We start from the raw sequence: 114,966 nt of genomic DNA on the forward strand, positions 1-114,966 counted from the left end.
GCGATCCGCCCGTCGTCGATCCACACCACCGGCCGGTTCCACTCCGAGACCTCGGGATACACCGCACGGCTGGGCCCGTCCTCGGACTCGTACGGGTTCTCGCGCAGCCAGGCGGTCAGGCTCCACACCGCCGGCATCCCCCACGGCTGCCACAGCGGTGAGGTCGGCACGGATCCGGTCCATGTCGGGCTCATTCTCGCGCAGGTCCGCCTCGGTATCGTCCAGCGAGAAGCCCCCTCCGGTCGTCGGCACCGGACCAACCTCACCGAGCACGCCCCCGACAGACCCAGAAGATCCAAACCGCTGGGACCCGCTGAGCCGGCAGGCTGTTGACCTGTGCGTTTGTGTTGCGGTCGTTGTCCGTGACGTAGCTGGTGAGGGCATTGGGGGGCCTTTCGGCACGGGCCGATCGTTACCGACGCGGGATTGCTCGTCGACGGTCTCTCGGAGGGTCTCCCGGGCGTCGGCCACGTCGGCAGTCGGAGGCTGCGGAAGAGGTATCCAGTGGCACGCGCGGCGGCCTCTTCAGTAGGTTCTGCGGATGCGGCATTTCGCGGACATCGAAGATCTGTCGGGGCTCGTGCGTGACGCACTGGGAGCGGGACGCCACGTTGTCGCGGTGGACCGGTTGCGCGGGGGAAGCAAGAAAGGGGTGTACCGGGTCCGCCTGGATGGAAGCCACCCGGCGAGTGTGATCATCTACAGCTGGGCCAAAGCTGAGAACTTCTGGCCAGGCGCGCACGAAGCCGACCCGGCCGACCCGTTCGCACCCGCCTCCGGGCTGGTACCGTTCCTGACCGCGCAGCGAAGCTTGAACAGCCTCGGGGTGCGGGTTCCGCAGGTGCTTCTGGCGGATGACAGCCGTCGCCGGTATCCGGCGGACGTCGCCGTGGTCGAGGATGGCTCCGGTGGCACGCTCGAAGCACTCTTCAAAACCGATCCCACGCGCGCCGCGGGAGCCCTGGGCGACCTCGCTGAGATGCTTGAGGTGATGCACCGGCACCAGGCCCAGCACTACGGCAGGGTGGACCTGTTGGAGCGGGACGGCTCCGCATCCGAGATCTCGTGCGAGCGACGGGTCCTCGACCGCGCCATGCGGGACCTTGAGGAGGCGGCGAGGCGTGACGGCAGGATCGCGGCAGCCGGCACGGCATTGTGCGACCGCCTGCAGGAACTGGCTGATCGGGTGAGCCCTCGCGCGCGATACGGACTGATCCACGGTGAACTCGGACCCGACCACGTCCTGGTCGACGCCGAAGGTCACCCTGTCCTGATCGACATCGAGGGCCTGATGTACTTCGACGTCGAGTGGGAGCACGTCTTCCTCCAGCTCCGCTTCGGCGAGTGGTACCCCGCACTGGCCCGGCCCGGCCTCGATCCGCAGCGCCTCGACCTCTATATGCTCGCGATGCGTCTGTCGCTGGTGGCCGGTCCATTGCGTCTCCTCGACGGCGACTTCCCCGACCGGGCGTTCATGCAGGGGATCGCTGAGCACAACCTGAAAAAGGCGCTGGCGCTCCTGCCGTTGACGTAACCGGATACACAGGGCCGCGCCGAGCACCCGCCTACTCGACACGATCAGCTCGAACGGGTGGGCGGGGAAGCTGACGCCGGCGGTGGGGCACCGGGTGACCGTCGACAGGGTTGCTTGCGCCTGCCCGTGGTGAGTTGGTACGGGTCGTCGCGGCGCGTTGTTCGCCGAGGGGCACGGGCGAGTTGCTCGCGGAGTTGTTGGTTCTCTTCGGTGAGCCGCCGGATGCGCGCGTAGGCGGCTTCGAGCCGTCGCAGCAGCGAAGCATCCGAAGTGCGCTGACGTGCGGGAACCGGCGATATGGGTTCCCGACGGTGTGCTGCCCGTAGTCGCTCGATCTCTGCTCGCAGATCCGGCTGGGCATGGACCTGGACCGGGATACTCCGGCCTGCTTCGCGACGGTCTCGAATGTGACCGGGCGACGCCGCTCAATGCGGCACTGGGCGAGGAAGGCGGCACCCGCTCCTGGGACGACGCCCGCACGTTCGGGTTCGTCTCCGCCGGCGGCGGCAAGTGGTTCTCCCAGGGCCTGCGTCGACCGCAACCGGGTCATCGGATCAACGTCTACATCCCCAAGGTCGGGTACGTCGGGATCGGCGAAGTGTGCGGAGAACGAGCACCCTTCGCGGACGCGATGGTGGGCGACGGCTCGGTCCGCCTGGCCGAACAGCAGCTCGTCGGAAGCTACCGCCACCAGGGAGACGAGAACGATCCCGACGTGGCCGAGTACGTATTCCCCGTCCGCCGGCTCAAGACGGTCGACCGAGCCGACGCCGTGACGGCCAAGGGCATATTCGCCCTCCAACTCCCGATCTGCCGCCTCACCAACGCCGCCACACTCGCGGTCCTCAACACCGAGTTCTTCCCGGAGCAGGCCGGCCGCTGATCGCGGCCAAGTGACGTTGGCGCCGACCCCGATGACACTGTCCCGAAGTCGCGGCTGTCCTCGATCCGTTCGATCGTGGCGGTTACCGCCGGCACGGACGCGCTCGAGAAGGATGACGCCGGATACATCCTCTCCTTCATGTTCGCCGCCCTCGCCGTCTGGTTGGCCGGCACGCGGGAAAACGGCTGGGCACCGAAGGAGCACGGGCCGCCCTCGAGTGGGTCCGCACCGAACTGGGCCCGGACACGGCCGAGTCCGCGATGGTGGTGGCCGGCAGGATCGGCCATCCCGACGCACCCGACCCAACCGTTTGCCTGTGGTGCTCCATGCCTGGCACGGAGGGCCGGCGATCAGCCCGCTCACAGCGGTCACGAAGGGGCGGACGGGGTGGACGGCGATGTCCGTGCGCAACGTCGCGTGTCCGGCGACGAGTCGTGTCGCGCAGGCCGACTCGTCCCATTCGAGCCCGAGATCGATCGCTCCGAGTTCGCGCAGTCCCTGGCTCCAGCCACCCGGTCCGGCGAACAGGTCCAGGATCATGCGGCCTTCCCGTAGTCGGCCTGAACGGGGGTGCCGGATCGGCAGGCCCAGGGTGAGCAGCCGTCCGGGTCACCGGACTCGAGTTCCGCGTCGGCAACAGCGCCGAACACGTCGCCCTGCCGAGAGCGCCACTCGTGTCCGGTGACCCGGTCGATCGGTGCGATCGACAGCGGTGGCAGGGACCGGTGCAGATACGCCTGCCCGAGGAGCGGACTGCCCTCGGCGGTGGGGCGCGCGTTGCCCGAGCGTATGGCGGCGTCGAATGCAACGACGTCGTCCCACTCCTGTCGGGGATTCGTCGCGCAACGCTCGCCATTGCTGGTTTCCGTGGAACGGGCATGTTATTGAGACGGTCAGCTGCCTGAGGCCGTTGGGGCCAGACGACCTTTGATCGAGCCAACTGCCGCCACGGGCCACGACCCCGAAGGCCACGCTTGATGCTTTGAGCCCACGCACACACGTCGGATGAATTCGGTTGCGGTGGTGCCGGTGGGCCCGATGAGGTAACTCCATGGGAGATACCACGGAGCAGGAGCAGCGGGCGAGGGCAGAAGAAGAGCGTGTGGTCGCGGGGCAACCGGCTCCATGGCGGGGGCCGGCTGTGCTCGTGGCCCTGATGCTGGCCGCCTTCACCTTCAACACTGCGGAGAATCTGCCGGTCGGCCTCCTGGAACTCATCTCCGAAAGCCTGTCGGTATCGGTGTCGGCAGTCGGTCTGTTGGTGACCGGATACGGTGTGACGGTGGCCGTGGCGTCCGTGCCACTCGCCCACCTCGTGCGGGCCGTGCCTCGACGTCATGTGCTCACGGGAGTGCTTGCCGCGCTCGTTGTGTCCAGCCTCATTGCGGCCCTGGCGACCTCCTATTGGCTGCTCCTTGTGGCGCGACTGCTGACCGCGCTCGGCCAGGCGTTGTTCTGGGCCGTGATGGGGCCGGTCGCGGTGGGCCTGTTCGCGCCCGAGGTCCGTGGACGTGTGGTCGGGGCGCTGTCCGTCGCCGGTTCGCTCGCCCTCGTGCTCGGTGTTCCCGCCGGGACCTGGCTGGGCCGGCAGGGCGGCTGGGAGGTACCCGTCGCCGTGTTGGCGGCTCTGGGGCTCGTTTCTTTGGTGACGATCGCCGTTCTGCTGCCGACGTCGCGTCCGGAAGAAGAGCGCGCCGCCTACGGAACCAGTCCCGACGCCCGCCGGTTCAAGACCGTGTTGGTGGCCGGGGCCCTGTCCGCCACGGGGGCGTTCGCGGGATTCACCTACATCGGGAAGTTCCTGGGCGACGTGAGCGGGTTCTCCCCAGGGACGGTTGGCATTCTGTTCGTGGTCTTCGGTGTTGCGTGTCTGACCGGGGTGGGCATCACCGGGGCACTGCTGGACCGCTTTCCGCGGTCTGCGTTGGCCACAGCCGTGGCCACGCAGGCGGTGGGCATGCTCGGCCTGTACGCGGCCGGCACCGATCCGGTGGCCGCGGTGGTCTTCTTGGCGCTGATGGGCGGTGCGCTCGGGCCGGTGTTCATGACGACCCAGAACGAGATGTTGCATTGCGCGCCGGGCCGCACGGATATCGCACTCGCGGCGAACTCCGGTGCCTACAACGCCGGCATCGCGGCGGGCGCCGCGCTCGGGGCACTGATCCTGCCGCTCGCCGACGTGCGGGGCGCCTTCCTCGCCGGCGGGCTGCTGACCGTCGGGGCCTGCGCGGTGCTACTCGGGGGCGGGCTTCCGCCCGGCCGTGACGACGGACGGAACAACGGGGACGGCGACCCGACGTCTCCTGGCGGACTACGGATGGTTGCCTGATTGATGCCCGCGTGGCGTGATCGTCTCCACGAGTTGCTACCGGGCGGCGTTCGACTTCGAGTTCACCGTGGACAGCGCGCTGGCGGACGGCGACGAAGTCGCGGTCCGGTGGAGTTGGGTGGGCAGGCACATCGGCGACTTCGGCGGCATACCGCCGACGAACGAGAACGTCTCGTTCACCGGCATCACGAACTTCCATTTCCGTGACGGCAAGATCGTGGAAGGCTGGTGGAACTGGGACAACCTCGCGATGCTCCGCCAGGTCGGCGCGATCACGCCGTAGCGCCGGCTCCGGCCACGGTCGCTTCGGAGCCACGCGACCACACGGCCATATCCCGGCGGCCAGGGCCCGCTTCCCGTCGTCCGTGGCGCGGTTCCGACGACCTCGCGACGTCCTCCCCACCGTCGGACGCCCAGGAGCGAAGGGCTCTCGAAGACCGCCCCGCCGAACGCGTGGCGGAACGTCCGGCCCGGGCTGGTGTCCGCGTCCGGCCGGAGCCACGGGCTGATGTCGACCGCGAGGACGAGTCGTCCGTCGGCCGCGCGATGACCGGGCGGGCCGGGCCCCGGAAGGGCACCGGGAATGCGCAGCGCGTCCGCGATCCGTTCGATGGTCTCCAACACGGTCATCGTCGCCTCCCCGCGCGCGATCTTGGAGTTCGGGATGCTCGGCGCCGGCGCCGTCCAACACCGTCTACGCCTCGAGGGAGGTCTCCGGTGACGACGAGGTCGTCGTGGGCCAGGCCCCCGACGGCGAGCCTTTCCCGGCCGGGGTGGGGTGGCCAGGGGGCGGATCAGGGCAAGGTGGGTGACCGCTTGGCGGCGGGCGTCCGGTCGGCGCCCCACCTCGGCGAGTTTCGTCTCCAACTCCTTGTGGCGCGCGGAGAGTTCCTCGGGCTCGTGTTCAGCCTCACGCACGGTTCCCGTACCGACGACGCCATCCGGCGACTGCCTCGCTCACCCTCGCCGCAGGCGCGGCGATCCGCGCCCGGGATGCGCAATGATGACCCGCCCGGACAACCCGTACGCGCGAAACGCCCGCCTTCGGGACGATCCCTGTCCGAACCCGGCCGAGCGGACTGCCCCAGGCGGGTCGAGAGGGTGGTGGCGACGGTGCTCGGCCCGGGTGGGGGCGCAGGGCGCGGCCGGTGCCCGAGGGGCGGGGCGGCCGGCCGCGACGTGTCGACGGGGACGTTCGGGCCCACACGCGAACACTCCGCGACCCGGCCCACGATCGCGCCCGCCCGACCACCCGGCCGGGGTGCCGCGCCGGACCGGGGTCGTGTGTTCACCCGATCCGCCGTGCCAACCGCCCTCGGCGGCGGTGTCCGACGGCCTGCCGGGCCTGCTTGAGGACGCCGCCACGTGTCCGGTCGAGGTCGGGCCAACGCTCGGTTCCGGGGGATCTTCAAGACCGTCCAACATCGGTCGATGTTCGCCCAGTTGCCAGCCGACCGCCGGCACCACCCGGCTGCCTGCGGCCATCCGGGGATGATTTGTTCGAGTTCGCCGACACTCGCGGCTTAACGACTGGAACTTCCGGCCGCGTGTACTAGGATCCGCCGCTAGCATCACTCGATCAACCGTTTCACCCAATCGATGAGGAGGCCCGATGATCGGCGTGCTCGTGACTTTCACACAGACCGACAAGTTCGATCGTTCAACCCTCGCAAGGATTGCCGACGAACTCCGAGGGCCGTTCGAAGGCATGGCCGGCCTTCGCTTCAAGAGCTTCACGCTCGACGAAGACGGCGTTCAGGCAAGGAACTTCTACGTGTGGGATGACGAGGAGAAAGCCCGGGCCTTCTTTACGGAGGAGATCGTCGAAAAGGTGACGGAAATCTACGGCGTCCCGCCTAAAATCGAATACCTCGATATCCTGGGGTTCGTCGACAACTCCGGCACCTGATTCTCAAGGTGGAGAAGCGCCACCCGGAGATCCGCATCGTGTGGTCGGACGCGGCGAACATGACGCTCAACGTGCAGGACGATGCGTGTGGTCACGACGCCTCCTTCTTGCGCCGGCGCTCGGCAGCGCTGGTCAGGAGCCTGGTGTGCATCGCGCAGTGAACGTCACGGCGCCCAACAGCAGGACATGGCCTTCGCGTTGGGCCCGCAGGTGCACAATCGCGGTCCGGCCGCGGCCGGTGGCGAGCGGTCGGCGTGACGTTGACCCTGCCGGCGGAGTCTGTCGGCGACGCCGGATGCATCGAGCAGACCTGCCACCGCACGTTCCCCGGCACCCAGTCGGCGCCGGCGGCGGGGCCGAGCATGATCTCGGGTATGAATCGCTTGCCGTAATCATGACGCAGCCGCGGTCCGGGACACGGCGAAACATGCCAGGTCGCCCCCGTGCGGATGACCGCCTCACCGGGGTTGATGCCGGCCGCTTTCACCCATACGAGGACCTGCCCGTCCCCGGGAACCGGGCGTTCCACCTTGTCGACCCGCAACACGTCAATGCCGCCGAACTCGTCGTACCTGACCGCCATGGGCACGATCTCTCTCAGCCGACTCGCTGAAGCTGACAGGGGTGTGGGCTACGCCCGCCGGAGTTCGAGCACGGGAATGATGCGGATTCCGGCAGTCTGACGTGCGTACTCGGCAAAGCCGGGGTAACGCCGCGCCTGCTCGGCGTAGATGCGGTCGCGTTCGGCGCCGCTCAGGTCGCGGACGGTCACCTGGTAGGTCGCACTGCCGCGTTCGATGGTGCCCTCACCGGCGGCGGTCAGGTTGCGGTACCAATCCGGGTTGGTGGGTGCTCCGCCCTTGGTTGCGAAGACGTAGACGATGTCCGGCGCGGTGTCGTGCGGCAGGTACATCGTCGGGCTGACGTGCTCCTGCCCGCTCTTGCGGCCGCGGTGATGGACAAGGACCAGCGGAGCGCCCTCGAAGACCCCGCCGACCCTGCCCTTGTTCGCTCGGAACTCTGCGATGATCCTCGCGTTCCGGTCGAGTGCTTCACTCATGTCGAACTCCTGTCGTTCACGATCCGGATTGTGCATTGGGAGGATGAACTGTAGGGACGGAGCGGTTCCGCCTTGCGCTCGGCATTGACGCAAGCGCCGCTGCCCATCGACGTCGCCGGCGGCGGGAAGGCTTGACTGCCGCAGGATCGCTTCGAGACTCTCTCGCTGTTCGGTGCTCATGGAGGACCTTCTGCCGGGAGGCGGGCCACTGTGATCCCTTCCACCAGGTGGATGAGGAGATATCACCGGATCAGGGTGATTCGCACGGCCGGCCCACCCGCAGGACCAATCCTCTGCGGTGTGCCTTCTCGGTGCCATGGGACGTCTCGGCTCAGGAGGACATGGACTTGTCCACTGCCCCCTGCGACGTCACCCCCGCCCCGTGCGACATCGCCGACCCGGTCCTCTCCTGCCTGACAAACTCCGGGCACCGCCGTCCCGGCGGTGATACCGCGTCAGCCCAGCGCGCGGTCGAGGTTGAAGGCGGCGCTGATCAGCGAGAGGTGGGTGAAGGCCTGGGGGAAGTTGCCCAGCTGTTCTCCGGTCGGGCCGATCTCCTCTGCGAACAGACCGAGGTGGTTGGCGTAGGTGAGCATCTTCTCGAAGGCGAGCCGAGCCTCCTCCAGCCGGCCTGCGCGGGCCAGCGCCTCCACGTACCAGAAGGAGCAGATCGAGAAGGTGCCCTCGGGGCCGTGCAGGCCGTCCGGGCTGGCGGCGGGGTCGTAGCGGTATACCAGCGAGTCGGAGACCAGGTCCGTGGTGAGCGCGTCCAGGGTGGAGAGCCACTTGGGGTCGGTGGGCGAGACGAACTTGGCCATCGGCATCATCAGCAGCGAGGCGTCCAGCACGTGGTCGTCCAGCCCCTGGACGAACGCCCCTCGCTCGGCCGACCAGCCGCGCCGCATGATTTGCCGGTAGATCGCGTCCCGGGACTCCCGCCAACGGGGCAGGTCCGCCGGCAGACCGCGGCGGTTCGCCATCCGCATCGCGCGCTCAAGCGCCACCCAGCACATCAGCCGCGAGTACACGAAGTTCCGCCGGCCCGCCCTGGTCTCCCACACCCCTTCGTCGGGCTGGTCCCAGTGCTCGCACAGCCAGTCCACCACGGCACCGACCTCGTCCCAGCGGTCACTGCTGATCGGCTGCCCCCACTTGTCGTAGAGGTAGATCGAGTCGATCAGCGCCCCGTAGATGTCCAACTGGAGCTGGCCGGTGGCGGCGTTGCCCACCCGGACCGGTGCGGAGCCGAGGTATCCCTCCAGGTGCGGGAGCTCGTATTCGGGCAACTCGACGCGGCCGTCGATGCCGTACATGATCTGCAATGGACCGCTCTCCCCCGTGCCCCGCAGGATGCCCCGCTCGGAGATGAACCCCATGAACGCCTCGGCCTCCGAGGTGAACCCCAGGCGCAGCATCGCGTAGACACAGAAGGCGGCGTCACGGACCCAGACGTACCGGTAGTCCCAGTTGCGCTCGCCGCCGATCTGCTCGGGCAGGCTCGTGGTCGGTGCGGCGACGATCGCACCGGTCGGCGCGTAGGTGAGCAGCTTCAGCACCAGCGCGGAGCGGTTCACCATCTCCCGCCACCGCCCGTGGTAGCGCGAACCGGCGAGCCAGTGGCGCCAGAACCGGACGGTGGCCTCGGCCTGCTCCTGCGCCTCGGCGCGTGGGCACGACCGGGCCGGGACGCCGTCGCCGATCTGGTCGAGGGCGAACACGTTGGACTCGCCCTCAAGGAGCTTGAAGTGCGACCACACGTCCAGGCCGTCGCTCTCCAGGGGTGCGGTGGCGGTCAGCGCGAGCGTCAGTGACGGGGAGCGGAACACCGCCGTGTGGCCTTCGAGGTGCGTGGTATGCGCTTCGGCGCCGTAGCCGAAACGAGGGGCGATCCGCGCCCTGAACGGGAGGGTTCCGCGGACGCAGATCACCCGCCGGATCAGCCGGTGCCGGGCCGCCTCGCGCGACTCGTCGACCACGGGCATGAAGTCCTGGATCTCCGCCACCCCGTCCGTGGCGAAGAACCGCGTGATCAGCACGTTCGTGTCGGGGAAGTAGAACTGCCTGGTGCGGGTCGGGACCTCGGCGGCCAACTCGAACGACCCGCCCCGGTCGGCGTCGAGGATGGACCCGAAGACGCTGGGCGCATCGAAGCGCGGGCAGCAGTACCAGTCGATGGTGCCGTTCGTACCGACCAGGGCGGTCGTACGAAGATCACCGATCAGGCCGTGCTCGGAAATCGGGAGGTAACGGGAGCCGTCCGCCTGCTCGAAACCAGTCGTGTCGAACGCCATACCGGCCTCCCTGCCACTGTGGCCTGGGCCTGGGCCTGGAGATGAATCCTTGCTTTTCATGCTAGCCCGCCACGTGAGGCGGGGGCCTGACGGAGCCCGTGCCGCAGGACTCGGCAGCCGCCTCGCTCACCGCATTCGTGAGCAGAGATGATCGGTAGCAGGGTCGCAGTGGCCGGGACGCCGATCTCACGGGGTATGGCGCCGGCCGGGGTGGGAACGTCGACGAGCCGTTCCGGCAGTTGGTCGAGCGCGGCTCGGCCGTCGTCGACTGCGGCCTGCTCGTCGTCGCCGAGGGCCCCGGCAACGACGGGTGCGGGCATTTTCAGTACGTGTTGTCGGATCGCGGCTGTGCGGCCGGCGGTGGTGGGAACGCCAATGTCGTTGATGAGTCCCGCAAGGACGTCGGGGTGCATCGGCTGTCCGGCTCGGCGACCGGGGAACTTTCTGACACCGTTTTATGGGCATGGTCCGGCGCAGATCCGGCCGCGAAGCTCCGCCAAGCGATCTTGCTTATTAATCGATCGGTTGCTGGGCATCTCCGTCCCAGTCGCGGAGCCCGGCATGCTGATTACCGGGGTCGGCAGTGTTCGCCTGTTCGCCAGTTCGCGGTGGCGGCGGCCATGACGGTGCTGAGCCTGTCCCGGGCGCTCACCAGATCGCCGATCCGGCTGTCGATGCGATCCCGTTCCGCCGAAAGCCGGTCGAGCAGCTCCGGCGTGGCCTCGCCGTTCACGACACACGGCAGCAGGTCCGCGATCGACTTGCTCGGCAACCCGGCGGCGTACAACTGCTGGATCAGCCGGACACGGTCGACCGCGCTGTCCGGGTACTGCCGCTGACCACCGGGGCTGCGTTCCGAGGCGAGCAGGTTCCGTTCCTCGTAGTAGCGCAGCGCCCGAACGCTGACTCCTGCCCTGGTGGCGAGGCCACCGATACGCATCATGTCTCTCCGATGTGAGCCGGACCACACTTCTTGCCTCTGACGTCAGCGTCAGGTCTTAGCGTATCCCGCGACGGCTCGCCCCCTCCGCCCAGACGGAGGACGAGACCGTGACCAGCCTGTTCGACAGCTTCCCCATCGGAAATGCGAAGGAAGATCCGCCCATGACCGCATCACACGCGCCGGCCACCGACGTGGCCGTCACCGCCCCCGCCCCCATCGTCTCGGTGAAGCCGGTGGTACTGGAAGCTCCGGGCCGTGGCGAGGGCCTGCAGGTGAGAATCTCCGCGCCGACAACGGGGAGCGAACTGCCGATCATCGTCTTCTCGCACGGCTTCGGGTCGTCCTTGAACGGCTACGGTCCCCTGGTCGACTTCTGGGCCGCTCACGGTTTCGTGGTGATTCAGCCCACCCATCTCGACTCCAGGACCGTGGGTCTTCCCCAGGACGATCCCCGCACACCGCGACTCTGGCGCTTCCGCGTCCAGGACATGAAGCGCATCCTCGACCGGCTCGACCTGCTGGAGGCCGCCGTTCCCGGTCTCGGCGGGCGCCTGGATCGAAGCCGCATCGCCGCGGCCGGACACTCCTTCGGGGGCCAGACGGCGGGCAATCTGCTGGGCCTGCGCGTCCTCGATCCGGTGAGCCAAAAGGCGGAAGACCTGTCCGACCCGCGGATCAAGGCGGGCGTGTTGCTTGCCACGGCCGGCAGGGGCGGAGCCGACCTGACCCCCTTCGCGGCCGAGAACCTCCCGTGGTTGAAGCGACCGGACTTCGCACACATGACCACGCCGACCCTCGTGGTCGCGGGAGACAAGGACGAGTCACCGCTGTCCGTCAGAGGGCCGGAGTGGCTCGCCGACCCCTACCACCTGAGCCCGGGGCGCAAGAGCCTGCTCACCCTGTTCGGGGCAGAACACTCCCTCGGCGGAATCGCCGGCTACGAAGTCCGGGAGACAACGGACGAGAACCCCGCGCGCGTGTCCCTGATCCAACGGGTCACCCGGGCCTACCTTCGCCACGCGCTGGGCATCGAGGACGCCGGCTGGACGACGGCGCAGAACGCTTTGTCGCAGAGCGTCGCCCCCATGGGGCGGATCGAATCCAAGTGAAACTCCGCAAAACGAACCACCTCCGGGGCGCTGCGGGCGGCGAAGGTGGCGTTCGCGATGTTCACGGCGATGGCGCGGGCCGCCTCCGCCGACGGGTACCGCCGCCGTACGTGGCGCAGTCTCGCCTGACCCGGGCTTTCGCCGAGCGGATCACATCCTCCACCATGGCCGCACTGCGAGATCGAGGCGCGCGGCATGTTCAGGTCGACCTCGCCGTATGGACGCATGCCACGGCGGACATTCCGCCGGCAGATCCCGCCAGACCAGGTTGTTGCGTTACCGGCCATCGGTCGGCCCCCACGAACATCCACATCACATCGAACGACCATCCCATCCTTCGGACACGGCCTGGCTCGCCTCGCGTACCCCACTCGCGATGTATGGGACGCGCGTTGGTGGCGACGCGAACCGCCGGCGAGCGACGTCCCCGTGGCGCGTCGAAGACCGGGACAAGGGCCGCTACTTCCGCGCCTCACCGTTTGAAATCGTCCGGCTTGTCGGCGTCGGGGGCCTGAGTGCTCCGAGATGGGCCGGATCGGCGGTCGCGGCACTACCAGACGACCGGGCCGTTCGTGTCGAAGAAGCCGCCGGTGGGGCCGTCGGCGCCGATCATGGCCATGCGGACGACGATCTCCGCTCCTTCCTCGACGCTTTGGGTGCCTCGGTGGCCGTTGAGGTCGGTGGCGGTGTAGCCGGGGTCGACGGCGTTGAACCGGATGGCGGGGAGAGCCTTGGCGTACTGCGCGGTGACCATGACCAGCGCGGTCTTGGAGGAGTTGTAGTCCAGGACCGTCACCTGGGACTCCACCCGGTCGGGGTCGGCGCAGGCCGCCAGGGAGCCCAGGCCGCTGCTGACGTTGACCACGACTGGGGCGTCGCTCGCTTCCAGCAGCGGCAGGAAGGCGTGCCTGACGCGCACGACGCCGAAGACGTTCGTGTCGTACGTGGTCATCATGTCGGCCGCAGTGACCTCGCCGACCCGGCCCAGCTTGCCCGCGCCGACGATCCCGGCGTTGTTGACCAGGACGTCGAGGCCATCGGCATCGGCCCGGACGAACGCGGCGGCAGCCTTGACGGAGTCCTCGTCGGTGACGTCGAGTCGGACGAAGCGGGCACCGAGCGTCGCGGCCGCGGTGCGACCCCGGTGGGCGTCGCGGCACCCGACGTAGATGGTGTGCCCGGCCTCGACCAGACGGCGTGCGGTCTCGAAACCGAGGCCCTTGTTCGCTCCGGTGATCAGTGTGGTGGTCATGTGCTCACTCCTTGCTCGGCGGCGTGGGTACGCCTCCACCTTCGGCGCATCGCAGAGCGACAGGCAGTGCCCGCTTCAGCCGGTGGACTGGCAGTACCAGGCCGGCCGGCCACGGCGTCGCGATACTGGGACGATGAGCGAATCCAGAGAGCTGGGCAGAGCCTTGCACGGTTGGCGGGACCGGATCACCCCCGCGACGGTCGGACTTCCCGCCGGCGGGGTACGTCGGGCCGCCGGACTGCGCAGGGAGGAACTGGCCCAACTCGCCGGCCTGTCGGTGGACTACATCACCCGCCTGGAACAGAGCCGGGCTACCTCCCCGTCGGTCCAGGTGCTGAGCGCGCCGGCCCGCGCCCTGCGGCTGTCGGCAGCCGAGCGTGAATACCTGTTTCTCCTGGCCGGCCAGCCGGTGGCGGGCCCCGGACAGGTGTCGGCGCACATCCCACCCGGGGTCCGCAGGTTGCTCGACCAACTGGAGGGCTCACCGCTGAGCGTGTATGACGCCGCCTGGAATCTGATCCTGTGGAACCCGCTGTGTGCCGCCCTGTTCGGGGACGGATCAGCGCTTCGCGGACGCGAACGCAACATCGTCTGGCGGCACTTCGCCGGTCTGTCGAGCCGGGTCAGCCACACCCCCGAGCAGGAAGCGCGCTTCGAGGCAGCCGTGGTCGCCGACCTCAGGGCAGCGACCGCCCGCTACTCCGCGGATTCGGGACTGCGCTCCCTGATCAAGGACTTGCGAGATGTCAGCACCGAGTTCGCGCGCCTATGGGACACGGGCATCGTGGGCGTCCACGAGTCGGACACCAAGACCGTGCATCACCCCGATGTCGGCACATTCACCTTCGACTGCGACGTACTGAACGCTCCCGGGAGCGATCTGCGCATCGTCGTCTACACCGCCGCTCCCGGCAGCGACACCGCCGACCGGCTCAGGCTCCTCAACGTCATCGGTACCCAGGTCATGACCGAAGACAGCACCACCGGATGACAGTCGGCGAGCGCACGCCGTCCCGTCGGCCGCCAACGCGCCGGCGCCCGCGAACGATGCGTCACAAAGGACGCCGACGCGAAAGGCGACCGGAAGTTCGCCGGTCTTGAACCGTGCCGCCGTACCCCTCACGCCGCGCCCCTGCCGCTCCGGAATTCGCGACTTCGGAGAGTGACAGCGGTCGGGCGCAGCAAGCCCTCCTGGTATCAGGTGGCCACCGCGTCGACGCGTTCATCGCCCACGTCAACACCACCGCCCACCACACCGGCCTCGAACCCATCCCGGTGTCCCCGGTGAGGCCGCACATGTTCCGCCGCACCATGAGCATGCTCGCCGCGCGCGAACCCGACGCCGAAATCGCCCTGGGCCTGCAACTCGAACACGCCGCCCACCGCGCCCTGGCCAACCGCCTCCACGGCTACGCCCAGCCGGATCCGGCGTGGGCCCGCGAGTTCGACAACGACCTCACCGACGCCGCGGCCGGCCGCCTGACCGAGTTCCTCACCGCCCGTGTCACGGGCGGTGCCGTCGCGGCCGGTCCCGGAGCCGACCGCCGCCACGAGGGCCTGGATCGGGTGAACGCCCTCCTCGACACCCCACCCGCCCCATCCGGCGGGGCCCTGCGAGGCCACGTCGCCGACGCGCACACCGTCGTCCGCCTGTTGCGTGACGCGTTCCCGAACCGGCACTGGGGCACCCTCAACCACTGCCTGTTCGACCCCGAACAGGCCGAATGCCACCGGCCCCTACCCAAGAGCGACCGCGGCGCCGGTCCGGTCATCGGCGCCTGCCATCCCGCCCGCAGAGCGTGGACGGGGCTTCGCCGTCGTGCATCACGTGATCGACGGATCACCGGATTCCCGCGACGACACCAGACCCCTGCGGTCGGAGGAATCCTGACGTCTGATCGACCGAGGGGAGCAGGCCACGTGACGACCACATGGTTTGCCTTCGGTGCCGCAGGCGGGGAGCCGCCGAGGATTGCCTGCAGAACCCCGGATTCCTCCCGACGGCCGGCCCGCAGGCGTGCGGACCGGCCGACAGGTCAGGGGGATCGGGGGCAATGACTCAGCCGCGCATGCCCGTTGCCGCGTTCAGCAGGGTGGTCAGGGGTCGTCGGCGTCGTGGCACCGACCATGACCAGCACGAAACCCGCCGCGGCGAGCGGAGTGAGCACCGGCGCGGCGTTCGTCAGCCACGGCACGACGACGCCGACCGCGCCGAGCAACTCGCAGGCCGCGACGAACCGGAGCAACGGCAGCGGGAACACGGCCGCCCCCGTCTGCCCCATCTCGAGGAGCTTCTCCCTCGACCGGGACACCTTCAGCGCCCCCGAATACGCGAAGACCACCGCCGCGCCGGCGACGGAGCGAAATCACCCGAACGCACCAACGGTTCCCGCGAAATCCCCCCGACGCACCAATCCCCGACGGGGCATCAGTTCCGTGTATCGGGCTCCGACGCGGGCACCCGCGCCCACGCCAACGGCGTGCGCCCCCAGGCTCCATCGTCACCGATCGTTGGAACTCCCCGGAATGCGGCGCGGAGCCGATCAGGATGGCCGTCGACGACGAGTGACACCCACACCGTGCCTCGCCGGGGCCGGCGCCGGTTCTCCGTGTGCCCGGAATCGCAGCCCGGGCATCGGGAGGACTGCGATCGGAATCGGAGCGGCTCGTCCGATCGGGTGATCCGAGGTCGAAAGGGGCGAGCGTTCGTCGAGAATGATGCCCGGGCATCGGCGGCGAAGCCTGGGGAAGGGGTCGGTGGTGGCTGAACGGCGTGTGGGTGTCCTGTTCTCCTCGGCGGCGTTCGCCGTCCGTCTTGCCTGGCTGGCCGATCGGCGGGCGCTGATCCATGTGGTCCTGGTGCAGGTTCTCCTGGCGGGCGCGATGGCCGGGGGGCTGGTTGTGGTGCAGGCGGTGCTCGGGTCGGTGCTGGCGCACGGTCCCGCGGCGGCCGGGCGGTCGCCCGTGCTGGTGCCCGCCGTCGTCGTGCTGCTGGTGGCGGGTGCCGCGGTGGGTGCCCTGCGGTTGTCCGGGGCGGCGCGGATGGCGGTGCTGACGGTGAAAGTGGACCGCCTGGTGGCGGGGATGGTGCTGGAGGCCGCGGCGGCGGCCGAGCTGCCGCGATTCGAGGAGCCGGACTTCCACGACCGGCTACAGCGGGCGGTGTTCGCCTCGCGCCGCCAACCCGCGATGGCCGTCGTCCTCCTCGTCACCGCCTTCCAGGCGGCCTTGACCGTGGTGGCGGTGGGCGGAGCCTTCGTGGTCATGGCGTGGTGGCTGCTCCCGCTCGTGCTGCTCGGCGCCCTTCCCGCGATCAGGGCGGCCGGCAACGAGCACAGCGCCCACCACGACCTGCACCACGGACTGTCGGAGAATCGGCGGCTGCGGGAGTACCTCGAACGTCTGCTCACCGGCCGGAACGAAGCCAGGGAGATCCGGGCCCTGGACCTCGCGGGAGTCCTGACCGGGCGCTGGCAGGACCAGTACGAGCGCGAGATCCGGGACACCGAGGCCCTGCTGAAGGCTCACGCCCGGCGCCGGATGGCCGCCCAGGCCACCGGAGCGACGTTGACCTGCCTGGCGGTCGGCGGTTTGTGGTGGATGGCCGTGCGTCACCTGCTGCCCGTGCCCGTGGCCGGTGCGGCCGTGGCGGGAGTGTGGCTGCTCTCGGTACGGCTCAACGCGTTCGCGGGCATGCTCACCGGTATCGGCGAGAACCTGCTCCGCCTCACCGATCTGAGCAGCTTCACCATCCCCACCTCCGACTTCTCGACCGCGGCGACGGCGCCGACATCACGGCGGAAACCTTCCACGAGGACGGAACTGGGGCTGTTGCGCGCCGAGCGCCTGAGCTACACCTACCCCGGCGCGGGTGTCCCCGCGGTGCGGGAGGTGAGTCTGGAGCTGCGGCCGGGGCAGGTCGTGGCCCTGGTGGGGGTGAACGGTTCGGGCAAGACGACGCTCGCCAATCTCCTGGCCGGGCTCCACCCGCCGGACGGCGGCCGGCTGCTGCACGACGGGGAACCGGTCACGGACCTCGCGGCCCATCGCGAGCGGACCGCGGTGGTCTTCCAGGACTTCACCCGCTACAGGCTCCCGGCCCTGGACAACATCGCCTTCGGCCGCCCCCACGCCGCCGCCGACCCCCGGCGAGCACGGGAAGCGGCCCGGCAGGCCGGGGCACTGGACTTCCTCGAAGGACTCCCGGACAGCCTGCACACCCCGCTGGGCAAGGAGTTCACCGGAGGCGCGGACCTGTCCGGCGGGCAGTGGCAACGCCTGGCCCTGGCCCGAGCCTTCTATCGCGACGCCCCCCTCGTCATCCTCGACGAACCCACCGCCGCCCTCGACGTCCAGGCCGAGGAGCAGCTCTTCACCCGCCTGCGCCGGCTGTTCGCCGGCCGCACGGTGGTCCTGATCTCGCATCGGCTGCGCAGCGTCCGCCATGCCGACCGCATCTACGTCCTGCAGGCCGGCCGCGTGATCGAGGAGGGCAGTCACGAGACGTTGCTGCGGGCGGGCGACCACTACGCGACCCTCTTCCGCACCCAGGCCGACGCCTACCGGGACACCGTCACCCCGTGACCCGCCGGCCACGGCCGCCATCACCCGATCGGAGATTCCCAGGTCGCGTCACCGGATTCGACACGAATGGGTGATGGACTCCTGCGCCGCCGACCCCGCATGGTGTTCGCATGATTACTTATCCGCAGGAGACGCGCCCGCTCACCCCCGACCCGGAGACGGTCGCGGAGATCGAGGAGATCTTCACCGACGCCTTCATCGCCCCCACCGCCTGCCGAATCCAAGGAGAAGGCTGCACCGGGTCCACCGGCTGTTGCCCCGGACTCGTGTGCGTGTCCACCAACGGCTTCAGCGGCTTCTGCCAGCAGCCGTAGCGATGCTGTCGCCCGGGGTGGTCGTGGCCGAGTTGGACGGCGGCGGGGTCCTGCTGGACACCGGCAGGCCCGCCGCGGCCTACCTCGGCCCGACCGCCCTCGGCTGGCTCCGCGGCCGCCCTCCCGCCGCCGAGCACCACGTCCAGCACGCACGCTGTCTCACCCAATGGCGCGCCGCCGGCCTCATCGCACCGGGCGGCGAGCCCGCCGCACCCGCGGTGCACGGCGACCTGGAGGCGGAGGCCGCCGACTGCGCCGCGTGGGTGCCGCATCCCGTGCTCGTGGTGGCGATGGCCGTCGACTGCGGCTTCTGCACCCAACTGACCGCCGATCTGGCGGCGAACGCCCACAGCCTCACGCGTTCGCACGCTTCCGTGCTTGTGGTCGAGGCCGACGGCACCCGGTCGCTCGGCCGGCGCCCGGTCGAACCCGTACCCCGGCGCCTGACCCGCCTCGGTCGACTCGCAGCGCACCGGGGCACGCCCACCGCCGTGCTCCTGGCCGCGGATCAACCGGCCCGGGTCTCGACCGGATTCGACGAGGTCAGCCACGCCCTGGTCGCGCTCAGCGGCGCGGATCCGCAGGTCACGGTCGTCGAGGCACCCACCAGCTGTTCGGTGGACCTCGCCGCCCGGCCCGTCGACGCGGTCCTCACCGCCCGCGTCGACGGCACACGTGTGGGCATCGCGGTACGCGGCCACGAGCCCCGCCGGATCACCGAAACCGCCACCGGCGGCATCGTCGACGACGGCTACACGCCCGTCACCCTCACCGTCGAACGCCCCGACACCTTTTACCTCCTCTTCCGCGGCGGCGAACTCCTCACCCGAGCCCGCACCCCCGTCGCCCTACGGCAGACCCTCGCCGCCGTCCTCGCCGGCTACGCCGACCACGCCCGTGCGCTGCCGGGCAGGATCCCGCTGCTGTGCGGGGCCGCCGTGCACGCCGACGGGCACGCGATCCTCTTCCCCCGTACCTGGATGTCCGACCTCGTCAAACGCACCCGACGACTGGAACAGGCCGGCTGGCAGGTGCGACCCGAGCCCTACACCACGCTGCGGACCGCCCCCGGCACCGGCATCCCCCACCTGACCACGCCGACCCGACCCGACCAAGGAGGCCCGGCGGTCACCGCGGTCCTGACCGGGGCACCCCAGGCCGGCGGCCCGCCGACACGGGCCTGGCTGCTGGCATCCATCGTCAACTGGATCGCCCGCCCCGCCACCACCGACGCCGTCCACGCCCTGGCGGCATCCCTGCGGCCCCTGCCCGTACTCACCGGCACCTGGCAAGAAGCCCTCACCCACCTGACACACCGAGACCACGCCCGCGAAGACCACCCGCGCGCCGGGCACGTCCCCCCGGGCGGCTCGGGCAGGCGGGAACGGTAGCCGCAAACGGGCATGCCCGGCGTGCGAAATCGCGGCAGCGTCGCGTCCGAGCCGTGCCGCGCGAACACGTCGAACGGTCGGGGCCGACGGCGTGGCGCACGATTCGGGCTCGGTGTCGTGCCCGCCGACTCCCGGCAGAGGCAGGGTACTCGGCCGGCGAGGCGGGTCCGGGCGCGGGCCGTGTCGGGGATGCGGTGGGCGTGGTCGGTCTCGTTCGGTGAACCGCCCGCAGCCTCGGGCCGGGCGCCGGCAAGGTGCGCGGGTTGTGAGTGCCGGAAACCCCATCCGCGCCGGTCGGGCGGCATGTCGGTATTCATGGATGGTGCCGCCGAGCCGGTCCCGTCTGCGGATGCGCAACCGCTCGAGTTCGTCGGGGTCGTGATCGGCTTCGCACCGCGCGGGCACACTCCCCCGTCTCGCGTCCCACCTCCATCAGCGCGCCGTCGGACGGATCGGCAGCCTCACCCGTCTGATCCGCCAAGCCGCGATCATCGCCATCCTCGACGGCACCGAACGCATCACCAAAACCAGCCTCGACCGGATCCGCCTCACCCAACAGCCGCACCGAGGGCGTCCCGTCGGGGCGGACGGCGCGGGCCGGGCGGACCAGTTCCGCACACAGCCCTCGCGGGTCGGCCACCTCGTCCAGGGCGTCCACGACGAGTTGTGGGAGCCGTTCGAGCGAGTGGTACCCCAGGCGCCTTCACAGCGCAACACGGCCACCGATCCACGAGGAATGGCCCAACTCATGAGCTGGAGTGTCAAGCGGCGAGTGCGTGGGCTCGGTGGGACCAGGCTGTCGCCTCGTCGTACGGTGTGCCGGTTTTCAGGCAGCCGCGCAGGATGCCGACGAGCGGGTTGGCGAGTTGGCACAGGGCCGCATCGAATTCGATGCCACGAGCTCGTTGCGGGCCGTTCACGAGTGAGGTTGACGAGCGGGAACGGGTCGAACCGATGCTCGGTTTCCCGTGTGTTCAATGATCGCCTTCCACCGGCCGTGAGCCTGCTCAGAGTCCGCGAAGTGCATTCCAGAGGTCGTCGTATGCGCTCCAGCACTCGACGGTGCCGTCGCTGTTGAGAGTGCCCATGTACCAGTCGTCATCGTCGACGGCCTTCACGACGCAGAGGCCGTGGAAGCCCAGGACGATCTCCGGCTGTAGGACCTCGTCCGGACCATGTGGCCGGGGCTCGGCGTAGGCATCGCCGTGCACCCGGCCGACGTCGCCGAAGTCCTGTTCCAGGCCCGCCCCGTCGATCTGCCGAAGATCCTCGACGGCACACCGCCGGGACTGGCCGTCGGCACCGCCCCGCTGCTGCTCCTCGACGCCGTCGTCCGGTTGTTGCGGTTGCTCGACCGGCCCAGGACATCGGTGTACTCGCACCGATGACCAAACGAGAGATCCTGTGGCGGCTCATCACCGGCGAACAGGGCGCCATCGTCCGCCAGTTCGGCCTGCCCGACAGCAGCCTCAACCACATCGCACGGGCAGTGCAGTGGATTCGCGCCAACTACGCGGAGCCCTTCCGCGTCGAGGACGTGGCGCACCTGGCGGGTATGAGCGTGTCCGCGTTCCACCGCAGCTTTCAGACGGCCACGGCAATGAGTCCCATCCAGTTCCGGAAGCAGATCCGGCTCCAGCAGGCCCGGCTGCTCCTGGTCTCCGACGCGCACGACATCGCCGGAGTCAGCCGCCGGGTCGGCTACGACAGCGCCTCGCAGTTCTGCCGGGAATGCCGGCGGCAGTTCGGCGCACCGCCCGGTCGGGACGCCACACGTCTGCGCGCCTTCGCGTCGACGTCCGCGCCTTGACTCCCGGCCGGGATCCGTTCCGGCCGCTCGGCGAGCACACGCCGGGGAAGGTGGCCCGCCTGAGCCTCCATGGCCCCAATGAGGCAGTGCGTCCTGGGGACCGATTGGGGACCACACGCCATGCACGAAACGGCACAATACGATGGAGTTCGAACGTCGTATCGTGCAGCAAGGTGCCCCTGACCTGCAGAAGCACCTCATCTCCTTGACTTGGAGTCGAGGCGCTCGGCTCGCTAGGGTCGGGGGATGGTCGAGGGCAAGCAGGCGCCGAAGCGCAAGAGCCGGGCGAAGCCCGAGGCGATCGAGGAGCAGCCGATCGGAACACCGCGCGAAGCGCCGCTCGCCGCATCGGCCGACGCATCGACCGAAGCGACGGCCGGGGCCGGGCGCGGCCGGGTCGCGAAGGCGCGTCCCTCGAACCGGCGCGGCACCGGCACCGGACCGGGCACCGCGGCCCGGGGCGAACGCCGACGGCAGTTGCTCACGGCGGCGATCAAGCTCTTCTCCGAGCGCCCGTACGAGGACATCTTCATCGCCGACATCGCCGACGCGGCGGGCGTCGCACACGGCCTGCTCTTCTACTACTTCAAGGACAAGCGCGGCATCTACCTCGAAGCCCTCAAGCAGGTGATGAGCGACCTCCAGGAGTTCCAACGCCCGCGTCCGGACGAACTCACCACCCAAGAACGCCTGCGCGGCACCATCCGACGCCACTTCGACTACCTGGGCCGGCACCACCACACCTTCATCGGCCTACGCGGCCTGGACGATCCCGACGTCCGCCGAATCTCCGAGTCGGCGCACACCGCCGGCGTGGGCCTGATCCTGCAACTCTTCGACCTCGACCCCACCCCGCCCCCGATCGTGCGCGCCGCGCTGCGCGGCTGGGTCGGCTTCCTGGACGAGATCACCCTCGACTGGCTGGCCCACGACGACGTGTCCCTGGACGACATCGTCCGCATCACCATCGAGGTACTCACCGCCGCCCTGAGCAGCGTCGAGGACCACCACCCCGGCATCGCCGCGGTCCTCGCCGAGATGCGCTCCTCGCCGAACTGAAACCGGCAACACCTCCCGGCAACGCGGCCGATGTGCACGGCAGTCGGCCACGCCTCAGGGCAACTCGACCTCCACGAGACCGACTTCGGCGCCTGCGTCGACGCCCTTCGCATCACGACCGTCGCGAGCAGCCGGACAAGCGACAACGGGTGAGCCCTTCGCCCGGCCGTACAGCAATGGGCACGATCGAACGATGACCACACACCCCGGACCCCGCCGTTCACCGGACCCCTCCACCGAGGCCGGCGCCACCCGCGGTCCCAGTGGTACTCGCCGAAAAAGCAACGAAGTAGCCCCTGACCTGCCGGCATTCCCCGCTCCTGTTCAGATGCCGCTGCCGAGGGCGTTGCCGCGGTCCGTCGCCGGAGCACGACCGAGGGCGTCCACTGTCGGATCGGGCGCGGTGGTGTGAAGGGGCGGCTCGTTCACAGGGGTAGCCGCGCGCCGACGCCGTACTCGAGCGCATGATGCATGATCGCGTGACCCACCGCGATATCGCAGACGGCCATGCCGATGTTGCTGTTGACGATGATCTCGTCGGCGTTCTCCCGACCGGGCTTCACACCGGCCAGCACCTCGCCGGTCTCGGCGACGACCTCGGGCAGGCCGTCGGGGAAGTACCCCATCGACGCGAACAGTTCGTGTTCCTCGATGCTGTCGACGATGTACTTGTCGGCGCGGTGGGCGGTGCGCGGATCCCAGAAGGTGTTCAGGTCGCACGGCAGGATCGTCTGACCGGCGGTCACCCACTCGTCCTTCACCACCGCGAGCGGCTGATGCAGGATGACCGTCGCCGAGCTCAGCACCTGCGCGCTCTTGACGATCGCTTCGGGCGATTCACCCTTGACGATCCGCAGGCCCAGTTCGGGCCGCAGCTTCGCGATCAGCGCGTCGGCGGCCGCCTCGTTGGTGTCGTAGACGTGGATGGTCTCCAGTTCGGGCATCGCCAGGGCCGCGTAGCGGACATGCTCGATGCCCTGCACGCCGCAGCCGAACATCGCGAACGTGGTGGCGTCGGGGTGCAACGCAGCGGCGGCCAGAACCGTCACCGCCGGGGTGCGCATCGCGGTCAGCCACGCCGAGTCCATGACGGCCAGCGGCACACCGCTGTCCACGTCGTTGAGGACGAGCAACCCGGTGGTCTGCGGGAGGTCGAACGTGCGCGGGTTGTCCGGGTAGCACTCGATCCACTTCATGCCCACGATCCCCGGCCCCGGCAGGTAGGCGGGCATGGCGTGGTAGAAGACGTTGTCGTACGGGTGGACGCCGATCTTGGCCGGCATCTCGTAGCGACGACTGCCGTGCTCGACCAGGGCTTGGCGGGTCAGCTCCAGGATGGTGTCCCGCGTCAGGTGCAGGCGTTCGACGTCCTGCCGGGACAGGTAGAGCAGCTCCGAGCCGATCTGCAACCGGCTTGCGACACGCTCTCGGTCGGTGGGGAGGGTCATCTGTGGGTTTCCTTCGGGCTCGATCCTCACCCGGCGGCCACCGGCCGGGGTCCGTACAGCCTCCAGCCACTGGGCCCCCACCGGCATCGGCACCGATCAGGAACCTCCCCGGCGTTGTTCCTCTCCCCGTAGCAAAGCCGGGATGCCGCTGTCGAGGAGGCGCTGCATCTTCAGTCCCAGGTGCAAGGTCAACCGATCACGGCCGTTCTTCAGGTTCCACCCGGTCTTGTTCTCGATCCGGGCCAGCCGGTAGTACAGCGTCGTCCGGTGGATCATCAGCCGCGCCGATGCCGTCGCGGTGTCCCCCGCGGCATCCAGGAACACCTCGGCGGTGTGGGCCAGCGAGTCGGCGCGTCCACCGGTACCGAGATCGGCGATCCGGGGCGGCACGACCGGCTCGGGAGATGCCACGGCGGCGAGCATGAGCGGACCGTATACACCGGTGTCCCGCCAGGAGGAAACCGGTGCCAACTCCGGGAACTCGGCGGCGGCGAAAGCCGCCAGGACGGCTTGGCGCAGGAGATCCGGAGCCTGACCGAGCGAGCCGGTGTTGCTCACACCGACGAAGACGCCATCGCCTCGCGCGTCGCGCCGCCGCACACCTTTCCGGATCGCCTCGGCCAGCCGTGCCGCCGTACGTTCCACCTGGGTCCGGCCGGTGACCAGGACCGCACCGCGATCGCCCGGCGCGGCCGTGAGCGGGCTGATGGCCGGCCCGTCGTGGCCGGCCCGACCGGTGGACTCCGTGATCACGGCCGCGACCGTCTCGGGGTCGGTGGTGGCGTCGGTGGCGATGACCACGATCTCGTCCCGGGCGTCGACGAGCCCTTGGTCGACCAGGTCCTTCGCGGCGCGAGCGGAGTCCTCGCCCCCGCGCAGGAGGTCGGCCACCAGGGTCCGGCGTCGCCTTTCCTCCTCGGCCACCTGGAGCATGCGCTCGCGCATCCGTGCGGAAAGCCGAACCACGCACGCGCCGACCACCTCGTCGAAGCGCTCCGCGCCTTCATCGATCAGCCACAGATAGCCGAGCAGCCGTCCGTGATCACGGATCGGATAGCACCGTCGGGACTCGAGGCCGAGGGTCGGACTGCCGGGTATCGACAGGGGCTTGTCGGAGGTGGAGATGCCGAAGCTGTCGAGGTATTCGGCGACGCGGGCCGGCAGGTGCCGGGACAGCACCACGTCGATACGGAGCCTGTCCTCGTCGCCGTAGTGACGGCTGGACACGATGAGGCTGCCGCGCTGGTCGTCGACGGCGACCGAATGCCGGATCCGCGCGGCGAGCGAGTCGACCAGTTGCTGGATCGCGTCCGTGTAGGGAGGGATCACCGCGGCACCGCCGGCACAACGCTGCGGAGCGATCGCGCCGACCGATCTCGGACCATCACGAAGTCAGCCTCCATTCGGATGAGTTCGACGGTTTCGGACGCCGCGGAATCCAGTGACGCCGAGGAATCGTGGGGCAGCCACCACCACCGGTGGTTGCTGCCGGCGGATGCCATGCGCGGTGCTTCGTGAAGCGGGCACCGGCGTGGGCCGGTTCGGACACGACGAGCCGCTGGTGTGTCGTGTCCGTCCGCAGCGTCGATGACGGCAACTCGACGTCGCGCACTTCCCGTGGTGAGATCCGACCGGCCCTCGCCCCCGACGTGTTCGGCCTCGGCCCGCGCTCCGCTGTGCTCCGTCATCGACCGCGGGTGACGGCACGGTTCGGCGCGGCCCGGCGAACCGTGTCCGACACCCGTGAGAACGCGCCGCGGGCGAGCCGGCGTTCGGCGACGCCCGCGGCGACGGCGAGTCGTCGACCGTCCTGCACCTTGACCGGACCGGCGCCCGGCCCGGGTTGCCCGGCCCGGCTCGCAGGGCTGCCGTGGACAGGGCTGCCGTGGACGGGACTCGGTGGGCAATACAGCTAGGTCCCCGGAGGTGTCGGGGGGGTCGTGTGTGCGAGGGCCCATGCCCGGACGGGGGCGAGGTCGATCGGTGTGACCTCCGGGAACTCGGCCATCTGCGGTTGCGGGAAGCGGTTGTCGATGCCGAGCAGTACCGCGTCGAAGTAGGCGCGGATGAAGGCGTTCACGAGGTCGATCGTGCGTTGCGGTTCGGCCTTTCCGCCGCCGGGCAGGACCGCCGCGCGGTCGTGGGCCGGGATCAGCACGAGATCCGTCAGTTCGAGGTGGGTCACATCGGTCATGAGCAATCGGTGCACGTCCTGTCTCGTGCCGGCGGTGCGAAGGGGCTCGAAGAAGAACTCGTTGGCGTCGATCGCGGTGACGGGCGGGAAGCCCATGGTCTCCAGTTGCACGCGCATGTCGGTCGCGAGGTGGAGCAACGGGACGCGGATGTCGGTGTCGAGCAGGTCGGACAGGAATTGCCCGCCGTCGAGGTTGACCACCGCCTTCACCCGGGGATCCTGTTGCGCCGTCGAGGTGGCCGCCGCGGCGCCGAAGGACATGCCGAACACACCCACTCGGGCGGTATCGCCGGCGTCGGCGAGGTCGGCGGCGGCGCCGGCGACCGTACCCGTCTCGAGCGCGTCGATCACCGCGCGCATGTCGTCGACCCAACGCTGCGACCACGGGCCCACGGTGTGGTCGTCCAGGAACGCCGGCGTCACCTCGAAGCGCGTCGCGACGTCACCTGTGATCTTGTCCCGGTAGTGCGGGTCCGCGACCGTACCGAGGAACGTTTCGTTGAACACATCGTCGTATCTGACCGTGTCGCCGTTGGGATAGCGCACGCCGCACGCCTCTCCCGGGTGCGCGACACTCCACACGACGTATCCGTGGCTCGCGAGGTGTTCCATCAACGGCGTGTTCTGGGACACCCAGCCGACGGCGCCGTGCGAGTACACGAGTGTCGGGAAGCCGCGGCCGGCCGGCTTCGCGTCGGCGAAGCCGTGGGTCCTCACGTCGGTGAGCCGGTCCACCCATTCCTCGGGCGCGCCCGTCGCCTCGGTGAGCCACCGCAGTGACTGCGCCTCGTCGTCCACGAGGTAGGGGCGGCGGGTCCGGCCGTCGGTCTGTGCCGGGTACCAGACGCGAACCATGAGGCGGCGGCCGTTCGCGTCCTGGGGCCGCAGAGTGGGATGTGTCGTGTCCAGGACCTCGCCGTCCCGGACTCCGACGGGGTAGGGCCCCGTGGGCGCGGCGTAGGTGAGCGCGGCCATCAGCAGGCGTCCTTGACGACGCGGCCGCCCTGGATCACCAGTGCCGCCTTGTCGGGTTCGCCGAATACCTCGGGGTGGTCCAGGGGGTCGCTCGCCCATGCGGTGAGGTCGGCGAGCTTGCCGACCTCGATGGTCCCCACCTGGTCGGCGATGCCCAGGATCTCGGCGTTGACGCGGGTGGCTGCCTCCAGCGCGAGCATCGGGTTCTCGATGTCCGAGCGCAGGGTCAACTCGCGGCCGCGGCCGCGCTGGTCGGCGCCGATGAGGTCGGAGCCCAGGCCGATCCTGACGCCGGCGGCCCGGGCGGCCCGCAGTCCGTCGATCTGGCCCTGCAGGACGGGGCCGACCCGGTCGGCGATCCCCGCCGGCAGGCCGGCCCGTGTGGGGTCCTGGAGAAGTGCGTGCATCGTCGCCAGCGTGGGCACCAGAGCCACTCCCTTCGCCGCCATCAGGCCGGCGGTCTCCTCGTCGATCTCGGAACCGTGTTCCACGCAGGCGACACCGGCGTGGATCGCGTTGCGGATGCCGGCGTTGTTGTGCGCGTGCACGGTGACGTACGTGCCGCGAGCCTTCGCCTCGGTCACGGCGACCGCGATCTCCTCGGTGGTGAACTGGGTGTCGCCGAGCTTGTCGTGGGTCGACATGACACCGCCGGTCACGCACAGTTTGAGGAAGTCGGCGCCGCGGCGAAACGTCTCGCGGACGTTCCTGCGCATCTGCTCGGGCCCGTCGGACAGGAGCGATATCGATCGCAACCCGGGGATGTCGTGGTCGTACCAGTCCGCCGTCGGTTCCCACTCGGCGGCGAAGTGCCCGTGGCCGCCGGTCTGGCACTGGACCGGCCCGCACTGCAGAATCCGCGGCCCGCGTACCTTTCCGCCCGACACCACCCGGGCCAGCCCGGCGTCGATGCCTCCGGTGTCTCGTACGGTGGTGAAACCGGCGTCCAGGGTTCGGCCGCAGTTGTCGAACATGTCCGCCGCCAGTTCGGCGACCGACAACTCCCGGCGCAGGCTCGGGTCGATGTCACTGGACAGCCCGAGGTGGACGTGCGCGTCGATCAGCCCCGGCGTGATCGTCAGTCCCCGGGCGTCGAGCGTCCGCGCACCGGCGATCGGCCTGCCCAGCGCCGTGATGCGGTCGCCCTCGACGTGGATCGCCGGCCCGTGGACGGGATCCCTGCCGGTGCCGTCGACGATCCGCGCTCCCACGATCCAGTAGTCAGGCACTCGTTCGCTCCGTCTCCCGGTGCGTCGCGCGGGCGCCCTCGCCGGGCATGTAGCGCTCGAACCAGTCCAACATGCGGGTCATGAAGTCGATCTGCGCGGGGTAGGCCCGCACTCCGTGCCCCTCCTGCGGGTAGATCACCAGCACCGAGGGCACCCCGTGTGCCCGAAGCGCGTGGTGGAACTCCTGTGCCTGGGTCGGCGGGGTGCAGTTGTCCAGGGCGCCGGCGATGTTCAGACACGGCGTGCGCGCCTTCGCGGCGTGCAGCACCGGGCTGCGTGTGTGCACGCGGGATCCGGGCTGCGTGGGGTCGGCGTCGAGGAACCGGTTGCCCCACGCGGCGATGTTGCTGGTGAAGCCCTGGCTGTACCAGTCGGTCACCGGGGAGATGGGCACGGCCGCCGCGAACCGCGGATCCTGGGTGACGAGCCACGACGACATGTAGCCTCCGTAACTCGCCCCGATCAGACCGACCCTGGACCCGTCGACGACGCCGCGTTCGACGAGCGCGTCGATCCCCGACAGGTAGTCCAGGGTGTCGGCGCCGCCCATGTCGCCCACGACCAGGCCCGCGAAGGCCTGTCCGCGACCGCTGCTGCCGCGGGGGTTGGGGTTGAGCACCGCGTATCCCCGCGACACCAGCAGCGGCACCCACGGGTATTTCATCGACCACATGTCGCGGAACTGCCAGATCGGGCCGCCGTGGATGTTCACGACCAAGGGGAAGGGCCCATCGCCTGCCGGCCTGCACAGGATGCCGTCGATCTCCAGGCCGTCGGGGGCGCTCCAGGTCACCGCTTCCGCGGTGCCGGCCACCGACCGCAGGTAGTCGGTGCCCTCGTGGGCGGTGGACGCGAGTACTCGGTCGCCGTCCCTTCCGGACAACACCAGTTGTTGTGGAAGCCGGTAGGACTCCTGGATCGTGCACACGCGGCCGTCGTCGGTGAACGCGCCGTCGGTGTGGAAGGTACTGCCACCGCAGGCGTTCGCGGTGACGAGGACCTCGGACACGCTGCCGTCGCCGACCCGGACGATGCCGGCGACGGAGTCCAACCGGCGCTGCCCGAGGTAGCCGAGTCGCTCGTCGTCGATCCACTCCAGCCGGGTCACGTCGGTGCCGAGAGTGTCGATCCGCCGAACCGCACCGGAGGCCCCGTCGATCAGAAGGAGGTCACCGGCGACCAGCCAGCGGTCGCTGCACACCGCCTCCGCCACCGCCACCCAGCGGCCGGTCGGCGAGCCGGTCGGCAGCCCGAGTTGAACCTTGCTGTCCAACACCCGGTGGACCGCGCCGTCCAGGTCGATCAGGCTCAGGACCGCGCCGTACCAGGAGTCCTCCCAGGGAGCCTCGGAGGTGACGGCCGCGACCCGACCGGGCCCGCACCACCCGGCTTCCCAGCAGTTCAGGCCCTCGGGGGACAGACGTTCGAGAACGCCGGTGGCGGGCGTGTACAGCCACAGGCTGCGCCAGGCCTCGTCGGCGACGTCGGCGTCCACGCGCGGGAACCACGGCGGCGCGTCGTCGATCCCCCTGCGGTTGGTGCCCGATCCCTGTCCGCCGGAGAGTTCGGCGCCGAGACCGGCGACGCCCAGCAGGATGCGCCGACCGTCCGGCGACCAGTGGAGGTATTCCACCGTTCCGGGAACCGCAGGTGCCGCCTCCGCCTCGCCCAGTCGATCGTCCGCCCGCAGGTGCAACTGGTAGACGCCCTTGTCCGCGCGGTCCGACAGGAACGCCAGCGTGCGCCCGTCCGGGGAGAAGCGCCCCGACCGCGCCGAGCCGCCCGGCGCCGACACCTGCCGGAATCGGCCGTCCTCGGCGGTGAACAGGGCGGTTCGCGGTACTCCCGCGAGTTTGTGCAGGACGTCCGCGGTCACCACCGTGCGGGAGCCGTCGCGCGTCACGTGCGGCTCCCGAAGGCTCGACGGCCGGCCGAAACCGGGCCTGTGCAGCGCATGCAGGTGGTCCAGCACCCTCTCGTACCGCATGGAGGCGCTCCGCTCTTCCAACAATGACTTTTCCCTTCACGTGATGTCCACGCAGCCCGTCTCCCCGCCACTTCGTCGAACAGGGGGCGGGTGGCCGCGACGACACGCGGCACGGGGCGTTCGTTGTCGCCTGCGGCCCGAACAGAGGTCGGACGATCGCCGTCTCGGCCTGTCGGCGTTTCGCGTTGACATTTGCTACCGTACATGTACGGTACTCGTACGGCTAGCGGCCTCAAGGGGTCGGCGGGGCAAACCTCAGGAGCGACACCATGGACGACAGCCCTTCGAAACCCACCGCTCCGCGCAAACGCGCCCCTCGCGGAAGCCTCGACCGGGCGCGGGTGGTCGCCGCCGCCACCTCGATCATGGACTCGGACGGCATCGAGGCGATCACGATGCGGCGCATCGCCGACGAACTCGACGTGCGCCCGATGTCGCTGTACACCCACTTCCGGAGCAAGGACGAAGTCCTCGCCGCGGTCTACGACAACGCGATCGCCGCGGTACAGGTGCCGGCGGTGGAGGAAGGCATCGAGGGCATCCGCACGCTGCTGCGGTCGTACTTCCGACTGATGGTCGAGCACGCCGAAGTCGCCCGCATCCATCTCGCCGTCAACGCCTCCGGCCCCAGCGACCTACGGATCAGCGAGACGCTCTACGCCGTCCTGCTGACCCACGGCATGGGCGTCCGCGACGCGGTGGGAATGGTCGCGACCCTGATCCGCTTCACGATCGGCGCCGCCACCTTGTATCCGACACGCAAGCCGGCGGACGAGGACCCGGAGGCGTGGTCGAAGACACAGCGCAGCATGCAAGCCCTCCCCGCCCGGGAGTATCCGACGCTGCACGCCTTGGGGCTGGGACTTCCCGCCTTCACCCAGGAGGAGCTCTTCGAGCACGGGCTCGATCTCATCCTTCGACAGATCCCGTCCCCGTAGGCGGATCCGGCGAAGTCTCCCTGGGCTTTCAGCACATCACTGCTTGAAAGGGATACATCGTGGACACGTTCACGACCGCCGACTACCGCCGCGCCGAGCAACTGCTGCCGCACAACGCGGCGCGCCTCGTTCCGGGCGCGAAGATCCGCCCGAACTGGGAGGACGGCACCGACAGGTTCTGGTACCGCGTCGACACCGCACAGGGCCGCCGATTCGTACTGGTCGACCCCGCCGTCGGCCGTCGCGAAGCCGCATTCGACCACGACCGCCTGGCCGCCGCCCTGTCGTCGGCCTCCGGCACGGCGGTGGATGGAACACACCTTCCGTTCACCTCGATCAGCCGCAGCGGCGACACCGTCGAATTCACCGCGTTCGACGCCCGATGGCGGTACGCACCCGACGACGACCGATGCACCCGGATCGACCCGCCCGAGCAGACCGCCCCGCACGAGCGGCCCTCACCCGACGGCACATGGGTCGCGTTCGTACGCGACCACAACGTCTGGGTGCGCTCGACCGACCGCTCCCACGAGTTCGCCCTCACCGGCGACGGCGAGAAGGACTTCGACTACGGATCGAACATCGACGTGGCGGTGTCGCGGATCATGCTCCGCAACGCGGGCGTCACCCCGCCCCCGATGCTGGCCTGGTCACCCGACTCACGCCGACTCGTCACCCACCGGATCGACCAACGGCACCTGCGCGAACAGGTGTTGGTCGAGTCGACCCCCCGCGACGGCGGGCCGCCGGTGGCGCACTCCCTCCGCTACGCCATGCCGCAGGACGAACAGCACGCCCGCATGCAATTCGTCGTCCTGGACGTGACGCGCCGTACGGCGGTGTGGGAGGCGACCGGCCCGTCGCACATCGGCCACCTGTCCCCGTTCGCGCGCGGCTGGGTCCGGTGGTCCCACGACGGAGCGTCCCTGCATTTCCTGCGACAGCCCCGCTACGCCCGCTCGCTCGGGCTGTACCGCCTCGATCCCGACACGGGCGCCGTCGACCTCCTCGTGGACGAGCACGGCACCACCCGAGTGGAACCGGCACAACCGATCTTCGACCGACCGATGGTCCGAGTGCTGAGCACCGGTGAGGTCCTGTGGTACTCCCAACGTGACGGCTGGGGACACCTGTACCTCTACCCCGCACCCCCGCGGCCGCCGGGCCCCGCCTCGACCGACGAGCGAGAGTCGACCCGGGTCACGACGGGGGCTTGGGCGGTCCGCAGCATCCTCCACGTCGACGAGGAGGACCGCACCGTCCTGTTCCTCGCCTCCGGGCTGGTGCCCGGTGAGCCCTACGCCCGGCAACTGTGCGCCGTCGGACTCGACGGCACCGGATTCACCAATCACAGCGACGACGCGTTCGATCACGAGGTCGTCGTCGCCCCGTCCGGCACCCACCTCCTCGACACGGCCTCCGCCGTGGACACACCACCGCGGACCGTCGTGCGCGATGCCGCCGGCGCGACCGTGGTCGAACTCGAGCGACCCGACACCGCGTTGCTGGTCGCCGCGGGCTGGACGCCACCGGAGCGGTTCAGCGTCAAGGGCGCCGACGGGGTCACCGACATCCACGGCACGCTCTGGCGCCCACACGGTTTCGATCCGTCGCGGCGGTATCCGCTGGTCGATTCGGCCTACCCGGGTCCTCAGATCATGCGTGCCACTGCGGGCTTCGCCAACCCCCACTTCGTGTCGCCGGAAACGCTCGCCGCCCTGGGATTCGCCGTCGTCACGGTGGACGGACGCGGCACCCCCGGTCGCAGCAAGGCCTTCCACGACGCCTCCTACGGCAACCTCGGCAACGCCGGCTTCCTCGAAGACCACGTCGCCGCGATCCACCAACTGGCCGACCGCCACCGCTGGATCGACCTCGACCGGGTGGGCATCGCCGGCGCGTCCGGCGGCGGCTTCGCCACCGTGCGGGCCATGCTCACCCACCCCGACCTGTACAAGGTCGGTGTCGCCCTGTGCGGCAACCACGACATCCGCCACTACCTGGCCCTGTGGGCGGACACCTACCTCGGCGAAGGCACCGAGGAGCAATGGGCCGACGTCGCCAATCCGCGCCTGGCCGCCAACCTGGCCGGGAAGCTGCTGCTCGTCCACGGCGAACTCGACGACAACGTCCTGCCGTACCAGACCCTCAACCTCGTCGACGCCCTGATCGACGCCGACAAGGACTTCGACCTGCTCGTCGTCCCCGGCGTCGAACACAACTTCATGGGCCGCGATCACTACGTCACGCGCCGGATGTGGGACCACCTCGTCCGACACCTGCTCGGGACGCAACCACCCTCGGGATACGCGCTGCGGCCCTTCCCCGCCGGCGCCGAACACCTCGCCGAACTACTCGGATAGGCCCACTCGCGAATCCCCCGACCGGGATCGGGAGTCGCCTCCTCCCGTACGGGCGCCGGGCCGCACCGCGGCCTCGACCACCTTCACCGGCTCGATCATCGAGCCGGTCTCCGGGCACCCCATCCGCGACCGGACGCGCTCGTGCGACGACAGCGGCCGAACGCTTCCAGCGCGATCTGCGGCTGCGCCGAGCCCGCGCCACGCACCCCACCACCACCGACCAACCGCCGTGATCCCCGATCAGGAGAATCGTCATGAACGCTGAAGTCGGATCCATACACAAGGCAAGACCGGGCGCCACGCCCTTCATCCTCACCGTGGTGCTGTCCGTCTACACCGCGCTGGAAGCGATGCTGATCCCGGCCCTGCCGCAAATCCGGGCCGATCTCGACGCCTCGCCCCAGGCGGTCACCTGGGCCTTCACCGGCCTGCTGCTCGTCGGCGCCGTCGCGACCCCGGTGATCGGCCGCCTGTGCGACATCGCCGACAAACGCCGGGTCCTCATCGCCGTCGTCGCCGTCGTGCTCGTCGGCATCGTCGTGTCCGCGACGGCGAACTCGGTGGGACAACTGATCGCGGGGCAGATGATCCAGGGCGTCGGAGCCGGACTGCAACCCCTCGCCATCGGCCTGCTCAACGACACCCAACCCGCGCACCGACTCAAGCCCGCCATCGGCCTGATCGTCGGCGCGACGGCACTGGCCGCCGCGTTCGGCCTCCTGGCCTCCGGCTGGATCATCAGCGCGCTGTCGTTCACCTGGCTGTTCTGGATCCCGCTGACCGTCATGTTCGTCGCACTCGTCGCCGTCTGTCAGATCGTGCCCGAGTGCCCGGCCGCGGGCAGCGGATCGATCGACTGGCTCGGCGCCGTCCTCCTGGGCTCCGGACTGGTCGCCCTGCTGCTGGGCCTGACGGTCGCACCCGAACACGGCTGGACCTCCGCGCCGTTCCTCGTCCGCGTCGCGATCGCGGCCGTGCTGCTCGGCCTGTTCGTACCCACCGAACTCCGCACGACACACCCGTTGATCGACCTGCGCGGACTCCGGAACCGACCGGTCGTCCTGACCTGCGTGGTGGCGTTCGTCGTCGGGTTCGGCACATTCGCCCTGTACGTCGTGGTGCCCAGCCTGGCCAGTCTCCCCACGAGCACCGGATACGGACTCGGAGCCGACACCGCCACCGTCGGGCTACTGCTCCTGCCCCTCGGGATATTCGCTCTGGCGAGTTCTCCGCTCACCCCCCACGCGGAGCGTATCCTCGGCACCCGCGGCGTGATGGCCCTGAGCACCGCACTCATCGTCGGCTCCAGCCTGCTGCTGCTCCTCGCCCACGGCAACGCCGCGGCCCTCTACCTCGCCAGTGCCGTGTGCGGTATCGGGATCGGCCTCAGCACGACCCAGTCGATGAACATCGTGGTCAGCGTCGTCCCCGCCGACCGCACTGCGAGCGTGGCCGGCACCGCGTTCGTCCTGCGCAGCATCGGCGCCACCCTCGGTGGCCAGATCGGCGCCAGTGTGCTCGCGTCCGATCCCGTACCCGGCACACCGATACCGAGCTGGGACGCCTACACGACCACCTTCGTGATCAGCGCGGCGGTCGGCATGATCGCGCTCGCCCTCAGCGTCGCGCTGCCCCGACGTCTGCCTGCCCCGGCCCTTGCGTGACCCCCGAACTCGTCACCCCACTCCCGACAGCACCGGCTCCCAGTCGCACGGCACCCGAAGGCCGGGGAACCCGCAGCCGTCGGCCGCGTAGGTGACCAGGCCGGCTCGAGGCTGCCACTCGTGGCCCGGACCAACCGTGACGGATGCCTGCCGAGGCGGGGATTCCCTCCAGGCCCCGGAGTCGGGGGGAATCCCCAACGTGATGCCGTCGAGTCGGCTCCTCACGCCGCAGTCGGACCGGCTTCCGGATCGCGTGTCCATTCCTTGTGCGCTTCGCGTCGATACGTGCTAACGTACTTGTACGGTAGCAATACCGTACAAGTACGGGACGGTGGCCTCGCATGGTCGCCGGGGCGAATCCCAGGAGCGACACCATGGACTTCGAACCCACCGCTCCGCGGAAACGATCACCACGCGGAACCCTCGACCGGGCGCAGGCGGTCGCCACCGCAGCGACGGTCCCGAATTCGGACACCGACACCGCCCGCGGTATCGGAACCTGCCTCGGCCCGGCCTGGTCAACGCACACCGTGCTCGACCCGGGACCCGGCAAGCGCACCGCGAACGTGCCCGGCACCTCCCGCACCGCATGGCCGGTGAGCACGCTCGCCCCCGGCGCCGCGCCCCCCATACGCCTCCCCGTCCCGACGCCGGCACGACCCGGGGATCGGTCACCGACACGTTCGGACCGCACTTCAAGGAATCGTCATGAACACCCCGGTCGATGACATGCACCCCGTCTACCAGGTCGACGTTCCCATCCGTGATCCCAGGACGGACGCACGCGGCATCCACGTGCTCACCGGAAACGCCGCCACGGCCGAGGACGCCCTGACCACGGCCCACCACGTCTACGCCCAGGCCGTCCACCACCACACCACTGGCACCCTCCCCTCCCGGCGCCCCGACGGCTGGGGCGTCCGCGGCCTGCGCCCGGATTGGGAACCCGACTGGTCCGGGGCGACCTGCCACCCCTGGACCGGGACCCTGGAGACGATGGCATTGTTCAACCCCATCCACTGACTGCCCCGGCGCAGCGGAGGGAAGCTCGTCGGACTCCTCCCGGGGTCCCGGTAGTACTCGTCGAAAAAACATCGAAGTAGCCCCTGACCTGGGCGGCGAGGCCAGGGCCACACCCTTCGCGCCACCGCCCCGTCGAGGCGCAATGGTCGACGCCGCCCGTGGCCCTCGCCCCGGGTCACGCCCCGGTCGGGGTCGGCCCGGCGATTGCCGGCCGCGCGCCCGGGTTTCGCGCCCGAGGGCGTCTGCGCCGCGCTCGGGGGCTGACCTGATCGGCGCCATGGGCGGTGGTCGGGGAGCGCGTGCTCCCACGCAGGACGGCGCCTGCGCGGGCCGCCGATGCGGCGTGATCGGGTGCTCGACGCACTCGGCGACCGGACGGGTCAGCGTTTGCGTGCCACCAGGCCGTAGCAGCCGATGTCTGCCGGGTCGAGGAGTTCGGCGCCGGGTTCCGGGTGCCAGTGGGAGACGATTTCGACGCCGGGGTCGAGGAGTTCCCAACCTTCGGGGACGAGCGCTTCGACCTCGGCGCGGCTGCGCAACTGCATCGAAATGCCCGACTTTCGGTATACGGTGGCGCCGCCGCCGGTGCCGACCGGGTCGAAGTCGCCGGTCAGATGCGAGAGCACCAGGTGGCTGCCGGAAGGCAGTCGGTGGGTCAGCCGGTGCAGCATCTCCGTGGGTTTCTCGTCGTCCGGGACGAAGTGCAAAATCGCGAGCAGCATGACGGCCAGGGGCCGTTCCAGGTCCAGGGACCCGGTGAGCGCGGGGTGGTCCAGGATCGCGTCCGGTTCGCGCACATCGGCGTCGATGTACGCGGTCTTCCCGTCGGCATGGCTGCTCAGCAGCGCACGGGCGTGCGCCAGCACGATGGGGTCGTTGTCGACGTACACCACCCGGGATTCCGGCGCGATCTTCTGGGCCGCGTCGTGTGTGTTGCGACCCTCGACGGGGATGCCGGTGCCGAGATCGAGGAACTGCCGTATCCCGAGCCGGGCCAGGTGGTCGACCGCCCGCAGCAGGAACGCCCGGTTCGCCCGCGCCGCGGTGCGCGCGTAGGGGACGGCGAGCAGTGTCTGTTCGCCGGCTTCCCGGTCGGGCGCGAAGTTCGTCTTGCCGCCCAGGAAGTAGTCGTAGATGCGCGCCGAGTGCGGCCTGGTGGTGTCGATCTCCGGCGGAGTCCAGCCCGCGATCAGGGCCTCCTGCTCGGGCGAACGCTCAAAGCCGGAGTCCATCGGATCGTTGCCCCCATCTCGAACTGCACCAGTGGGCGGGCCTGTTGCACCGGTCCCTTGATCGAATCATGCAACGCCATGCTACTCGGCCGTCGCCGCGCCTCGGAACGCCCCCCACCTGGCCTTCACCTCTCCGGCCGACCTCCGACGCAAGGCCGAAAGCCGGCCCGGGAGGTGCGCCACGGCGGACGCGGCACCACCGACTCGCGCCCCTCGCCCCGGCGTTGAGCACAATGGCATCGCCAATAACACGCAACCCACAGGTTGCACTTGACATGCCGACGTGCAATCATCGGGTTGCGCCTGAAACGACAACGAGGAGTCCCGATGAGTGCAGACCGGATCGAACGCGAGACGTTGATCGCGGCTTCCCTGGAGCGGGTATGGTCGCTGGTGGCCGTCCCCGGGTTCTGGGTGGCCGACGAGGGGAGCGTGGCAGGCACCGTGGCCGAGGAGGGCATGTCGCTGCTCGCGAAGAATTCCGAAGTGGGTGAGGTCTCGGTGCGTGTGGAGAAGGTCGAGCCGCCGACGTACGTGGCCTATCGCTGGGCCAGTGCGTTCCCCGGGGAGGAACTGCGTGCGGACAACAGCACCCTGGTGGAATTCACGCTGAGCCGGGAAGGCGACAAGACACTTCTGCGCGTGGTCGAGAGCGGGTTCGCCGCACTGGGCCTGTCCGAGGACCGGCGCGACCACACGCTGCGGTCCAACTCCCACGGCTGGCCCCGGGTGTTCGACGCGGTCAAGGGCCGCGCCGAACAGGTCGGGTGAGCGCCGAGGGGGGTCGCGGCCCCGCCGAGGGCGTCGACAACGTCCTGACCGCGCTCGCCGACCCGACGCGACGTCGACTCCTCGACGTACTCGCCGCACAGGGCGACGCAACCGCGACCACGCTCGCCGACGGGCTGCCCATCTCGCGCCAGGCGGTGGTCAAACACCTCGCCGTCCTGGATGCCGCCGGACTGGTCTCCGGCGCCCGCGTCGGGCGGGAAGTGCGGTACGTGGTGCGGCCCGCCGCCCTGGACACGACGGCCCGCTGGATGTCCACGCTCGCCGCCGACTGGGATCGACGCCTGGCCACGATCAAGCGCCTCGCCGAGGCAGCCGAGCGCGAAGAGAGCTAGCCACCAGGAAATACGGATACGACCCCTGCCCGGCCACCCGCCCGTCTTGGCGCGCGCGGCTTCGAGGGCGGGTCCGGAAAAGGCACTCATGGCACACCCCCTGCTGCGGGGTGTCCTGAGCGTGCCGTGAAGACGAGCGCAGCGCAGACCCGGCGTGACGCCGGGCGGGCTCCGCCGGCCGCCGCCACCGCACACCACCACACACCGCAACCCCGCGCGTCGGCACGGGACCGGCGCAACGCCTCGTCGCCTCGATGCCTGAACGCCTGGACGCCTGGACGCCTGAACGCCTTGCGGGAATCCCCCGCCGGCCGCCGGGTCCACTTCGATTCGCCGGTACCCATCGACCGGGGCCGACTCAGGCAACTCCCGTACGTCTTCCGGGACTTCACACCATCCCCAGGACTACGCCGCCTTGGATCGATCGCCCGGCCGCCCGCCCGATGCCGTGCCGCCGGTCACCCCTACCGGATTCTCGAGAAAGGCAACCGTCCCGTGACCACCACCGCGACTTCCCCGCCCCGCTTCACCGGACGACAGCGACTGATCCTGCTGGTCCTGCTCGGTGCCGGGTTCATGTTGTCCGCCGACTTCTCCATCCTGAACGTCGCACTGCCGGAAGTGGGCGAGGGCGTCGGACTGGAGCCACCCGCCCTGCCCTGGATCGCCTCCGCCTATGCCCTGCCCGCAGCGGGCTTCACGCTCCTGTTCGGCCGGTTGGCCGACCTGTTCGGCCGCCGCCTGCTCTTTCTCACCGGCATCGTCCTGCTGGCCGTGGCCTCGCTGCTCGGCGGGTTCGCCACCACTCCCGAGATGCTCCTGTCCGCCCGCGCCCTTCAGGGCCTGTCCACCGCCCTGTCCGTCCCGGCCTCGCTGTCCCTGCTCACCACCACGTTCCACGAGGGCGCGATGCGCGATCGCATCCTGGGCCTGAACGGCGCGCTGCTCTCCGGCGGCTTCACCGTCGGCGCGCTCCTCGGCGGCTCGCTGGTGAGCCTGCTGAGCTGGCGTACGGCGTTCTTCATCAACGTGCCCGTGGCCGTACTCATCCTCGTCCTCACGCCGCTTCTGATCAGCGAGAGCAAGGTGCCCGAACGGGTCGAGCCCGACCTGCCCGGCGCGATCACCGTGACCGGCGGCCTGCTGGCCGTCGTCTACGCCGTCATCGAGCAGAACATCCCGGCCGCTGTCGTCGGCATCGTGCTGCTGGCCGCGTTCTGGCTGATCGAACTGCGCGCCGCCGCACCGCTCGTCCCGCTCCGCATCCTCAGGCGACCGACCGTCATGTGGGGAAACTACGCCGGTCTCGTGGTGTTCACGATGGAGACGGCGATGATCTTCCTGATGACGCTGTACCTCCAGCACATCCTCGAATTCAACCCGCTCGCCACCGGCCTGATCTTCGGCGTTCCGGGATTGGCGGCGGTACTGGCGGGCCCGACCGCCGGTCGTCTCATCGGCCGCCACGGCTACCGCAAGGTGCTGCCCATCGGCCTGACCGTCCAGGGCCTCGCCACGGTCCCGCTCATCTTCGTCGGCTCCGACCGCATCGGGCTGGCCCTGCTGATCCCCGCGCTGTTCGTCGGCTTCTTCGGACACGTGACGGCCATCGTGGCGTACACGGTCACGGCCACCTCCGGCCTGCCCAATGAGGAACAGGGCCTGGCGACCGGTCTCACCACGATGACCCAGAACATCGCCATCACGATCGGCATCCCGATCCTGAGCGCGATCGCCGCCACGCAGGACGCGGAACCGGCCGGGATCCGGCTGGCCCTGATCGTGAACGTGGTCGTCACGTTCGTCAGTGTCGTCCTCATCCGGATCGGTCTGCGACCGCGCGCGGAGGAGAACATCGGCGCGCCTGCCGTGCCGGCGACGCACGAGGTCTGAGGCCCGTTTCCCGACGAAGGCCCGACCGCGTGCACCACAACGGCCGTCCGGCTCCGGTGCCCGTTCGTCGCGGCCTCCCCCGCTCCGGAATGAGGCGAACGCCCCGACACTGTCGGGGCGTTCGCCTCACTTGGCCAACCCGGTGACTCGCGCTGCCCGTGGTGAGTGGTGCCCCACCAACATCGCCCGCCCCACCACCGGGAAGCCAGGAAACAGCGATCAAACCACTCGGTCGTGTAACGGCATCGCCGCCTGTGGGCGCGCGGTCTCGCGAGCGAGATCGCGTGCAACCGACCCCACACGCCGGCCCGACGAACGCGCAGGTGCCCGGTCGGCGCGGCGGCGTGCCGGCGGCCACCCCGATAGGGCCTGCGGCGACGGACGGTCTCGCCGATCCGGGGCGGACGCTCAGCCGCAGCAGCCGGTTTCGGCCGGTCGCGGGTCGAGCGGGGCCCGGGTCGGGGCGGGCGTGGGGACGCCGCTGTCGGTGGCGGGCAGGCAGCAGGCCGAGCCCTCGTCCTTGGCCAACTTGTCGGCCTCGCCCTTGACGACGTATACCTCCCACGGCTCCCCGCCGGGGCCGTGCACCCAGGTCTTGTCCTGGATCGCGTAGCAACACGCGGTGTCGTTCTCCTCCAGGGTGGCCAGGCCCGCCTCGGCGAGCCGGGCGGTCGCGGCGGTGACCTGCTCGGTGGTCTCCACCTCGACCCCGAGGTGGTCCAGCACCGTCGGCTCGCCCTCCGTGCCCTGGATCAGGACGAGCTTGAGCGGCGGCTCGGCGATGGCGAAGTTGGCGTAGCCGTCGCGGAGCTTGGCCGGTTCGGCACCGAAAAGCTTGCTGTAGAAGGCGATCGAGGCGTCGAGGTCGGCGACGCGCAGGGCAAGTTGGACGCGGGACATGACGGAGACCTCCGGGTCGAAGCGGCTGTATTGACATCTGTCGATATCAAAACCTTGCCATCGGCATCGACGACTGTCAATATCGACACATGTCGAATCCGAAGGTGCTTCCGCTCCTGGCAACAGCGGCCGACGCAGAGGTCGTGCCGTGCTGCGCGCCGCTGTCGCGCGAGCCACTGGCGGTCGCGGACTCCGAGCGCATCGCGGCGATGTTCAAGGCACTCGGCGATCCGGTGCGCCTGCGGCTGTTCTCGCTGATCGCCTCGCATGAGGGCGGCGAGGCGTGCGTGTGCGACATCCAGGACGTCGGGGTCTCCCAGCCGACCGTGTCGCACCACCTGAAGAAGCTCCGCGACGCCGGGTTGGTGACCTCCGAGCGGCGGGGCACGTGGGTGTACTACCGGGTCGCCCCACCTGTGGTGGCCGCCCTCGCGGGAGTGCTGGACCTGTCCTCGTGAACGGCAGTCCCACCCGGGACGCCGAAGCGGCGGTGGACGCACAGCCCGGGCCGGGCGCCACCCCGCCACCGGTACGGCCCGCCCTACGCGCGGCCGCGGAGCCGGTCGGTACGGCCGCACCGGTCGTGGTCGGCGCCGGCATCCAGGCGACCGAGCCGACCGACGACGTCGGCGTGCGGCTGCTCGCGAACACGATCGCGACCGTGTTCGGCCGCGGCGCCGACCGCTCCGCCCGGCCCCGGGAAGGGAATCCGAGGGCCGACAAGCCCTTTGTCCTCTCACCCGCGCCCACAACGCGGGCCGCTCACCCACGGCCGCGGGCCTCCTGATCGACATCGCCGACCGGCTCCCCGAGCTCCTCCCCGACGACGCCTGACGGGTATCGCGGTATCGCGTACGGGAGGTCCGGACCGGGTGTCCGACGGCGATGAGTTTCGCCGCGGCTTCAAGTCTTCATCCTCGACACCCGATCACAAGATCACCCGCATTCGAGGAGAGCATCATGACCGCCACCTACACCTTCGACGTCTTCTCCAGCCTCGACGGCTTCGGCGGCGCCGGCGGCGACTGGGCCGGCTACTGGGGCAAGCAGGGCCCGGATTTCCTCGAACACCGCCTCGCCCAGTACCGCGCGGAGCAGCGGATGGTCTTCGGGGCCAACACGTTCCGGGCCTTCGTACGCATGCTCGCCGTCGGCACGGAGGGGTCCGAGGTGCGCGACCCGTGGGTCACCCGGATGACGCATGCGCCGGCAACGGTGGTGTCGACCACCCTGGAGGGTCCCCTCGACTGGCCGGATGCGACCGTCGTGAGCGGCGACGCCGTCGATGTCGTCGCCCGGCTCAAGGAGGAGTCCGACGTGCCGTTGCGCTCGCACGGCAGCCTGTCGATGAACCGGGCGCTGATGGCCGCCGGTCTGGTCGACCGCGTCCAGGTGACGATCTTCCCGGTGATCACCGGCCGGACCGGACTGGACCCGATCTTCCGCGGCGCCGCCGACTTCGACCTCGATCTGATCGAGCACCGGACCCTCGACGGCAACATCCAGGAACTCGTCTACCGACCCACCCTGCACGGCTGAGAGGCAATGGCGTCGGGCGTGCCGTCGGTGACCGTCCCCGGCGGCGCGGACATCCCTTGCATCGTCGGCCCGGCGGTCGCCTCGGTGCTCTCCTGCGGGTGGGCGCGCCACAGCACGAATCCGCCCGTCCGGACCATTCGCCCCGCCGAGCCACGGGCCGGCGCCGCCGCCCGGAGGGTGGGGTGGCCCGAGGTCACCGCAGCGGCCCGGCTCGGTCGCCGAGGCCGGTCGCGGCCCGGGCGACCAGCTTCCCCACGCGTGTGCAGCCGGCTTCGTCGAGGCGGCCGGACGGGGCACTGACGATCAGTGCGGCGATCGGTCGGCCGGTCGCGTCGAGGACCGCCGCCCCGACGCTGGCGACGCCCGCGTCCACCGCCCCCAGGCTGAGCGACCAGCCGCGGTCGCGGGTGCCGGTCAACTCCCGCCGGAAGACCTCGTCGTGCGGATCGATGCCGGACAGATCCCACTCGTCGGGAGGTGTGGCCGCGCACATCGCGAGCCCGGCCGCACTGGTGGCCGCCGGGAACACCAGCCCGATCCGCGGGACGGTGCGCACCAGTTGCCGACTCTCCGCGACATCGACCGCGACGATGCGCCCGGCGTCGGGCACCGCGAGGATCACCGTCTCGCCGGTCGCCTCGCGCAGGTCCGCCAACACGGGGCGCGCGCGGGTCAGCAGATCGTCCCGGCGCCGCGCCTGAGCCGCCAGGACCAGCGGGCGGGTGGTCAACTTCCATCGGGTCGACGGTTCGGTGGTGGGCCGCAGCCAGCCACCCGCGTGCAGCGTGACCAGGATCCGCTGCAGGGCGCTCTTGTCCACCCCGGTGATCCGAGCCAGCTCCGCGACCCCGACCGGCTCGTGCTCGGCGATGACGTCGAGCACCTCCAGGGCGCGCGCAAGGCTTTGCAGGGGCTTGACGGCCATCGGGCTCCCTCCGATACATTGCGGATCACTCTACAATACGGCATGTCACATAGCAACACACGAGCTGGGAGCCGTCGTGACGACCCTCGACCCGGAGCTGTTCCTCCCCGATCCCGAACCCGCCGACTTGCGCTACACCGTCATCTCGGTCGACGATCACGTCGTCGAGCCGCCGCACCTGTTCGACACCCACCTGCCCGCCTCGCTGCGCGCCCGCGGCCCGCGCATCGTCGAGGACCCGAACGGTGCGCAGGTCTGGGAGTTCGAGGGCGCGCGCTACTCGCAGGTCGGCATGAACGCCGTCGCCGGCCGTCGACCCGAGAGCGTCAAACTGGAACCGGCCCGCTTCGACGCGATGCGTCCGGGTTGCCACGACGTGCACGCCCGGGTCCGGGACATGGACCTCGGCGGCATCTGGGCCATGCTCAACTTCCCGTCCCAGATCACCGGGTTCTGCGGCCGGGTGTTCGCGCACGCCCGGGACACCGAGGTCGGCAAGGCGTGTGTGCGGGCGTGGAACGACTGGCTCTACGAGGAGTGGTATCGCGCCTACCCCGAGCGGATCATCCCGGGCGGGATCACCTACCTCGCCGATCCGGCCGAGGCCGTGGCCGAGATCGAGCGCAACGCGGCCCGCGGCTTCACCTCGGTGACCTTTCCCGAGCGCCCGCACGCGATCGGCCTTCCGTCGTTGTGGGATCGCGGCCACTGGGACCCCATCATCCGCGCGTGCGAGGAAACCGACACCGTCGTCTCGCTGCACGTCGGCAGCTCGGGCCTGCACCCCATCCCGCCCGGCGGCCCCGCGCTGCAACTGGGCGCGACGATGTTCGGCCAACTGTCGCTGGGCGCGTGCAGCGAATGGTTGTGGTCCGGCTACCCGGTCCGGCACCCGAACCTGAAGATCGCCATGAGCGAGGGCGGCATCGGCTGGGTGCCGATGCTCGTCGACCGGCTCGACAACATCGTCGACCGTTCCGGCTACGGCCTGGGCTGGGACGAGCGCCCCGCCGACGTGCTGCGCCGCAATTTCTGGTTCTGCACCCTCGACGACCCCTCCACGATCGCGCTGCGGCACGTCATCGGCGTCGACCACATCATGCTCGAAACCGACTACCCACACGGCGACGGCACCTGGCCGCACACCCAGGACGTCATCGCGCGGCACTGGGGCGACATCCCCGCGCACGAACTGCGGATGATGTGCAGCGAGAACGCCGCCAAGCTCTACCGACACCCGCTGCCGGACGTCGTCCTGCCGCTCGACGCGTGAGCCCCGCGGCCTCGGCCGCACGCCGGATCCCGCCTCGCCCCCGCTCCGCGAAAGGCTTTTCATGGCATTCACCCCGACGCCCGGCCGGCTCGTCCCCGACCTCACCCCCGCGCAGGAGATCGTGCTGCTGGCGCGCACGCTCTGGCGCGAGGGCTACGACGACCACCTCGCCGGACACATCACCTACAACCTCGGCGACGGAACACTGCTGTGCAACCCCTGGTTGCTGGCCTGGAACGAGATCCGCCCGCGCGACATCATCCGGATCGACCTGGCCGGCAACCTCGTCGACGGCGATTGGCCGGTGCCACTCGGCATACCGCTGCACCTCGAACTCCACCAGGTCCGCCCGGACATCCAGGTCGCGATGCACAACCACCCGCGGTTCGGCACGGTGTGGGCCGACATGGGCGAGATACCGCCCGCGTACGACCAGAGTTCGTCCCTCGGCGGCGGGGACCTGACGCTCGTCGACGAGTACGACGGCGCGGTCAACGATGCCGAGGCCGCGCGCAAGGTGATCGCGGCAATGGGCGACGCCGACCTCGCGCTGCTCGCCGGGCACGGGGTGTTCGTCGTCGGCGTCTCCACCCGGGCCGTCCACCAGCGTGCGGTCGCCCTCGAAATCCGTTGCCGCAACGCCTGGCTGGTCCGGGCCGCCGACGGCCGCCGCACCAGTCCCCTGCCCGCGCACTGGCTGGAGCGCAGCCGCCGCAGCGACGGCAACGGCTTCGTCGGCTACTGGGAGTCCTCGGTGCGGGCGGAACTGCGCGCCGCTCCGGATCTGTTGACGGAACCGTCGACGGAACCCGGGGAGGCCGACCTACGGACCTCGCCATAGGGGGAAACGGAGACAGGGAAGGACAAAGCCCCGGACGCCTTGGCGTCCGGGGCTTTTCCTAAGGTATATTGGATGATTCTGAATACCGGTGATCACACAGTATTCAGAAAGATTATGAAGGCATAGTAGCCGTCCGGGAGATGAATTGTCAAACGCCGAATTGCGACACGAACAGGAATTCATCGACGTCCTGTACGCGCGCCTCGCGGACCTGCGTGACCAGGCCGAGGCCGCCGTAACGGACGTGCTCGGGCGCGAGCACGACGGCACCCGGCAGGCACGCGTCGAACGGGACATCGCGGTCTTCGAACAGTCGAGCCTGCGCGCGGCATTCGACGCCGGCGCGAACGGCCTGTGTTTCGGGCGTTTGTTGTTCCGTGACGGTGCCGACCACCACATCGGCAGGATCGGTATTCGCCGCGACGACGCCGAGCACACCCCGCTGGTCATCGACTGGCGCGCCGACGTCGCCCGGCCGTTCTACCTCGCGACCGGACACACCCCGATGGGTCTGCGCCGCCGACGGCACATCACCACCTCCGGGCAGCGGGTCGCCGCGCTGCACGACGAGATCCTCGACCTCACCGATGCCACTCGCACCGGCTTCGAGGGTTCGGACGCCGACGCGGTGCTGCTCGCCTCGCTCGACGCCGCCCGCACCGGGCGCATGCACGACATCGTGCAGACCATCCAGGCCGAGCAGGACCGGATCATCCGGGCGCCGCACCAGGGCGTCCTGGTGGTCGAGGGCGGCCCGGGCACCGGCAAGACGGTCGTCGCCCTGCACCGCGCGGCGTACCTGCTGTACGCGAACCGCGAGCAGTTGACCCGTCGCGTGGTGCTCGTGGTCGGCCCCAACCCGGCCTTCCTCGGCTACATCGAGGACGTGCTGCCGTCGCTCGGCGAGACGGGGGTGCAGTTCGCCACGCCGGGCGAGCTGTTCCCGGGCGTCACCGCGACCGCCGTCGACACCCCGGAGGCCGCCGAGGTCAAGGGCCGCGCCGCGATGGCCGAGGTGCTCGCCCGCTTCGTGGCCGACCGACAGACGGTGCCCGAGACGCCGTTGCTCATCGGGCACGACGACGGCGATCTGTTCCTGGACGCGGAGATCGCCCGGGCCGCCCGGAGCAGGGCGCGCGCAACCCGGCTGCCGCACAACCTCGCCCGCCCGGCGTTCGCGGCGCGCGTGATCGACGGTCTCACCGAGCAGTTGGTCGCCGTACTGGGCGCGGACCCGTTCGGCGGGCCGAACTTCCTCGGCACCCACGAGGTCGCGCAGTTGGCGATGTCGGTCGCCGAGAGCCCGGCCGTGCAGGCGGCCGTCGACGAGTTGTGGCCCCGCCTGACCCCGCAGGGGCTGCTCGCGGACTACCTCGCCGAACCCGTGTACCTGTCCGACCAGGACGCCGCGGCGATCCGGCGGCCGGCCGCGTACGACCCGGTCTTCGGGACCTGGACGAGCGACGAATGGACGGTCGCGGACGTACCGTTGCTGGACGAGGCGGCCGAACTCCTGGGTGAGGACGACTCGTTGGCGCGGGCTGCGGCGGCTGCCGAGCGCCGGCGGCAGATCGCGTACGCGCAGGGCGTGTTGGACCTGTCGTACGGCTCGCGCACACAGGAGTTCGAGGACCGCGACGACGAGGAGTCCGAGGTGTTGAGCGCGCACGACCTCGTGGACGCCGAGCGGCTGGCCGAACGCCAGGAGGAGCTCGACCGCCGCACCTCGGCCGAGCGCGCGGCGGCGGACCGCACCTGGGCCTACGGCCACATCGTGGTCGACGAGGCCCAGGAACTCTCGGCGATGACCTGGCGGTTGCTCATGCGGCGCAGCCCCAGCCGGTCGATGACCCTGGTCGGCGACCCCGCGCAGACCTCGGAGCCGGCCGGGTGCGGATCCTGGGAGCGCATCCTGGTGCCGTATGTCGAGGGCCGCTGGGAGCGGGTCCGGCTGGGCGTGAACTACCGTACGCCGACCGAGATCATGCAGGTCGCGGCCGACGTCATGCGGGCCGCCGACCCGGGCTTCGAGCCGCCGAGGTCGGTGCGCTCGACCGGCGTGAAGCCGTGGGCGCGCCACACCGGGAACCTGGCGGCGGCCGTGGCGTGGGCGGTCGCGCTGGAGTCGGGTACATCGGACGGGTCGGGCACATCGGGCACGTCGCGTACGCGGCACGCGACCGACGGTGGCGCGGAGCGGGTTCCGGTCGAGGGACGCCTCGCGGTGATCGCGCCGCGCGAGCTGATCGACGCGGTGGCGGCGGCGATCCCGCACGCCGAACGAGGCGTCGAGCCGGACCTGACCCGGCCCTTGGTGCTGCTCGACCCCAAGCAGGCCAAGGGGCTGGAGTTCGACGCGGTGATCGTCGTGGAGCCGGCCGCGTTCGGCCTCGCCGATCTGTACGTGGCGCTGACCCGGGCGACCCAGCGGCTCGGCGTCGTGCACACCCGCGACCTCCCGCCGGGGCTCACGGGTCTCACCCAGGCGGGGTGACCTCGGCGCGGGCGGGCGGAACCGGCCCGCCCGCGCCGCTGCGTCGGTCGGGTCCGTTCAGCGTTCGGGGCGCGGACGGAGACGGGCCAGGAACCAGTCCTCGGCGAGCGCCGTGGCGGCTTCGAGCGTGCCGGGTTCCGCGAACAGGTGGGTGGCGCCGGGGACGATCGCCAGCTCGTTGGCACAGCGCAGGTGCTGTTGTGCCTGCCGGTTGAGGTCGAGCACGAGGTGGTCGTCGCCGCCCACGATCAGCAGGGTCGGGGCCGTGACCGAGGGCAGGCGGGCGCCGGCGAGGTCGGGTCGGCCGCCGCGGGAGACGACCGCGGCGATTCGGGAGTCGGGCTCCGCCGCGGCCCACAGCGCGGCGGCGGCGCCGGTACTGGCGCCGAAGTAGCCGACCGGGCGCCCGCGGCCTTCGTCCCGGGCGCGGAGCCAGTCGGTGGCACCGGCGAGTCGGCGGGCCAGGAGTTCGATGTCGAACACGTTGGCCCGGTCCTGCTCCTCCTCGTCGCTGAGCAGGTCGAACAACAGGGTGCCCACCCCGGCCTCGGTCAGCGCGTCGGCGACGAAGCGATTGCGCGGGCTGTGCCGGCTGCTGCCGCTGCCGTGGGCGAAGACCACGATCCCCGCCGCGCCGTCGGGCACCCGCAGCCGGCCGCCGAGCCGAACACCCCCGATGGCCATCTCCACGTCCCCGGTGTCGGACACGGGAGGGTGTGGCGCGTCGGCCGCCGCCTGTTCGAGGCACGCGACGACCTCGCCGTCCGAGGTCTGGGAGAAGTCCGTGTAGAACTGGCCAACCGCGAGAAAATCGACCACCGGATGCGGACAGACCACTTCGTCGGCGTCCTTGCCCATACGTTCGACCACGTCCGACGGGGCGACCGGAACCGCGAGGACGATCCGGGCGGCCCTGCGATCGCGGGCGACCCGGCACGCGGCCCGCGCGGTCGCCCCCGTGGCGACGCCGTCGTCCACCAATACGACCGTCCGCCCGGCGATGTCGACCGGCGGCCGGCTGCCCCGATAGCTGCGGGCGCGTTCGGCGAGGGTCCGGCGCTCGCGTTCCTCGACGGCGGCCAGCGCCGCGTCGGTGACGCCCACCCTGCGCACGAGGCCGGGGTCCACCACCCGCACGCCGTCCTCGCCGATCGCGCCCATGGCCAGCTCCGGCTGGTGTGGCACACCCAACTTCCGCACCAGGCACACATCCAACGGCGCGGCGAGTACCTCGGCCACCTCCGCGGCGACCGGAACGCCACCCCGGGGCAGGCCCAGGACCACCACGTCCTCGCCCTTCAAGTAGCCGAGCCGATCCGCCAGTATCCGACCGGCTTCGAGACGATCCCTGAAGATCACGACTCCTCCTCGGATTCGGCGGCCGGCCTCCCCACCGAGGCGACACGCGGCGCGGCAGCCACCCACAGCGGGCCCTCGGCCTCCCGGCCGCCGGACGATGCAACGGAGTCCGCACGCTGCCCGATCATCCGCGCCGCCCATGCCGTCGGCGAAGGGCGAAGGCACGTACTCCCAGTATCCCGCCCACACCACCACACCGAAGCCGAGCCGTCGGGGGGCGTGGGAGCGGCCGAGGTGGCCTCACGCGCGTCACGGCTCGCCGGATCCCGGTACACGCCCCGCCCCACGTGCCGGCTCCGCCGCCGATGGCGACCGGGTGCCGGGATTCCTTCCGGCCCGGTTGCACCGCCACCGCCGACACCGTGTTCGCACGGCGACGGGGTGGCGGCGGAGGGTGCGCCGTCGGCAAACGGCCCTTCGCTGCTCAACCTCCGTTGCCGCGCCGGAAAGGCTTAGATTTCTCCCCCAGCGCGTCCTTGCGCACCTGGGCGGTCAGCGCGAGATCCGCCTTGTCCGCCTCGGCGGCCGCGTCGAGCACCGTGTCCCACAACGCGTCCGTGCTCTTGAGCGGCGGCGTGTCCGGCAACGACCCGTACGTGTCGTGGTACGAACGCCAGGCCATCAGCGCGAACAGCCATTTCTGCAAGGCCGCGAAGGCCGCACTCTGGGCGTTGCGCAGCTCGGGACTGCCGTACAGGTTCGCCTGCGCGGCCAACCGGGCGCCATCCTCCGAATCCGGATTCGCCAACCGCGCCAGCCGCAGCTCGCCCGTGCTCGTGGCCTCCTTGCGCTCCCCACGCAGCCGGGCCATCACGATCAGAATGTCCTCGTACGCCGCCGCCCGACGATCCCAGGTCCGATGCGCACGCTCCCGACGGCCACTGAGCCCCTGAGAGATCCACACCCCCAAAATCGTGGCCATCGACCCGATCCCGGCCCCGGACAACGCGGCTATTCCTGGAGTCAGTCTCATCATGGCCGGTGATTGTGTCAGTACCACGTCACCGGGCCGGCCGGCGGTCCGGCGCTGCGACGAGGTACGACGAGACCCCCACTACTCGGAGAGGTGTCCTCGGGCTCGGCGGTGCGTGTCGCGGGAGCCGCCCGGGCCGTCGCCCACAACGCGCTCACACCGCGAAATCCCGTGCGGGCCCGACGCGAAGGCGAGGATCTCGGGCACTGCCTCGTACAGGCTCGCAAAGTGGCGGTGCACGCCCTCCACCGGGACCGGGGCGTCGACTCCCCCACACCGTCATACCGGCCCGCGGCCCGGACTCGACTCCGGCTCGATCCTTCGCCGCGGATGGCGCGCCCGGAACTCTTCGCGCAGACACATGAGTTCCGCAAACCGTGCGGCACGCATCGGAGTATCGGCCACGTCCGCGACGAGCGGGTCGTGCCGTATCCACCGCCGTGGTGGCCGGAGTGCGGACCGGCTGTGGCGGCGGTGCGCACGGCGCCGGCCGAGGCGGGCCTTGCCGAGGTCGTGGAGGCGAGCCGCCGCCGCCGATCCGGTCACGGGTGAGCGCCGCGATTCGGCTGCCCGGGTCAGACGTAGGCCGCTGTGTCACGCACCTCGCCGAATCGAGGGAACGTCCTTTCCACGGCGAGGTCGTGCTCGTCCGCGGCGAATCCCGACATGGCGTCGGCGACGAACTCCAGCTCGTAGCCGTGGTCGCTCGCGGCCCGCGCGGTTGATTCGACACCCATCGTGGTGACCAGTCCGGCGAGCACCAGCGTGTCCACGCCCAGTTCGCGCAGCCGGTCGTCCAGGTCGGTGCCGTGGAACGCCCCGACGGTGCGCTTGACGATCAGGGCATCGCCGGGCCTGACCAGATCGTCGGCGAAGCCGCTGCCCGGCGGCTGCTCGGCCACGTTCGGCCGCTCCACCCGCACCAGTACCACCGGGCGACCGCCGGCCCTGAACCCGTCGGCCAACCGACGGCAGCGTGCCAGTACTTCCTCGCCGGAGTGCGGAGCGAGAGGCAGCGCGATGATGCGTGGCATCAGGTCGATGAGGAGCAGCGCGGAAGTCACGGAGACGATGGTAGGCCAGGGGCCGTCGGTGCGATGGCGTAGCGTTCCGCGTAAACGGATTCGGTGCGCCGTCGGAAAGGATGGACCGGCATGCGGACACGGCCACTCGGGACCGCCGGCTACGGACCGGACGCCGAGGCGTTGGCTCGTCGATACACGAGCACGACCTTCGAGGCCGTGCACGCGAGCATCCTGCCCTGGTTGCCGTCGAGTCCGGGCCGGGTCCTCGACATCGGTGCGGGAAGTGGGCGGGACGCCGCGGCGCTGGCTCGTCGGGGCCACCACGTGGTGGCCGTCGAACCCACCGACGAGTTGCGGCGGATCGGCCGCCGCTCACACCCCGGGGTCGACATCGAGTGGGTCGACGACGCCCTGCCCGCGCTGGCGCGTGTGCGGGGTCGGTACGACCTGGTGCTGATGTCGGCCGTGTGGATGCACCTGGACGAGGCCGAGCGCGTCGACGGCATGCGGCGAGTGGCCGAACTGACCGCGCCCGGTGGCCGCGTGGCGATGTCGATCCGGCGGGGCCCGGTCCCCGAAGGCCGGCGCATGTTCGCCGTCCCGGTCGCCGAGACCCTCGCCCTGGCCGGTCGATCCGCGCTCTTCCCGGTCCATCGCGGCGAGGAGCCCGACCACCTGGGCCGCGCCGACGTCCACTGGGACACCCTCGTCCTGCGCGCCGAACCCCCCGCCCCCCAGGGGCAACGATGACGCCGGAGTTCTACCGGACCGAGCCCAACCCACGCACCTCCTGGCGACTCGCCATCCTCACCGGCTCGAATACGCGCACGTACAAGTTCGCCCTGGGCAGCGTCCTGCTCGAACTCGCCGCACAGGGCCGCACCGAGGTGCCGCTGGACGAACTCGCCGCCCTGTACGCGATGGCCATCGTGGCGCACCAGGCCGACGCCCCCCAGGCATCCACCAAGACGCCGTGGCGCGACACGGACTTTCTGGTGGTGGCCGAACGCGAGGCCGCCGAGTCCAAGGCCCTCGGACGCCCCACCGAACGCCTGCTGAACGCGACGATGGACTCCATCCCGGCGATGGTCATGGAGAGGTTCCACAACCTGAAGGGCAAGACCCGAACGGCCCATACGTTCTACGAGTCGACCGGAAAATCTCGCGCCCGGATCGTGCGCCTGACGCCCGACCTGCTCCGCATCGCCCAATCCGAGCAGGCCCAAGGGCTGCGCGCCGAACTCGCCGCGCGCTGGGACATCGTGGCGCTCTCGTTCGCCGCGGGCATCGGCCCCAGCCTCGTCAACGAGGGCTTCGCGGTCGACTGGGAAACGCAAACCCTGATGGACACCGGGCGCCGCCGCTCCGTCACCGGCGTCGCGGACGCCCTGATCGGATTCCAACACGGCCGCTGCCTCATCTGCACCGAGCCCATCACCCCCGCCGACCAAACCGCCGTCGACCACGTCTTCCCCTACTCGCTGATGCGGCGCCTGGGCGTGGTATCCGGCTGGCGCGGCCCCGACCTGGACGCGGTCTGGAACCTCGCCCCCACCCACCGGCAATGCAACGCCGACAAAAGCGACCGTCCCCCCACCTCGGGCCACCTGCACCGCCTCGCCCAGCGCAACGAAGCGATCATGCACTCGCCCCACCCGCTGAAAAGGACCCTCCTCCTCAGCCTTAATGCCGCACGCCCCCGCCGCGAAACCGCCGAGCAGTGGCCCTACTTCCTGCGTCAGGTACAGGCGGCCTGCGACTGACTCCCCACCGGGCGGGCCGCGGCAGGATCCACGACCGGGTGGTGAGCCCGGCGTCGCGCGGCTCCCACCCACAGTAGGGCTCGAAAAGGGCGTCCCGCCGCCGACGGGGCGGCAGTTCGCCAACCGGGCCATGGCAAATCCGGCGTGGCGGCATTCGCCCGACCGAGGCAACGGCCGGTGCCGCTCGGGCGGTTCGGGCCGTCGGTGGTGCTGCGCGCCGAGCGTCGGCCTCCCGCGGCCGCATGCCCGCGACGGCCCCGTTCAGTACCGAGTCGAGCAGGCCGGGGAACAGCGTGTCCAGGTCGTGGTGGCGCAGCCGCACCAGTCGGGAGCGGCCCTGGATGGTGGTCCAGGTGATGCCCGCCTCGCGCGGCACCCGGTAGTGGTGGGACAACGTCGTCTGGTGGACGTCCAGGTCGCCACCGATCGTGTTGCAGCTTTCCTGCCCGGTCACGGCGAGCCGTGGCACGATCTCCAGCCACACCGGGTCGGCCGGCGCACGCGGCCCCGCGGCCGGTCCGCGGTCCCGGGCGGTCGGGCGGGCCGACTGCTCAGCGACTTCGGCACCCTCGCGTTCGCCGACACCGCCGCGGAGATCCGTCTCGCCGCGGAGCTGGACATCCGAGTCGCCTCGCACACCGGCGCCGCGACCACCTCGATCCTGCTCCGGGGCCTGCGCGAACTCCACGACCACGGTCTGCTGCGCCCGGGGCACCTGCACATCCACTGTCCCGCGCTCACCGACCACGAGTGGCGACTGCTCGCCGACACCGGTGCCCGGGTGAGCATCGCCCCCGAGACCGAACTCCGGATGGGCATGGGTTTTCCCCCGTTTCGCGCCTGCCTGGACCACGGCATCCTGCCGGGCATCAGCACCGACACCGTCGCCTGCGGCTCCGGGGACCTGTTCGCCCAGATGCGGATCGGCCTGCAGACCCAACGCGCGCTCGACCACGACCGCGTACACGCCCGCGGCGCCATGCCCACCGCCGTCGACCTCACCGTCCGCGACGCCCTCGACTGGGCCACCCGCGGCTCGGCGCAGGCACTGGGGCTCGGCGACCGGATCGGATCGCTCACCGTCGGCAAGCGCGGCGACGTGATCGTGCTGCGCCCGCGCTGGGACCTGGTCCCGCCCAGCCACTCCGCCGGCACCGTGGTGCTGCAATCCGGCGCCGCCGACGTGGACACCGTCATCGTCGACGGGCAGCTGCGCAAGCGGCCTGGCCGCCTCGTCGGCGTCGACACCGCCGCCGTGCGGGCCGAGGCCGGCGCCGCGCTGGAACGCATCCGGGCCAAGGCCGCCGCGCTGCCCACACTCGATGCCGCCACCTGCGGGGCCTGGTTCGCTCAGGCGGAACGCGCCGCCACCCGCAACCTCGGCGAGGCGTACCCCGTCCCCGAGTAGCCTCGCCCCGGCAACTCCGGCCTCTCGCCCGGGCGTTGCGACAGGAGTTGCAGCGCCTGCCGCATGAGCGTCTCCTGGACATGTATCCGAACCGCCCGGATCGAGCGGACCCCACGAGGTTCCGCCGGGCCGATGTGCCACGAGGCTCGACCCGAGGCGATTGCGGGCTTTGGGAGTGGACCCCATGGACCATCAGGACTTCGCCGCGACCGCCGAACCGGCCGCCCTCGCCCGATATATCGCGGATCTGCCCGTGCCGGAGACCATGCACGGCTCGATGGACAGCGTTCGCGAAGAGGAGTTCGAGGGGCATCGGATCGTCATCAGGACCAGTTACGAGATCACCGTGGACGACCGGCCGGTCACCGCCCACCTGATGGTGTCGAACAACGGCGAGGTGCACTGTCACGCCTTGCCCGCGTACCAATTCCTTTCCGCCGTGGACACCGTGAAGGCCCTCATCCAATACTTCCCGGACGAATTCCCACCGGGCGGCGGAGGCCATGGCGGCCCGGCCGAACCCGGGGGGCACGCGGGACACGAGGGGCACGGGGGACACGAGGGCCATGAGGGACACGACCACGGGCCGGATCACCCGGGAGGTGGCTGAGATGGCGATCGTACGCAGGAACATCGTCACCGACCCGGTCGCCCGGGACGCGTACATCCGCGGCGTCAACCTCCTCAAGCGGGAGAGCACCACGCTCCAGACGACCGCCTTCGGGATCGCCGGCCCCGCCAAGCCGGTCCGCACCTACGATCTGTTCGTGATCTGGCACCACCGCGCCATGACCACGCCCGTGCCGCCGGACGGGGACTGGATGATCCGCAACGGCGCCCACCGCGGGCCGGTGTTCCTGCCGTGGCACCGCGTCATGCTGGCCTACCTGGAAGCCAACATCCAGCGCGTCCTCGACGACCCCGGCTTCGCCCTCCCGTACTGGGACTGGTCCATCGACGGATCCCTCCCCGATCCGGAGAGCCGGCCGATCTGGACGAAGGACTGGATGGGCAACCAGGGCGATCCCATCTCCACCGGGCCGTTCGTCTTCGATCCCGCCGACCCGAACAGCTTCCGGGTCCGCGTCGAAACCGACAGTTCGCTCCGACTCGTCCAGGCGAATCGGGGCCTGCGCCGGGGTCTGGGGCGCCTTCCACCCCAGGGCACGGCCTCGTCGACCACGCTTCCGAACGCCCTCGACGTGGGCGCCGCCTTCAACACGGCGCCGCTCCTCGGCGGCGATCCCGACCTCGCCACCTACGACTTCTCCCCCTGGGACGCGTCGTCGAGGGGCTTCCGCAACCGGCTGGAAGGGTTCGTCGGCACCGGACTGCACAACCAGGTCCACCGCTGGGTGGGCGGCGACATGGGCCCGGCATCGTCCCCGAACGATCCCGTCTTCTACCTGCACCACTGCAACGTGGACCGAATCTGGGAGGGCTGGATGCAACTCAACGGCCGCTCGTACCTCCCACCGATGACCGCCTCGATCAACCTCCTGGGCCACCGCATCGACGACCCGATCGTGACCCCCCTGGGCCCGGGCTCCCCGGGCGGAACACCCCGCCTGACCCTCGACTTCACCGCCAAGTACACCTACGACATCGTCCCCTGAACGACGATCCGCCCCGCGTCGACCGCGATGCGACGGCAGGGCGGGGGTGCGGGTGGGCGGGTCGTCGCGATCCGACGGCCGTCGGGTGCCCGGTGGACGGAGATCGGCTCCGGGAGCCGCCCCGCGGGCCGCCGCCGGTTCGGGCCGCAGCCCTCGGGTCAGTAGCGTTTGCGCAGGTCGCTGGACAACGCGATCGCGGTCTCGCGCAGCCGGGTCAGAAACGCCTCGGTGGCGGCGGACGGGGTCACGCCGTCCCTGGTGGCCGCGTATACCTTGCGGACCGGTGCTCCGTCTCGGCGCAGCGACACCAGCGCGAGGTCGGAACGCAGCGCGGGTGCGGCCAGCGCCGGGACCAGGGTGACGCCGAGGCCGGCCGCGACCAGGCCCTGTTTGGCGATCCAGTCCGCGGCGACGAACACGATTCGCGGTGCGAACCCCTCGCGCAGGTACGGGCCCAGCAGGGTGTCCTCCGGTCGTGCGCTGCCGGCGATCCACTCCGCGTCGGCCAGTTCCGCCGGCCGTACGTGTCGGCGCCCCGCCAAGGGGTGCGAGCGGGGCAGGGCCACGAGCATCGGCTCGTCCAACAGGGGGTGCAGCGTCGCCCCCGCGCTCGCGTCCGCTCCGGCGCCGCCGACCACCGCGACGTCCAGTTCGTCGGCCGCGATCCGCGACAGCAGCCGCCGGGTCAGCCCTTCGTCCAGGGTGAGCGCCACGCCCGGATGCGCCGCGCGGAACGCGGCCACCGTGCGCGGCACCAGCACCGCCCCCGCCGTCGCGAACGCGCCCACCCGGACCCGGCCGCTCGCCAGCCCGCGCAACGCCGCGAGGTCGCGCCTGGCCTCGTCCACCTGGTCGAGTACCGTCCGCGCCCGGGGCAGCAGGGCCCGCCCCGCGTCGGTGAGCCGGACGCCGCGCGGCAGCCGGTCGAACAGCGCCGACCCGACCTCGTCCTCCAGCGCGGACACCTGGCGGGACACCGCCGACTGGGTATAGCCGAGTTCGGTCCCGGCGGCCGTGAACGATTCCGCCTCGGCGACGACCAGGAACACCCGGAGCCAGGCGAGCGGAAAGTCATGCGATGTGGGCATGGCAGCCATGCTAGACATTCGCTGGTCGCATCGCCGGGCAGCGCCTAGCGTCGACGTCATGGAACGCATCGCATTTCTCGGTACGGGCCGGATGGGCCTGCCCATGGCCCACCGGCTGCTGAACGCGGGTTTCCCGCTGACCGTGTGGAACCGCACTCCCGCCCGCGCCGAAGAGCTGGTGGCGGCCGGCGCCCGGCCGGCCGCCGACCCCGCCGACGCCGTGCGCGACGCGGACGTGGTGATCAGCATGTTGGCCGACCCCGCGGCCGTCGCGGATGTGGTCGCCGCCTGCGTACCCGCGCTGCGCGCCGGGACCCGACTGGTCGACATGTCCAGCATCGGCCCGCACGCCGTCCGGGCCCTCGCAGATACGCTCCCTGCGGGCGTGGCCCTGGTCGACGCGCCCGTGATGGGCAGCGTCGACCGCGCGGCTGCCGGCGAGTTGCTGATCTTCGCGGGCGGCGACGTCGCGCCGGTCGCCGGTGTGCTCGATCACCTCGGCGAGGTGCGGCCCTGCGGCGCCCTCGGCAACGGCGCCGCGCTCAAGCTCGTGATGATCAACGCGGTCGTCGGCAGCGTCGCGCTCATCGGCGAGGCCCTGGCCCTGGCCGACGCCCTCGAACTGCCCGACGGCACGGCCGAACAGGCCCTCGCCGCCGGTCCCTTGGCCTTCGCCTACGGCAGGGCCACCGACACCACCAGCGACTTCGCGACACAGCTCGCCGCCAAGGACGTGCGCCTCGCCACCGAGGCGGCGGAACTCCCGATCGCCGCGGCCGTGTTGGCCACGCTCACCGCCTTCCCCGAGATCGCCGACGACGACCTGGCCCGCCTGACCCCGGCCGTCCGCAAGCACCGAGGCTGACGGCCACGCGGCGGCGAGTTGGCCGAAAGTGCGAGGGAGAACGCCCACGCCGGTGGGTCGAGCATGCGTGTGTGGAGTCGATTCCTCGCCTCGGCAGGGCTTTTGCCTTCGCGCCGCCCGAGATCGGCAACCGTCCACGCGAGCGACCGGGTCGTGTTTCGGACGAAAAGAACCGGAGGCCCTCGAAAGCTTGAACGATCACGATTCGGAGCGGCAGTGTTTCTTTCCGTGACCTGAGTGCCGGATACCTGGTCGCCTTGCATATCTTGCATATACGGGGAGAAAAGACCATGACAAGACGATTGATCAGCGGCCTGCTCGCGGTCGCCGCGCTCACGGCGTGCACGGCGGAGGTCGTCGCCATCGCGTCCCCCGCCTCGGCGTCCGGACCGAAAGCGGCCCTGGGCAAGTGTCCGGAAACGAAGGACGTGCACGTCAACGGCGCCGAAGCGCACTGGACTGTCTGGTGCTCCGGCAACCGGGTCTACGTGGACGGATACGTGAAGGACACCAAGGCCGACGGCAAGTGCGCCGAGGTGTACGGAAGCGTCGGCTCGGTGCAGGTCAACAGCGCCAACGCCTGCCCCAGCGGCAACAAGAAGACCTTCGCCTGGAACGCGCCGGGCAACAGCGTCGCCCTGTACCTGCGTCTGATCTGATCCGCACCGCCCCGAGCGTGTCGCCGGTGATCCGCGCTCCCTTCGCGGATCACCGGCGATTCTTCGGCAACCTCGGCGGAGCGGACTCGACCGCCGGGAACGGTGGCCGATCGTGAACTCCCGTATTCGGAGCGGGTTCCCCGACAGCCCCACTCGGCCCGAATCACAACCCCGAGCGGTCGGCCGAAGGCGGCGCAAGGCATCACCCCGAACACGCGCTCGATAGCGTCGGTCCGATGTCGCCACGGATCGGCTTCGGTTCCTGGGCCGTGCCGTTCAGGCCGGCTGCCCCGGGGGGTGCAGGCCGGCGCTGGTCAGCCAGATGTGTTCGCAAGTCGCGGATGCGGCTTGCAGGTTCTCGCGGGACTCCTGCGAGGCGTGGTAGAAGGTCCGCTCGATCATCCAGCACAGGACGCGTGCCATCGCGGCGGCCTGGTCCGGTTCGCCGCCGGCCCGGATGCCGGCTCGTTCCAGCACGGCGGTGATCGCCGCGATGAACAGGTCGGCCGTACGGTCCCACAACTCGCCGATCTCCGGCACGGTCGACGACACGTCGATCGCCGTGCGCATGACCGGGCCGTGTGCGTTCCACAGTTCGACCGTGCGCTGCATGGCCGCCGCGATGGCCCGGCGCGGCTCGTCGGCCGCCGCGGTGGCCCGGGATCGCTCCCACAGGTGCTCGACGGTTCGGGCCACGAGTGCCGTGACCACTTCCTGCTTGGAGCCGAAGTAGAAGTACAGGGCACCGCGGGTGATGCCGGCGCCCTGGGCGATGTCGCCGACGGTCATCGCGTCGTAGCCCTTGTCCGCCAGCAGCACTTCACAGGTGTCCAGGATGGCCCGCTCCCGGACATCGCCCTTGCGTTCGGTGCCGCGGCGGCCGCGCGTGGGGGGTTGGTCGGGCATCAGAGTCGTGCGCCCTCGGCGAAGTCGGTCGTCCGGGAGAGCGGCTCCCACGCGCGGATGTCCTGGTCCACGGCCGTGCGCGCGGCGGCGACCAGGCGCAGCGCGTCCGAGCCCAGGACGAGATGGGCCGGCGGCCGGTCGACCGACGTGATGTGCACGACGGCCTCTCCGGCCTTGGCGGGATCGCCCGGTTGGTTCCCGCTTGCCTTCTGCCGAGCGGCACGGATGGGGGTGAACAGTTCGTCGTAGTCGGCGATGGACCGCGCGGCGCGGGTCATCGACCGGCCGGCCCAGTCGGTGCGGAAGGAGCCGGGTTCGATCGCCGTCACGTGGATCCCGAACTGCGCCACCTCCTTGCCCAGCGCCTCGAGGATGCCTTCCAGGGCGAACTTGCTGCCGCAGTAGGCGGACATGCCGGGCACGGCCATCAGCCCGCCCATCGAGGTGACCGCCATCAGGTGGCCGCGGCGACGGCGGCGCATGTGCGGCAGCGCCGCCTGGAGGGTGGCCATCGTCCCGAATACGTTGACCTCGAACTGCCGGCGCACCTCGGCGAGCGGGGTTTCCTCGAAGGTGCCCTCCAGGCCGTAGCCGGCGTTGGCGACGACGACGTCCAGGGGGCCGACGCGCTGCTCCACCTCGGCGACCACGTTCGTGACGGCGTCGTCGTCGGTCACGTCCAGGATGCGGGCGTGTGCGTACCCGGGCGCGAGCCCTTCGAAGGCCCGCAGGTCCGGCTCGGAGCGGACGGTGCCCACGACGGTGTGCCCGGCGGCCAGGGCGGCTTGTGCGACGGCCCGCCCGAGGCCGGTGCTGACGCCGGTGACGAGCCAGTTCTGCTGCTTGTGCCGTTGTTGCATTGCTCCTCCAGCGAGGACTCGGAAAAGAGCCGGACTGCTCCCTCGCCACAAATTCTACACGGTGTCGATTTTTATCATCGCGGTGTAGATTTCAACGACGCGCGGCTCCGTCAGGAGGCCGGGGGTCGGCGGCGAGCGGCCCGTGCCCGGAGCAGGTGGTCCCTGAGGCGGTTGCGCAGTGTCGCCGGTGGTTCGGTGGCGCCGGCGAGGCGCAGGAACGTGTCGACGGGCCAGTCGATCAAAGCTCCCTGGCGGGCGAGGTAGAGGCCGACGCGGTCGATCGTGTACCGGTTGTCGTAGTCCAGGAGCAGGTACCCGGCGAGCTGGTGGATCTCCTCGCGACCCAGGTTCCGCGGGCGGGTGGTGGCCTTGGAGTCGATCAGGGTCCCGCCGAGGATGAAGTCCGCGTCGGCGCCGCCGAGGTCGGCGCTGCCGGCGAAGGTGGGTCCGCAGATCCGGCGCTCGTCGGGGAGGGCGCGCAGGGGCGTGAACACGTCCCGCGCGAGGGCGAATTGCCGTTCGAGGTCGGCGTGGACGTAGGCGGGGACGGCGTCCAGGAGTTCGGCCAGGGTGGTGGACGCGGTGGCCGCGGCGAGTGGGCCGCGGCGGCGGATCGTCCCCGAGCGGCTGATGTCCTCGTAGGCCGCGGCGACGAAGCACCAGCGGTTCAGGGTTTCGGCGTCGGCGCGGAACCGGTGTGCGAGGTGGGCGTGCACGGCGGCGAGCAGATCGCGGCCGGCGGTGTGCAGCGCCTTGCGTGCCCTCGGGTCGGGCGCTCCGGGCAGGGGCGTGTCGGAACCGACCAGCGCGACGCCGAGGTCGACCGCCGGGCCCGGGGGGCGGGCCATGGACAGGCGCAGGCGGTAGTCGATGGCGTGACCCAGCGCCGCCCAGTCCGGGTAGCGCACGTCGATGGGTTGCACCGGGTGCGGCAGGTCGGTGATGCGGGTGAGGTAGTCGCGGACCAGCAGGTGGCTCTCGGGGAGGTGGGCGGCCATGAACGTGGACATGGGCGAGGCGGGGTAGCGCAGTTGCCGGGTCAGCGGCAGTTCGATCATCGGGCGTCCGGCGACGATGCCGTCGGCGAGTCGCGCGCCGGCGGCCTCGTACGCGTCGATCCAGTCCAGGCCGGTGTGGTCGAGGAGGTGCCGGGCGCGGGTGACCGCGACGTAGATCAGGCGCGCCTCGGCGGGGTTGAGCGGGCGCGGAACGCCTTCCTCGTCGCCGGTGGGCGCGTCGAACCCGGTGCCGATCCGGATGCTCTTCCACTCCCGGCCCTTGGCCTTGTGGGCGGTGGAGACGACGACCCTGGCGTCGGCCTCGGTGGTCAGTCGGCGGACGGCGTCGATGACGAGCTGCGGGCCGTGCAGGTCGACGAGTTGCACCATGGCCTTGAGGTCCTGGCCGGCGGTGTCCTGTTCGGTGTACTCGCGGACCTCGTCCCAGGAGGCGAACAGGAACAACTCGGGGTGGCTCGTGCGCCGGCCCGCCATCAGTTCCTGGGCGGCGCCGGCGATGCGTTCGAGCGCGGCGCCGCCGCCGGTGAGCGCGACGGGGATGTCGTGTTCGAGGCAGGTGAGTACCTCGCTCATGGCATCGGCGTTGCCGCGACACAGGACCGCGTCGGCGTGCGGGGCGGGGCCGATGCGGGAGTCGACGGGTGGATGGCCGCTGAGTTGCAGGTCGGATTCGGCGTGGCGCAGCCAGCGGTTGGCGACCTCGGCGATCCGGGGCCCGAAGCGGAAGGACCGGGTGAGGTGCAGGTGTTCGGCGGGGAAACCGGTCATCACGTCGCGGGCGCTGCGCCAGGCGTAGATCTGCTGGGCGGGGTCGCCGACGCACACGCGTTGGGCGTCCTGGGCCAGGAAGATCTCCTCCAGGACGGGATTGGTGTCCTGGGCTTCGTCGAGGAGGACGAAGTCGGCGTGCAGGGTGGGGCGGGTCAACGCCCACATCTTCAGATAGTGGTCGTGTTCGAAGCGCAGCCGGCCGTGCAGGGAGCGCAGGTCCTGCCAGGCGCGGTGGGCGTAGGGCGTCAGCAGACCGGCGACGTGGTCCTGGGCCTGATGCCCGAGGCCGTTGATGCGTTCCATGTGCCGAACGGTGATCTCGCGGTCGGTGCTGTAGCAGAAGCGGCGGACCATGCCCATGACCAGGCGGGCCTGGTGGGTGCGGGTGATCTTGGCGTGGTCGACGAACATGTCCCGGGTGAGGCCGAGGACGCGGGCGGTCTCGCGGGCGGGCAACCGGGCGGCCGAGTTCAGGCGTTCGCGATAGGCGTGTCCGCCGGCGGCGTAGGCCAGGGAATGGGCCGTGCGGCATTCCATGTTCGAGCCGAAGCGGGCGCGGGCGTCGTCGGCGATGCCGCGGTTGAACGCCACGTACAGCCCGCGTTTTCGGGTGCTGTTGCCCATCATGACCAGTGTGGAGGTCTTGCCCGTACCGGCCCCCGCGATCAGGGCCAGGTCTCGACCCGCCACGAACACCTCACGCGCCGCCTGTTGTTCCGACGTCGGCTCCACCTGTCGGCCCCCCGGTTCCGTGTGCCATCGGAAGTTCGAGAGTGGCGCATGTGATCACATAGCGTCAATGCCTGCTCACGTGCCGACCCGCCGGGCCGGCGCCGGCGGCACCGAACTCGCCCACAGGTGCCGCTGCTTGGCCGACTGAGCACCCCGTGATCGCCACCGGGCGTGCATCGAACGTGTCGGGGCCTCGCCCACCGGGACTTCCGAGGTGGGCGGGACCACGCCGACGGCCACGTCCGGATCGAGATGTGGGGGTACGCCCACCCATTTCTCGTTCCGAGTCGAAGCGCTACCGTCTTCAGGCCGCCGGTCGCCGGAGGCCGACGCCATCGCCGTAGCCGTAGCCGTAGCCGTCAAGGAGGTGCGCGGCACATGCGCACGAGTGGTCGGCAAGCACGCCCGAACCCTGCCGGCTTGTTCCTCCTCCCCACGACGGAGACACCTTGTCCATTCGCATCACCTCGCTGATCGACCCCGACGGCGGCCCGTCCGCCCGCCGCCTGGCGTGGCTGGCTTCCGACGGCGACGGCAACCCCGTCGGGTCGGCGTTCCTGCGTCTTTTCACCCGGCCCGGGCAGGACCACCTCGCCGAGTTGGACCTGCAAGTCCATCCGGCCGAGCGGCGAAACCGCACCGGCACCCGGCTCCTGGAGGAAGCCGTGGCCGCCGCGCGTGGAGACCGCCGACGCTGTGTCATCGCCCAGGCCGAAGCCGGCTCTCCCGGGGCGGAGTTCCTCCCGGCCCGGGGCTTCCGCAAGGTGCTGACACTGACCTTCACTCGCCTCCTCCTGGCCGACGCGGACCTCCCGGCTCTCACCCGCGTCACCGAACAGCCGTGTCCCGGCTACCGGTTGGTGTCCTGGGACGGCACCGTGCCCGACCACCTCGCCGACACGTTCGTCGCGTCACGGCACGCCATGGACGACATGCCGATGGGCAGCACCGACTTCGGCACGGTGACCTGGGACCTGGAACGGGTTCGGGCCGCGGCCGCAACCGTCGAGAAGCGGGGTTCCGCGCTGCACACGGTCGCCGCCATCGACACGTCGGACGGCTCGATCGCCGGCTTCACCGAGTTGGTGATCCCCGGTGACGGCAAGGGCGATGGGCAGCACTACGGCACCGGCGTCCTCCCCCGACACCGAGGGCACGGCCTCGGCCGCTTGATGAAGGCCGCCTCGATCCTCCGGGCCATCGAACGATATCCGGACCTCGGCGGCCTGCTCACCGACACCGCCGACAACAATCCGCACATGCGGCACATCAACGACGCACTCGGCTACGCGCCGACGCACACGACCTTCGAATACCAACTCGACCTCTAGAAGCGGCGGGAGCCGGGCCGGCGAATCATCCCGGCTCGGCCCCTCCGCTGCGCCGGCGGCATCCGGAGGGCTCCGCCATCGACCTCGTCAGAGGAATACCCGCGCATTGTCCAGCCACGTCTGCGCGTCCACACCGACCGCCGTCAGGTCGGTCTCGGCTCGGGACCGGCGTCGGGTGACCCGAAGGCAGAAGTCGAGAGCACTGCCCTGTACCCGTTGCGCCGCGTCCTCCGGGCCCCACGCCCAGATCCGTCCGTCGGGACCGGCCAACTCGACACGGAACGGCTCCGCCGGAACCGGCAGCCGAGCGGCGTAGAACGACAACTCCCGCCCCATCACTCCCAAAGCGGCCACCTGCCGCAACCGACCCGTCGAACGGCGGGCAACACCCAGGGCGTCGAAAACGTCCTGCCCGTGCGCCCACACCTCCATCAGCCGAAGCGGTGCGACCAGCGTCGCGGTCACCTCCGAGCCATACCAGGGAAATCCGAGATCCGGAGGCACCTCCCGCAGCGCCGCCACGACCTCTGCCCGCCCGGCCCGCCACTGTTCCAGCAACAGCGATCGCGGCTTCGCGGCTCCCGCCGCCGCATCGAGATCGGCATACTCCCCGCCCGCCGCTTCCGCCTCCTTCAGGACGGCGCCGAACGCCTCCGGAGTCCGCAAGGCGACGAGCACATTCGCATCGGCCGAGGCAAGGTGCGCGATCTGATGAGCAATCGTCCATCCCACCGCCGGAGTCGGCCTGCTCCAGTCGTCCTGCGCCGACACCAACGCATGCAACTCATCGCCTTCCGCCACCAAGTCGGCCAGTGCGACATCCCGCTCCAGACCGGACGTATCAAGGCCATAATTCAGCATCCGCCGTCACCTTCCCCTTCCACCTGCGCGATATGCCCTCGGCTTCCACTTCATCACAACGCAACGCCGCGCGGGCGGGTCGAATACCCGAGCGTCTGCACGGCGGTTGCCTCGAAGTGGCTCAGGAGCAGTCGAAGCGATGCCGATATGGGAGACCCGGGCAACCACCGCACACGAACACATAGACGCCACCGCGGTCGCCGAGCGTCAGGCCGGCCCCCGCCCAAACCCGATGCCGCTCCTCGGCCGACGCAGAGGGCAGGGTGACGTGCTGCTCCTCCAGAGGCAACCACCGGTCGCCCGTGGCGCCGTCGTACTCGCCGCTGGCAATCGTCACCAGGTGATCCATGCGCTGCTCGCAGTGCCGACAGTCCGGCCAGTCCGGCTCCTGTGTCCAGAGCGGGTAGCCCCCCAGCTTGATCCCGGGGGCGACGGACAGGTGGTGGTCGTAGACCCACTCCGTCTCGGCCGTCAAACGCTCACGCGCAGGAAGAATCGCGGCCGCGACGTCCGGCGGCAGGTCCCAACTCGGGTACTCCACGACCGGTTCGGGATCGATGGCACAGGGCACCGGGGTGTGCTCACGGATGAAGTCCAACCCCTCCTCGGGGCGCGGGAATTCGCTGCGTGCTTCGCATATGGCCCCGGACGATCGCCAATACAGGCGCGGCTGCGTCGTGTAGTGAGGACCGTGCACGAGCGGGCACCACAACAATTGGAAGACATCGCACTCGGCCGGGTACGGCAGCGTGGGTACGTCCGATGCGAATATCTGGAGCACCGGGATCAGCGGCACCGGGCCCGCCGGCGGCTCGTCCATGAACAGGTGCTCCTCGGCACAGTACGGCCACGGCTCGTCCGTCGGCCACAACACCGGACCGCCCACCGAGCTGTCCCGCACCCCGACCGCGGCCGGGCGCGGATGCAGACGCGTCGCGGTCTTCGCGTAGGGCAACACTTCCGGGAACCACGTCCCCATGTCGACCGGGCTCGGCGGGGTGGTACGGGTCACTGGTGCTCCTGGGGAAGTGGGCGATGGAGCGCAATGTACCGAGTGCCATCGCGGTGTGCGCGTCGACCTGGGCGGAAGGCGAACGACGGCGTGCGATTCGGCATGGACAACTTTCGGTGGTGGCCGGGGCGTTCGATGTCCGGGTCCGGGGAGTGGGGGTGGCTCGGTCAGTTCGGGGTGGTGGGGTCGGGACTCAGTGCTCGTTCGATCTCCGCGTGCGGGAAGGGGGTCTGCTTGCTCTCGTTGATGAGGCGGCGGTGGAAGGTGGCCAGGACGGCGGCAGGGCGGGCGTGCCGGTCGATGACGGCCGCGATGTCCGGCCGGATGCCGTCGGGTCGCCGGCCCGCGATCCAGTCGTGCACGAAGGCGTCGCGTTCGGCGTCGCCTCCCACGCCGTCGAGCAGGTGGTAGTGGAGCAGGTGGCTCGCGGTGTAGCAGCGGTCGTACGCGAGGTGTTGCGAGAGGAAGGTGGCCTGGTCCGCCGAGAGGTCGAATCGGGAGCTCAGGGCGAGTCCGAAGTCGGCGAAGTAGAGCCGGTGACCATCGGTCAGGATGTTGTCGAAGTGAGCGTCGAAGTGCACGAGTCCGCGCGAGCCCATGAAGGCGGCCCCGCTCGCCAACGCCTCCTCCACCCGAAGACCGAGCGAGCCCTCCTCGCCCTCCGCCACGGCGGTCTCGCGGTGCTCGGCCAGCCACGTGCCGAGGGTGTGCGGCACGTACTCCAGGAAGAGCACCAGGCTGGACGACGACCGGCCGATGGCCTCCAGCCGACGGCGTACGGCCGGTGATCCCTCCCAGTGCGCGACAGCGCCTTCCAGGCCCCCGAACTCGTCGGTGAATCCTTCGGGAGCGGAATCGCGCAGGACCCGCCAGTGGTACATCAGCGGGAATCCCGCGTACTCGTCGCCGAGCACCCAGTTCGTGGTCATGGTGTGCACCGCAAGCTCTCGCCAGGCACCGAACCCGGCCGATCCGATCCCGTATTGGTAGTACATCGGCAGCCCGAAGACGTTCGCCGTCGACCGCACGTTCTCCGGGCGCAATTCCGTGTCGGTCAAGGGGACGCGCTTGACGAAGACGCGAGTTCCGTCGACGTGCAACTCCGCCGACCGGCCGCCGATGCCGGACCCGAGCGGAGTGGCGGCTGCCACCACCTCCCCGAGCCGGTGGTCGCTCAGCAGGGAGAGCTGCGTGCTCACCGCCCCGTATCCGGCCAACCGCCCGGCCCGCAGCCGATCCCGGCCCGGCATCGACGGCTCCTCGGTGCCCGCACCCGGGCTGCTGCGCTCCCACATACGGCACGACCCTACGCCGGCGAGGCCGGGCCGCGTCGGCTGCGCCCACGAAGGCGTGACCGGCGAAGTGGCCTACGTGGTCCGGGCATTGCCCGGCCGTCGCCGGCCGCCCACCCTCGCCGGGCCGGTCCCAGACGTTGGTACCCCGGGACGAACCGGCCGCAAATCCTTGAACGAACGGACAACCCACGGCTCCCTCGAATGAGATGACCTGTCCGCAGCGCACAGCAACCCCGCGCGGAACTCCAGGACGGGCACGACACGCCCGCATTCGACACACGTTCGACAATGTGGGCAACCGGTTACCTCGCAGCCAACCTCATCGGAGATGGAGAGCCCATGCGTCGTCGGACAAGCGCTGTCGCGGCCCTGGCGGTCGCGGTCCCCCTGCTGACCGCCTCCGCCCCTGTCGCATCGGCCGCAGCACCGCCGTGTGACACCAGGCCCGTCCAGGCGGCGCTGAAGGCACTGGGCGGTGTCGGCGCGTCAGGGGTCGGCATGACGGTGCAGAGTCCCCGCTGCGGCGTCCTGACCGGCGGTGTGGGCCTCGCCGACCGCAAGACGGGCCGCAAGGTCGTCGGCAACGAGCACAGCCGCATCGCCAGCAATACCAAGACCTGGGTGGCCACGGTCGTGCTCCAGCTCGTCGGCGAAGGAAAGCTCGGGCTCGACGACACCGTCGACCGTCATCTGCCCGGGCTGATCCGCACCGGGACCTACGACGGACGCACGATCACCCTCCGGCAACTGCTCCAGCACACCAGCGGCTTGCCCGACTACCTGGAGGCACCGTTCTGGCGGGACGAGACCGCGCACCGCTGGGATCACATCGAACCCCTGCAGACGATCGAGCAGGCGCTGACCCTGCCCCCGCCCGAGGACAAGCCCTTCTCCTACTCCAACACCAACTACAACCTGGCCGGAATGATCGTCGCCAAGGTCACCGGGCGCAGCATCGCCACCGAGATCGAACAGCGCATCGTCAAGCCCCTCGGCCTGCGCAACACCTCCTGGCCGGGCGACCGGACCACCCTCCCCGAGCCGGAACTGCGCGGCTACGTCAGGCGGTCCGGGAAGGAACTCGACTGGACGGAATGGAACACCTCGGGAGCCGACGCATCGGGTGCGCTGGTCTCCACCGGCGCCGACGTCACCGCCTTCTGGTCCGCGCTGATGGGCGGGAAACTGCTGGCCCCGGCCCAGCTCGCCGAGATGAAGCGGACCGTTCCCGACCCCACCGTGCGGGGGGCGCGCTACGGCCTGGGCGTCGAGCGCTACGAGCAGGCCCCGGGCCTGGTCACCTGGGGACACAGCGGCTTCATGGAGACCGGACACAAGATCCGGAACACCGTCACCGACGACGGCCAACGGGCCGTGACCCTGCTGATCGGCTCGGAGGAGTTCAAGGAGGCAAAGGTCGACTCCATCCTCCGCACCCTCATCCGCGACCTCCGCTGACCGCCTTCGGCGACCGGACGGTTCGACCGGGACGGGGCCATGGACCTCGACGGCCGTCTCCCGTCGAAGCCTTCGGCCGGCGGCGGTGGCGGCCGTGGCGGTGTGCACGACTCGCGAGGGTCGGGGTCGAGGGGGTGCGAACACGATGGATGCCGTGACGCCGTCCGCCGAGTTCGCACCCGGGCTGCACACCGGGCTCGGCGCCCCGCTGATCGAGACCGTGCCGCGCGCCGACTACCGGGGCCGGGGCCGAAATCGTCGCGTGAGATGCCGTACGTTCCGAGGCGGGAGCGGAACTCGGTGGTATTCGGCGTGCAGATCGGGAAGGCTCGCCCGCATGGTCTCGGTATTGCAGAACGTGGCGATCGACTGTGTGGATGCCTATGGGCTGGCCCGGTTCTGGAGCGGGGTGACCGGCCGGCCGCTGGATCCGGCGGACCGACCGGGCGACCCGGAGGTCCAGGTGCTGTTGGCGGAGGGCCCGGTGTTGTACTTCAACCAGGTGCCCGAGGCCAAGACGATCAAGAACCGGATCCATCTGTGCCTGCGCCCCGAGACGTCGCGCGATCAGGAGGTGGACCGACTGCTGGGCCTCGGTGCCACCTTCGTTGCCGATCACCGCAATCCCGACGGTTCGGGCTGGGCGGTCCTCGCCGACCCCGAAGGCAACGAATTCTGCGTGCTGCGCAGCGAGTCCGACCGAGCCGCCATGACTTCCTGACGCCCACGCGGCAGCGCCGACACGGCGCGATCCCGGCTCGGGCCCAGGCTCAGAGCGCGAATACGGGCCGGGTGGAGAATTCCTCGTACATGTCCTCGCCATCCGAGGTGTACACGAATTCGGTGGCGAGGAAAGGATTGCGGTTGGCCGTGGCCAGGGCCAGCCATGCGATCAGGCGGCCGTAGCCGCCGCAGACCGACTCGCCGCCGTCGCCGCCGTGCACCGCGGTGACGTCGCTCGTCAGCTCGGTCCGGTACGTGTCGTAGGCGATGAGCAGGCCCAGGGCGTTCGGTCCGTGCTGTGGGCCGGTGTGATCCTCGTAGGGGCTCCGGTCGAGGGGGCAGTCGTCGCCCCATCGGAACAGGGTGGTCGCGCCGGCTCCGCAGGCGTGTTCCCACTCATCGGAGTTCGGCATCCGCAGACCTCGCGCCGCGAGCACCCCCGGCATGTCGGTGGGCGGCTCGGTGAGGTTCTCGTCCTCCACCGCCATCAGCACCGTCGCGAGGGTGACCTGCCGGCGCGGACTGAGCAGGTGAGCGAGATAGGCCCGCAGATCGGGTCCGTACCCGAAGCCCGCCTGCTCGCTCTGCCGGTAGTCGGCGACCTGTTCGGGCGTCGGTTGCCAGGTGTCGAGGTCGAATCCGAGCGTGACGACGCCACCCGGTACCAGGGCGAATTCCTGGGCGTCCCGTTCGATCCGGACGCGGTGCATCCGGGCACCGAGGTGCTCCACGGCCTCGACGGCGACAACACGACCGCCTGCCGTATCGGCCGCCTGTCGTGCGACTCGGCGGGCGGTGGAGAGGTCGAATGAACGCCACCGGTCGAAGGTGAGCTCGGCAAGAGACATGCGCGGCACTCTTGCACCACGCTCCGACAGAGCCGACCTCGGCACGACCCACCGGAAACGACGTGCCGCCGGTGCCCTCGCCCACCGCGGCCGCAGCTTCGACGGCCCCCTCCTGACCGCGCCCCTGCACGCCCTTCGGAACCCGACCACCGGTCTTCCCCACCTCGGCATCGCCCGATTCGACCACGCGACGTTCACCGCCGACGCCGGCTTCCTCGGCGCGACCTTCCTCGCGGACGCCGCCTCCGGCCAGGGCCTCACCTCCACCGGGGCCGAGATCGAGATGGCCTCACGCCTCGTCGGACCCGTCCTCCCGGGCCTCGCCGCACTCGCCATCCGGGGCCGCGTCGAACGGTGAGTCCGTTGCCAGGGGTTCGCCCTGCCTTCCACGTACGCCCTTTGTACGGCTTATACGACTTGCTCTGATAGGGGAGCATTTACTCCCTTCCTGGGTATCTTGCGGCTGCAAAGCCATGGAGCACCCTGGAGGGAGCGCAGTGTCCGACTCACCGCAGCACCGCATCTTCGCCATGTTGGACGTCGACGGCGACGGAGCCATCACCCACGAGGAATATCTCGCCCGGGTCGACCGCGTGGCCTCCGCCGTGGGCCGCGACGCCCACCATCCGGTCGTCGTCGCGTCGCGGGCCGCCCACGAGGCGGTCTTCCAAGACATGGACGCCGACCACGACGGACGCGTGACGTTCGAGGAATATCGCTCGTGGGTGGGGCACGACGCGTTCGAACGCTCCTGCCGACCCGCCCTGGGTTCCCTGTTCGACATCGCCGACGCCGACGCCGACGGGCGCCTGGACCGCGCCGAGTTCATCCGCCTGCGCGCGGCGGGAGGCAACGCCGAGGCCGATGCCGCCGTAGCATTCGACGCCCTCGACAACGACCGCGACGGACTGGTCGACCGCGACGCCTACCTGGCCGGCATTCGCAATTTCGTCACCATGGGCAGTTCCCCGATGGCCGCCGCCTACGGCACGGGGCAACCGGTGCCGGGCCGTTCCTGACCCCGCCGGCCGGACGGCCACGGCCGCGCGGTGCGGGACGGAGCGGAGGTGGAGCAGCGGGGGTGGAGCATGGGTGGAACGGAGGCAGAGGTGCGGACGTCGACCCGGCCCGTGCCGTTGATCGCGCTCGGCCAGGGCATTGCGGTCGCACCCGCTTCAGTGCATGCCGTGCAAGACGGCGTGGCCCTTGCCGGCGGAGATCAGGTGTCCCTGCTGTCGGTGCATCCGGTCCCCCATGTGCTGTTCACCCTTCGCCCGCCCGGGTCTTCCATACCCCATACGGGTAGTGCCCATCGGCGAGAAAGCTATGGGTGACCCGCCATGATCGTCAACAGCGAGTCGTGGTGCCCCCTGGAGGCGGTTCGTGAACGGAAGCACCAACGCGGCCGGTCACGCCGTCGACCCGGCGTCCCTGTGCCAAGCATCCCGCGGAGCAAACACATGACAGACACCCAGGCGCCGACACCGACCACCGTGCCCACGGCGACGGAGACGGAGACCGTTCCGCGCTCGGCCCGCCGAGGCGAGATCGTGGTGAACTGGCTGACCACCACCGATCACAAGACGATCGGCAACCTCTACTTCGTCACATCGTTCCTGTTCTTCCTCTTCGGTGGCGTGCTCGCACTCGGCATGCGCGCCGAACTGGCGCGCCCAGGCACGCAGTTCATCTCCAACGAGCAGTTCAACCAGTCGTTCACGATGCACGGCGCGATCATGTTGTTGATGTTCGCCACACCCCTGTTCGCGGGCTTCACCAACTGGATCATGCCGCTCCAGATCGGCGCACCGGACGTGGCCTTCCCCCGCCTGAACATGCTCGCCTACTGGCTCTACCTGTTCGGCTCGCTGATCGCGGTCGCCGGGTTCCTCACCCCGCAGGGGGCGGCCGACTTCGGGTGGTTCGCGTACACCCCGCTGAGCGGCCTGGTGCGCTCGCCGTCGATCGGCGGGGACATGTGGATCATGGGCCTGGCGATGTCCGGCTTCGGGACCATCGTGGGCGCGGTCAACTTCATCACCACGATCATCTGCATGCGTACACCCGGGATGACCATGTTCCGGCTGCCGATCTTCTGTTGGAACGTCCTGCTGACCTCGGTGCTGGTCATCATGGCGTTTCCGGTACTGGCAGCGGCCCTGTTCGCGCTGGAGGCCGACCGCAAGTTCGGTACCCACGTCTTCGACCCCGCCAACGGCGGAGCACTGCTGTGGCAACACCTGTTCTGGTTCTTCGGCCACCCCGAGGTCTACATCATCGCGCTGCCGTTCTTCGGCATCGTCACCGAGATCCTCCCGGTCTTCTCGCGCAACCCCATCTTCGGCTACAAGAGCCTGATCGCCGCCACCATCGCCATCGCGGGACTCTCGGTCACCGTCTGGGCACACCACATGTTCCCCACCGGTGCCGTGATGTTGCCGTTCTTCTCGTTCATGACGTTCCTGATCGCCGTACCCACCGGAGTGAAGTTCTTCAACTGGATCGGCACCATGTGGAACGGGTCGCTGTCCTTCGAGACCCCCATGTTGTGGTCGATCGGCTTCCTGGTCACGTTCCTCTTCGGCGGGCTCACCGGCGTCGTCCTGGCCTCTCCGCCACTGGACTTCCACGTCACCGACAGCTACTTCGTCGTGGCCCACTTCCACTACGTCGTCTTCGGCACCGTCGTCTTCGCCATGTTCGCCGGATTCCACTTCTGGTGGCCCAAGTTCACCGGCAAGATGCTCGACGAACGACTCGGCAAAATCCATTTCTGGGCCCTGTTCGTCGGCTTCCACACCACCTTCCTGGTGCAACACTGGCTCGGCGCCAAGGGCATGCCCCGCCGCTACGCCGACTATCTCGCCGGCGACGGGTTCACCACGCTGAACACGGTCTCCAGCATCGGCTCGTTCCTGCTCGGCCTGTCCACGCTGCCGTTCCTGTACAACGTCTGGAAGACGCACAGATACGGACGCAGGGTCGTGGTGGACGACCCGTGGGGATACGGTCGCTCGCTGGAATGGGCGACCCCCTGCCCGCCGCCCCGGCACAACTTCACCCGGCAGCCCCGAGTGCGCTCCGAATCCCCGGCCTTCGACCTGCACTATCCGGAGGTCGCCGCCGCGGACTACCCCACCCGCCGGGTGGCCGAACTGCTGGCCGGCGCCGATCCCGACACCGACATCGCCTCGGCCATCGACACGTCGAAGGGGCCGACGACGAAGCACTGACCGACCGCCGGCCCGCGCGGTCGCCGCCGCGCCGGCCGCGTCTCTTGTTATGGTGGATGGGTGGCACTGTTCTACTTTCTCTGAGTCCGGGCCCGGCCGACGTCGCCGATTCCGCCGCCCGTAGACACTTCGCATGCCCAGGGAAAGTCACATGCGCGAACGCGCCCACACCACTTCCGGCACCCCTTCGCCCGCCGCCGTGGCGCAACTGTCCGTCCAGGACGTCAGCAAGTCCTACGGCACCCGCACCCTCCTCGACCAGGTCTCCTTCACCATCCGCCCGGGCGAGAAGGCGGCGGTCGTCGGCGAGAACGGCTCCGGCAAATCCACCCTGCTCCGGCTGCTCGCCGCAGCCGAGGCCCCGGACGCCGGGCGGATCACCGTCGACTTCCCCGGCGGCATCGGCCACCTCGCCCAGACCCTCGACCTCGACCCGGACCGCACCGTGCAGGACGCCGTCGACCTCGCCCTGACCGAACTGCGGGACCTGGAACACCGGCTGCGCACCGCGGAGGCCCGCCTCGCCGACGCGTCGAAAGACGAACTCGACGCGTACGGCGACCTGTTGAACGTGTACGAGGAACGCGGCGGTTACGGGGCGGACGCCCGCGTCGATGCCGCCATGCACGCGCTCGGGCTCGTCGGGGTCACCCGCGACCGCGTGCTCGGCTCGCTCTCGGGCGGCGAACAATCGCGGCTCGCGCTCGCCTGCGTGTTGGCCGCCGCCCCCGAACTGTTGCTCCTCGACGAGCCGACGAACCATCTCGACGCCGCGGCCGTGCACCACCTGGAGGAATGCCTGCGCGCGCACCGCGGCACGGTCGTCGCGGTCACCCACGACCGCGGCTTCCTGGAGCGCATCGCCGACACGATCCTCGAAGTCGACCGGGACACACGCACGGTGCACCGGTACGGCGACGGCTGGGCGGGTTTCCGAGCCGCCAAGGCCGCCGCTCGACGCCGCGCGGAGCAGCAACACGCGGACTGGCTCGAAGAGGTGGCCGATGCCGAGGAGCTGCTCGACGCCGCGGGGAAGCGGTTGGCCGGCACCGGCAAGGATCCGCGGCAGGGCTTCGGCAAGCACCGCCGCTCCCACGAGGCGAAACTCGGAGGGCAGGTACGGGCGGTCCGTGAGCGGCTGGCCCACCTGCGCCGCAACCCGGTGGCGGCGCCGCCGGAACCACTGCGGTTCACCACGGTGCCGGCGGCGGCCGGTGGCGAACGTCCCGTCGACCTCCCGCTCGCCGAGCTGGACCGGGTGGCGGTCGGCGAACGGCTGCGTCTGGACGAGCTGTTGGCGATCGCCCCCGGGCAGCGCCTGCTGGTCACGGGCGAGAACGGCGCGGGCAAGACGACCCTGCTCCGCGTCCTGGCCGGCGAACTGGAACCGGACGCGGGAGCGGTGCGTCGGACGGCCCGGATCGCCTACCTGGCCCAGGAACTGCCCGCGCGGGCCACCCGCCTCCCGCTGCTCGCCGCGTTCTCGGCCGGCCGCCCGGGGCTGCCGGAGGAATACGCCGAACAACTGCTGGCGCTGGGCCTGTTCCGCAGCGAGGACCTTCCCGTCCCGGTCGCGGCGCTGTCCGCGGGGCAACGACGGCGGCTGCAGATCGCGCGGCTGGTGACCCGGCCGGCGGACCTCCTCGTACTCGACGAGCCGACGAACCACATCGCCCTCGACCTGATCGAGGACCTGGAGGCGGCGCTCGCCGCCTACCCCGGGGCGGTGGTCGCGGTCTCGCACGACCGGCGCTTCCGCGAACGGTTCCCGGGGGAACGCCTGCACCTGCGCGGCGGCCGAAGGCACTGAGCGCCCCGGCTCGACCGAGGCGTCGGTGGCCGCCGTCCTCAAGACCTGGGAGGTCACCGGCGGATCCCCGAGAACCGACATCGTCCCCGCGAGCAGCACGGGGGCGCAACTCCCTCGATTCTCGGCAAAACGCCACGGCACGCGTGCCGGAACACGTAGCTTCGAGCGTGTTGTCGGGTCGGCCGAGCTGGGGGGTTTGGCGTGGGCGGGGAAAGAGCTGTGTCGCCGGCGGTGCGCGGCGCGTTCGAGGAATTGTTCGACGCCGGGTTCGCGGCGGTACGGATTCACCAAGGGGCCCTGGGCACAGGCACGTTCGGCGCCGGGCAGCTCGCCTGTACACACGGCACGGACCTCGCGTTCGCGCCGGGCGCATACGACCCGCACAGCGTCGCGGGGCGCGAGCTGATCGGGCACGAGCTGGCCCACGTGTTGCAGCAGCGGTACGGCCGGGTCCGCCCCGGCGCCCCGGACCCGGCGCTGGAGGCGGAGGCGATCGAGGCCGGCCGGCGCGTCGCGCGCGGCCTGCCGGTGCGGGTGCCGGGCGCCGGGCGCCACGGGCGCGCGGTGACACAGTTCTACAACGTGCACGCCGCCGGTCCGGGGGCGCCGTTCGTGGTCGTCGGCGGTGGTGCGCATCACGCGCCCGTACAGCCGCAGGACTCGTTCATCGGGCAGGTCAAGGCGGGCGGTGGACAGTCGTTCATGACCGGTGCGCCGCCGACCGTGCGGCTCGCGGCGACGAATCCGGGCGGGGTATCGCTGCGGGTGTCGGGCAACAACGAGATGGCGATCGAGGATTGCGACCTCGGGGTCCGGCAACCGAAGTGCTTCTACGCGACGCAGGCCGTCGTCGACGCGAGCAACCACCGCCTGACGCTCATCAATTCGCGCTTTCGGCTGGTGGCCGATCCGCCCGGGGCGAACCAGCGGCGGATCACCGTCGCGGGCAACACGCTGCTCCGGGTGCTGCCGCAGGAGGCCGCGTCGGGCACGACCGGCCTGAACATGCCCTGCAACCAGCCGTGCAACGAGATGATCTCGCACGTGATCGGCGTACCGTTCCCTTCGGTACGGTTCGAAGCGAACCCGCATGTGCCGCACCATCACATGCTCGAATATCACATCGCCCGGGCGCTGTTGCCGGGTCCGCCGCCGCCGGTGCTCGACGACACCGACCTGGTGACGGTCGCCGACACCGCGCGCACCATCGCCGCGGCCTACGGCGCCGCCGCGCACGCGCCGACGGCGACGTTCACCGGGTATCTCCAGACGTACGGACTCAACCAGTTCGCCGCGCCCGGGGTCGGCGAGGGGTTCCTGACCGTGAGCCTGGTCGTCACCGCCCCGACGTCCCAGTTGGCCCAGGGCGCCTATCCCAGCCAGACCGACTTCTACCGTCCCATGGCCGGCGCGAATCCGGTGCTGTTGAGCAGCAGGACCTGGGGCGATCACTGGGCGGGGGTGGTCGCCTCCGACGGGTCCGACGTGGTGACCCTGGAGAACTACGCGCGCAACGCCGAGGACGCGGTGCCCAGTCCGGACGAGCGCTACTACTTCCAGATGTACCAGACCGATCCGGCCGGCGCCGGAACGACCTGGCACACCGCGTGGACGAGTACGCCGATGGTGGCGATACCGCCGCCGGTCCCCGCCGTCCCCCTGCCGCATCCGGCCCCGACCCACTGGCCGGCCACCCCCGGCGTACGCAGCTTCGCGAACCCGTTGACGATGCGGATGGGCCGCGCGCGGGATCGCTGGAACATCATCGCCGACACGCTCTACGCCGCCGTGGCCACCGCCACCATCGAGAACGACCACGGGATGATCGGGACCGCCGCCGACGCGCACGCCGAGATCCGCAACATCCTCAAGGGCCTGCGCTACGCCAACGTGCAGATCGCCGCGAACAACAAGGGCACCAAGGCCCGCAACGACGCCTGGGTGTTGGCGCTCACGAACGCGATGGCGGCACGTCGGTTCGAGGGGAACGTACAGGCGCTGCAACACACGCACGACCGGATGATCGACCTGCTGATGATGTGAACCGCTCCGCCGTCGGCGCGCCCGGTCCCCGGGGAACGGGCGCGCCGGCCCGGCGGTGTCGGTTCGGCCCCCGCGTGTCTCACAAGTAGTGTTCAGGGCACGGCAGTTGCCGCATGACCGCCCCGGGGCTGCGGCTCGGCGCAGCGTGGGGTCAGGAGCCGGCGGCTCGTTCCGCAGCGCTGCGTTCCACGCAGAATTCGTTGCCTTCGAGGTCTGCGAGGGTGACCCAGCCGGATCCGTCGGGGCGGCGGTGGTCGGCGACCAGGGTGGCGCCGAGCGCCGACACCCGCTCGACCTCCTCGTCCCGGGTGCGGTCCGTGGGTTGGAGGTCGAAGTGCATCCGGTTCTTCACCACCTTGCCCTCGGGCACGGCGATGAACAGGATCGAGACGCCCTCCGTCTCGACCAGCGCCTCGGGGTCGCCCGGCTGATCGTCGTCACTGATCCTGGTGTCCAGGACCGCTGCCCAGAAGGTCCCGAGCCGGTAGGTGTCCGCACAGTCGATGGTCACGTGATGCACTAGGGAAGCCATGGCCGACACTATGGCCGCAACCGGGCGATCCGCCAACGGATTTGGCTGTGGCGGGCCTCGAAACAGGAGCCGCCGCACCCGCACGGTCGGCGCGAGGCGGTTGCGCGGCGGACTCGAAAAGGGATCGCGGGCAGCCGGTCGACCTGTCACCGTGTGGCCCATGGACAACGAGAGTCCGACGACATCGGTCATCGTGTGCGGCGGCGGCGTGGTGGGGCTGGCCACGGCCCTGATGTTGTCGCGCGGTGGGCATACCGTCACCGTGTGCGAGCGTGACCCCTCGGCTCCGCCCGCCGATCCCGCGGACGCGTGGCTGAGCTGGGAGCGCCGCGGCGTGGCCCAGTTTCGCCAGCCGCACAACCTGCTGCCCCGGTTTCGCCAGGTGCTGGCCCAGGAACTGCCGGATGTGCTGGACCGACTCGTGGCGGCCGGGTGCCACCAGGACAGCGCGCTGTTGCCGTTGCCGCCGAGCGTCGCCGGCTACGTCCCCGATCCCGACGACGACCGCTTCCGCTTCGTCACCGGCCGGCGGCCGGTGGTCGAGGCGGTGTTCGCCGCAGCCGCCGAGGACGCGGACATCCGGATACATCGGGGCACGGCGATTGCCGGCCTGCTCGCCGGCGCGTCGCTACTGCCCGGCATCCCGCATGTGGCCGGCGTACGCACCGTCGACGGCGCCGAGTTCCGCGCGGACCTGGTGGTGGACGCCACGGGACGGCGCACCCCCTCCGCGCACTGGCTGGCCGGAATCGGCGCGGCGGGCCCGGAGACCGAGTCCGAGGACGGCGGATTCGCCTACTACACCCGCTACTTCACCGGCCCACGGCTACCGCGGCGACGCAGCGCACCGTTCACGCCGTACGGCACCTTCGCGTTGCTGACCATTCCCGGCGACAACGACACGTGGTCGATCACGGTGGTCACCGGCACCGGCGACGCCCCGCTCAAGGCGCTGCGCGACCCCGAGGCTTTCACCCGGGTGGTCGGCGCCTGCCCGCTCCAGGCGCACTGGCTGGACGGCACGCCCATCACCGATGTCGTGGCGATGGCCGGAGTCCTGGACTGCCGGCGGCGGTTCGTGTCGGCCGGACGTCCGGTGGCCACCGGCTTCGCCGCGGTGGGCGACGCGTGGGCCTGTACCAACCCCACCGCCGCCCGGGGGTTGAGCATCGGACTGCTGCACGCCCGATTGCTCCGGGACGTGGTCCGCGAACACGCCGACGATCCGGCCGGGTTCCCGCTCGCCTGGGACGAGGCCACGGAGCGGGTGGTCGCGCCGTTCTATCGGGAGCAGATCGCCGCCGACCGCGAACGCGCCGCCGAGATGGCGCCCGACCGGATCGGCGAACCGGCGCCCGGGCCGACCCCGTTCACCGCCGCCGCCTTCCGGGACGCCGAGGTCTTCCGCGGCCTGTTGGAGACCGCCACCTGCCTCGCGCTGACTCGCGACGTGCTCGCGCGACCGGTCATCCGGGCCAGGATCGCCGACGCACCACCCGCGCCGCCCGCGTCACCCTCTCCGATGGGGCCACCCGGGCCGGACCGCGAACAACTGCTGTGCCTGCTGGCCGGCTGAGGCCCACCCGCCACCACCATTCTTCATATCAATAGTCCTTCCCATCGAATAACTGAATGCATTTCGGAATATCGACAATGCATTCCGAAAACAACCGACGAACCGGTTGCACCGTTCGGGAATATCGACCTATATTGATTCCGCCAACTCGCCCGAACGGGAAGTCGACGGATTCAATGCGCACTGATCCCAATGCACGAACCGTGGTCGTCTCCGGCGTGGAATTCGGCTGGGGCAGTTCGGGAAAACTCGGCGCCGTCCTGTCGGCCGTGCGCGAGCGATCGACCGTGCCCCTGAGGTTCGTCGGCCTGGCCTCCGGCCTCGGCCGCCCGGTGTTGGCCGAACACGCCATCGACCGCTGGTACGACCTGCCGGAGACGGACGTACCCGGCGCGGTCGGCGCCATCGCCCGGTCGGAAGGGGTGGCCGCCGCGGTCGTCGTCCTGGACGGTGCGCTCGCCACGACGCTGGAGGCGGCCGGCGTTCCCACCGTGTTCGTGGACAGCCTGCCGTTCATGTGGTCCGAGGGGGATCGGGCCGCGCTCCCCCTGGACGCGACGGTCTACTGCGCGCAGAAATGCGTCGAACTTCCCCCCGAGTGCCGGGACGTGCTGGCGTCCGTCCGGAACCTGCGCTGGGTGGAAGCGGTCGTCGGCGCCCCGTCGGCCGCCGAGCCGGCCGCGCGCACCACCCGTCCGCACCGCACGGCCCTGGTCAGCCTGGGCGGCCTGCGCGCCCCTCGGCTCGGCGACTGGACGGCCTACCCGCGCATCGTCGTGCCCGCCGTCCTGGAGGCGCTCGCCGCCCACGGCGTCCACGAGGTGCACGTGGCCGGGAACCTGCCCGCCGACCTGGCCGGAGCACTCGTGGACGCGTCGATCGCACCGCCACGCGTGACCACGGGGGCGCTCGCACACGGCGAGTTCCTGGACCGGGTGGCCGGCTGCGACATCCTGTTGGCCTCCCCCGGCCTGACCACCCTGCTGGAGGCCGGTCGGCTGGGCGTGCCCACCATCTGCCTGCCGCCGCAGAATCTCAGCCAGATCTTCAACGGGCGCTTCCACAGCGACGCGATCGGCACGGAAACCCGGATCGCCTGGCCCAAGGCGGTGTTCACCGAGGACGAGGCGCTGTCGCTGCGCAATCGCGGCGAGGACCACGCCCTGGAGCTGATCTACGCCGGCATCGCCGCGGCGGCCGCGGACGCGGGCGGTCGGGCGACCACGATCGCCCTGCGCGACGGCATCCTGACCGCGTTGCGCGGCGCCGCCGAAGACACCGACTGGGGCGCGCTGACCGCGGCCGTCGGGGTCGACGGAGCCGCCCAGGTCGCCGACGCCCTGCTCGCGATCCTGCCCGGCGAACCCCGACCGGCCTGACGGCCGGCTCGACTCGTCTCCTCCCGTCTTCGAACCGGCCCGAAGGGTCCCACCGTGCGTGAGCGTCACCGATATCTCTTCATCAGAATCCTGGAAGCCTGCAACGCCGACTGCTTCATGTGCGACTTCGCGCTTTCCCGCGACACCTTTCGGTTCTCGCCTCAGGATTTCGCGGACCTGTTGCCCAAGGCCCGGGAAGCCGGCGTGGCGTATGTGCGATTCACCGGTGGCGAGCCGCTCATGCATCCGGACGTGGTGGAGCTGGTGCGCTCGGGCACGGCCGCAGGAATGAAGATGTCCATCATCACCAACGGCTCGATGTTGCCGAGAATGGCCGAGAGCCTGGCCGAGGCGGGCCTGGCCCAGGTGATCGTCAGCCTGGACGGCGCCTCGGCCGCGACCCACGACGTCTACCGCCGCTCCCCCGGCATGTTCGACAACGGCCTGCGCGGACTGCGCGCCGCCGCGGCCCTCGGTGTCCTGCCCCGAGTCAATACCGTGGTCGGTCCGCACAACTACGCCGAAATGCCGCTGCTCCAGGAGGTGTTGACCCGCGCCGGGGTCCGTCAGTGGGAGTTGTCGGCGCTGAAACTGGATCGCAGCATCACCTATCCCGACCCCGACGAGGTGCGCCGGGTGTGCGACCGCGTCTACGACGCGGATCCGGACTCGCTGCTGGTGCCCATGGGGAAGCGGTTCTACGGCGACGATCCGGAGGAACAGGGGCGCTACTTCGCGGAATCCGTCACCCCCCGCGCGTCACTGCCGCAGTGCCACGTCACCGACGACGTCATCTACATCGACGGCAAGTACGGGCGGATGTACGCGTGTAGCTGCATCCCGCATCGCGAGGGCGACGAGGGCCCGGGCGGCGCCCCGCTGCGCGAGTCGGGCGTGATCGGTCTGGACACCCCGGCCTTCCGCGAGCACGCCGATTTCTATCGCGACCGCGGGCCGCTGGTGTGCAACGGCTGTTCCACCACGGCGGCCGGCTACAGCGACGACGTCGCCCGGCTGGGATCGGTGACCCCGTGGCAGTACTGACTCCGCGGGAGGGGCCCGAGACCCGACGGCCGGACCGCGACGGCGCCGAGCGCGAGTCCGGGCCCGGCGAGTCGGCGCGCCGGATCCTGCTGGTCTCCCGCGACGAGCAACTGGACTCGCTGCTCGCCCGGCGACGCGTCGCCGCGCATCTGCGCGACCTGCGACCCGTGCCGGGCACCTCCGACGAGGCGCCGCCGGACGTGGCGCTGGTCTGCGACGACGAGGCCGCCACCGCGCGGCTGTCGGCCTCGGGCGTACCGGTCGTGCACCTGTACTCGGGCCACCCGGGCACGACGGACACACTCGGGACGGCCGGCGCGACCGACCGGGCCCTGTACCGCGTGCACCGCCCGGGCTGGCTGCCCGATCCCGACCCCACCCGCGCCCCGACCGGCCTTCGGCCCACCGGCGTGCTCGCGCCGGTCCGGTCGGCCCGCAGCCGACAACGCGCCGGCACCCTGCTGCTGCTGTCCCTGTGGGACGTGCCGGCGGCCGAGGCGAACACGTTCGTCGACACGACGCTGCCCGGGCTGGTGCACGAGGCGCTGCGCCGCACGGGCCGCTGCGAGGTGGTCTGCGACCTGCGGCTCACCCCGATCCGCGCCGCGTTGGCGGGCCTGGCCGACCGCCCTGAGGTACGGGTGAGCCGGGCCGTGGACGTGGATGTGGACGCGCTGCATGCCGGGGCCCGGCTGTTCCTGGCCGCGCCGACCCTGGGCGCGTCGGCCCTGGCCCAGGCGCGGCGCGCCCCACTGGTGTTCCTGCCGCCGCTGGGCGGCGCCCAGCGCGATCTGGCCGCGCGGATGCGCCGGCTGATGCCGGTTCCGTGCGCCGACGACCCCCGGGACCCCGGCGTATGGGCGCCGCCCGACGAGGGCGTCACCACGTTGTGGGACGCGCTCGCCCCCGACCTGGACGATCTGCGCGGCGCCCAGCGCGTGGCGCGTACGCTCCGCCAACTCTCGCTCGCCCCACTGTGAGCATTCCACCGTAGACCCCCGCACGACGCCGGCATCCCCACCGCGTGCCCCGACCGAACGCCTCGCGTCGCCGAAGGCCCGTCACCCCTGGAGCCCGCCATGTCCGCCACGCCCCTCGAAACCACGACCGCCGGCACCCCCGCGGCCGAACCCACGATCGTGCGACCCCGCGTCCCCGACACGGACTGGAACGACTGGCGCTGGCACATGCGTCGACGCATCACCAACGTCGACAAGGCCCGCCGGTGGATCAACCTCAGCCCGGACGAGGAGCAGGCGATCGCCGGGGTCGCGGGCCGCTACCGCTGGAGCGTCACGCCGTACTACGCCTCACTGATGGATCCCGACGACCCGATGTGTCCGGTCCGGCAACAAGCCGTGCCCGCCTCGGGGGAGTTGGTCGAGTTCTCCGGCGCGGAGGTGGACCCGGTCGGCGACACGTACTACCGCAAGACCAACCGGGTCGTGCACAAGTACCCCGACCGGGTCATCATGTTGATCACCGAGGCGTGTCCGGTCTACTGCAGGCACTGCACCCGCAAGTTCCACACCACCGACGTCAACGGCACCTACTTCCGCGACGACGAGGGTGAGTCGTTCGACGAGGATCTGCGCTACATCGCGGAACACCCGGAGATCCGGGACGTGTTGCTGACCGGCGGGGATCCGCTCTCCTACCAGGACGGCAAGCTGGAGGAGATCATCTCGGGGCTGCGGGCGATCCCGAGCGTGGAGATCATCCGGATCGGCAGCCGGTTCCCGGTGTTGTTGCCGCAGCGGATCACCGACGACCTGTGTGCGATGCTCGCGCGCCACCATCCGGTGTGGGTGAACACCCATTTCAACCACCCGAAGGAAATCACCCCGGAGGCGACCGCGGCGGTGGACCGCATGTTGCGGCACGGCATCCCGGTGGGCAACCAGACCGTGCTGCTGCGCGGCATCAACGACGACGTCGCCACCATGCGCACGCTGATGACCGAACTGCTGCGCATCCGGGTGCGGCCGTACTACCTCTACCACTGCGACAACGTCACCGGTGTCTCGCACTTCATGACGTCGGTGGCCAAGGGCTGGGAAATCATGGAGGGACTCCAGGGCCACATCACCGGCTTCGGGGTGCCGCAGTACGTGCTGACCACCAGGATCGGCAAGATCCCGATCGCGCAGCCGTACTTCAAGGTCACCCCGGAGGGGCTGCACCTGCGCAACTACCGGGGCGAGGAGATGCTCGTCGACAACGCGGCGTGCCCGATCACGGAGGCGGACGCACGATGACCCTGGACAAGCGTCTCGGCCAACGTTTCCTGCCCTACGGCGCGAACTACCTCGACTGGTCCGACATGACGGAACTGCGCGAGGTGATCGACCATCGGGTGTTGTTCCGCTACCAGACCGAAACCGAGAGCATGGCCTCGCGGTTGGAACGTGAGACATCCGAACGCCTGGGCGCCGCCCATACGTTGGCCGTGCACAACTGCACCGAGGCGCTGCGGCTCGCGCTGATCGCCACCCGTCCCTCGATCGGCGACCCGGTGTACATCCCGGCGGTCACCTTCGTCGCGGTGGCCGGCGCCGTGTTGTCCTGCGGCCTGATCCCGGTGTTGGTCGACACCGACGACTCGTTGTCGCTGGATCCCACGCTGTTGCCGGCGGACGCCGAACGGGTGATCGTGGCGCACATGGAGGGCACGGTGGCGCCGCTGCCCGAGGGCGTGCCGTACGTCGTCGAGGACTGCGCCCAGTCGCTCGGCGCCCGCTTCCCGGACGGCCGTGCGGTGGGCACGGTGGGCTACGCGGGGACGTTCAGCTTCCATCACAACAAGGTGCTCACCTCGGGCGAGGGCGGGCTGGTGGTGACCAACGACGAGCAGGCGTGGGCGACGATGCGCTGCTATCACGACCACGGCTCCGCGCGGGTGCCCGGGCGCTATCCCACCTGGAACCAGGACGCCTATTACGGCGAGAACTTCGTCACCAGCGAACAGGTCGCCGCCGTCCAGTGCCAGCAGTTCCGCCACCTCGACGAGCTCCTCGACGGGCTGGAGCGCATGTACGCCATCGCCATGCGCGACCTGCCCGACCGCGCGGATCTGGAGGTACGCCCGCGCGCGGCGGGCGACGCGAAGGTCAGTCTGCGATTCCGCTGCCGGGACCGGGCGTTGCGCGACGCCGCCGTGGCCGCGCTGAGCGCCGAGGGCATCGCCAACTGGACGCTGAACAAGTACCTGTTGCCCGAGCATCCGGTGCTCACCGGCCGGCGCTCGCTCTACGCCGACGGCTTCCCGTGGAACCACGCGCCCGACGGGCCGCTCGCGCTCAGCCACGACGGATTCGCCCGCACCCGCGACCGGTTGGACCGCACCCTGTGCGTACCGCTGTCCCCGGAGTTGCCCGAGGCCGAACAGGTGGGCGCGGTCAAGGCCATCCGGCGCGTCCTGGAGGCGGTGTGAGCACGCGTCCGGTGTTGCTGATGGTGGACGACCGGGCCTCGTCGTTCACCCGCCACGCGGCCCGGGCGTTGCCGCAGGAGTTGGTGCTGCTGCGCTTCGCCGAGTTGCGGGGCGACCTGAGCGAGGACTACCTGCGCGAGACCGCGCACCTGCCGGCGTTCTGGGTGCGCGAAGGGGTGCCGTTGGCGCAGGAGGCCCGGCGCTACCGGGATTGGGCCGGCGAACTCCCGGTGGCGCCCACCCGGTTCTGCAATCCGTCCGAACCGCGCCAGCACCTCGCGCAGCGCTTCGCCGCCCTGGTCGGGCTGCCGCACCTGAGCGAACGCCAGGTGACCTGGGTCCGCGACAAGGCCGCGATGAAGGAGCGGTTTCGCGAGCTGGGCCTGCGAACCGCCGCGTTCGCCCGGGTGCGGTCGGCCGCGGAGGTGGCGCGGTTCGCCGAGCGGTACGGCCGGCCGCTGGTCCTCAAGCCGGTGGACTCGTTCGCCTGCGTGGACACCTTCCTGCTCCCGGGGCCCGAGGCCGCCGCCGAAATCGACTTCGCGGCGCGGGACTTCATGGTCGAGCAGTATCTCGGCGGCACCGAGTGGGAGGTGTGCGCGCTCATCCACGACGGCGAGGTGCTGGCCGCCTGGCCCAGCGCGATGCCCTGCCGCCCGCTGGACATCGTCGACGGCGCGATGAACGCCAACATCAGCGTCGGCACCGACGAGGGCCCGCCGGTGGATCTGCGCGCGATGCTTCAGCGCATCGTCACCGGGATGGGCATCGACCACGGCTACGCGCACATGGAGTTCTTCGTGGTCGACGGGGAGGTGTTCGCGGGCGAGATCGGGGTCCGGTTGGCGGGTTGCGAGATCCCCGCCAATCACGGGCACGCCTACGGATTCGACGTCTTCGGCGCCACGCTGGACGTCTACCTGGGCCGCCGGCCTCGGCTGGAGTACCGCGAACGCCGCTGCGCGGGCGATCTGCTGCTGCCCCTGCCCGGCTCGGGCATCGTGCGCCGGGTCACGGGGGCGGACGAACTCCTCTGCCTGCCGGGCGTGATCGAGGCCGTCCTGCGCGTCGGGGTCGGCGACCCGGTGGCGGCCCGGCGCGCCTCGCACAACGCCTCGGGTCACGTCCATGTCGTGGGCGACTCGATCGCGCAGGTCGAGCAGCGCATGCGGGCGGTGCTGGACGCCTTCACGATCGAGGTCGTCCCGGCCCGCGAGGCCGAGGCGATCGCGACGAACCCGGCGGACGAGGCCGATGCCGTCGCGGCGTCCCCGGACCGTGAACCCGATCCGGTGGCCCGATGACCGCGAGCCCGCGCCGAGACACCGAACCCGCCGCCGCGGAAACTCCGCCGGCGCCCCCCGCGACCGGCGGCGTCCTCGGCCGCTTCCGTACCCTGCTCACCCGCCCCCGGGTGGCCGCGGCGGCCTGGTGGAGCGTCGTCGCCCGGCTGCCCGTCTACCTGATGTCGCTGGCCATGGTGCTGACCATCCGCGAACAGGGCGGCAGCTACCCGCAGGCCGGCCTGATCGCCGCGCTGTACACGCTCGGCATGGCGCTGGGCAGCCCGTTGATCGCCCGACGGCTCGACCGCAGCGGACGCCGAGCCGTGTTGATCGTCACCGGTGTGGCCTACCCGGCGACGCTCGCGGCGCTGGTGTGGGCCACCCGCCCGGGTTCCTGGGCGCAGCCCGTGCTGGCCGTCGCCTCGGGGGTCGCGCTGCCGCCCACGAACGCGTGCATGCGCTCGTTGTGGGCGCGCATGCCGCTGTCGGACGACGAGCGTGAGAGCGCCTACCTCTGGGAGGCGCTGCTCACCGAGGTCCTGGTGATCGGCGCACCGCTGATGCTCGCGGTCCTGATGTCGTCCGGCTCCGCCGGGGTCGCGCTGACCACGGTCGCCGTGATCGGCGGCGCGGGCGCCGTGGGCCTGGCCTGGGTGCGGCTCCCGGCGAGCACCGAGGCGGCGTCGACCGGCCCGGAGCCGGCCGAGGCCGACGGCCGAGGCATACCGCGCCATCCTCTGCGCGATCCCTCGATGCTGGTGCTGCTGGGCGTGATGACCGCGTGCGCGGTCCCGATCGGGCTGATGACGCTCGCCATCCCGGCCTTCGTGTCCGCGCACGGATCGCCCGACGGCACCGGCGTGGTCTACGCGTGCTGGGGCGTCGGCAGCGCGGTGGGCGCCCTGTGGCTGGGGCGTGCCCCGTCGCGCGTCGCGATGCATGTGCGTTTTCCCCGGCTGGTCCTGGCCTTCGCGGCGGGCACCGGCCTGACCGTGTTGAGCACTTCCCCGCCGACCCTGGCGATCGCGCTGGCCGTCGGCAGCCTGCCGATCGCCATGGTGTCCGCGGGCGAGATGACCCTGGTCGGCGCGCTCGCCGATCGGCGGCTGCTGGCCCGGGCGTTCACTTGGGCCTCGCTGGCGACCGTGCTGGGCGACGCGGTCGGCCAGCAGGTCGGCGGCCTGCTGATCGACCCGATCGGCGCCCGCGGCGTGTTCACCGTCGCGTTCGGCGTGGCGCTGGCGGGAGCCGGACTGGCCTTCTCCGGTCGCCGGTTGCTGGCGCCCGCTGCCGCCGGCCCCGCGCGGTGCGCCACCTGATCGCCGCCGGCGGTGCGCGCCGCCCGTCGCCCCCCCACTCCCCTTCCGGTTCCCGCTTGCGCCGGTCGGCCCACAGAACACGAGGTCTCCCGTCATGAACGCCCCCGTCGTCGCCGAAGAAGCACCCGACCGCCCGGATCGCCGGCCGGCCACCGCGCTGTTCGGCGCGGTCGGTGTCGACCGACTGCCGCGGGCCGTGGCCGAGTTCCTCGCCGCGCCCGAGCACACCCCGGTACCCGTGCCGTGCGTGGGACGTCCGGACCTGGCGCACGCCGTCGAGCTGGCCGCCGGTCTGTACGCCGGTGTCGAAGTCCCGCAGCCGCTGGACGTCGGCGTGCTGCTCGGGCCGTTGGACCTGCCCGACGGGGTGTCGGCGCTGGCCCGCCCGCTCGCCCGCACCTGGGTGGCCGAGCAGGAGTTGGCGGACGCCGCCGGGTTCCGCCGCCGCCACCCCGGGACGCTGCTGATCGTGGGCTGCTACGACCGGCTCAACCTGGACCCGGTACGGGCGTTGCTGCTGACCACCTACCGCGACCGCGAGCCCGGACTGACCCTGCTGAGCGGGCGCGACGCGGCCTCGGTGGCCTGGAACGTGGCCAAGCAGTACGCCCGGCCGGCGGCCGGCGTCGACGCGATCGGACTGTTCACCGACACCGACCGGCCGCCGCACCCGGACGGCGTCCGGGTCTTCGACGACCGCGACTTCGAACACGTCGACATCCAGGCCGAGATCCTCGCCACTCGATGGCGCCGGGTGGCGTTCCAGGGCCACGGCAAGGACGACAGCGTCAACCTCGGCGAGTTCACCATCTGCGGCCTGAACCCCACCGCCCCGGCCCGCACGGGAGCACTCGGCCCCCGCTGCGCGTACGGACTGCCGTGCTACAAGCCCGAGGACAAGCTGGTCCCGCTCAACCGCGTGGAAGCCGTCGAGGTGGTGCTCAGCGCCTGCAACAGCGGCCCGCTCGCCGATCTCGCGCTGTACGACCCCAGGTACCAACTGTTGCTCAACGCGCTCGACGGTCCGGCCCGCACCGTCGTCTCCGCCGTCTCGGTGCACGATTCCGATCGGCCGGAGAACGTCGCGTGGATGCATGGGGCGTTGTCCGGCGCGGACTCGGTGGACATCCTCAACGCCAGTCTCGCCGGTTCGCATCCCTACCCCGCGTTCATGCGCTTCGGCCTCCCGCAGGGTGACGCGCCCGCCGCGCCGCCGCCCGCCGAGCACCGCCCCGACCCGCTCGTGCTCACCGTGGGCCGGCGGCTGACCACCCTGCTCACCTCGGAACTGCTGCCGCACAACCACGCGTTGCGCCCCAGGCTGGTCAAGCTCGCGCGCAAGGTGGATCTGTGGGTGTCCCGGCCGACCCATCTCGCCGACCAGTCGCCCGAGCAGATCCGTACCTCGCTCACGGCGGACCTGCAATCCCTGGACCACGTGATCGCCGAACAGGTCGCGGCGAACCCCGAGAACGAGCTGATGAGTTACCCCGCGCACTTCGGGGACCGCAGTTCGCTGGACCCGCAGGTGCGCGAGGTGACCTGCCATTGCGGGCGCCCTGCCCAGGAGTTCACCCGGCGAGGGTTGCTGCCGCACGTCTCGGACACGATCTGCGCGGTGTGCATGCGCTGCGGCGACGTCACCTTCCGCGTGCCGCAGGGCCCTTCGCTGCTGGCCCACGCCCAAGACGAGGTCGAGCAGGGCGCCGTGCTGGAGGTGCGCGCGACGCTCACCGCGGCCCGCCCGGGTCCGGTCCGGCTGGGGCTGTTCGTGCCCACCTACCTGCGTGAGGACACGACGGTGGAGCCGGGCATCGTCAAGATCCGGGCCGGGCACGAGCGGGCCCGGGAGGTCGCCTTCCGGGTGCGCTTCGCCGCCGAAACCGCGCCGCAGGCTTACTACTTCACCGTTTTCGCGGTCCAGGACCTGGCCGTCTCCACGGCTCGACGCCACTTCGGCGTCGTGCCGCGCCGCGGCTGAGCCGAACCCGGCAGCGCCACACCGCATTCCACCGACCGCACACCACCGAATTCCGCCGCGACAAAGGACGAATGCCATGGAAACCCGGTCCAAGCCCGAGATCGAACTCGTCGAGACCGACGGCGAGGTGACATTGAGCATCGGCGGCGAGCAGGCCATGCAGGCGTGGGAACGCGATCTGATGTGGGCGAGCGCCGACATGTTGTGCGAGTACGGCCGGGACTTCTACGAAGTCGGCCTGGGCCTGGGGCTGTCCGCGCTGCGGATCGCGGGCAACCCGGCCACCCGCAGCCACACCGTGCTCGAACTCTTCGACGAGGTCGAGGACCTCTTCCGGAGCAAGCACCCGACGCTGCCCGACAATCTCGCCATCGAACGCGGCGACTTCTTCCAGCGGGTCTTCGAGCTGCCCTCGGAGAGCCTGGACGGCATGTTCTTCGACCCGGCCCTGGACATGGAGGTCTGGACGGACGAGGCGCTGTGGGCCAGGACGATGCCGGAGGTCGTCCGGGCGCTGCGCCCCGGTGGGGTGTTCATCCCCTTCTTCAGCACCAAGCCGGAACTGCGTTGGCAGTACCTGCCGCACTTCCGGAGCATCCGGGTCGAGTCCCACCCGTACCAGGCGTACGACACCACCGAGTACACGTACGGCACGAGCGGCCAAGCCTACATCCAGTGTTTCCGCAAGACCTGACCATGCCATCCCCACGGCCCATTCCGGAGGTAGCCGTATGACCATCGCCCCCTCTACCGATTACCTGTGCGGCCTCGACGTGGGTTCGCTGTTCCTGGCCGGGCCCTTCATCCAACTCCTGGACCCGGCCACCGGCGAGATGCCGGACCACGCGCGAGCCCCGTTCGACATCCTGATCAAGCACTTCGAGGCACACGGTCTGTCCGTGCACAACGCGCACCGCCGCGAGGCGTGGGGCGCGGAGTTGATGCGGCCGGACCAGTGCACCCGGCTGGATCAGGACGAGATTCGCAAGGCCGACGTCTTCGTCGCGCTCCCGGGTTTCCCCGCCTCGCCGGGTACCCACATCGAGGTGGGCTGGGCCAGCGCCTTCGACAAGCCCATCGTGCTGATGCTGGAGCGGGGGCGGGAGTACACGTTCCTGGTGCAGGGGCTGCACACCGTGGCCACGGTGGAGTACGTGGAATACACGGACGTCGCGGAGGCCCTGCCCGAGTTGGACCTGGCCCTGCACCGGGCGGTGTCCCGCCACCGCGAGACGGCTCGCACGGCCTGACCCGCGCCGCCGGCAGGTGGCCGGGCCGCGCTCGGCCACCTGCGCTCGAACATCGCCCCCGGGGAGCGCGAGTCGCCGACCCGAACAGGGCTTTCGCCGCCGCCGATCCGATGGGGGAACCGATGAGGATCGGCACGGCCGTGTTCGCCGCCGTCGCCACGCTGCTCGCGGCGATCGGCGCGAGCTCCGCGTCGACGCGCGCGGCGTCGCCGGGCACCGTCCGCCTCGAACGGCCGCTCGTGGCGCACCCGGAGGCGGTACGGACCCCGGCCACGCCGTCGTACACGGTCGAGTTGACCGCCGACGCCCGGGGACGCGTGTGGACCGGCCACGAGCGGGTGGGCTTCTCCAACGCCTCGGCCGATCCACTCCCCGAGGTGTACCTGCGGTTGTGGGACAACGCGCACGGCACGTGTGCGGCACCGCCGATCACCGTCTCCGAGGTCACCGGCGGCGTCCCGGTCGCCCTCACGGTCGACTGCACCGCCCTGCGCATCGTCCTGCCCGTGCCGCTCGGTCCCGGCGAACGCGGCACGATCGGCTTCGGTCTGCGTATCGAAGTCCCGGACGGGATCGACCGGTTCGGCCACGACGACGAGCACGCCATACTCGGCAACGCGCTGCCGGTGCTGGCGATCGCGGACGCGGCGGGCCCGCATCTGGACCCGTATACCGACCACGGCGAGTCGTTCTATGCACTGGCCGCGGACTTCGACGTCACGCTGGAGCACCCCGCCAACCTGCGGGTACCGGCCACCGGCACCTCGGTCGACTCCCCGGGTTCGCCCGGCCGCGTCGTCACCACCGCGACGGCGCGCAGGGTCCGGGACTTCGCGTGGGCCGCCGGGGCGTTCACGCAGATCTCCGGTGCCTCAGCCACCGGGGTCGACGTCAACGTCTACGCGGACGGCGGCGTCACCGCGTCGAACGCCCGGGCCATGCTGGACGTCGCCCGCTCGGCCGTCGACACCCACGCCCGGCGCTACGGCGCCTACCCGTACTCGGAGTTGGACGTCGTCCTGGACGACGACCTGTGGTTCAGCGGCATGGAGTACCCGGGATTCGTCCTGGACCGCGTGCAATCCACCGCACTCGTGCACGAACTCGCCCACCAGTGGTGGTACGGGATCGTGGGCAACGACGAGTACACCGACCCCTGGCTCGACGAATCCTTCGCCGAGTACGCCACCGATCTCGCGCTCGGCCGGACCGGCGAAGACTGCGGGCGGGACGTCGCGTGGTCCGCGCCGACGGAGCGACTCACCAACTCGATGCGGTACTGGGACGCCCACCCGTCCCGGTACGAGGCGGTCGTCTACGACTACGGCAAGTGCGTGCTGCACGAGCTTCGGCGACTGATCGGCGACGCCCCGATGGACCGGCTGCTGCGCGGATACGCCGCCGACCACTGGTACGGGATCTCCACCACGGCCGAGTTCAAGCGAGCGGCCCAGGCGGCCACCGCGCACGACCTGACGCCGTTCTGGGCCCGGCACCGTGTCGACGGCTGACCCAGGACGTCGCTGCGATCCGGTCGCCCCGGGCCGCCGGCAATACCTGGACGCCAAAACCGAACTCGACTAGGTTTCTTGCGCGGCGTCCGGCGGCAGGCTCGTCCGGACGACCTCCGCGAGCGATGCGCCATGCACATAAAGCCTGTTCCATTCCATCTGGCTCGGTTGGGGGCTGGACATGCGTTGTACAGGTACGTCAGGCGGGAAGCCGAAAGCCCGGGTGCCGCACAGGCTCGCCGCCTTGGTGATCGTCGCGGCACTCGCCGCGACCGGATGCAGCCGCGCCGACCCCGAGCCCGCGGCCGCACGCCCCGACGCCGGCACGCCTCGGGCGGGAACGGCCGCGCCGGTGCCGCCCGGCGACACCGCCGCACCGTCCCCGCCGCCGACTTCGGTCCCCCCTGCGGTGCCGACGGCGGCGCCCGGCACCAAGGCGCCCGAGCACGACGCGTTCTTCGACCCGCCCGTCCCGCTCCCGCCGGGAAAGCCCGGCGAGGTGATCCGCCGACGGCCGTTCGACGTCCCCGGCGCGGGCACCAAGGGCGCGGCCGAGGAAGTGCTGGTCATGTACACGACCACCGGCACCGACGGCAGACCCGTCGCCGCGACCGGCACCGTCGCCCTGCCCAAGGGCCCGGCTCCCGCCGGGGGTTGGCCCATCGTCGCCTGGGATCACGGCACCGTGGGCATCGGCACCATGTGCGCACCCTCGCGCGGCTTCCTCGCCGGCATCGGCGGCTTCGACATCCGGGCCGAACTGATCCGACGCGGCTACGCCGTGGTGCAACCCGACTACATCGGCATGGGCGTCACCGGCGTCAAACATCCCTATCTGCAAGGAAAACCCGCCGCCTACGCGACGCTCGACCTGGTCCGCGCCGCCCGCACGATCAACCCCGACCTCGGGCAGACCTGGTTCGTCGGCGGCCACTCCCAAGGCGCCCACGCCGCCTTGTGGACCGCCGACCACCAGCCGCGATACGCCCCCGAACTCCCGCTGGGGGGCGTCCTCGCGTTCGCGCCGGGCACCGGCTTCCAATTCATGCCCGGACTCGTCGAGCAACGCGACGCGACCGCGGCCCCGTACATCGGCATCTTCCTGATGCTCCTCGACGGAGCCGCGGCCGCCGACCCCTCGGTCAAACCCGACCAACTGCTCACGCCCGCCGCCCTCGCCGTCGCCGACGCGGCCTGGACCGACTGCCTGAGCACCGTGATCGGCGGCGACTTGCCCGACCCCGCCGACGTCCTCAAACCGAACGCGGACCTCGGCCCGCTCACCGCCTCGCTCGAAGCCAACGCCACCGACCAGGTCACCCCCGCCGCCCCGGTGTTCCTCGCCCAGGGCAGCGCCGACCCCCTGGCCCCGCTCAACCTGCCGATGGCCCAGGCCCTGTGCGCCAAGGGCGCAAGCATCGACTACCGCACCTACCCCGACCAGGACCACGGCCTGAACGACTTCCAGCCCTCCGGCACCGACGCCCTCACCTGGCTCCAGTCCCGCCTGGACGGCAAACCACCCACGCACACCTGCGCCTTCTGACCCGACGCGGGCAACCCGGCCCCGGCCGGATCCACTTCCCGCACCCGCGCTTCCGCCGCTCGTTGCGCGCGAGCGTCGGGCGGGCGATCATGGCGATCATGGAGCGGCCGAGGCGGATGATCGAGTGTGGGGACTTCGTTCTGCGGAGTTGGCGGGCGCAGCGGGACTTCGCGGCGGCGTTCACGTTGATCGAGGAGTCCCTGGAGCACCTGCGGCCGTGGGAGCCGTGGGTCGCGGCGCACAGTGCGCAGCACACCCGGGAAATGCTCGCGAGGTTCGAGGCGAAGTGGGCGAGCGGGGAGATGTACAACTACGCCATCGTCGAGGACGGCGTCCCCGCCGGCATGTGCCAGAGCTACCGCGAGCCCGAATCCCGGGGCCGGCGCCTGGGCTACTGGTTGCACCCCGCGGCGACCGGCCGGGGCACCGCCACGAAGGCGACGGCCGCCCTGGTCGCCGAGATGTTCACCCTGCCGGACGTGGCGTACCTGGAGATCACCCACGACCTGGCCAACACCTCCAGCGCCGCCATCCCGCGCCGGTTGGGCTTCACCGAGATCCGACGTGATCCGGGGACACCGCCCACGGCTCCCGCCGGCAGCGGAATCGAGGTGGTCTGGCGGCTGGACCGCCCCACCCCGGACACCGACGACACTCGCCGCCCCTGAATCGAACGAGACGACCTCCGGACCGGGTCCGCCCGCGTGCGGTGCGCACACGAGCGTGCCCGCCCCCGGTGCGGCGGGGGGCGGGCACGGTATCGGGACGGACTCGCGGGGTCAGACTCCCGTCGGGTCCTTCACGTACGACGACTCGGCTGCCGGGGCCGCCGGCGTGGGGCCGCCCTCGCTGAGGCCGAACCGGGCGTGGAACCTGCGCAGCGGGGCCGGCGCGTACCAGGCCGAGCGGCCGAGCAGGCGCATCGCGGCGGGAACCAGGATGCCGCGTACGGCGATTGCGTCGATGAGGATGGCCAACCCGCTGCCCAGGCCGAACAACTGCATGAAGCTCAGCTCGGCCGTCCCGAAGGCGAAGAAGCTCACCGCGAGCAGGCAGGCCGCCGCGCTGACGATGCGGCCGGTGTGCCCGAGGCCGTCGGCCACGGCGGACTCGGTGTCCAGGCCCTGGTCGTGCAGTTCCTTGATCCGGCTGGTGACGAACACCTCGTAGTCCATCGAGAGTCCGAAGGCGATGCAGAACATCAGCATCGTCATCGAGGTGTCCATCGGCTGTGGCGTGAAGCCGAGCACCGAGGCGAGGTGCCCGTCCTGGAAGATCCAGGTCATCACGCCGAGCGTGGCGCCCAGGCTGATCATGTTCAGGACCAGTGCGCGCAGCGGTTGCACGATGCTGCCGGTGAACAGGAACAGGAGGAGGAAGGTGGTGAGGGCGATCAGCGCCGCGGCGAGCGGGATCCGGCCGATGATGGAGTGCTTGGCGTCGACCAGTTCGGCCCCGCTGCCGCCCACCAGGGGGTGCGTGCCGACCGGCGGGGTGACCGCGCGGATCTTTTTCGCCAGGCTCTGGCCCTCGTCCGACTTCGGCGCCAACGCGCTGATCACGTTGATGCGTTGCGCGTCGGGCCGGCCGAGTGCGGTGTTGCCCGGTCCCGGTGCGGCGGCGCGTCCCTGGACGTAGGTTCCGGTGGCCGCCTCGACGCGGATGATGTCCTTGTGCCGCGAGAGTTCGGCCGCGTACGCGTCCAGCGGGCCCCGGTCCACGGCCTTGTCGATGACGATGTGCAGGGCCGCGGCGTCGTCGCCGTCGAAGTTCTTGCGCAGTTCCCCGGTGACCTGGCGGCTCTGCGCGTCCTCGGGCAGTACCCGCTCGTCCGGCGTGCCCAGGTTGATGCCCAGCAGCGGGCTCGCCGCCAACAGCAGCACCCCGAGCACGGGCAGCGCGGTGAGCGCGGGCCGCCGCATGACGGTGCGCGCCAGCCGCCCCCACAGCGGCGCCCGGGAGGCGACGCGCTCCTTCTTCGCCCACGGCATCCGCCCGTTGTTGACCCGATGCCCCAGCACCACGAACAGGGCCGGCATCACGAACAGGGTGCTGATCGCCGCGATGGCGACGACCCCGACCCCGGCGTAGCCGAACGAGCGAAGGAAGTACTGCGGGAACACCAGGAGTGCGCCGAGTGCCGCCGCCACCGTCGCCGCGGAGAACGCGACGGTGCGGCCCGCGGTGTTCACCGTCTGCCGGACGGCGTCGTCCACGCTCGCCCCTGTCGCGAGTTGCTCGCGGAACCGGCTCACCATCAGCAGCGCGTAGTCGATGCCCAGCCCCAGGCCCAGCGCGGTGGTGAGGTTGGTCGCGAAGATCGAGACGTCGGTGACGCTGCCCAGGAAGTAGAGCTCGGCGAACGTGCCCGCGATGGCGATGATCCCGATGGCCAACGGCAACAGGGCCGCGACGACGCTGCCGAAGACGATCAGCAGCAGTATCAGGGTCAGCGGCACCGCGATCGCCTCGGCCAGGAGCAGGTCCTTGCCCGACTGGGTGCCCATGTCGCTGCTCACGGCGGCGCCGCCGCCGGCCTGGATGGTGAGTGCGTCCTTGTACGACCCGGTGTAGGCGTCGATGATGCTCTTGGCGTTCTTTTCCCGTGTGGTGTCGTCACCCTTGACGTGGGCGAGGACCATCGCCTGGCGGCCGTCCTCGGAGCGCAGCGTGGGGCTGTCCGTGTCCCAGTAGGAGATCACGTTGTCCAGGTTCCGCTCCTTTCTGAGGTCGGCCGCCAGGGCCTGGCCGCCCTGTTTGGCGGCCGGGTCGTCGATGCCGCCCTTGGGGGCGCGAGCCAGCAGGATCAGGTTCGTCTCCCCGCCGAACCTCTTCTCGATGACCTCCCGGGCCTGGGTGGACTGCGAGGCCGGGTCGTCGTAGCCGCCACCCATCAACTTGCCGAACGCGCCGGCGCCGGCGGCACCCATGAGGGCCAGAGCAACGACGGCGACGATCAGTACGAGCCGGGATCGGCGAATCGCCAGTTCCGCTATGCGCTCAAACACGCGCTTTCTCCTTTTTGTCCTTGCGATGACGCGACATGAAGCAGCCGGGAGCGGCATCGAGTGCCGGGATACGTGGCGAGGCGACCGAGAATTTAGCCGCCTTGCCGTTCGTTATAAGTTGTAACGCTCGCGAACGGCTAACGTCAAGTACTTGCGTGATAACTTCTAACCAGAACTTGAGTATGTAGCTGTCGCCGCCCGAAAAAGCGGGTTTCGGTGAATTTGCACCGGAGCTACGGCGGAGTTGTGCCAGGGCTATGGCAAGAGGGGGGTACCGCGTGAAAGGGCCCCGCAGCCTCGCCGACACCCGCCGCACGGCCCGTGCCCGACTACCACGCTCCGGAGGACGTCACGGAAATCGTGGCCAGGATGACGGCGACCCTGTTCCACGCCTGCCCCGGGCCATCCGGGACGGCCCCACCTCGCAGGCGCCGTCGGCCGCCCGGTCCTCGCCGAACGCCGCCCCGCCGGGCCCGGAGGCGGTACGAACGGGCCCGCCGGGGCGGGGATTCCCTATGCGGACGGGTCGTCCGGCCGGCGAATGCGCACGACGCCCCGGCCCAGGTCGACGTCCGGGCGCTTGGGCGCGCCGTCTTGATCCTCTTCGCGCAGCACGAGTTCGACCCGGCGCTGCTCCAGTTCGAGCCGCTTGCCCGGGGAGAACAGCGCGTGCAGATCCTCGGTGCCGGTGGCCCGCATCCCCCGGGTGGCCTGGGGGCCGTCCGTGCGGCCACGCTTGCGGCCGACCCACCAGTAGACCCGCATCCCGACCGCGAACACGAACGGCGCCAGGAGCAGGGCCGTCACGAGAGGGAAAACCAGTTTCCACATGGCCCGTCAACGTCGGCCGCGCCCGGCGGGTTCCCCTCCGACGACGCCATCACCCGATCCACACCGGCCGGTTCGCGAAAGTCGCGGCTGCCGCCGGCTGCTTCACTGGCCGGCGACGACGATGCAGCCCTGCAGTTCCTCGACCGCCTCGGGGGCACCCTCGATCGTCACACCGCTCGCTTCACCGGGACTCGTGCGATTCCACACCCAGCGCAACAACGCGCTCGGCGGTCCGCTGATGGTCACGTCGGTCGCGTCATCGCCGGACTCGGCGCCGACCGTGGCGTCCTCGACCGCGAACAGGCCCGGTCCGGTGCGCACCCGCCACGCGGCACCGTCGGTGCGCAGCAGGTAGCGGCGGCCCGGCGAGTCGATCAGGAGGTCGGTGAAGTGGTCGGCCCACTCGCCGACGCCGTAGGCCACGAAAATCTTGAGCAGTTCGTCCACGCCGTCGACGGCGAGATCGTCCGGGATCGGCACGACCGTTTGCCCGGCGCCCAGTTCGGCGTCGATGCGGTGCACGACGGTCTCCTGCGCCATGCGCCGAATCCAGAAGCCGACGGTCTGGTCCGGGCCGTACCAGGTGCCGGCCGGATCCTGCGGGCTGCGCGCGGCGAACTCGGCGCACAGCGCGGCGTACGAGCGCTCCAGCAGGGCGAGCGGCTCCTCGTCGGCGAGGCCCTTCGGCGGCCAGGGGTCGGGCTCGGCGGCCTGGCGCATGGACAGGGTCTTGTGCAGGTAGACCCCGCCGACGTGTCGGGTCAGGTCGGCGACGGTCCAGCCGGGACAGGTGGGCACCGCCCCGGCGGGGGCGAGCGCCGCGAGGGCGCGCAGGCGGGCGTAGTCGGCCGCGAGGCAGTCGAGGTATCGGGAGTACTCCATGACGGGCAGCTCAGCACACGACCCGGCCCGAGGCAACGCGATTGCGCCCCTGGGGACATCCGCGCCGTCACCGCCGCCCGCCCGGTCGGCGGGTGGCCGCGGAGGGCGGCACCGTGCCACAGAATTCGGCGAGGAGCAGGTACCCGGCCGCGTCGGTGTCGCCCGCCCAGTCGGTGTTGAAGTCGACCACCAGGGTGTGCCCGCCGTCCCGGGTGCTGTAGGCCATGCTCTGCGAGCCCGGCAGGAAACCGGTGTGCCCCCAGACCTGCGTACCGCAGGGCAGGGTGGCGCGGAAGATGCCCAGCCCGTCGTCCTGGCCGTCGCCGAAGTCGGGCGAGGGCACCGTGGTCGTCATCTCGGCGAGCTGCGCCTCGGGCAGCAGTCGGCCGCGCATCAGGGCGTCGAGGAAACGGTCCAAGTCGGCGGTGCCGGAGACGAGTTCGCCGGCCGCCCAGCCCCAGGACGGGTCGAACTCGGTGATGTCGTGGACCGTTCGACTCGGGTCGTCGGGGAACTTCGTGTACATCCGCCCGCTCGGCGCGGGAAGTCGGGGGTAGTGGCCGGGCAGGAGCGTGGAACGCAACCCCAGCGGCGCGAAGATCCGCCGCTCGGCCTCCGCCGCGTAGGGGTGGCCGGTCACCCGTTCGACGATCATCGCGGCGAGCACGTACTCGGTGGTGGTGTAGTTCCACCCGGTACCCGGCGCGAACCTCGGTTCGTGCCTCATCGCGATCGCGACGAGTCGTTCGGGTGTCCAGGTGTCGTAGCGATGGGCCAGGAAGTCCTTGCCCAGCAGGTGCAGGTCGGGGTCCTCCGTGTAGTCCGCGAGGCCGCTGGTGTGGTTGAGCAGTTGGCGCAGGCTGATCCCCCGGCCGTCGTTGCCGTTTCCCCGAACCACCCCCGGCAGCCACTTCTCCACACTGTCCGCGAGGCGCACCCTCCCCTCCGCCTCCAACTGAAGCAACACCGTGGCGATGAACGGCTTGGCGATGCTCCCGGCCCGAAACCGATCGACCGGCCTCGGCGCCCGCCCCGTCCCGAGGTCGGCAACCCCGGCCGTCCCGCTCCACACCCCACGCGCGTCCCGAGCCCGCACCACCACCCCCGGCACCCCCGCCCGCACCGCGAAGTCCATGGCCGCCCGGGTCTGTTCATGCCCCCCACCCGACACATCGGCCGCCCCGACCCCCGTCGCCGAGGCCCCTGCCAGGGCCACCGCCACCACCACCCCCACAGCCGCCGACGCCCTCCGCCCAGCCCGCATCCCGAATCCCTCCTTCACACCCCCGCGCCCGCCACATACCGCTTTCCGTCATCATGACGCACCTCCGGGTGATCGAGGAGGTGGACGCCCACGCTCACCCGGCCATCCCCAGGCTCGAAACATCCGCCGTCACACGCGCGGTCCCAGGAACAGGCCGCCGCTGGCGTCGATGACGTGGCCGGTGATCCAGCGGGCGGCGTCCGAGGCGAGGAACGCGACGACATCGGCCACGTCTTCGGGGGCGCCCAGCCGGTCGAGGGCCGTTGTGGCGGTGATCAGGTCGGTCAGACCCGGCGCTTCGAAGAAGGAGCCGTTGGTCGCCGTTCGGGTGGCGCCCGGCGCCACGGCGTTCACCGTGATCCCGCGCGATCCGAGTTGATTGGCCAGCGTCCTGCTCATCGTCTCGACCGCGGCCTTCGTCATCGCGAAGGACGTCTGGCTCGGGCTTGCCATCCGCGTGGCCACCGACGAGATCGAGACGATCCGGCCACCGTCACGGAATAACGGCAGGGCCCGCTCGATGGTGAAGTACACCGCTCGCACGTTCACCGCGAACAGATGGTCGAACTCCGCTCGTGTGGTGACCCCGAGCGGACCGGCGGGCGCGGCCGCCGCGTTGTTGACGAGGATGTCGAGCGCCCGCCCGGCCAGACCGGCCTCCACCCCGGCGAACAGCGTCTCGACGTCGTCGTCCACGCCCAGCCTCGCCCCGACGGCGAACGCGCTGCCGCCCGCGCGTTCGATCTCCTCGACCGTCGCCTTCGCACCGGCCTCGTCCGTACCGAAGTGCACGATGACCACCGCCCCGTTCGCCGCCAACCGGGCCGCGATCGCCTGCCCGATGCCGCGCGATGCCCCGGTCACCAGGGCCGTCTTGCCGGTCAAATCACACATACAGACCACCATTTCATGTTAGTTACTACCAATCTGGTAGCTGCTATCACTCCGGTAGGGTCTACCACATGCCTGATCAGCCCTCAAAGTTGCGAACGCGACGGCGCACCGAGACCCGGCGCACCATCCAGGAGCACGCGGTGCGGCTCTTCACCGAACGCGGCTACGACGCCACCACCGTGGCCGAAGTCGCCGAGACCGCGGGCATGTCACCGATGACCGTGTATCGGCACTTCCCCACGAAGGAAGACCTCGTGCTCGTCGACGAGTACGGTGCGCTGGTCGCCGAGCGCATCCTCGCCCAGCCCGCCACCCAGCCCCTGGTGCGCCGCATCGGCAACGCGCTCGTCGACTCGGCCACCGCGTTGACCGGCCGCGAACACGGCGAAGGCCCGTCGGTGGGCGAGGAGTTCCTGCTGGCCCGGCTGCGGCTGATGATCTCGACGCAGGCGTTGCGGGCCAGGCATCTGGACAACCACTACGTCCTGCAACAGGCCATCGTGGACGCCCTCGGCGACGACACCACCGACCCGGACACGGTGTTCCGCGCCCAAGTGGCGGCCAGTGCCTGCCTGGCCGCGATGCACACGGCACTGGTGCGCTGGGTCGAGGACGACGGACGCACCGAACTTCCCACCGTGATAGCCAAGGCCCTCGCCGCCTTCGGCGCGGACACCGTCGGCGTCGAAGGCGGCGACCCGCTCACCTGAGGAAAGGATCTTTCGGGCACGCGTCCGAAGGAACGACCCGGACGCCGAAGTACCATTTGCCGTCCGGGAGTTACTCCCCGATGAGAGGCACCGTGTGCCACCCCCGCAGGATGTTGTGCAGGCGCCGGGTCGGCACTCGATCGGGGTTGGGGGCGAGGTTCCGAAAGCGCGTGGCCAACGCGGTGAGGACGGCGTCGAATTCCAGGGCCGCGAGGTGATTCCCGGCGCATTGGTGGATACCCGCCCCGAGCGCGAGATGATCGCGGCTGTTCCGGGTGACGTCGAACGTGTCGGCGCTCGGCCCCCACTTGCCGCGGTCACGCCCCGCGGAGCCGTACAACAACAGGACTTGATCGCCCGCCGGTATCCGGGTGTCGCCGACGCGCACCTCGCGGGTGGTACGTCGGCCGAAGAACTGTATCGGTGCCTCCATCCGCAGGGCCTCGGCCAGGACCGCTTCGCCGGGGACGGCGCGATCGCGGATCGCCGCCCACTGACCGGTGTGCGCCGACAGGTACAGGGCCGAGGTGATCGCGTGGATGGTGGTGTCCATGCCGGCGACGGTGTAGGAGAGCATCAACGGCACGGCCTGGGCCTCGTCGATGTCGCCGCGATCGGCCGCGGTGTGGATGGCACCGAGCCAACTGTCGGCCGAGATCCGATCCCGGGTGGCGACCCGGTCGAGATAGCGGAACATCTCCTCGGCATGCGGAAACGCGGCCCGGGTGCGCGCGTTGTCCGGGCCGAACGTGTCGAAGGTCGCGTCGGCGAGCTCCAGGAGCAGCACGCGATCCTGCTCCGGCAGGCCCATCAGACGCATCACGACGCCGGCGACGAACGGAGCCGCCAGGTCGGCCACGGCATCGAAGACACCGTCGCCCGGCAGCCCCTCGACCAGGGCCCGGGCACGTTCGTGCATGCCCAGGGCGAGGGATTTCACCGCCCGGGGCGCGAGTTGCCGCGACAACACCCGACGCAGCCGCGCGTGCGCGGCGCCGTCCGTACCCACCACGGTGCCCGCCAGGAAGCGGTCGTTGACCGGATCGGTCAGCGCGAGTGCCCGTTCGCTGGAGTAGGTCGCCGGATCCCGCAGCGCCGCGGCGACCCCCGCGTGCCGGGGCAGCGCCCACACGCCGTGCGCCTCCAGGCGTACGACCGGGCCGAGTTCGCGTAAGCGGGCATAGGTCGGATAGGGGTCGCTCAGGGTGGCGTCGTCGAAGAGGTCGATGTCGCCAAAAGCGTGCACGCAGAGCCTTTCGTCGGGGCCGCCCGGCGGCGCCCGCGGTTTCGCGCGCACGCCGACGACGGAGATCGCCTGGCGGATGCGGCCATGGTCGGTCGCGCCCCGACGAGGGGTCAAGGGCGCGTCGAAGCACACGGCGCACACGGGCGCGACCGGTAGGCTCCCGAGCCCGCCGGGCACCCCACGAAGGCCCCCGTCAGCAACCCTCGTCGCCGTACATCAGGTGTTCCCAGTCGGTGACCGCGCGGCAAAAGCGATCCCACTCCCGCGACTTGAGCCGCAGGAACAGGGTGGACAGCTCGGGCCCGAGCCCGCACGCGACGATCGGGTTGTCGGCGAACCGGTCGAGCGCCTCCCGAAGCGTGGTGGGCAGCAGACCGAACGGCGACGGGCCGGTGTCCGCGCAGTCCCGGGGCGGCCCGGGATCGGTGCTGTTCTTCAAGCCGTCCTCGATCGCGGCGATCAGCACCGCGTGCGAGAGATACGGATTGACCATGGCGTCCGGCAGTTTGACCTCCAGCCGCCCGTTGTCGGGGAACCGCACCGCGCACGTCTTGTTGTCGATGCCCCAGTCGACCTCCGAGGGGGCGAACCTGCCCGTGTCGCACAGGCGTTTGTAGGAGTTCACGGTCGGCGCCAGGACGGCGGTGATCGCCGCCGCGTGGGCGAGGATGCCGCCCAGGGCGTGTTTCCCGGTCCGGGTGAGGTGCAGCCCGGGCACGGCCGGGTCGACGAAGACGTTGCGGTCGCCGTCCCACAGGCTGATGTTGTGGTGGCAACCGTTGCCCAACTCGCCCTCCGCCGGTTTGGGCATGAAGCTCACCTCGGCGCCCAGGTCCCGGGCGACCCGGCGGCAGATCTGCCGGTGCAGGACCAGCCGGTCGGCCGTGCGCTCGGCGAGATCGAACGTCCAGTTCAGTTCGAGTTGCCCGGGGCCCTCGCAGTTGCCCTCGCTCATGTCCAGACCGAGCGCGCGGCCGTAGTCGACGACCGTCTGGTAGACCGGCCGCAGCCGATCCATCTGCTCGATGTGCAACAACGGGTGGGGCGTTCCCGGTCGATGTGCGCTCTCGACTCCCGGGACCGACCAGGTGACCTCGGGTTCGCAGCCGCTGCGCAGTTCCAGCCCGGTGCGGTCGCGGAATCCGGCGTGCACCCGGCGCAGGTTGCCGCGCACGTCCAGCGGCACCGGCCGGCCGCCCATCTCGCCGGGGGCGTGCGGCGGTTCGTACATCCGACAGAAGAAGAACCCGGTGCGCGGGTCCCACGGCAGGATGCCGAAGCTGTCCAGGTCCGGCAGCAGGACGATCTCGCCCCGCTCGGCGTCGCCGCCCAACATGCTGCCGTCCCGGTCGAGTTGGAGATCGGCGAGGCACCCGGGGTGGGCCCGGACGCCGTTCTCCGCGATCCGCCCGAGGTGCTCGGCGTGCACCACCTTGCCGACGACGCGGCCCGTCAGCGTGACGACCTGGCAGTAGAGGTACTCCACACCGGCCTCGGTCATCCGCGCCCGCACGTCCCGCAGGGCCGCCGGGTCGGTGTTCAGCTCGCGATGCTTGTGCAATTCGGTATCGGTCGAGGGGCTCGCCATGCGCTTCTCGCTTCGGTCGACCTGCGCGCGTGCACTGAGGTACACACCGGATGCCCGGGCGCTCCCACCCGCGGGCATCGCCCGACCGGTTCCCGGCTCGGGACCCGCCGCAACGCCATGCCACCCGATCAGGCGAGTGCCCGGGCCGGTCGGTCGGCGGCCCGCCCGGCGCAGCGGGGAGCGCGTCCCGGACGGCCCAGTCCGGCGGGCGCGGACCGCCGCGCCCCATGACGCTGGTGTGGGGAGAGCCGGCCACCCAACCGTTCGCCGTCTCACCGGACGCCCCGAGTTCATCCCGTCCCACGGCCCGACGCCCGGGGCTCCGCCACGAGCCTCGTCCCCGAACCCGCCTCCGGACGGCCGCACCGAACCGCAACCACGCCCGCCCCCGAGGGGGGCATGGGAGGTCCACCGTGAACGTTTTCGAGACTCTGGAGTCCGAGGTGCGCAGCTATTGCCGCCACTGGCCCACGGTGTTCGACCACGCCCGGGGCAGCCACCTCGGTGACGAGGCGGGGCACACGTACCTCGACTTCTTCGCCGGGGCCGGTGCACTCAACTACGGACACAACAACCCCATGCTCAAACGGGCCCTCCTGGACTACATCGAACGCGACGGCATCACGCACGGCCTGGACATGGCCACCACCGCCAAACGCGCCTTCCTGGAGTCGTTCGAGAGCCTGATCCTGTCCCCGCGTCGGCTGCCCTACAAGGTGATGTTCCCGGGCCCCACGGGCGCCAACGCGGTCGAGGCCGCGCTGAAGCTGGCCCGCAAGGTCACCGGACGCAGCCCGATCGTCTCGTTCACCAACGCCTTCCACGGCATGTCCCTGGGCGCGCTCACCGTGACGGGCAACGCCTTCAAGCGGGCCGGGGCCGGCATCCCGCTGGTGCACGGCACCCCGATGCCCTACGACGGCTACTCCGACCACGATCACCACGAGGCTCCCGACTTCCTGTGGTTCGAGCAGTTGCTCGACGACCCGGGGTCGGGCCTGGACCATCCCGCGGCGGTGATCGTCGAGACCCTGCAGGGCGAGGGCGGGATCAACGTGGCCCGGCCGCAGTGGCTGCGCGCACTCGCGGGCCTGTGTCGGCGCCACGACATGTTGCTGATCGTGGACGACATCCAGATGGGCTGCGGCCGCACCGGCGGGTTCTTCTCCTTCGAGGAGGCCGGCATCGTCCCGGACATCGTCACGCTCTCGAAGTCGATCAGCGGCTACGGCCTGCCCATGGCGCTGTGCCTGTTCAAACCCGAGTTGGACATCTGGGAGCCGGGCGAGCACAACGGCACCTTCCGCGGCAACAACCCGGCCTTCGTCACCGCGACGGCCGCGCTGCACACCTACTGGGCCGACGAGCAGACCCCGAAACAAACCGCCGGCCTGGGCGTTCAGACGGAACAGGCACTGCGCACGCTCGCCGACGACATCGCCCCCGAAACGGTCGAGGTACGCGGGCGCGGCCTCGTCTGGGGGCTGGCCTTCGACGACCCGGACCGCGCCTCCGCGGTCTGTACCCGTGCCTTCGAGCTCGGCCTGCTGGTGGAGACCTCCGGCCCCCGGAGCGAGGTGGTGAAACTGATGCCGCCGCTGACCGTGTCCCCGGAGGAACTGCACGACGGACTGCGCATCGTGACCCGGGCCGTCCACGAGACCGCCTGAACCCGAACGCCCCCGGCGCACGACGCGACGCAGACGCACCGTTGCGCCGGGGGCGCGCTACCCCCTGCGGGCTTCGAGGGCGTCCAGGATCAGGTCCAGGCCGTAGCCGAACTCGCTCGTGTGGTCGTAGTCCGGCCGGAGGGCGTGGTCGACGATCATCTCCGTGAGGTACGGCAGCTCGTCCGCCGACACGTGCGCCAGGATGCCGCCGACCACCTCTTCGACATCGTCCGGGGTGGTCACCGGCAGGTTCGCCTCCTGGAGGACGTAGCCGCCGATGTAGCTGTCGACGAGCGAGACGGCGTGCGCGGCCATCGCCAGGGTGAACCCCGCCTCGCGCAGTACGCCGAGGACGGCGTCGTGGTGGCGCAGTGTGGCCGGGCCCGGGTTGCGGCGGGAGTCCATCAGGCCGAGGGCCCAACTGTGCCGCGACAGGACCGCGCGCGCGGAGCCGGCGCGTACCCGGATCGCGTCCCGCCAGTCGGCGGACCCGGCGTCGGGCAGCTCGATCGCGGTGAACACCTCGTCGACCACGCCGTCCAGGATCGCGTCCTTGTTCGGCACGTGGTGGTAGAGCGACATCGCCTCCACGCCGAGTTCCTGCGCCACCTTGCGCATCGTGATCGCCTCCACCCCGCCGCGATCCGCGACCCGGATCGCGGCTTCCAGCACGCGGCTCCTGCTGAGCGGGCGGCGTGGCGCGGAGGGTTGCCGGGCGCGGCGTGCTTGCGGCGGTGGTGGCGGGGCGGGTGGTGACACGGCAGCTCCAGGTGGACGGGCGTGTTGACAAGCTTACATGCGTAAGTCAGCCTTACGAGCGTAAGTCCCCCGGTCGCGAAACGCACCGGGAGGTCGACCGATACGGAAGGGGATCTCGATGCCGATGCCCAGGTGGTGGGGCCAGGTGAACAAGCGGGTGTTCAACCCGCGGGCGATCGCCGGCGGGAAGTGGCCGGTGCTGACCCACGTCGGGCGCACGTCCGGCGCCACGTACCGCACGCCGATCGACGCGCACCCCGTCGACGGCGGCTACCTGTTCGTACTGGTGTACGGATCGGGCTCGGACTGGGTGCGCAACGTGCTGGCGGCCGACGGGGCGCGGCTTCGGGTCGGGGGCCAGGAAGTGCAGCTCGCCGCCCCGCGCCTGGTCGGGGAGACCGAGGCGTTCCAGGCGCTCGCGTCGGACGTGGCCCGGCCGCCGAAGTTGTTCCGCATCACCGAGTTCCTCCGCATGGACCGGGTCGCCGGCTGACGTGCGGGCGCCGGTTCGACGACCGGCCACCCGGCGGCCCGGCCCGCGCCGTGCACCGGGATCCTCGCGCCGACCCTCGCGAGGATCCCGCCCGGCGCGGCGGCGGGCGAGCACCCTCCCGGGATCGCCCCGAACCTCGTCGCGACCGTGCGACCTGCGCGGACGGGTATATTCGCTGCCGCCGATCGATCGAGGCCGGCCCCGGGACGGCCCCTCGGCTCGAACACGGTTCCGCCCGTCTCGTGGTGATCGTCCACGAGCCGTGAAGGAGAGCGACGATGGAGCCCGACCACGCGGGGGCGACCCGCGAGACGAACGGGGCCGGTCGCGCTCGCCGAGCGTGCACCCGGTGGCTGCGCACGGCCGTCACCGTTCGCACGGTGCGCAACGACGTGCTGATCGCACTCGTGGCGGGCGCCCTCGACGTGCTCTCCTATGTCTCTCCCGAACAACGCGACGTCATCGGCGTCACGCCGGCGGGAGTCGTGTTGTCGGTGCTGGGCGCCCCCTTCCTCGTCGCGCGTCGACGCCGTCCGATGGCGGTCCTCACGGCGGTGCTGGTGACCCAGGTGATCTTCGTGGCCGTGGTCGGGCCGACCACGCACAGCTATGGCGGCGTGATGGCGGTCGCCGTGTACACCGTCGCCCGCTATCGGCCGACCCGCGACATCGCGATCGCCGCCGGCGCGAGCATGGCGGTGCAGGTGCTGCGCTCGGTGCGCGGTGGCGGGGACCTGGTGTTGCCGATCCTGGGCGACCTGGCGTCCACGGTGCTGGTGGTCGGGGTCGGCATCGCCACGGCCAGGTGGAAGCAACAGCGCGCCCAGGTGCGCGGGTTGCTGGCGGAGCGCGCGGTCGCCGAGGAACGGCGGCGGATCGCCCGGGAGTTGCACGACATCGTGTCGCACCACATCACCACGATGAACCTGATGTCCGGCGGTGCCCGGGCCACCCTCCGACGCGATCCGACGACCGCCGAGGACGCGCTGCGCACCCTGGAGGGGTCCGGCCGGGCCGCGCTCGGCGAGATGCGGCAACTGCTGGGCGTACTGCGCGCCGGCGACGGCCCCGAGGAGGCACCGACCGGACCGCAGCCCGGACTGCGCGACCTGGACCGCCTGTTCGCCGAGTCGCACGCGGCGGGCCTGCCGGTGCACTACGAGGAGGTGGGCGAGCGTCGGGAATTGCCGCCCACCGCGGAGCTGACCGTGTATCGGATCGTCCAGGAGGCGCTGACCAACACGCGCAAGTACGCGGGCGACGCCCGGGCGTTCGTGCGGGTCGGCCATCTTCCCGATCGGGTCGTGGTCGAGGTGCTCGACGACGGCACGGGCGGCAAGCCGGCCGCGGGCCTGGGCGGGAGCGGGTACGGCCTGTTGGGCATGCGCGAGCGGGTGGCCCTGCACGACGGCACCCTGGACTGCGGCCCTCGCCCGGAGGGCGGCTTCCGCGTCGTCGCGGAGCTGCCCCTGCCGCCGGACGACGACCCGGGCCGCCGCCGCGAATCGGCGCCCACCGCCGACGGCGACTCCCCCCGACCCTCCCCCTCCTGAGCCCCCGAGCGTCCCGTCCGGTCAGAGGTCGAGGACCAGTCGGGGCGACCGGGCCCGGGACACGCAGGCGTACATGCGACCGGCGGGCGGGCCGATGTCGTCGCGGTGTTCGGGTTCCCCGGCGACGACGGTGAGTTCGCAGCTCCCGCACACCCCCTCGCGGCAGCCGGACGACACCGGGTGTCCGGCGTGGCGCAGCGCGTCCAGCAGCGACTCGTCCGGTGGGACCGGAACGACGCCGCCCGATCGGGCGCACACCGCCTCGAACGCGGTGTCCGGCCCGAAGCTCCTGGCGACCGGACGAAAGCGCTCGAAGTGCAGGCGCTCGGCGGGGAAGACCTTCTCGGCCTCGGCGAGCATCGACGCGGGGCCGCAACAGTAGACCAGCGTATGGGGATTCAGGCCCGCGGCCGACAGGCCGAGATCGAGCCCGCCGTGTTGCCGGCCGGCGACGACGCGCACCAGATCGCCGTGGGCGGCGCGCAGTTCGGCGACGAACGGCATGGTCGCGACCGATCGCCCCGCGTACACCAGCGTGGCCGCGGCGCCGGCCGCGACGGCGGCCCGCAACATCGGCAGGATGGGGGTGATGCCGATGCCGCCCGCGAGGAACAGGTACTCCGGCGCGGCCACGAGCGGGAAGTTGTTCCGCGGCAGCGAGACTTCCAGGGTTCGACCCGGGCGCAGGAACAGGTGGACGTATTCCGAACCGCCTCGGCTGAGCGGTTCGTGGCGTACCGCGATGCGGTAGTTCTCCTGGTCGGCCGGGTCACCGCACAGCGAGTACTGCCGGGTCAGCCGATTGGGCAGGAGCAGGTCGATGTGCGCGCCCGGTTCCCACGACGCGGGCGGGCCGTCCGCACCGCGCAGGAGGAGGGAGACGACGCCTTCGGCGATCGGGTCCAGCCGGTCGAGAATCATCCGCTGCATCGGACATCACCTGGTGCCATGGTCAGTACAGCTTCCGGTAGGAGGATTCCAGGCTCCGGTCGATCAGGGTCGGATCGATGTCGAGCCCGAGTTGGCCCACGACGGCCTCGCCGGCCGAGGGCAACTCCGCCGCGAGGGACTGGCTCGCCGGATCCCACAGCCGGGACCGGATGAGCGCGCGACCACAGTGGAAATAGGCCTGCTCCACCTCGACGATCAGGGCCAACTCCGCCGACCGGCCCTCGGTTTGCATGCGGGCGAGCACATCGGGCTCGTCGGTGGGATAGGCGCGGCCGTTGACCCGCAGCGTCTCCCGGAGTCCGGGGATCAGGAACAGCAGTCCGACCCCGTCGTTCTCCGCGAGATTGCGGAAGGAGTCGGCGATCCGGTTGCCGGGCCGGTCGGGAATCGCGAGCGTGTGCTCGTCGAGGACCTTGACGAAGCCCGGATGGTCACCGCGCGGCGAGCTGTCCGCGCGACCGGCCGCATCCGCCGTGGCCAGTGCCAGGAACGGGGAATGGGCGATGAAGCGGTGGAAGTGCTCGTCGATGCGGTCGAGAATCTTGGCCCGGGCCGGCGCCTCGGGCTCGCCGAGCCGGGCGCGGACCTCGTGCGGTGCCACCCGCCGAGGGCGGGTACGGACGTCCGTCATCATGGGCTCCTTCCGGGTGGGTGCGGCAGCGAGCCCCCTCGCTTGCCGCTCCGAAGCAGGTCGGGGCACTATTGTGAGCAATTGTTCGCGTCCTGCGCTACTCGCGTTCGGACCGCTTGCCGGGAGGTGTCGTGACGTCGGACGGACGCCGGCTTCAGCCACGTAAACAGCCACGTCAGGTGCGGGCCGAACTCACCAGGCAGCGCATCCTCACGGCGGCTACTCACGTTTTCGCCGAGTACGGCTACGCCGCCGGCACCACCAACCGGATCGCGGAGCAGGCCCGGATCTCGATCGGTTCGCTGTATCAGTACTACCCGAACAAGGACGCGATCCTGCTCGAACTGGTGAACCGCCACCTCGATCTGGGCGCGGCCGCGATGCGGCAGCGGCAGGACGAGGAACTGCCCGACTCCATCGAGGAGATCATCCGCGTCTTCGTCCGGGTCGCGATCGGGAACCACCTGGGCGACACACAGTTGCTCCGGATCATGGCCGAACAGGTGCCACAGTCGCCCCGGTTGTCGGAGCGCATGGACCACCTGGAACGGGAACGGAGCACCTACCTGCGGGAGTTGCTCGACCAGCACCCCGAGGTTCGGGTCGACGACACCGAGACCGCGGCCCGGCTCGTGGTCTCCACGGTCGAACGTGTCGTCCACCATCTCATCGCCGCACCCGACCCCATCGACATCCCCAGGTTCGAGAACGAACTCGTCGCCATGCTCACCCGCTACCTCACCGCCGCACCGGCCGACCGGGAGCCGGGGTGACCGCTCACCCCGGTCCCGGTCGACGGTTTCGGTGCCTCTCGGGCTACTTCACGCAGGTCTGGTCGGTGCCGGGCAGCCGGCCCGTGGCGAGGTAGGCGTTGACCCTGTCGTCCACGCAGGAGTTGCCGTAGAGGCCGTAGACGGCGTGCCGGTTGGCGCCCTGGAGGGTGAGCAGCCTGGAACTGGGCAGCAGGCCGTGCAGGGCGACGCTGCCGACGTAGGGGGTACGCGGGTCGCCGGTGGCGGCCACGATGAGCATCGGGACGTCGCGCCGCACCCGGGTGGGCTGTTCACGCGGGTTGTCCCAGAAGGCGCACGGCACGATGTTGTTCGTCATCGGGCCGAACAGCGGGTGGGCCGCACGGCTGCCTTCGATGTCCCGCCAGTACTGCTCGAGATCGTGCGAAACGGGCACGTCACCGCACATGATCGCGGATTGCACGCTGCCGGTGGGCGAGCCCTCGGCGGTCAACATGACCCGCAACAACCCGGCGAACTCGGGTGACAGCGGGGCCGGTTGTCCGGCCGCGGCCTTGACCAGCGTGGCCAGCATGTCGGCGAGGTTCGCCCGCGCGGCGTCGGTGTCGTCGGCGTCCCCGACCAGGAGCAGGAACGGTACCCGGGTGTCGTCGAGCCGGTAGACCTCGGGCGCGGTGCCGACGGTCAGCGGAGTGCGCGCGGACGTCTCGACGAGCCGGTCGATCGTGGCGAACACGTCGGCGCGCGTGGCGCCGAGTCCGTAGGTGCCGTTCCGCAGCGCGGCCCAGTCGGCCCACGCGGCCAGCGCGTGCTCGTTCTCGCCCACGGTCCCCTGCAACGCCCGGGAACTGTAGCGGTTGGGGTCGAGCGCCCCGTCGAGGACGATCCGGTCGTAGCGGCCGGGGAACATCTGGGTGTAGACGGTGCCCAGGTAAGTGCCGTACGAGTAGCCGAAGTAGGAGATCTTCCGCTCGCCGAGGGCGGCTCGGATGACGTCCATGTCGCGGGCCGTGTTGCGGGTGCTGACGAACGGCAACACCGCCGCGTTGCCGGCCCGACAGCGGTCGGCCAGGTCCTTCTGCAACGTCACCTGGCGCTCGAAGCTCGCCCGGGTCAGGCCGGCCGCGAAGAGGTTGGTGCCGAGCGGCCATCCGCAGTCCAGTGGTGTGCTGCGGCCGACGAAACGCGGGTCCATGCCGATCACGTCGTAGCGCGCGCCGACCTCCTTCATCGCGGTCCGCAGCTCCGGCGTCATACCGATCCCGGCCCCGCCCGGACCACCGGGGTTGCTCAGCAGCGCACCGATGCGGTGGCGCCGGTCGGTGGCCTTGATCCGCGATATCGCGACGGTGATCGTACGGCCCCGCGGGTTGGCGTAGTCGAGCGGGACCGTCACGTCCGCACAGCGCGCGCCCGCCTGCTCCAGGGCGCGGCCCGACGCGTCGTCCGGACCCAGCACACAACTGCGCCAGTCGAGCCGCTGATGGAGGTAACGATCCAGCCCGGCACCGGACTTCGCGATGCCGTCCGAGTCCGCGGCGTCGGTGGCCCCGGCGGCCGACGCGCTGCCGAGGGTCGCGGTGAGGCACGCGACCAGGGCCAGGCCCGCGGCCATGGCGCGGCGACGGTACGGGGCACCGTCGCGGCGGGAGGTGGGCTCGTCGGGATGGTGGGGACTCGTTCGGATCGCTGACGTTCTGGTCACGTTCGTCTCCGGAGATCGATCCGCAGGCGTGTCCGACACCCGCCCGATCGTGGGTGGTTGCAGCACCGTCGTTCCGACGCACCGCGGCTGGTCGACCCGTGGTCCGGCCCGGACTTCCCGAGGCTCACAGCCGAAGTCCGGTGTGTGATGCGGGAGTTGGGCCATGGACGGTGGGTAGGCGCGGGCGATTGCAGGGAACTCGGCCCGGTCGGGCGGGTGTGCGGGGGGCGCGCGGATGCCTGGTGTGAACGTGCCCGACCCTACGAACGCGGCACACGGCGGGCATTGGCCGACCGGACGAGGAGCCGGGTACGGATTCGTCGCCCCGACCGATCCTCGCCACGTGTGAGCCCCATAGAATCGCCGGCCGCACCGCGACGGGAGGCCGCCGGGACCTCCCACGACCCGGCGGCGGCCGCCTTGATCGCATGCCCCCCCGTGTGCTTCGGTGAGGCCCGTGGATCCACACGCGCTGTTGCTCGACCAGGCGCCCGCACACCTGCTGGGCGACATCCTCGACCGCCTGCCCACCGGGACCCGCGCGGCGGTGTTCGGGGAGTGGCGGTTGCCGGGTGACGCGGTGCTCAGGCATGTCGTCGACCGGGGCGACGGCGCGGATCGGGCCATGCTCGCGGCGAACCGGGCCATCGGGCCGGACCTGCTCCTGCGGCTCGCCACCGACGTCGATCCCCGGGTCGCGACCGCGGTGTTCGGCAACGCGGACGCGTCCCGCGAGGCCAAGCTCGCGGCCCTGCCCAGGGTTCCGGTCGGCGAGCACCTGCGGGCGAAACCGGTCCGGCGTCCCCTGCGCGCGGGATGGGATCTACAGCTCCGCGTCTACCCGTTGGTGGAGTCCGACGATCCCGCGCTGGTCGCCGCCGCGCTCGCCCGTCTGGAGTTCGCCTACAACCGGCACGGCGCGCCGGCGGTGTTGTTGCGCGGTTGCCTGAGTCTGCTGCGTACGGCCGGGCCGGCGGCCGCCGCTGCGGCCCGGGCCGCCGTAC

General features: G+C 70.7%; 97 protein-coding genes and 6 pseudogenes (1 of these 103 only partly in view). 63 read left to right on the top strand and 40 right to left on the bottom strand.

The window, feature by feature from the left end; genetic code table 11:
• Window positions 1–541 precede the first annotated feature (541 nt).
• Window positions 542–1,534, top strand: coding sequence for a phosphotransferase (locus ABZ374_RS23490; RefSeq protein ID WP_360314095.1), 993 nt, complete (start codon window positions 542–544; stop codon window positions 1,532–1,534).
• Window positions 1,535–1,847: 313 nt separating this feature from the next.
• Window positions 1,848–2,417: a hypothetical protein gene (locus ABZ374_RS23495; protein ID WP_360314299.1), complete on the top strand. Its 570-nt coding sequence runs from the start codon at window positions 1,848–1,850 to the stop codon at window positions 2,415–2,417.
• A gap of 309 nt (window positions 2,418–2,726) precedes the next feature.
• On the opposite strand, the pseudogene ABZ374_RS23500 reads toward ABZ374_RS23495, so the two are convergent.
• A pseudogene (locus ABZ374_RS23500) lies at window positions 2,727–2,957 on the bottom strand (DNA cytosine methyltransferase); the annotation flags it as partial.
• Window positions 2,958–3,573: 616 nt separating this feature from the next.
• Here ABZ374_RS23500 and ABZ374_RS23505 point away from each other — a divergent pair.
• The 4 genes from ABZ374_RS23505 (at window position 3,574) to ABZ374_RS23520 (ending at window position 6,816) form a co-directional block, all read left to right on the top strand.
• On the top strand, window positions 3,574–4,746 hold the full coding sequence (locus ABZ374_RS23505; RefSeq protein WP_360314285.1) for an MFS transporter: 1,173 nt from the start codon (window positions 3,574–3,576) through the stop codon (window positions 4,744–4,746).
• A gap of 16 nt (window positions 4,747–4,762) precedes the next feature.
• The gene (locus ABZ374_RS23510) at window positions 4,763–5,029 is read left to right on the top strand and encodes an ester cyclase (RefSeq protein ID WP_360314097.1); all 267 of its coding nucleotides are present in this window, start codon (window positions 4,763–4,765) and stop codon (window positions 5,027–5,029) included.
• Window positions 5,030–6,358: 1,329 nt separating this feature from the next.
• Window positions 6,359–6,655 carry a hypothetical protein gene (locus tag ABZ374_RS23515; RefSeq protein ID WP_360314099.1) on the top strand — a complete coding sequence of 99 codons (297 nt, stop codon included), beginning with the start codon at window positions 6,359–6,361 and terminating at the stop codon, window positions 6,653–6,655.
• 8 nt (window positions 6,656–6,663) lie between these two features.
• Entirely contained in the window at window positions 6,664–6,816 is a 153-nt protein-coding gene (locus ABZ374_RS23520) for a hypothetical protein (protein WP_360314301.1), read from the top strand.
• 275 nt (window positions 6,817–7,091) lie between these two features.
• On the opposite strand, the pseudogene ABZ374_RS23525 reads toward ABZ374_RS23520, so the two are convergent.
• The 4 genes and pseudogenes from ABZ374_RS23525 to ABZ374_RS23540 form a co-directional block, all read right to left on the bottom strand.
• A pseudogene (locus tag ABZ374_RS23525) lies at window positions 7,092–7,238 on the bottom strand (NADP-dependent oxidoreductase); the annotation flags it as partial.
• 48 nt (window positions 7,239–7,286) lie between these two features.
• Complete coding sequence (locus ABZ374_RS23530) at window positions 7,287–7,895, bottom strand: nitroreductase family deazaflavin-dependent oxidoreductase (protein WP_360314101.1); 609 nt, start codon at window positions 7,893–7,895, stop codon at window positions 7,287–7,289.
• Window positions 7,896–8,170: 275 nt separating this feature from the next.
• Entirely contained in the window at window positions 8,171–10,006 is a 1,836-nt protein-coding gene (locus tag ABZ374_RS23535; protein WP_360314103.1) for a glycoside hydrolase family 15 protein, read from the bottom strand.
• Between the two features lie 568 nt (window positions 10,007–10,574).
• Window positions 10,575–10,946: a MerR family transcriptional regulator gene (locus tag ABZ374_RS23540; RefSeq protein WP_360314287.1), complete on the bottom strand. Its 372-nt coding sequence runs from the start codon at window positions 10,944–10,946 to the stop codon at window positions 10,575–10,577.
• Window positions 10,947–11,110: 164 nt separating this feature from the next.
• Here ABZ374_RS23540 and ABZ374_RS23545 point away from each other — a divergent pair, with 164 nt between their 5' ends.
• The gene (locus ABZ374_RS23545; protein WP_360314289.1) at window positions 11,111–12,058 is read left to right on the top strand and encodes a chlorophyllase; all 948 of its coding nucleotides are present in this window, start codon (window positions 11,111–11,113) and stop codon (window positions 12,056–12,058) included.
• A 550-nt stretch (window positions 12,059–12,608) separates the two neighbouring features.
• Here ABZ374_RS23545 and ABZ374_RS23550 read toward each other — a convergent pair.
• Window positions 12,609–13,310 (bottom strand): SDR family NAD(P)-dependent oxidoreductase, encoded by a 702-nt coding sequence (locus ABZ374_RS23550; RefSeq protein ID WP_360314105.1) that lies wholly within the window; start codon window positions 13,308–13,310, stop codon window positions 12,609–12,611.
• 133 nt (window positions 13,311–13,443) lie between these two features.
• Between ABZ374_RS23550 and ABZ374_RS23555 the strand changes: the two genes are divergently transcribed.
• The gene (locus ABZ374_RS23555) at window positions 13,444–14,301 is read left to right on the top strand and encodes a helix-turn-helix transcriptional regulator (protein WP_360314107.1); all 858 of its coding nucleotides are present in this window, start codon (window positions 13,444–13,446) and stop codon (window positions 14,299–14,301) included.
• 206 nt (window positions 14,302–14,507) lie between these two features.
• Here the strand turns inward: ABZ374_RS23555 and ABZ374_RS23560 are convergent, their stop codons facing one another.
• Window positions 14,508–15,041 (bottom strand): hypothetical protein, encoded by a 534-nt coding sequence (locus ABZ374_RS23560; protein WP_360314109.1) that lies wholly within the window; start codon window positions 15,039–15,041, stop codon window positions 14,508–14,510.
• A 305-nt stretch (window positions 15,042–15,346) separates the two neighbouring features.
• Window positions 15,347–15,652 carry a DoxX family protein gene (locus ABZ374_RS23565; protein ID WP_360314111.1) on the bottom strand — a complete coding sequence of 102 codons (306 nt, stop codon included), beginning with the start codon at window positions 15,650–15,652 and terminating at the stop codon, window positions 15,347–15,349.
• A 418-nt stretch (window positions 15,653–16,070) separates the two neighbouring features.
• Between ABZ374_RS23565 and ABZ374_RS23570 the strand changes: the two genes are divergently transcribed.
• The 7 genes and pseudogenes from ABZ374_RS23570 (at window position 16,071) to ABZ374_RS23600 (ending at window position 22,468) form a co-directional block, all read left to right on the top strand.
• Entirely contained in the window at window positions 16,071–17,894 is a 1,824-nt protein-coding gene (locus tag ABZ374_RS23570; protein ID WP_360314113.1) for an ABC transporter ATP-binding protein, read from the top strand.
• A 110-nt stretch (window positions 17,895–18,004) separates the two neighbouring features.
• Window positions 18,005–18,208, top strand: a complete 204-nt coding sequence (locus ABZ374_RS23575) for a hypothetical protein (protein ID WP_360314115.1) — start codon at window positions 18,005–18,007, stop codon at window positions 18,206–18,208.
• Window positions 18,209–18,210: 2 nt separating this feature from the next.
• On the top strand, window positions 18,211–19,599 hold the full coding sequence (locus ABZ374_RS23580) for a hypothetical protein (protein WP_360314117.1): 1,389 nt from the start codon (window positions 18,211–18,213) through the stop codon (window positions 19,597–19,599).
• Window positions 19,600–19,990: 391 nt separating this feature from the next.
• Window positions 19,991–20,149: pseudogene (locus ABZ374_RS23585) on the top strand (ATP/GTP-binding protein); the annotation flags it as partial.
• A gap of 625 nt (window positions 20,150–20,774) precedes the next feature.
• Window positions 20,775–20,974, top strand: a pseudogene (locus tag ABZ374_RS23590) (AraC family transcriptional regulator); the annotation flags it as partial.
• Between the two features lie 9 nt (window positions 20,975–20,983).
• On the top strand, window positions 20,984–21,409 hold the full coding sequence (locus ABZ374_RS23595; protein WP_360314291.1) for an AraC family transcriptional regulator: 426 nt from the start codon (window positions 20,984–20,986) through the stop codon (window positions 21,407–21,409).
• Window positions 21,410–21,655: 246 nt separating this feature from the next.
• Window positions 21,656–22,468, top strand: a complete 813-nt coding sequence (locus ABZ374_RS23600) for a TetR/AcrR family transcriptional regulator (protein WP_360314119.1) — start codon at window positions 21,656–21,658, stop codon at window positions 22,466–22,468.
• A 425-nt stretch (window positions 22,469–22,893) separates the two neighbouring features.
• On the opposite strand, the gene ABZ374_RS23605 is transcribed toward ABZ374_RS23600, so the two are convergent.
• The 5 genes from ABZ374_RS23605 to ABZ374_RS23625 form a co-directional block, all read right to left on the bottom strand.
• Entirely contained in the window at window positions 22,894–23,916 is a 1,023-nt protein-coding gene (locus tag ABZ374_RS23605; protein ID WP_360314121.1) for an ornithine cyclodeaminase family protein, read from the bottom strand.
• Window positions 23,917–24,012: 96 nt separating this feature from the next.
• On the bottom strand, window positions 24,013–25,245 hold the full coding sequence (locus tag ABZ374_RS23610; RefSeq protein ID WP_360314123.1) for a helix-turn-helix domain-containing protein: 1,233 nt from the start codon (window positions 25,243–25,245) through the stop codon (window positions 24,013–24,015).
• A 583-nt stretch (window positions 25,246–25,828) separates the two neighbouring features.
• Entirely contained in the window at window positions 25,829–27,085 is a 1,257-nt protein-coding gene (locus ABZ374_RS23615) for a hypothetical protein (RefSeq protein ID WP_360314125.1), read from the bottom strand.
• Window positions 27,085–28,314: an amidohydrolase family protein gene (locus ABZ374_RS23620; RefSeq protein ID WP_360314127.1), complete on the bottom strand. Its 1,230-nt coding sequence runs from the start codon at window positions 28,312–28,314 to the stop codon at window positions 27,085–27,087. Before ABZ374_RS23620 ends, ABZ374_RS23615 begins: the two co-directional genes overlap by 1 nt.
• Window positions 28,307–30,301, bottom strand: a complete 1,995-nt coding sequence (locus ABZ374_RS23625; protein WP_360314129.1) for a S9 family peptidase — start codon at window positions 30,299–30,301, stop codon at window positions 28,307–28,309. Before ABZ374_RS23625 ends, ABZ374_RS23620 begins: the two co-directional genes overlap by 8 nt.
• Before the next feature lie 269 nt (window positions 30,302–30,570).
• On the opposite strand from ABZ374_RS23625, the gene ABZ374_RS23630 reads away from it, so the two are divergent.
• The 4 genes from ABZ374_RS23630 (at window position 30,571) to ABZ374_RS23645 (ending at window position 36,289) form a co-directional block, all read left to right on the top strand.
• Window positions 30,571–31,239 (top strand): TetR/AcrR family transcriptional regulator C-terminal domain-containing protein, encoded by a 669-nt coding sequence (locus ABZ374_RS23630; protein WP_360314131.1) that lies wholly within the window; start codon window positions 30,571–30,573, stop codon window positions 31,237–31,239.
• Window positions 31,240–31,298: 59 nt separating this feature from the next.
• Complete coding sequence (locus tag ABZ374_RS23635; RefSeq protein ID WP_360314133.1) at window positions 31,299–33,602, top strand: DPP IV N-terminal domain-containing protein; 2,304 nt, start codon at window positions 31,299–31,301, stop codon at window positions 33,600–33,602.
• Between the two features lie 254 nt (window positions 33,603–33,856).
• On the top strand, window positions 33,857–35,266 hold the full coding sequence (locus tag ABZ374_RS23640; RefSeq protein WP_360314135.1) for an MFS transporter: 1,410 nt from the start codon (window positions 33,857–33,859) through the stop codon (window positions 35,264–35,266).
• A 708-nt stretch (window positions 35,267–35,974) separates the two neighbouring features.
• Window positions 35,975–36,289 (top strand): hypothetical protein, encoded by a 315-nt coding sequence (locus tag ABZ374_RS23645; RefSeq protein ID WP_360314137.1) that lies wholly within the window; start codon window positions 35,975–35,977, stop codon window positions 36,287–36,289.
• A 380-nt stretch (window positions 36,290–36,669) separates the two neighbouring features.
• On the opposite strand, the gene ABZ374_RS23650 is transcribed toward ABZ374_RS23645, so the two are convergent.
• Window positions 36,670–37,521, bottom strand: coding sequence for an SAM-dependent methyltransferase (locus ABZ374_RS23650; RefSeq protein ID WP_360314139.1), 852 nt, complete (start codon window positions 37,519–37,521; stop codon window positions 36,670–36,672).
• A gap of 327 nt (window positions 37,522–37,848) precedes the next feature.
• On the opposite strand from ABZ374_RS23650, the gene ABZ374_RS23655 reads away from it, so the two are divergent.
• The 3 genes from ABZ374_RS23655 (at window position 37,849) to ABZ374_RS23665 (ending at window position 40,538) form a co-directional block, all read left to right on the top strand.
• Window positions 37,849–38,292: an SRPBCC domain-containing protein gene (locus tag ABZ374_RS23655; protein WP_360314141.1), complete on the top strand. Its 444-nt coding sequence runs from the start codon at window positions 37,849–37,851 to the stop codon at window positions 38,290–38,292.
• Window positions 38,289–38,645, top strand: coding sequence for a metalloregulator ArsR/SmtB family transcription factor (locus ABZ374_RS23660; protein ID WP_360314143.1), 357 nt, complete (start codon window positions 38,289–38,291; stop codon window positions 38,643–38,645). The genes ABZ374_RS23655 and ABZ374_RS23660 overlap by 4 nt, the downstream gene beginning before the upstream one ends.
• Before the next feature lie 495 nt (window positions 38,646–39,140).
• Window positions 39,141–40,538: an MFS transporter gene (locus ABZ374_RS23665; RefSeq protein ID WP_360314145.1), complete on the top strand. Its 1,398-nt coding sequence runs from the start codon at window positions 39,141–39,143 to the stop codon at window positions 40,536–40,538.
• Between the two features lie 408 nt (window positions 40,539–40,946).
• Here the strand turns inward: ABZ374_RS23665 and ABZ374_RS23670 are convergent, their stop codons facing one another.
• Entirely contained in the window at window positions 40,947–41,438 is a 492-nt protein-coding gene (locus tag ABZ374_RS23670; protein WP_360314147.1) for an ArsI/CadI family heavy metal resistance metalloenzyme, read from the bottom strand.
• Window positions 41,439–41,527: 89 nt separating this feature from the next.
• On the opposite strand from ABZ374_RS23670, the gene ABZ374_RS23675 reads away from it, so the two are divergent.
• The 3 genes and pseudogenes from ABZ374_RS23675 (at window position 41,528) to ABZ374_RS23685 (ending at window position 42,977) form a co-directional block, all read left to right on the top strand.
• A complete protein-coding gene (locus ABZ374_RS23675; protein WP_360314149.1) occupies window positions 41,528–41,896 on the top strand; it encodes a metalloregulator ArsR/SmtB family transcription factor in 369 nt (122 codons plus the stop codon).
• Window positions 41,893–42,114: pseudogene (locus tag ABZ374_RS23680) on the top strand (aquaporin family protein); the annotation flags it as partial. The gene ABZ374_RS23675 and the pseudogene ABZ374_RS23680, both read left to right, overlap by 4 nt.
• Window positions 42,115–42,398: 284 nt before the next feature.
• Entirely contained in the window at window positions 42,399–42,977 is a 579-nt protein-coding gene (locus ABZ374_RS23685) for a dihydrofolate reductase family protein (RefSeq protein WP_360314151.1), read from the top strand.
• 193 nt (window positions 42,978–43,170) lie between these two features.
• On the opposite strand, the gene ABZ374_RS23690 is transcribed toward ABZ374_RS23685, so the two are convergent.
• A complete protein-coding gene (locus ABZ374_RS23690; protein WP_360314153.1) occupies window positions 43,171–43,902 on the bottom strand; it encodes an IclR family transcriptional regulator in 732 nt (243 codons plus the stop codon).
• 76 nt (window positions 43,903–43,978) lie between these two features.
• Here ABZ374_RS23690 and ABZ374_RS23695 point away from each other — a divergent pair, with 76 nt between their 5' ends.
• The 3 genes from ABZ374_RS23695 to ABZ374_RS23705 all read left to right on the top strand — a co-directional run bounded on the left by ABZ374_RS23695 (window position 43,979) and on the right by ABZ374_RS23705 (window position 48,510).
• The gene (locus ABZ374_RS23695) at window positions 43,979–45,175 is read left to right on the top strand and encodes an amidohydrolase family protein (RefSeq protein WP_360314155.1); all 1,197 of its coding nucleotides are present in this window, start codon (window positions 43,979–43,981) and stop codon (window positions 45,173–45,175) included.
• Between the two features lie 61 nt (window positions 45,176–45,236).
• Window positions 45,237–46,016, top strand: a complete 780-nt coding sequence (locus ABZ374_RS23700; RefSeq protein ID WP_360314157.1) for a class II aldolase/adducin family protein — start codon at window positions 45,237–45,239, stop codon at window positions 46,014–46,016.
• A 145-nt stretch (window positions 46,017–46,161) separates the two neighbouring features.
• Window positions 46,162–48,510, top strand: a complete 2,349-nt coding sequence (locus ABZ374_RS23705) for a UvrD-helicase domain-containing protein (protein WP_360314159.1) — start codon at window positions 46,162–46,164, stop codon at window positions 48,508–48,510.
• A gap of 57 nt (window positions 48,511–48,567) precedes the next feature.
• Here ABZ374_RS23705 and ABZ374_RS23710 read toward each other — a convergent pair whose 3' ends face one another.
• The 4 genes and pseudogenes from ABZ374_RS23710 to ABZ374_RS23725 all read right to left on the bottom strand — a co-directional run bounded on the left by ABZ374_RS23710 (window position 48,568) and on the right by ABZ374_RS23725 (window position 51,906).
• On the bottom strand, window positions 48,568–49,869 hold the full coding sequence (locus tag ABZ374_RS23710; protein WP_360314161.1) for a phosphoribosyltransferase family protein: 1,302 nt from the start codon (window positions 49,867–49,869) through the stop codon (window positions 48,568–48,570).
• Between the two features lie 424 nt (window positions 49,870–50,293).
• Window positions 50,294–50,845 (bottom strand): hypothetical protein, encoded by a 552-nt coding sequence (locus tag ABZ374_RS23715; protein ID WP_360314163.1) that lies wholly within the window; start codon window positions 50,843–50,845, stop codon window positions 50,294–50,296.
• A 78-nt stretch (window positions 50,846–50,923) separates the two neighbouring features.
• Window positions 50,924–51,155, bottom strand: a pseudogene (locus tag ABZ374_RS23720) (hypothetical protein); the annotation flags it as partial.
• A 262-nt stretch (window positions 51,156–51,417) separates the two neighbouring features.
• Window positions 51,418–51,906 carry an isochorismatase family protein gene (locus ABZ374_RS23725; protein ID WP_360314165.1) on the bottom strand — a complete coding sequence of 163 codons (489 nt, stop codon included), beginning with the start codon at window positions 51,904–51,906 and terminating at the stop codon, window positions 51,418–51,420.
• Between the two features lie 90 nt (window positions 51,907–51,996).
• Here ABZ374_RS23725 and ABZ374_RS23730 point away from each other — a divergent pair, with 90 nt between their 5' ends.
• From ABZ374_RS23730 to ABZ374_RS23750, 5 genes are all read left to right on the top strand, one after another.
• A complete protein-coding gene (locus ABZ374_RS23730) occupies window positions 51,997–52,617 on the top strand; it encodes a class I SAM-dependent methyltransferase (RefSeq protein WP_360314167.1) in 621 nt (206 codons plus the stop codon).
• On the top strand, window positions 52,614–53,630 hold the full coding sequence (locus ABZ374_RS23735; protein ID WP_360314169.1) for an HNH endonuclease: 1,017 nt from the start codon (window positions 52,614–52,616) through the stop codon (window positions 53,628–53,630). The genes ABZ374_RS23730 and ABZ374_RS23735 overlap by 4 nt, the downstream gene beginning before the upstream one ends.
• 403 nt (window positions 53,631–54,033) lie before the next feature.
• A complete protein-coding gene (locus ABZ374_RS23740; RefSeq protein WP_360314171.1) occupies window positions 54,034–55,038 on the top strand; it encodes an amidohydrolase family protein in 1,005 nt (334 codons plus the stop codon).
• Between the two features lie 184 nt (window positions 55,039–55,222).
• On the top strand, window positions 55,223–55,648 hold the full coding sequence (locus ABZ374_RS23745) for a hypothetical protein (protein WP_360314173.1): 426 nt from the start codon (window positions 55,223–55,225) through the stop codon (window positions 55,646–55,648).
• A gap of 1 nt (window position 55,649) precedes the next feature.
• Window positions 55,650–56,654, top strand: a complete 1,005-nt coding sequence (locus ABZ374_RS23750) for a tyrosinase family protein (RefSeq protein ID WP_360314175.1) — start codon at window positions 55,650–55,652, stop codon at window positions 56,652–56,654.
• A 158-nt stretch (window positions 56,655–56,812) separates the two neighbouring features.
• On the opposite strand, the gene ABZ374_RS23755 is transcribed toward ABZ374_RS23750, so the two are convergent.
• The gene (locus ABZ374_RS23755) at window positions 56,813–57,742 is read right to left on the bottom strand and encodes a LysR substrate-binding domain-containing protein (protein ID WP_360314177.1); all 930 of its coding nucleotides are present in this window, start codon (window positions 57,740–57,742) and stop codon (window positions 56,813–56,815) included.
• A 58-nt stretch (window positions 57,743–57,800) separates the two neighbouring features.
• Here ABZ374_RS23755 and ABZ374_RS23760 point away from each other — a divergent pair, with 58 nt between their 5' ends.
• A complete protein-coding gene (locus ABZ374_RS23760; RefSeq protein ID WP_360314179.1) occupies window positions 57,801–58,607 on the top strand; it encodes an NAD(P)-binding domain-containing protein in 807 nt (268 codons plus the stop codon).
• A 290-nt stretch (window positions 58,608–58,897) separates the two neighbouring features.
• Window positions 58,898–59,266 carry a hypothetical protein gene (locus ABZ374_RS23765; protein ID WP_360314181.1) on the top strand — a complete coding sequence of 123 codons (369 nt, stop codon included), beginning with the start codon at window positions 58,898–58,900 and terminating at the stop codon, window positions 59,264–59,266.
• Between the two features lie 276 nt (window positions 59,267–59,542).
• Here the strand turns inward: ABZ374_RS23765 and ABZ374_RS23770 are convergent, their stop codons facing one another.
• The 3 genes from ABZ374_RS23770 to ABZ374_RS23780 all read right to left on the bottom strand — a co-directional run bounded on the left by ABZ374_RS23770 (window position 59,543) and on the right by ABZ374_RS23780 (window position 63,554).
• A complete protein-coding gene (locus tag ABZ374_RS23770) occupies window positions 59,543–60,172 on the bottom strand; it encodes a TetR/AcrR family transcriptional regulator (RefSeq protein WP_360314183.1) in 630 nt (209 codons plus the stop codon).
• Window positions 60,172–61,032, bottom strand: a complete 861-nt coding sequence (locus ABZ374_RS23775) for an oxidoreductase (RefSeq protein WP_360314185.1) — start codon at window positions 61,030–61,032, stop codon at window positions 60,172–60,174. The genes ABZ374_RS23770 and ABZ374_RS23775 overlap by 1 nt, the downstream gene beginning before the upstream one ends.
• Window positions 61,033–61,142: 110 nt before the next feature.
• Complete coding sequence (locus ABZ374_RS23780; RefSeq protein ID WP_360314187.1) at window positions 61,143–63,554, bottom strand: UvrD-helicase domain-containing protein; 2,412 nt, start codon at window positions 63,552–63,554, stop codon at window positions 61,143–61,145.
• Between the two features lie 449 nt (window positions 63,555–64,003).
• Between ABZ374_RS23780 and ABZ374_RS23785 the strand changes: the two genes are divergently transcribed.
• Window positions 64,004–64,885 carry a GNAT family N-acetyltransferase gene (locus ABZ374_RS23785; RefSeq protein ID WP_360314189.1) on the top strand — a complete coding sequence of 294 codons (882 nt, stop codon included), beginning with the start codon at window positions 64,004–64,006 and terminating at the stop codon, window positions 64,883–64,885.
• Window positions 64,886–64,972: 87 nt separating this feature from the next.
• Here ABZ374_RS23785 and ABZ374_RS23790 read toward each other — a convergent pair whose 3' ends face one another.
• The 3 genes from ABZ374_RS23790 to ABZ374_RS23800 all read right to left on the bottom strand — a co-directional run bounded on the left by ABZ374_RS23790 (window position 64,973) and on the right by ABZ374_RS23800 (window position 68,008).
• A complete protein-coding gene (locus ABZ374_RS23790) occupies window positions 64,973–65,746 on the bottom strand; it encodes a TIGR03084 family metal-binding protein (protein ID WP_360314191.1) in 774 nt (257 codons plus the stop codon).
• 121 nt (window positions 65,747–65,867) lie between these two features.
• A complete protein-coding gene (locus ABZ374_RS23795; RefSeq protein ID WP_360314193.1) occupies window positions 65,868–66,758 on the bottom strand; it encodes a DUF1963 domain-containing protein in 891 nt (296 codons plus the stop codon).
• Between the two features lie 167 nt (window positions 66,759–66,925).
• Window positions 66,926–68,008 (bottom strand): serine/threonine-protein kinase, encoded by a 1,083-nt coding sequence (locus ABZ374_RS23800; RefSeq protein WP_360314293.1) that lies wholly within the window; start codon window positions 68,006–68,008, stop codon window positions 66,926–66,928.
• 384 nt (window positions 68,009–68,392) lie between these two features.
• Between ABZ374_RS23800 and ABZ374_RS23805 the strand changes: the two genes are divergently transcribed.
• Together ABZ374_RS23805 and ABZ374_RS23810 are read left to right on the top strand one after the other, a co-directional pair.
• A complete protein-coding gene (locus ABZ374_RS23805; RefSeq protein ID WP_360314195.1) occupies window positions 68,393–69,511 on the top strand; it encodes a serine hydrolase domain-containing protein in 1,119 nt (372 codons plus the stop codon).
• Between the two features lie 337 nt (window positions 69,512–69,848).
• Entirely contained in the window at window positions 69,849–70,232 is a 384-nt protein-coding gene (locus tag ABZ374_RS23810; RefSeq protein ID WP_360314197.1) for a VOC family protein, read from the top strand.
• 49 nt (window positions 70,233–70,281) lie between these two features.
• Here ABZ374_RS23810 and ABZ374_RS23815 read toward each other — a convergent pair whose 3' ends face one another.
• Window positions 70,282–71,082, bottom strand: a complete 801-nt coding sequence (locus ABZ374_RS23815) for a hypothetical protein (RefSeq protein ID WP_360314199.1) — start codon at window positions 71,080–71,082, stop codon at window positions 70,282–70,284.
• Here ABZ374_RS23815 and ABZ374_RS23820 point away from each other — a divergent pair.
• The 5 genes from ABZ374_RS23820 to ABZ374_RS23840 all read left to right on the top strand — a co-directional run bounded on the left by ABZ374_RS23820 (window position 71,081) and on the right by ABZ374_RS23840 (window position 78,168).
• Entirely contained in the window at window positions 71,081–71,440 is a 360-nt protein-coding gene (locus tag ABZ374_RS23820; RefSeq protein ID WP_360314201.1) for a hypothetical protein, read from the top strand. The two genes, ABZ374_RS23815 and ABZ374_RS23820, sit on opposite strands and share 2 nt — an antisense overlap.
• 139 nt (window positions 71,441–71,579) lie before the next feature.
• Window positions 71,580–72,101 carry an EF-hand domain-containing protein gene (locus ABZ374_RS23825; protein ID WP_360314203.1) on the top strand — a complete coding sequence of 174 codons (522 nt, stop codon included), beginning with the start codon at window positions 71,580–71,582 and terminating at the stop codon, window positions 72,099–72,101.
• Window positions 72,102–72,542: 441 nt separating this feature from the next.
• A complete protein-coding gene (gene ctaD / locus ABZ374_RS23830) occupies window positions 72,543–74,315 on the top strand; it encodes a cytochrome c oxidase subunit I (protein ID WP_360314205.1) in 1,773 nt (590 codons plus the stop codon).
• A 151-nt stretch (window positions 74,316–74,466) separates the two neighbouring features.
• Window positions 74,467–76,125 (top strand): ribosomal protection-like ABC-F family protein, encoded by a 1,659-nt coding sequence (abc-f, locus tag ABZ374_RS23835; RefSeq protein WP_360314207.1) that lies wholly within the window; start codon window positions 74,467–74,469, stop codon window positions 76,123–76,125.
• A 219-nt stretch (window positions 76,126–76,344) separates the two neighbouring features.
• Complete coding sequence (locus ABZ374_RS23840; protein WP_360314209.1) at window positions 76,345–78,168, top strand: DUF4157 domain-containing protein; 1,824 nt, start codon at window positions 76,345–76,347, stop codon at window positions 78,166–78,168.
• Between the two features lie 151 nt (window positions 78,169–78,319).
• Here the strand turns inward: ABZ374_RS23840 and ABZ374_RS23845 are convergent, their stop codons facing one another.
• The gene (locus tag ABZ374_RS23845; protein ID WP_360314211.1) at window positions 78,320–78,700 is read right to left on the bottom strand and encodes a VOC family protein; all 381 of its coding nucleotides are present in this window, start codon (window positions 78,698–78,700) and stop codon (window positions 78,320–78,322) included.
• A 160-nt stretch (window positions 78,701–78,860) separates the two neighbouring features.
• Here ABZ374_RS23845 and ABZ374_RS23850 point away from each other — a divergent pair, with 160 nt between their 5' ends.
• The 14 genes from ABZ374_RS23850 (at window position 78,861) to ABZ374_RS23915 (ending at window position 95,693) form a co-directional block, all read left to right on the top strand.
• Complete coding sequence (locus ABZ374_RS23850; RefSeq protein ID WP_360314213.1) at window positions 78,861–80,276, top strand: FAD-dependent oxidoreductase; 1,416 nt, start codon at window positions 78,861–78,863, stop codon at window positions 80,274–80,276.
• A 176-nt stretch (window positions 80,277–80,452) separates the two neighbouring features.
• Window positions 80,453–81,655 carry a hydroxymethylcytosylglucuronate/cytosylglucuronate synthase gene (locus ABZ374_RS23855; RefSeq protein ID WP_360314215.1) on the top strand — a complete coding sequence of 401 codons (1,203 nt, stop codon included), beginning with the start codon at window positions 80,453–80,455 and terminating at the stop codon, window positions 81,653–81,655.
• Between the two features lie 54 nt (window positions 81,656–81,709).
• The gene (blsE, locus tag ABZ374_RS23860) at window positions 81,710–82,699 is read left to right on the top strand and encodes a cytosylglucuronate decarboxylase (protein ID WP_360314217.1); all 990 of its coding nucleotides are present in this window, start codon (window positions 81,710–81,712) and stop codon (window positions 82,697–82,699) included.
• Window positions 82,687–83,679 carry a CGA synthase-related protein gene (blsF, locus tag ABZ374_RS23865; RefSeq protein ID WP_360314219.1) on the top strand — a complete coding sequence of 331 codons (993 nt, stop codon included), beginning with the start codon at window positions 82,687–82,689 and terminating at the stop codon, window positions 83,677–83,679. Before blsE ends, blsF begins: the two co-directional genes overlap by 13 nt.
• A 99-nt stretch (window positions 83,680–83,778) precedes the next feature.
• Window positions 83,779–84,957, top strand: coding sequence for an arginine 2,3-aminomutase (gene blsG / locus ABZ374_RS23870; protein WP_360314221.1), 1,179 nt, complete (start codon window positions 83,779–83,781; stop codon window positions 84,955–84,957).
• A complete protein-coding gene (locus ABZ374_RS23875) occupies window positions 84,954–86,132 on the top strand; it encodes a DegT/DnrJ/EryC1/StrS family aminotransferase (RefSeq protein WP_360314223.1) in 1,179 nt (392 codons plus the stop codon). Before blsG ends, ABZ374_RS23875 begins: the two co-directional genes overlap by 4 nt.
• Entirely contained in the window at window positions 86,129–87,436 is a 1,308-nt protein-coding gene (locus ABZ374_RS23880) for an ATP-dependent carboxylate-amine ligase (RefSeq protein ID WP_360314225.1), read from the top strand. The genes ABZ374_RS23875 and ABZ374_RS23880 overlap by 4 nt, the downstream gene beginning before the upstream one ends.
• Window positions 87,433–88,737 (top strand): MFS transporter, encoded by a 1,305-nt coding sequence (locus ABZ374_RS23885; RefSeq protein ID WP_360314227.1) that lies wholly within the window; start codon window positions 87,433–87,435, stop codon window positions 88,735–88,737. The genes ABZ374_RS23880 and ABZ374_RS23885 overlap by 4 nt, the downstream gene beginning before the upstream one ends.
• A gap of 94 nt (window positions 88,738–88,831) precedes the next feature.
• Window positions 88,832–90,718 (top strand): hypothetical protein, encoded by a 1,887-nt coding sequence (locus tag ABZ374_RS23890; RefSeq protein ID WP_360314229.1) that lies wholly within the window; start codon window positions 88,832–88,834, stop codon window positions 90,716–90,718.
• A gap of 76 nt (window positions 90,719–90,794) precedes the next feature.
• Window positions 90,795–91,412: a class I SAM-dependent methyltransferase gene (locus ABZ374_RS23895; protein WP_360314231.1), complete on the top strand. Its 618-nt coding sequence runs from the start codon at window positions 90,795–90,797 to the stop codon at window positions 91,410–91,412.
• Between the two features lie 37 nt (window positions 91,413–91,449).
• Window positions 91,450–91,968, top strand: a complete 519-nt coding sequence (locus ABZ374_RS23900; RefSeq protein ID WP_360314233.1) for a nucleoside 2-deoxyribosyltransferase — start codon at window positions 91,450–91,452, stop codon at window positions 91,966–91,968.
• A 122-nt stretch (window positions 91,969–92,090) separates the two neighbouring features.
• Window positions 92,091–93,479: a M1 family metallopeptidase gene (locus tag ABZ374_RS23905; protein WP_360314235.1), complete on the top strand. Its 1,389-nt coding sequence runs from the start codon at window positions 92,091–92,093 to the stop codon at window positions 93,477–93,479.
• Window positions 93,480–93,726: 247 nt separating this feature from the next.
• A complete protein-coding gene (locus ABZ374_RS23910; protein ID WP_360314295.1) occupies window positions 93,727–95,025 on the top strand; it encodes a lipase family protein in 1,299 nt (432 codons plus the stop codon).
• 98 nt (window positions 95,026–95,123) lie between these two features.
• Window positions 95,124–95,693 carry a GNAT family N-acetyltransferase gene (locus ABZ374_RS23915; protein WP_360314237.1) on the top strand — a complete coding sequence of 190 codons (570 nt, stop codon included), beginning with the start codon at window positions 95,124–95,126 and terminating at the stop codon, window positions 95,691–95,693.
• 111 nt (window positions 95,694–95,804) lie between these two features.
• On the opposite strand, the gene ABZ374_RS23920 is transcribed toward ABZ374_RS23915, so the two are convergent.
• From ABZ374_RS23920 to ABZ374_RS23940, 5 genes are all read right to left on the bottom strand, one after another.
• The gene (locus ABZ374_RS23920; RefSeq protein WP_360314239.1) at window positions 95,805–98,033 is read right to left on the bottom strand and encodes an MMPL family transporter; all 2,229 of its coding nucleotides are present in this window, start codon (window positions 98,031–98,033) and stop codon (window positions 95,805–95,807) included.
• A 513-nt stretch (window positions 98,034–98,546) separates the two neighbouring features.
• On the bottom strand, window positions 98,547–98,840 hold the full coding sequence (locus ABZ374_RS23925; protein ID WP_360314241.1) for a DUF6191 domain-containing protein: 294 nt from the start codon (window positions 98,838–98,840) through the stop codon (window positions 98,547–98,549).
• 126 nt (window positions 98,841–98,966) lie between these two features.
• Window positions 98,967–99,746: a maleylpyruvate isomerase family mycothiol-dependent enzyme gene (locus ABZ374_RS23930; RefSeq protein WP_360314243.1), complete on the bottom strand. Its 780-nt coding sequence runs from the start codon at window positions 99,744–99,746 to the stop codon at window positions 98,967–98,969.
• A gap of 67 nt (window positions 99,747–99,813) precedes the next feature.
• Complete coding sequence (locus ABZ374_RS23935; RefSeq protein ID WP_360314245.1) at window positions 99,814–100,881, bottom strand: serine hydrolase domain-containing protein; 1,068 nt, start codon at window positions 100,879–100,881, stop codon at window positions 99,814–99,816.
• A 258-nt stretch (window positions 100,882–101,139) separates the two neighbouring features.
• Entirely contained in the window at window positions 101,140–101,904 is a 765-nt protein-coding gene (locus ABZ374_RS23940; RefSeq protein WP_360314247.1) for an SDR family oxidoreductase, read from the bottom strand.
• 68 nt (window positions 101,905–101,972) lie between these two features.
• On the opposite strand from ABZ374_RS23940, the gene ABZ374_RS23945 reads away from it, so the two are divergent.
• Window positions 101,973–102,614, top strand: coding sequence for a TetR family transcriptional regulator (locus tag ABZ374_RS23945; protein WP_360314249.1), 642 nt, complete (start codon window positions 101,973–101,975; stop codon window positions 102,612–102,614).
• Window positions 102,615–102,684: 70 nt separating this feature from the next.
• On the opposite strand, the gene ABZ374_RS23950 is transcribed toward ABZ374_RS23945, so the two are convergent.
• Together ABZ374_RS23950 and ABZ374_RS23955 are read right to left on the bottom strand one after the other, a co-directional pair.
• Window positions 102,685–103,860 carry a cytochrome P450 gene (locus ABZ374_RS23950; protein ID WP_360314251.1) on the bottom strand — a complete coding sequence of 392 codons (1,176 nt, stop codon included), beginning with the start codon at window positions 103,858–103,860 and terminating at the stop codon, window positions 102,685–102,687.
• 193 nt (window positions 103,861–104,053) lie between these two features.
• Window positions 104,054–105,448 carry a glutamine synthetase gene (locus ABZ374_RS23955; protein ID WP_360314253.1) on the bottom strand — a complete coding sequence of 465 codons (1,395 nt, stop codon included), beginning with the start codon at window positions 105,446–105,448 and terminating at the stop codon, window positions 104,054–104,056.
• 413 nt (window positions 105,449–105,861) lie between these two features.
• Here ABZ374_RS23955 and ectB point away from each other — a divergent pair, with 413 nt between their 5' ends.
• Window positions 105,862–107,118, top strand: coding sequence for a diaminobutyrate--2-oxoglutarate transaminase (gene ectB / locus ABZ374_RS23960; RefSeq protein WP_360314255.1), 1,257 nt, complete (start codon window positions 105,862–105,864; stop codon window positions 107,116–107,118).
• A gap of 57 nt (window positions 107,119–107,175) precedes the next feature.
• On the opposite strand, the gene ABZ374_RS23965 is transcribed toward ectB, so the two are convergent.
• A complete protein-coding gene (locus ABZ374_RS23965) occupies window positions 107,176–107,790 on the bottom strand; it encodes a TetR/AcrR family transcriptional regulator (RefSeq protein ID WP_360314257.1) in 615 nt (204 codons plus the stop codon).
• Window positions 107,791–107,995: 205 nt separating this feature from the next.
• Here ABZ374_RS23965 and ABZ374_RS23970 point away from each other — a divergent pair, with 205 nt between their 5' ends.
• Window positions 107,996–108,370 carry a nitroreductase family deazaflavin-dependent oxidoreductase gene (locus ABZ374_RS23970; RefSeq protein ID WP_360314259.1) on the top strand — a complete coding sequence of 125 codons (375 nt, stop codon included), beginning with the start codon at window positions 107,996–107,998 and terminating at the stop codon, window positions 108,368–108,370.
• A gap of 278 nt (window positions 108,371–108,648) precedes the next feature.
• Window positions 108,649–109,923: a sensor histidine kinase gene (locus ABZ374_RS23975; protein ID WP_360314261.1), complete on the top strand. Its 1,275-nt coding sequence runs from the start codon at window positions 108,649–108,651 to the stop codon at window positions 109,921–109,923.
• Window positions 109,924–109,944: 21 nt separating this feature from the next.
• Here the strand turns inward: ABZ374_RS23975 and ABZ374_RS23980 are convergent, their stop codons facing one another.
• Both ABZ374_RS23980 and ABZ374_RS23985 read right to left on the bottom strand, forming a co-directional pair.
• The gene (locus ABZ374_RS23980; protein ID WP_360314263.1) at window positions 109,945–110,853 is read right to left on the bottom strand and encodes a PDR/VanB family oxidoreductase; all 909 of its coding nucleotides are present in this window, start codon (window positions 110,851–110,853) and stop codon (window positions 109,945–109,947) included.
• Window positions 110,854–110,875: 22 nt separating this feature from the next.
• Window positions 110,876–111,505: an MSMEG_1061 family FMN-dependent PPOX-type flavoprotein gene (locus ABZ374_RS23985; RefSeq protein WP_360314265.1), complete on the bottom strand. Its 630-nt coding sequence runs from the start codon at window positions 111,503–111,505 to the stop codon at window positions 110,876–110,878.
• 131 nt (window positions 111,506–111,636) lie between these two features.
• On the opposite strand from ABZ374_RS23985, the gene ABZ374_RS23990 reads away from it, so the two are divergent.
• Window positions 111,637–112,278: a TetR/AcrR family transcriptional regulator gene (locus ABZ374_RS23990; RefSeq protein ID WP_360314267.1), complete on the top strand. Its 642-nt coding sequence runs from the start codon at window positions 111,637–111,639 to the stop codon at window positions 112,276–112,278.
• A 43-nt stretch (window positions 112,279–112,321) separates the two neighbouring features.
• Here the strand turns inward: ABZ374_RS23990 and ABZ374_RS23995 are convergent, their stop codons facing one another.
• Window positions 112,322–113,872 (bottom strand): alpha/beta hydrolase, encoded by a 1,551-nt coding sequence (locus tag ABZ374_RS23995; protein ID WP_360314269.1) that lies wholly within the window; start codon window positions 113,870–113,872, stop codon window positions 112,322–112,324.
• Between the two features lie 547 nt (window positions 113,873–114,419).
• Between ABZ374_RS23995 and ABZ374_RS24000 the strand changes: the two genes are divergently transcribed.
• Window positions 114,420–114,966, top strand: the 5' portion of a protein-coding gene (locus ABZ374_RS24000) for a hypothetical protein (RefSeq protein ID WP_360314271.1). The gene runs 647 nt beyond the window's last position; only the first 547 of its 1,194 coding nucleotides appear in the window; it begins with the start codon at window positions 114,420–114,422; its stop codon lies off the right edge, out of view.

The organism is Embleya sp. NPDC005971 (assembly GCF_040629175.1).
Taxonomy (GTDB): Bacteria; Actinomycetota; Actinomycetes; order Streptomycetales; family Streptomycetaceae; genus Embleya.

What these genes read in the sequence shown, in the direction of transcription:
- ABZ374_RS23805 (WP_360314195.1), top strand. Translation starts at nt 68,393, where the DNA reads ATGCGTCGTCGGACAAGCGCTGTCGCGGCCCTGGCGGTCGCGGTCCCC.
- ABZ374_RS23765 (WP_360314181.1), top strand. Translation starts at nt 58,898, where the DNA reads ATGACAAGACGATTGATCAGCGGCCTGCTCGCGGTCGCCGCGCTCACG.
- ABZ374_RS23895 (WP_360314231.1), top strand. Translation starts at nt 90,795, where the DNA reads ATGGAAACCCGGTCCAAGCCCGAGATCGAACTCGTCGAGACCGACGGC.
- ABZ374_RS23970 (WP_360314259.1), top strand. Translation starts at nt 107,996, where the DNA reads ATGCCGATGCCCAGGTGGTGGGGCCAGGTGAACAAGCGGGTGTTCAAC.
- ABZ374_RS23595 (WP_360314291.1), top strand. Translation starts at nt 20,984, where the DNA reads ATGACCAAACGAGAGATCCTGTGGCGGCTCATCACCGGCGAACAGGGC.
- ABZ374_RS23930 (WP_360314243.1), bottom strand. Translation starts at nt 99,746, where the DNA reads ATGGAGTACTCCCGATACCTCGACTGCCTCGCGGCCGACTACGCCCGC.
- ABZ374_RS23730 (WP_360314167.1), top strand. Translation starts at nt 51,997, where the DNA reads ATGCGGACACGGCCACTCGGGACCGCCGGCTACGGACCGGACGCCGAG.
- ABZ374_RS23715 (WP_360314163.1), bottom strand. Translation starts at nt 50,845, where the DNA reads ATGATGAGACTGACTCCAGGAATAGCCGCGTTGTCCGGGGCCGGGATC.
- ABZ374_RS23915 (WP_360314237.1), top strand. Translation starts at nt 95,124, where the DNA reads ATGGAGCGGCCGAGGCGGATGATCGAGTGTGGGGACTTCGTTCTGCGG.
- ABZ374_RS23755 (WP_360314177.1), bottom strand. Translation starts at nt 57,742, where the DNA reads ATGCCCACATCGCATGACTTTCCGCTCGCCTGGCTCCGGGTGTTCCTG.
- ABZ374_RS23935 (WP_360314245.1), bottom strand. Translation starts at nt 100,881, where the DNA reads ATGGACTTCGCGGTGCGGGCGGGGGTGCCGGGGGTGGTGGTGCGGGCT.
- ABZ374_RS23690 (WP_360314153.1), bottom strand. Translation starts at nt 43,902, where the DNA reads ATGGCCGTCAAGCCCCTGCAAAGCCTTGCGCGCGCCCTGGAGGTGCTC.
- ABZ374_RS23850 (WP_360314213.1), top strand. Translation starts at nt 78,861, where the DNA reads ATGGACAACGAGAGTCCGACGACATCGGTCATCGTGTGCGGCGGCGGC.
- ABZ374_RS23580 (WP_360314117.1), top strand. Translation starts at nt 18,211, where the DNA reads ATGCTGTCGCCCGGGGTGGTCGTGGCCGAGTTGGACGGCGGCGGGGTC.
- ABZ374_RS23980 (WP_360314263.1), bottom strand. Translation starts at nt 110,853, where the DNA reads ATGCAGCGGATGATTCTCGACCGGCTGGACCCGATCGCCGAAGGCGTC.
- ABZ374_RS23750 (WP_360314175.1), top strand. Translation starts at nt 55,650, where the DNA reads ATGGCGATCGTACGCAGGAACATCGTCACCGACCCGGTCGCCCGGGAC.
- ABZ374_RS23655 (WP_360314141.1), top strand. Translation starts at nt 37,849, where the DNA reads ATGAGTGCAGACCGGATCGAACGCGAGACGTTGATCGCGGCTTCCCTG.
- ABZ374_RS23975 (WP_360314261.1), top strand. Translation starts at nt 108,649, where the DNA reads ATGGAGCCCGACCACGCGGGGGCGACCCGCGAGACGAACGGGGCCGGT.
- ABZ374_RS23675 (WP_360314149.1), top strand. Translation starts at nt 41,528, where the DNA reads ATGTCGAATCCGAAGGTGCTTCCGCTCCTGGCAACAGCGGCCGACGCA.
- ABZ374_RS23670 (WP_360314147.1), bottom strand. Translation starts at nt 41,438, where the DNA reads ATGTCCCGCGTCCAACTTGCCCTGCGCGTCGCCGACCTCGACGCCTCG.
- ABZ374_RS23600 (WP_360314119.1), top strand. Translation starts at nt 21,656, where the DNA reads ATGGTCGAGGGCAAGCAGGCGCCGAAGCGCAAGAGCCGGGCGAAGCCC.
- blsG (WP_360314221.1), top strand. Translation starts at nt 83,779, where the DNA reads ATGTCCGCCACGCCCCTCGAAACCACGACCGCCGGCACCCCCGCGGCC.
- ABZ374_RS23875 (WP_360314223.1), top strand. Translation starts at nt 84,954, where the DNA reads ATGACCCTGGACAAGCGTCTCGGCCAACGTTTCCTGCCCTACGGCGCG.
- ABZ374_RS23640 (WP_360314135.1), top strand. Translation starts at nt 33,857, where the DNA reads ATGAACGCTGAAGTCGGATCCATACACAAGGCAAGACCGGGCGCCACG.
- ABZ374_RS23700 (WP_360314157.1), top strand. Translation starts at nt 45,237, where the DNA reads ATGGCATTCACCCCGACGCCCGGCCGGCTCGTCCCCGACCTCACCCCC.
- ABZ374_RS23800 (WP_360314293.1), bottom strand. Translation starts at nt 68,008, where the DNA reads ATGCCGGGCCGGGATCGGCTGCGGGCCGGGCGGTTGGCCGGATACGGG.
- ABZ374_RS23760 (WP_360314179.1), top strand. Translation starts at nt 57,801, where the DNA reads ATGGAACGCATCGCATTTCTCGGTACGGGCCGGATGGGCCTGCCCATG.
- ABZ374_RS23775 (WP_360314185.1), bottom strand. Translation starts at nt 61,032, where the DNA reads ATGCAACAACGGCACAAGCAGCAGAACTGGCTCGTCACCGGCGTCAGC.
- ABZ374_RS23940 (WP_360314247.1), bottom strand. Translation starts at nt 101,904, where the DNA reads ATGTGTGATTTGACCGGCAAGACGGCCCTGGTGACCGGGGCATCGCGC.
- ABZ374_RS23985 (WP_360314265.1), bottom strand. Translation starts at nt 111,505, where the DNA reads ATGACGGACGTCCGTACCCGCCCTCGGCGGGTGGCACCGCACGAGGTC.
- ABZ374_RS23885 (WP_360314227.1), top strand. Translation starts at nt 87,433, where the DNA reads ATGACCGCGAGCCCGCGCCGAGACACCGAACCCGCCGCCGCGGAAACT.
- ABZ374_RS23650 (WP_360314139.1), bottom strand. Translation starts at nt 37,521, where the DNA reads ATGGACTCCGGCTTTGAGCGTTCGCCCGAGCAGGAGGCCCTGATCGCG.
- ABZ374_RS23630 (WP_360314131.1), top strand. Translation starts at nt 30,571, where the DNA reads ATGGACGACAGCCCTTCGAAACCCACCGCTCCGCGCAAACGCGCCCCT.
- ABZ374_RS23625 (WP_360314129.1), bottom strand. Translation starts at nt 30,301, where the DNA reads ATGCGGTACGAGAGGGTGCTGGACCACCTGCATGCGCTGCACAGGCCC.
- ABZ374_RS23535 (WP_360314103.1), bottom strand. Translation starts at nt 10,006, where the DNA reads ATGGCGTTCGACACGACTGGTTTCGAGCAGGCGGACGGCTCCCGTTAC.
- ABZ374_RS23810 (WP_360314197.1), top strand. Translation starts at nt 69,849, where the DNA reads ATGGTCTCGGTATTGCAGAACGTGGCGATCGACTGTGTGGATGCCTAT.
- ABZ374_RS23645 (WP_360314137.1), top strand. Translation starts at nt 35,975, where the DNA reads ATGAACACCCCGGTCGATGACATGCACCCCGTCTACCAGGTCGACGTT.
- ABZ374_RS23615 (WP_360314125.1), bottom strand. Translation starts at nt 27,085, where the DNA reads ATGGCCGCGCTCACCTACGCCGCGCCCACGGGGCCCTACCCCGTCGGA.
- ABZ374_RS23555 (WP_360314107.1), top strand. Translation starts at nt 13,444, where the DNA reads ATGAGCGAATCCAGAGAGCTGGGCAGAGCCTTGCACGGTTGGCGGGAC.
- ABZ374_RS23575 (WP_360314115.1), top strand. Translation starts at nt 18,005, where the DNA reads ATGATTACTTATCCGCAGGAGACGCGCCCGCTCACCCCCGACCCGGAG.
- ABZ374_RS23945 (WP_360314249.1), top strand. Translation starts at nt 101,973, where the DNA reads ATGCCTGATCAGCCCTCAAAGTTGCGAACGCGACGGCGCACCGAGACC.
- ABZ374_RS23735 (WP_360314169.1), top strand. Translation starts at nt 52,614, where the DNA reads ATGACGCCGGAGTTCTACCGGACCGAGCCCAACCCACGCACCTCCTGG.
- abc-f (WP_360314207.1), top strand. Translation starts at nt 74,467, where the DNA reads ATGCGCGAACGCGCCCACACCACTTCCGGCACCCCTTCGCCCGCCGCC.
- ABZ374_RS23745 (WP_360314173.1), top strand. Translation starts at nt 55,223, where the DNA reads ATGGACCATCAGGACTTCGCCGCGACCGCCGAACCGGCCGCCCTCGCC.
- ABZ374_RS23490 (WP_360314095.1), top strand. Translation starts at nt 542, where the DNA reads ATGCGGCATTTCGCGGACATCGAAGATCTGTCGGGGCTCGTGCGTGAC.
- ABZ374_RS23905 (WP_360314235.1), top strand. Translation starts at nt 92,091, where the DNA reads ATGAGGATCGGCACGGCCGTGTTCGCCGCCGTCGCCACGCTGCTCGCG.
- ctaD (WP_360314205.1), top strand. Translation starts at nt 72,543, where the DNA reads ATGACAGACACCCAGGCGCCGACACCGACCACCGTGCCCACGGCGACG.
- ABZ374_RS23605 (WP_360314121.1), bottom strand. Translation starts at nt 23,916, where the DNA reads ATGACCCTCCCCACCGACCGAGAGCGTGTCGCAAGCCGGTTGCAGATC.
- ABZ374_RS23815 (WP_360314199.1), bottom strand. Translation starts at nt 71,082, where the DNA reads ATGTCTCTTGCCGAGCTCACCTTCGACCGGTGGCGTTCATTCGACCTC.
- ABZ374_RS23995 (WP_360314269.1), bottom strand. Translation starts at nt 113,872, where the DNA reads ATGGCCGCGGGCCTGGCCCTGGTCGCGTGCCTCACCGCGACCCTCGGC.
- ABZ374_RS23545 (WP_360314289.1), top strand. Translation starts at nt 11,111, where the DNA reads ATGACCGCATCACACGCGCCGGCCACCGACGTGGCCGTCACCGCCCCC.
- ABZ374_RS23955 (WP_360314253.1), bottom strand. Translation starts at nt 105,448, where the DNA reads ATGGCGAGCCCCTCGACCGATACCGAATTGCACAAGCATCGCGAGCTG.
- ABZ374_RS23685 (WP_360314151.1), top strand. Translation starts at nt 42,399, where the DNA reads ATGACCGCCACCTACACCTTCGACGTCTTCTCCAGCCTCGACGGCTTC.
- ABZ374_RS23900 (WP_360314233.1), top strand. Translation starts at nt 91,450, where the DNA reads ATGACCATCGCCCCCTCTACCGATTACCTGTGCGGCCTCGACGTGGGT.
- ABZ374_RS23790 (WP_360314191.1), bottom strand. Translation starts at nt 65,746, where the DNA reads ATGCTGAATTATGGCCTTGATACGTCCGGTCTGGAGCGGGATGTCGCA.
- ABZ374_RS23540 (WP_360314287.1), bottom strand. Translation starts at nt 10,946, where the DNA reads ATGCGTATCGGTGGCCTCGCCACCAGGGCAGGAGTCAGCGTTCGGGCG.
- ABZ374_RS23890 (WP_360314229.1), top strand. Translation starts at nt 88,832, where the DNA reads ATGAACGCCCCCGTCGTCGCCGAAGAAGCACCCGACCGCCCGGATCGC.
- ABZ374_RS23845 (WP_360314211.1), bottom strand. Translation starts at nt 78,700, where the DNA reads ATGGCTTCCCTAGTGCATCACGTGACCATCGACTGTGCGGACACCTAC.
- ABZ374_RS23820 (WP_360314201.1), top strand. Translation starts at nt 71,081, where the DNA reads ATGCGCGGCACTCTTGCACCACGCTCCGACAGAGCCGACCTCGGCACG.
- ABZ374_RS23505 (WP_360314285.1), top strand. Translation starts at nt 3,574, where the DNA reads ATGCTGGCCGCCTTCACCTTCAACACTGCGGAGAATCTGCCGGTCGGC.
- ABZ374_RS23770 (WP_360314183.1), bottom strand. Translation starts at nt 60,172, where the DNA reads ATGCCCGACCAACCCCCCACGCGCGGCCGCCGCGGCACCGAACGCAAG.
- ABZ374_RS23550 (WP_360314105.1), bottom strand. Translation starts at nt 13,310, where the DNA reads ATGACCACCACACTGATCACCGGAGCGAACAAGGGCCTCGGTTTCGAG.
- ABZ374_RS23515 (WP_360314099.1), top strand. Translation starts at nt 6,359, where the DNA reads ATGATCGGCGTGCTCGTGACTTTCACACAGACCGACAAGTTCGATCGT.
- ABZ374_RS23530 (WP_360314101.1), bottom strand. Translation starts at nt 7,895, where the DNA reads ATGAGCACCGAACAGCGAGAGAGTCTCGAAGCGATCCTGCGGCAGTCA.
- ABZ374_RS23855 (WP_360314215.1), top strand. Translation starts at nt 80,453, where the DNA reads ATGCGCACTGATCCCAATGCACGAACCGTGGTCGTCTCCGGCGTGGAA.